The sequence below is a fragment of the Promicromonospora noduliphila genome, assembly GCF_056951025.1.
In genome coordinates, this window is the sequence record NZ_CM167806.1 from 1 (window position 1) to 114,766 (window position 114,766).

The following is a 114,766-nucleotide window of genomic DNA, read 5'->3' on the forward strand; positions in this document are numbered from 1 at the left end:
GTGGCCAACCCGGACGAGAACATCGGCGACGTCTGGGCACAGACCCTGACGGCGCTCGAGGCCCGGCCCGACATGAGCCCCCGGCAGCTCGCCTTCATCCGTCTGGCCAAGCCGATGGCGGTGCTGGACGACATGGTCTTCATCGCCGTCCCCCACGAGCAGACGCGAACCTACCTGGAGACGGCGGTCCGTGACGACCTCGTCTCGGCGATGTCCTCCGTGCTCGGTCGCGACGTCCGCTTCGGGATCACCGTCGATCCCGAGCTGAGCAGCAGCACGCTCGCCGGCCCCTCGCAGATCTCCGGGCCGGCCGCGCTCTCCCTCGACCACGAGCCCCCCGAGCCCGAGCAGGCGCAGATGCCGATCGCGCCGCAGCCCGCGCCCAAGCCGTCGTCCGAGCCGACGCGGCTGAACCCGAAGTACATCTTCGAGACGTTCGTCATCGGCTCGTCCAACCGGTTCGCCCACGCGGCCGCCGTCGCCGTCGCCGAGGCACCCGCCAAGGCGTACAACCCACTCTTCATCTACGGCGACTCGGGGCTGGGCAAGACCCACCTGCTGCACGCGATCGGGCACTACGTCCACAACCTGTATCCACACATCCGGGTGCGGTACGTGAACTCCGAGGAGTTCACCAACGACTTCATCAACAGCATCGGCGAGGGCAAGGCCGGAGCGTTCCAGCGCCGGTACCGCGACGTCGACGTGCTCCTCATCGACGACATCCAGTTCCTGCAGGGCAAGGAACAGACGATGGAGGAGTTCTTCCACACCTTCAACGCGCTGCACAACGCGAACAAGCAGGTCGTGATCACCTCCGACGTCCCGCCGAAGCAGCTCAACGGCTTCGAGGACCGGCTGCGCTCCCGCTTCGAGTGGGGGCTCATCACCGACGTCCAGCCGCCCGACCTCGAGACGCGCATCGCGATCATGCGCAAGAAGGCGGCGAGCGAGCATCTGGACGTCCCCGCGGAGGTCCTGTCCTACATCGGCTCGCGAATCTCGACGAACATCCGGGAGCTCGAGGGTGCGCTGATCCGCGTCACCGCCTTCGCCAACCTGAACCGGCAGCAGGTGGACCTGGCCCTCGCGGAGATCGTGCTCAAGGACCTCATCACGGATGACGACGACACGGCGGAGATCACGCCGGCAGTCGTCATCGCGCAGACGGCCGCGTACTTCGGCCTCACGATCGAGGACCTGTGCGGCTCGTCCCGGTCGCGCGTCCTGGTGACCGCCCGGCAGATCGCCATGTACCTGTGCCGCGAGCTCACCGACCTGTCGCTGCCGAAGATCGGCCAGCAGTTCGGGGGACGCGACCACACCACCGTGATGCACGCGAACAAGAAGATCGCCGGACAGATGGCCGAGCGCCGCTCGACCTACAACCAGGTCACGGAACTCACGAGCCGGATCAAGCAGCAGCAGCGCGGCTGATCGCCCGGTCCACGAGAGCCATGGCGCCCCGACGTCGGGCCCCCGTGCCCGTTTCCTTCCCTTTTCTCACCCCTGTGCACCACCCGGCCCGCGCGCGGGGTTGTTGCGTATCCGCACCTCCACAGGTCTGTCCACACACTGATCCCCGGATTGCGGAGGCTCCGCTCTCCTTGTCCCCAGCGTTGTGGACACGCACTGTGCAGAACTCGGCCCGAGACGCTGACCTGCCCATACACACCTGGGGACAAGCCTGTGGACGGGTGTGGACGAACGGCCGTTTTCTGTGGGCGGGGACCCCCGAATCAGTGGACAGCCTGTGTGTACAAATCGGCGCTCCACAGGGGTCCCCAGTTCTTGCACAGACCGACCCACAGATCCTCCACAGGAGAAAAAGGCATCTGACCTGCGGAAAGAGTCGATTTCCCCAGTTTCCACAACACCGACTACTACGACGAGATCTATCTCTAAGAGGGGATCCACACGCCTTCATCAGGCGGCTCGGGCGCTCAAGGCACCACTTCGAACACTAGTACGAGAGCCCAGGGGATGTCCATCCACAGGCCGGTCTGTCGAGTGCCGCGCGGTCGTCAACTCGCGTAGGGTTTCCCTCGACAGCCCAGGAACAAGAGGAGATGTAACGGCATGAAGTTCAGGGTCGAGCGCGACGTCCTCGCCGATGCCGTGACATGGACCGCTCGCACGCTCCCCACGCGCCCGCCGGCTCCCGTGCTCGCCGGCGTCCGGATCGAGGCCGACGCACAGGGCGTGATCAACCTCGCGAGCTTCGACTACGAGACGTCGGCGCGCTCCGAGATCCCCGCAGAGGTCGCCGAGCCAGGCACGGTGCTGGTCTCCGGCCGCCTGCTCGCGGAGATCTCGCGCGCCCTGCCCAACAAGCCCGTCGACGTGGCGCTCGAGGGCAACAAGGTCGTCGTCACCTGCGGTGCGAGCCGCTTCACACTCCTCACGATGCCTGTGGACGAGTACCCCGCACTCCCGGGACTCCCCGAGGTCAGCGGCACGGTCTCCGGCGACGCCTTCACCCACGCCGTCGCACAGGTCACCGTGGCGGCCAGCCGCGACGACACGCTGCCGCTCCTGACCGGCGTCCGGGTGGAGATCGAGGGCGAACGCATCACCCTCCTGTCCACCGACCGCTACCGGCTCGCGCTGCGTGAGCTGACGTGGACGCCGGCGACGCCCGGCTTCTCCGCGGTCGCGCTCGTGCGCGCACGCACGCTCAACGACGTCGCCAAGTCGCTCGGCTCGGGCGGCGGCCTCGTGAACGTCGGTCTGTCCACAGGTCAGGGTCTCGACCTTGTGGGTTTCGAGGCCGGCGGCCGGCAGACCACGTCCCAGCTCGTCGACGGCGACTACCCCGCCGTCCGCCGGCTGTTCCCCGACAGCACGCCCATCCACGCCGTCGTCGCGACCGCACCGCTGATCGAGGCGGCGAAGCGGGTGAGCCTGGTCGCCGAGCGCAACACGCCGATCCGGCTCTCCTTCAGCGAGGGGCAGGTCGTCCTCGACGCGGGGCAGGGCGACGACGCGCAGGCGTCGGAGGCCCTGGAGGCCGTGCTGGTGGGTGAGGACATCGCGGTGGCGTTCAACCCGCAGTTCCTGCTCGACGGGCTCGGCGCGCTGGGCACCGACTTCGTCCGCCTGTCCTTCACGCACCCCAACAAGCCGGTCGAGTTCACGGGTCAGGGCAGCCTGGACGGCGAGGACGACTCCGCGTACCGGTACCTGCTGGTCCCGATCCGGTTCACCGGCTGACGGCACCGGCCCGCCACCGCGGGCCGAGCGGCCCAGCCCGACTATCGTCAGCCCGCACCAAGGACGGTCGCCACGAGCGAGCCCGTCGAACGACCCCTGGAGGATTTACGCACATGGTCACCCACATCGGCCTGGTCGGCCTGGGGAAGATGGGCAACAACATGCGGGCCCGCCTGCGCAAGGGCGGTATCGAGGTCACCGGGTTCGACCCGCGGCCGGAGGTGTCGGACGTCGCGACGCTCGCCGACCTCGCCGCAGCGCTCCCGTCGGACCGGCGGGTCGTCTGGGTCATGGTCCCGGCGGGCGAGCCGACGCGCGGCGTGCTCGACCAGCTCGGCGAGATCCTGTCCGAGGGCGACATCGTGATCGAGGGGGGCAACTCCCACTACGTGGAGGACCAGGAGCGGGCGGCCGAGCTCGCCAAGAAGGGCATCGGCTACCTCGACGTCGGCGTGAGCGGCGGTGTGTGGGGCCTCGAGAACGGCTACGGCCTGATGGTCGGCGGCGCGGCCGCCGACGTCGAGACGGTCATGCCCGTCTTCGACGTGCTGCGCCCGGAGGGTCCCCGCGAGGAGGGCTTCGTCCACGCCGGCGACGTCGGTGCCGGCCACTACGCCAAGATGGTCCACAACGGCATCGAGTACGGCCTCATGCAGGCGTACGCGGAGGGCTACGAACTGCTGGCCGCCAAGGACCTCATCACCGACGTGCACGGCACCATGCGGGCCTGGAGCCGCGGTACCGTCGTGCGCTCGTGGCTGCTCGACCTCATGGTGAAGGCCCTCGAGAAGGACCCGAAGCTCGCCCTCCTGGACGACTGGGTCGACGACTCCGGCGAGGGCCGCTGGACCGTGGACGAGGGCATCGACATGGCCGTGCCGCTCCCCGTGATCTCCGCCGCCCTCTTCGCGCGGTTCGCCTCCCGCCAGGAGCAGTCGCCGGCCATGAAGGCGGTGGCCGCGCTGCGTCAGCAGTTCGGCGGGCACGCGGTGAAGTCGGCCGAGTAGCGGCCGGGACGTACCATCTCCTACCGATGTACGTCTCCCACCTCTCCCTGCTGGACTTCCGGTCGTACGCGTCGGCCGACGTCGAGCTCGAGCCCGGGGTCAACGCCTTCGTCGGGCGCAACGGACGGGGCAAGACCAACCTCGTCGAGGCGATCGGCTACGTCGCGACGCTCGGCTCGCACCGGGTCGCCACCGACGCGCCCCTGATCCGGTCGGGTGCGGAACGGGCGGTGGTGCGGACCCGCATCGTGCGGGGCGACCGGGCGAGCACCGTCGAGCTGGAGATCACGCAGGGCAAGGCGAACCGCGCCCGGATCAACCGCGGCCAGCCGGTACGTGCGCGGGATGTGCTGGGGGTCCTGCGCACGGTGCTGTTCGCACCGGAGGACCTCGCCCTCGTCAAGGGCGATCCGGACGGCCGACGGCGGTTCATGGACCAGTTGCTGGTGCTGATGATGCCGCGGGTGTCGGCGGTGCTTTCCGACTACGACCGGGTGCTGCGGCAGCGTTCCGCACTGCTCAAGTCGGCGCGTGCGGCACGTCGCGCGGGCGGCTCAGCCAGGTCCGAGAACGGGGCCGCCGCGGAGCTGGCGACGCTCGACGTCTGGGACGCGCGGCTCGCCGAGCTCGGTGCCGAAATCCTGTCGCTGCGGGTCCAGCTCGTCGACGCGCTGCGACCGGCGGTCGCAGCAGCGTACGAGCAGGTGAGCGATGCCGACGGGCACGCGGAGATCGCCTATCGGTCGTCGTTGGCCGCCCTCTCGCCGGACGATCCACCGGAGCTGTCCACAGCCTCTGGGGATAACTTCACCGATGTCGGACACCTCCGTGACCTGCTGCTGGAGGCCCTCGGGGCGGTCCGGCCGCAGGAGCTCGAGCGCGGCGTGAGCCTGGTCGGCCCGCACCGTGACGACCTGGTCCTGACGCTCGGCGGGCTGCCGGCCAAGGGCTACGCGAGCCACGGCGAGTCCTGGTCGTTCGCGCTCGCGCTGCGGCTCGCGTCGTTCCGGCTCCTGGGCGGAGACCCGCAGAATTCGGCCGATTCACCCGCTTTCTGGGACCCGGATCTCGGCACGGACGCGGACCCCGTGCTCATCCTCGACGACGTGTTCGCCGAGCTCGACGTCCGGCGTCGGGAACGGCTGGCGGACTTGGTGCTCCCGGCCCGCCAGGTGCTGGTGACCGCGGCCGTGCCGGAGGATGTCCCGGCCGTCCTGGACGGCGTACGGTTTCAGGTGGAACCCGGGACGGTGACGCGTGACTGACGAATCTCCACAAGGGCCTGTGGATAACTCCGAGCTCGGCCTGACACCCGCTTCGGAGGTGGCGCGCGCCGCATTGAACCGCGCGAAGGCCGCTGCTCGTGCCCGCGGGCTGCGGCCCGGATCGCCGTCCCGCCGCTCTCCCCTGGCGGAGCCGCGGTCGAGCGGGTCGGGACCCGGCGCACGGGACCCCCAGCTCCTCGGGTCGGTGGTCGGCCGGTTCCTGCGTGAGAAGGGCTGGACCGAGGACGTGTCGGTCGGTGGTGTCATGGGGCGGTGGCGCGAAGTCGTGGGCCCGGAGATCGCCGATCACTGCACGCCGGAGACCTTCGAGGACAAGGTGCTCGTGGTACGCGCGGACTCGACCGCCTGGGCGACCCAGCTCCGCCTGCTGGTGCCGACGCTGGTTCGGCGCATGGCGGAGGAGATCGGGGAGGGTGTGGTCGAGGAGGTCACGGTGCTCGGGCCGGCCGGTCCCGGGTTTCGGCGGGGACCGCGGTCGGTGCGGGGTCCCGGGCCGCGGGACACCTGGGGCTGACACCGGCGAACGGCGTCGGCAGCTTCGTTCGCCCCAGCTCCGCCCGCCGAAACCGCACCCGCCTGCAAGACGGCCCGGCCAGCAAGGCTCAAGACCCCGGCAACGACGAAGGGCTCCCCGGCCGAAGCCGGGAAGCCCTCCGTGGTTGTCAGCCGCGCCGTAGCGTCAGCCGGTAACTAGTTGCTCACGCGTTCTGCATGCGGCGGCGGGCCCAGACCAGGGCGATACCACCGGCGGCGAGCAGAGCGGCGAACGCGATGGCGCCACCGACGGTCGCACCGGTCGCGGCCAGCTCCTCGGGCTCCTCAGCCACGGGGCTGGGGGACGCCGACGGCTCCTCGGCCACGGGCGGAACCGAGGCCTCCTCGGACGGCTCGACGCTGGGCTCGCTCGGCTCCGGAGCCGGCTCGCACTCCTCCTCGATGACGACGAGCTCGGCCGGCAGCAGCGCGGTGCCGTCCGCCTGGAGCACGTAGTTGCCCAGGTCCTCGGGGAAGACGTAGGCGTCAGAGGTGAGAGCGGCGACGATGCCCGCCTCGGTCTTGGTGTAGGTGATCGCCTCGGTGTTGCCCGGGAGGATCACGTCGTCGAGGCTGGCGGCGCAGCCGGCAACGGGCTCCGGCGTGGCCGGGGAGACGACCTCCTTGGCGGGCGGCTCGGCGCACGCCTCGACGACTCCGCTGGCCTCGTAGTCGTAGCCGTCCGGGTGGAGGGTCTCGCTGTCGGGCGAGTCGACGCTGACGGACCACTCGTGCGCGACCGTCTGGTCCTCGAAGGCGTAGAACTTGACGTGGTCGCCCCAGCCGGAGCTGAGGGTCAGGCTGTCTGCGGAGACACCGTCGATGACCACGTCGATTGTGGTCCCGCTCGGGTACATCTTGAGGTCTACGTTGAGGCCGGCGCAGTCGGCGGTGGCGTTCGGGATGTGCGCGGAGGCGGGGGCAGCCGTGGCGATCATGCCGCCGAAGGCCAGTACGGCGAGAGTTCCGCCGGCGAGAAGCTTCTTCACTCTGTTGCCCTTCGAAGAGAAGACGGGTGCGCGAAGTTGCGCATGTGACCGGTCGGCGCTATTAGAGCAGAAAACGACAAATCAACGAAATGTCACCTTCTGCGTGCAAATTATCTGACCTTCGGCAGGGTCTGGCATGACGATCCGGAGGGACTCTCGCGGGGTTGGCTCCGCTCCGACGGCGGCGCGTGGCCGACGCGTGGACAGCCCGTCGACCGCCCACGGCCGACGGGCCGGTCGAGCCCCCGCCGGAAGCCCTCGCGACCGCTCGGCAACCTCGCCAGGACCCCAAAAATCACCCTGTGGAGAAAGGTTGTGGAGGACTGCCCACAAACGGCCTCGGATCCCGGATTTTCGCCGCTCAGAAGGTAGTATGGAGGGGTCAACCGCGCTGGGTTCCCAGGACCGTCCTGAGGGCCCGGAACGCTGAGCACCGACGAGCCGTCGGACAGTACCTGAGCACCCGAGCACGGTGTGGACCCCTACCGGGTCCGGCCTGCTCGCGCAGTCGCTGGTACGTCCGTCGTCGTGCACATCGTGTGCCTGAAAGACGAGGAGCAACCCCGCCCGTGACAGAGCGAATCGACGGCGGCTACGACGCCGGGAACATCACCGTCCTGGAAGGTCTCGAGGCCGTTCGTAAGCGACCGGGCATGTATATCGGATCGACCGGTGAGCGTGGGCTCCACCACCTTGTGTACGAGATTGTGGATAACGCTGTGGACGAGGCCCTCGCTGGCCACGCCAGCGAGATCGACGTGCGGCTCATGGCCGATGGTGGGGTGCGGGTCACCGACGACGGACGAGGCATTCCGGTCGCCATGCACCCGACGGAGGGCAAGCCGACGCTTGAGGTCGTGATGACCATCCTGCACGCCGGCGGCAAGTTCGGTGGCGGTGGGTACGCCGTCTCCGGCGGTCTGCACGGCGTCGGCATGTCCGTCGTGAACGCGCTGAGCTACCGGTTCATCTCCGAGGTGCGCCGCGACGGGTACCACTGGCGCCAGGAGTACACCGACGGCGGCAACCCGGTCACCGGCGTCGAGCAGCTCGAGCCGCTCGGTGCCGACGAGCACACCGGCACCACCCAGACGTTCTGGGCCGACGGGACGATCTTCGAGACCACGGAGTACGACTTCGAGACGCTCCGCGCGCGGTTCCAGCAGTACGCCTTCCTCAACAAGGGCCTGCGGATCACGCTCACCGACGAGCGCGCCGGCCACTCCTCCGCGACGGACGAGGTCACGGGCGCCGAGCCCGAGGCGGCCGGGGAGGCCGCCGGCGCGGACGGTCAGCCGGATGCCGAGGGGCGGACGCCGGACGCCGGCCAGGAGGCGGACGGCTGGCGCACCGTCACGTACAAGTACGACAACGGCCTCATGGACTACGTCCACCACCTCAACTCCGCGAAGCGGGTGGAGCTCATCCACCCCGACGTGATCTCGTTCGACAGCGAGGACACGGAGCGCAAGATCTCGGTGGAGGTCGCGCTCCAGTGGACCAGCGCGTACAGCGAGTCGGTGCACACCTTCGCGAACACCATCTCGACCACCGAGGGCGGCACGCACGAGGAGGGCTTCCGCGCGGCGATGACCACGCTGGTCAACAGCTACGCGCGCGACAAGGGCATCATCAAGGAGAAGGACGAGAACCTCACGGGTGACGACATCCGCGAGGGCCTCACCGCCGTCATCTCCGTGAAGCTCGGCGAGCCGCAGTTCGAGGGCCAGACCAAGACCAAGCTGGGCAACACGGAGGCCAAGACCTTCGTGCAGCGGGTCGTGCGTGAACAGCTCACGGACTGGTTCGACGCCCACCCGAACGAGGCACGCGACGTCATCCGCAAGGCGATCCAGGCCTCGCAGGCCCGGATCGCGGCGCGCAAGGCGCGCGAGGCCACGCGGCGCAAGGGAATCCTCAACGGCGGCGGCATGCCCGGCAAGCTCAAGGACTGCCAGTCGCGGTTCCCGGAGGAGTGCGAGATCTACGTCGTCGAGGGTGACTCGGCCGGCGGTTCGGCGGTACGCGGCCGCAACCCGCACAACCAGGCGATCCTGCCGCTGCGCGGCAAGATCCTGAACGTCGAGCGCGCGCGCCTCGACCGGGCGCTGTCCAACGCGGAGGTCCAGGCCCTGATCACGGCGTTCGGCACGGGCATCGGCGAGGACTTCGACATCGCGAAGCTCCGCTACCACAAGATCGTGCTCATGGCCGACGCCGACGTCGACGGCCAGCACATCTGCACGCTGCTGCTCACGCTGCTGTTCCGGTACATGCGCCCTCTGATCGAGCAGGGGCACGTGTACCTCGCGCAGCCGCCGCTGTACCGGATCAAGTGGAGCAACGCCCCGCACGACTACGTGTACTCCGACCGGGAGCGCGACGCGTTCCTCGAGGCCGGCGCCGCACAGGGCAAGCGGATCCCCAAGGACAACGGCATCCAGCGCTACAAGGGCCTGGGCGAGATGGACTACTCCGAGCTGTGGGACACCACCATGGACCCGGACCACCGGACGCTGCTGCAGGTGACCATGGACGACGCGGCCGCGGCCGACGAGATCTTCTCGGTCCTCATGGGCGAGGACGTCGAGTCGCGGCGCACCTTCATCCAGCGCAATGCCAAGGACGTGCGGTTCCTCGATATCTGAGGAGTGAGCTTGCGAGCCCCGGAAGATATCGACACGAGCAGAGATATCTGAGTCGGGTATCTGACTCGGTGCCCCGAGCGGTCAGCCGGCGGGGCTCGGAAGATATCGACGTGAGACGAAGTGACACGCCCAGCGGCGTGGAAAGGAAGTACAGACGGTGACGGACGAGACCCCCGGCGTGGAGAGCTCCGACGACGGCATGCCCATGGACGACGCGCGGATCGCGGTGCACCACGGGCGCGTCGAGCAGGTGGACCTGCAGCTGGAGATGCAGCGGTCGTACCTCGACTACGCGATGAGCGTGATCGTCGGCCGCGCGCTGCCCGACGTGCGGGACGGCCTCAAGCCGGTGCACCGCCGCGTCATCTACGCGATGTACGACGGCGGGTACCGGCCCGACCGCGCCTTCTCCAAGTGCTCGCGCGTCGTCGGCGACGTCATGGGCAAGTACCACCCGCACGGCGACACCGCGATCTACGACACCCTGGTGCGCCTGGTCCAGGACTGGGTGCTGCGCTACCCGCTGGTCGCGGGTCAGGGCAACTTCGGCTCGCCCGGCAACGACCCCGCCGCAGCTCCCCGGTACACCGAGTGCAAGATGGCGCCGCTCGCGCTGGAGATGGTGCGCGACATCGAGAAGGGCACCGTCGACTTCCGGCCCAACTACGACGGCCGCACCCAGGAGCCGGCGGTCCTGCCCGCCCGCATCCCGAACCTGCTGGTCAACGGTTCGGCGGGGATCGCCGTCGGCATGGCGACGAACATCCCGCCGCACAACCTGCGCGAGGTGGCCGACGGCGTCCGCTGGCACCTCGCCCACCCCGACGCGTCGCGCGAGGAGCTGCTCGAGGCGCTGATGCAGCGCATCAAGGGTCCGGACTTCCCGACGGGTGCGCAGATCCTCGGCCACAAGGGCATCGAGGACGCGTACCGCACCGGCCGCGGCTCCATCACGATGCGTGCGGTGGTGAGCGTCGAGGAGATCCAGAACCGCATCTGCCTTGTCGTCACCGAGCTGCCCTACATGGTGAACCCGGACAACCTGGCGGCGAAGATCGCCGACCTCGTCAATGACAACCGCATTCAGGGCATCGCCGACATCCGCGACGAGACGTCGGGCCGCACCGGCCAGCGCCTGGTGATCGTGCTCAAGCGCGACGCCGTCGCGAAGGTCGTGCTGAACAACCTCTACAAGCACACCCAGCTCCAGGAGAACTTCAGCGCGAACATGCTCGCGCTGGTCGACGAGGTGCCCCGCACGCTCAGCATCGACGCCTTCGTGCGGCACTGGACCACGCACCAGATCGAGGTGGTCCGCCGGCGCACCGAGTACCTCCTCAAGGAGGCGCAGGACCAGATCCACATCTACGACGGCTACCTCAAGGCCCTCGACGCGCTGGACGAGGTCATCGCGCTGATCCGCCGCTCCCCCGACGCCGACGAGGCGCGGACGGGTCTGATGGCTCTGCTCGACATCGACGAGCAGCAGGCGAACGCGATCCTCGCACTGCAGCTCCGCCGTCTGGCGGCGCTGGAGCGGCAGAAGATCCTCGACGACCACGCCCGGCTCCAGGCCGAGATCGACGACTACAAGGACATCCTCGCCAAGCCCGAGCGGCAGCGGTCCATCGTGGGTGACGAGCTCGACGAGGTCACCGAGCGCTGGGGCGACGAGCGCCGCACCACGATCCTCCCGTACGACGGCGACATGTCGATGGAGGACCTCATCCCCGAGGAGGACGTGGTCGTCACGATCACGCGCGGCGGCTACGCCAAGCGGACCCGGACGGACAACTACCGCTCGCAGAAGCGCGGCGGCAAGGGTGTGCGCGGCGCACAGCTCCGCGAGGACGACATCGTGGACCACTTCTTCACGACGACGACCCACCACTGGATGCTGTTCTTCACCAACCTGGGCCGGGTCTACCGGGCCAAGGGTTACGAGCTGCCGGAGGGCGGCCGCGACTCCAAGGGCCAGCACGTCGCGAACCTGCTGGCGTTCCAGCCCGGCGAGAAGATCGCCCAGGTGCTCGACATCCCCGACTACGAGGCAGCGGAGTACCTGGTCCTGGCCACGCGGCGCGGGCTGGTGAAGAAGACCCGCCTCGGCGAGTACAACTCGCCGCGCTCAGGCGGCCTCATTGCGATCAACCTCCGGGAGGACGCCGACGGCGCGGCCGACGAGCTGGTCTCGGCCCGCCTCGTGAACGCCGACGACGACCTGATCCTCGTCTCCCGCAAGGGCCAGTCGATCCGGTTCCACGCCGACGACGAGTCGATCCGTCCGCTGGGCCGCGCCACCTCCGGCGTCACCGGCATGAAGTTCCGGGAGGACGACGAGCTGCTGTCCGCCGACGTCGTCGTCGAGGGGGCGGACCTCTTCGTCGTCACCGAGGGCGGCTTCGCCAAGCGCACCCGCATCTCGGAGTACCGGATCCAGGGCCGCGGCGGCCTCGGCATCAAGGTCGCCAACCTGGTGGAGGCACGGGGTGATCTTGTGGGTGCGCTGGTGACGCACGTGGACGACGAAGTGCTGGTGATCATGGAGCGCGGCAAGATCGTGCGCTCGGCAGTTGCCGAGGTCAACCTCACCGGGCGGAACACGCAGGGGGTAACCTTCGCAAAGCCGGACAAGGGGGACAGGATCATCGCCGTCGCACGCAACGCTGAGCGCGAGGATGCGGGTGATACGGCAGGTGCCGTGGACGAGAACTCCGACGACGATCCCACCGCGCGGGTTACCGTGGAAGAGAATCCGACCCCCGACGAAGTGCCGAGCACCCCTGAGCAGGACAGCACCGGACGCGAGGACAGCTGATGACGAGTGACAAGAACGGGCCCGTGCGCACTGCGACGCCCGCGCTCGACGAGGACCTGGAGATCACCAGGAACCGCAAGGAAGTGACCGAGGACGCGGCCGAGACCCCGGCCGCGAAGCCGGCAGGGGCCGGTTCGGAGAAGAGTCCTGCGTCGAACGGGGCGGTGAAGACCGGTGCCGGCGAGTCGGGCACCGCCTCGGGCGGGAAGACGTCCACCAACAGCGCGGGTAAGGGCGGCGATCCGCTGCCGGAGCCGATCATCGTCCCGGCGCCGTCGGCGAAGGCGGACGAGTCCAAGCCGGCGGCCAAGTCGCCGGAGCCGACCGGCTCGGGCACCGCCATCCCGACGACGGGTGGGGTCTGGCGGTCCTCCTACGACGGGAGCCGCCCGGGCAAGGACCAGAAGCCGTCGCAGCCGCCGTCGGCGAACGGGGAGGCGAAGGCCGCCCCGCCGGGCCTGGTCTCGGCGATCGGGCGGGCCTCGTCGAAGACCGATGCCCCGACGCCGCGGAGCGCGCCCGTGCCCGAACCCGACGCGAAGTCGTGGAACCGGGTTCCGGCGCCCAGTGCGTCGACGAGTACTCCCCCGGCCGCGCCGGCGAGCGCGGCGGAGGGCGTGAAGGCCGGCGCGATGAAGGCGGCCCAGGCCGCCCTCGACGCGGCACGCAGCGCGGCCAAGAAGGTGTCGTCGATCCGGCCGGACGAGGAGACGCAGCCGGTGTCGGCACCGAGCGATACGAAGCCCCGGCCGGAGATGCACTACACGGCCGCCGGGGTACGCGGCACCGCCACCCCGGCCGGTGTGCCGGGCCAGCAGGAGCCGGCGCATCCGGCGTCCGCCCCCACGCCCGAGGTGCCGCGTCCCGCCCCGGCGGGCCCGCGCCGCGTGCGGCTCGCGATCTCGCGGGTGGACCCGTGGTCTGTCATGAAGCTGGCGTTCCTGCTGGCCGTCGCGGTGGCGATCATGACGGTGGTCGCCACGGCGGTGTTCTGGTCCGTGCTGAACAGCCTCGGCGTGTTCACCACGGTGCAGAGCTTCGTGGAGGACGCGGTGGGGCCGCAGAGCAACGTGAACCTCACGCAGTTCGTGGAGTTCCCCCGGGTCATCTCGCTGGCGACGCTGATCAGCATCTGCAACATCGTGCTGCTGACGGCGATCGCGACCATCATGGCGTTCCTGTACAACATCACGGCGGCACTCGTCGGCGGCGTGCACATGACGCTGACCGACGACTGACCGGCGCCGGCTGGCGCCTTTCGGCGTCGTCAGAGCGTTCTCGTGCGCTGCTGCGCACGGCTCGACGCACATCACACCGCGGACCGCGATTTCGGTTTGGGACATCGTCCCGACCTGGGGTAATCTCCAGTGTCGCGTGAGCGTGCGGAACGCTCGCCCCGGGGCTATAGCTCAGACGGTTAGAGCGCTTCCCTGATAAGGAAGAGGTCGGAGGTTCAAGTCCTCCTAGCCCCACTCCCGGACCTGTAGAGGCTCCCCAGGAGGAACTCGTGAAGAAGCTGCTGGTAGTGCTGCTCGCGGCCGGTGTCGGCTACGTCCTCTGGCGCAAGCTGAGCGAGGACGCCGCCGGGCGTGACCTCTGGTCCGAGGTGACCGACTCCATCGACTGAGCGGTCCTCAGCGGGGCCATGGCGCAATTGGTAGCGCACCTGCTTTGCAAGCAGGGGGTTGGGGGTTCGAGTCCCCCTGGCTCCACCACCTGACAGAAGCCCGGATTCGTCCGGGCTTCTGTCGTTCCCGTGGCCGGACCTGCGGCGGGACGTGGCCGGACGTACGACATCAGAGAGAACCCGTACGCGCGGCCTGTGGGATCCACGTAGATCGGGCTCTGCGCGCACTTTTTCACCCGTCGGCTACTGACAAGGCAGGACCCCTTCCATATGGTCGAGCCGGAGGGGCGCGCACCATCCAACTGTCCGGCCCCTCGTCATCCGAGGAGGACAGCGTGTCCCTGACCAGGAAGATCATCGGCATCGCCGCCGCACTGACCGCCGCCCTGTCGGCCGCCGTGGTCGCCACGCCTGCGGCCACAGCCGTGCCAGACACCATCCCGCTGACCATCACGAACGACTCCGGCCGCGGTGACCAGGTGTTCGTCTACGTCCTGGGCGAGACCGGCGGCCAGCTCGGCTACGCCGACGCCCAGGGGACGTTCCACGCATGGCCGGACGCCGGGAGCGTCCCTGAGCCCGCGCCCGACGCGTCGATCGCGGGGCCCGCCGACGGGCAGGACATCACCATCGAGCTGCCCAAGCTGTCGGGCCGCGTGTACTTCTCGTACGGCAGCAAGCTCGACTTCAAGATCGTCAACGACGGCCAGCTCGTCCAGCCCGCCGTGCAGAACCCGAGCGACCCGAACCGGAACATCCTGTTCAACTGGACGGAGTACACGCTCAACGACTCCGGCCTGTGGATCAACAGCACCCAGGTCGACTTCTTCTCCGCGCCGTACCAGACGGGCCTGCGCTCCTCGAGCGGCGAGCTCCTGCACACCGGGATGCTCAAGCCCGACGGCTGGTCCAACGTCATCTCGGCGCTGTCGCAGCAGCCCGGCTGGGACGGCCTCGCGCAGACCGGCCCGGACGGCTCGGTGCTGCGCGTCCTCTCCCCCGGCCACGCCGTCGGCACCGGCCAGGTCGACGCGAACGTCCTGGCCGACTACGTCGACCGGGTCTGGAGCAAGTACTCCGCCGAGACCCTGACGGTGGTGCCCTACGGCGATCAGCCCGAGAAGAAGTTCCTGGGCACCGTCTCGGGCGACACGATGACGTTCACCGACACGTCCGGCGCCGTGGTCGCCACGTTCCCCAAGCCGTCGGGCGAGTCGATCTTCGGGTGCGCGGGGGACCTCGCGGCGCCGAACAACGACGTCGGCGCCATCGCGCGCACGCTGTGCGCGGGCTTCAACCGGTCCTCGCTGCTGGACAGCACCACACAGCCGACCCAGGACCCCGCCGGCTTCTACCAGGACTCGGTGACGAACTACTACGCCAAGTACATCCACGATCAGATGGCCGACGGCAAGGCGTACGCCTTCGCGTTCGACGACGTCGTCAACCAGGAGTCGCTGGTGCATGACGGCGACCCGACCGAGGCGTTCATCCAGCTCGACCCGTTCACCGGGGCTGCTACGCCGATCGGCGGCTGAGGCCGGCTCGCGGCCTGCGGCTCGCGCCGTACGTGACAGACCGCGCGTGACAGACCGCGCGTGACAGACCGCGCGACGGGCCGTGCACGACAAGAGGGCCCGGCCGATGTCGGCCGGGCCCTCCTGCTGGAACTCGTGCGCGGAGGCCGGAGGTCAGCCCTCCTGCTTGCTCTCCCCCTGCGGCACCTGGTCCACGACCGGCTCGTCCGCGACGTCCGAGGCCGTGTCGGTGACCGGGGAGGCGGTCTCCGGAGCGGCCTTGGTCTCTGCCGCCTTCGGTGCCGCGCCGGTGTCGCCACCGTTGCGGGCCTTCTGTGCGGCCTCGGAGACCGCGGTGGTCGCCTTCTGCGCCGTCGACTTCGCGGCGTCGAAGACCGGAGCGGCCTTCTCCTTCGCGGCGTCGAGCACGGGGCCCGCCTTCTCCTTGGCGGCCTCGAACGCGGGGCTCGCGGCCGAGTAGGCCCGGACGCCGAGGTCCTTGGCCGTCTGTGCGGCCTTGGCCCCCGCCTCCTTGCCCTTGCTGATGGCGGAACCCGCCGCCGAGCCGACGCCGGACGAGTGCCGTGCGGTCGCCTCCGAGTAGTCGGCTCCAGCACCCTGCTCCCAGGGCTCGGCCCACGGGTCGGTCTGAGGCTGGGCACGTTTCCAGAACACGTAGCCGGCGACGGCGACACCGCCGGCGGCCAGTGCGACGAGCCAGCCCCTCCTGGATCCCTTCTTGCTCGCCTTGTCCGCCGCCTCGCCGACGGTCTCGGCAAGGGACGTCTTGCCTTGTGCCGCTGCGGCGTTGGCCGCTGCGGCGTTGAACGCGGAGACCATCTTGGGCAGCAGGTCGTCCACGAGCTTGTCGTGCGCGGAGTCGATGAGTGGCGCCGCCTTGCCCGCCACCTTCTCGACCTGTGGGGCAGCCGCCTGGACGCTGTCCTGCCAGGCCTTCTCCGCGCGCGGCGTCAGCCATGCGATGAAGTCGTTGAAGCGGGGCTGCGCCCACTCCCTGGCGTTCGAGGCCCGGTCCTTGGCCTGGGCCGCGAGGGACCCCGCCTGGGAAGCGGCCTTGGAGCTGACGTCGGAAAGCAGAGCTGTGGCCTCGGCGGCCCTCTCCTTGACCTTCTCGGTGTCGAACTTTCCGGCGTCCACGTAGTCGGTCACCTTCTTGCGGGTCATGAAACTCCCCCCGAACTGTGCAGTACTCCTCAAGGTGCCACTCTGCCACCGCCTGACCTTACCGGCGAGGGCGGGCGTCGGCGTGCAGCATCAGCGGGCCGCTCCGTGGGAGGATTGATACATGTTCGCAATCCTGCACACCACCTCCGGTGACATCCGCATCGAGCTCTTCCCGAACCACGCGCCCAAGACCGTCGAGAACTTCGTCGGCCTCGCGACGGGTGAGAAGGCATGGACGGACCCGCGGACGGGCGAGGAGCGCAAGGACCCGTTCTACGACGGCCTGATCTTCCACCGCGTCATCGACGACTTCATGATCCAGGGCGGCTGCCCGCTGGGGACGGGAACCGGCGGCCCGGGGTACACGTTCAACGACGAGATCCACCCAGAGCTCCAGTTCAACGAGAAGTACCTGCTCGCGATGGCCAACGCCGGCAAGCGCCGGAACCCGGTGACCGGTGAGATCGAGGGCACCAACGGCTCGCAGTTCTTCCTGACCACCGCCGAGACCCCCTGGCTGAACGGCAAGCACACGATCTTCGGCAAGGTAGCGGACGACGCGTCGCGCGAGGTCGTCGACAAGGTCGGCAAGACGCAGACGCGTCCAGGCGACCGCCCGGTCGAGGACATCACCATCGAGTCGGTCACCATCGAGCCCTGAGCGGACGGCGGCGACCACGCCGTCCGAGCCGGACCACGCACCACCCGAGCACTGAGGACCGAGGGGACTGAGGACGTATCGCGATGAACGACCCGGCCGCCGAGGAGCCGACCGAGGCCGAGGCTCCCGTCTGCCCGCGACACCCGGACCGGGTGTCCTACGTGCGCTGTCAGCGCTGTGGACGGCCCGCCTGTCCGGAGTGCCAGCGCCCGGCCGCCGTCGGCGTGCAGTGCGTGGACTGCGTCAGGGAGTCGAGGCGGACCGCACCCCGCGTCCGTACGGTCTTCGGCGGTAGCGCCGACACGGCCGCCGTCAACGGCCGGCCGGTGGTGACGCTCACGATCATCGGGATCTGCGTCGTGAGCTGGGTGCTGCAGCTCGTGACGGGGGGCGCGTGGACGCAGCTTCTGTGGTTCTGGCCGTGGGGCGGGGCGGTCGAGCCGTGGCGCTTCCTCACGGCATCGTTCCTGCACTCCACCTCGCCGCTGCACATCCTGTTCAACATGTACGCGCTGTGGATAACCGGCCAGTTCCTCGAGCCCCTGCTCGGGCGGGCCCGCTTCGCCGTCCTGTGCCTGCTGTCCGCCGTCGGCGGATCGGTGGGGGTGCTGCTCCTGGCGGGCGACCCGTTCACGTCGGACGCATGGTTGACGCCGGTGGTGGGCGCCTCCGGCATGGTGTTCGGCCTGTTCGGGGCGATGCTCCCGGTGATGCGCCGCCTGGGCCGCAGCATGGGTCAGGTGATCGTCCTGCTCGCGGTGAACGGCGCCATCGGGTTCTTCGTGCCGAACATCTCCTGGCAGGCGCACCTCGGCGGGCTCGTCACCGGCGCGCTGGTGGCCACGGTGTACGCGTACGCCCCGAAGGAGCGCCGCGGCGCCATCGCCTGGCTGGTGCCGCTGGTCGGTGTCGCGGTCCTCGTCGGCCTGGCGGTGGCGCGGTACAGCTCGGCCGGCGTCGTCCTGTGAGCGGGCGGTCGGCGCGTCGTCGGAACCCGGTCCGGGACACCGCCCTGGACCGGACGAACCCACTGGCGGTGTGCCACCACTCTCTTTTCCCCAGCTTTACCCACAGCTGTGGATAAATGGGGACACGGCCCGCGGCCGCCTCGGTGCGGTCGCGGGCTCTCCTACTTCCAGCGGGTCGTGAGGCCGAAGCCGACGATGATCAGGCCGAAGCCGACCGCGAGGTTCCACTGGCCGATCGGCGGGATCGGGAGCTGGAGGTCGGCGCTCGTGAGGTAGAAGGTCACGATCCAGACGAGGCCGAGAACCATGAGGCCGACCATGACCGGGGCGAGCCAACGCGGGTTGACCGCCTCGCCGGGCAGCGAGACCTTCGCCTCGGCCTTCTCAGCCTTCGGCGTGGTCTTCTTCTTGTTGCGGGACTTCGACTCGGGCACGAGGCGGGCTCCTGTCCTGGGGGGTCTGCCCGACGGGTGTGCCGAGCCGACGTCTGCTTGCTCGTGGACTAGCGTAGTGGTCAACACACCCGAGTCGTGACCAGACGCGTCCGCGGGTTTGTCGAATGGTGCAGGAGGGACGCGTGTGACCGGACCCGAGCCGACGCCCCCGCCGCCGTCCGAGGGCGGTGCGGCCGGCTTCTTTCGTGTCCCGAAAGCCGCCGGCTGGCGCTCGTGGGTCAGCGTGGGCGCCGTTGCCGTGCTGGCCGGCCTCATGTTCAGCGCCAGCGCTCGGCTGGCCGACGGCGGTGGCGCCGACACCCGTGACCCGCAGGACCTCGCGCAGCTCGTGGCAGCCGAGACGGGCCGCGTCACCGAGCTCACCGAGCGCACCGGCGAGCTGGACCGCGAGATCGAGGCGCTCAGCGCGCGCGCCGACATCACCGTCCCCATGCTCGACGCCGACCTGGTGGAACGCGAGGGCATCGTCTCGGGGACCGAGCCGGTGGAGGGCGCCGGCCTGACGGTGACCCTCGACGACGCGCCGTCGACGTCCGTCGGGACGGGCCCCGGCGGCGTCGAGCCGCAGCCCGACGACCTCGTGGTGCACCAGCAGGACCTGCAGCACGTCATCAACGCGTTGTGGGGCGGGGGCGCCGAGGCCATGACACTGCAGGGCGAGCGCGTGACGTCGACGTCGGCGTTCCGGTGCTCCGGAAACATCCTGCTGCTGCACGGCAAGGTCTTCTCCCCGCCCTACCGGGTGACGGCGGTGGGCGACCCGGCGAAGATGGAGGAGTCGCTGATGAGCTCGGAGGGCGTCCAGACGTACCTCGAGTACGTCGACTGGGTGCACCTGGGCTGGGACGTGCGACGTAGTGACCCGCTCGAGCTTCCCGCGTACGACGGCGGCGGCCTGCAGTACGCGAGAGTTCCCGACGGTACGGAGGTCTTCGGATGACCCACGCGCAGGTTGGCCGCAACGTGCCCTTGGCACAGGAGGTCTTCCCCATCGCGTACGAGCGCGGCCCGTCCGGCATGGGTCCGCGCAACGCGCGGCGCCCGCGGGCGTCGGGGTCTCCCATGCGGCCCGTCGCCTGGCTGATCGGCGTGATGGGCGAGCTCCTCGTGACCGCTGGCGTGGTGCTCGGGCTGTTCGTCGTCTGGCAGCTCTGGTGGACCGACGTCGAGGGTGCGCGCGCCCAGAACGAGATCATCGCGGAGATGGACTGGGAGGCCGCCCCGACCGGTCCGCAGGCGGCCACCGAGCACCACGGGCCGCCGCCGGTGATGGAGGAGCCGCCCGACGAGGGGACCCTCTTCGCGCAGATGTTCATCCCGCGGTTCGGCGCCGACTACGTCAAGCCGGTCGCCGAAGGCACGGACAAGGCCACCGTGCTCGACACCATCGGCATCGGCCACTACGTGGGCACCGCGATGCCGGGGGACCTCGGCAACTTCGCCGTCGCCGCGCACCGCACGACGTACGGCAAGCCGTTCAACCAGATCGCGGAGCTCAAGAACGGTGACGCCGTGGTGGTCCGGACCGAGGACACCTGGTACGTGTACAAGGTGACGGAGTCGAAGATCGTGTTCCCGCAGAACGTGGAGGTCATCGCGCCGGTGCCCGGCGTGACCGACGACCAGCCCATGCCGGAGCTGACGCAGCGGTTCATCACGCTGACCTCGTGCCACCCGATGTTCTCCGCGACCGAGCGGTACATCGTGCACGGTGAGCTCGCGTACTGGTCCCCCGTGGGTGAGGGCAAGCCGAAGGAGCTGCTGGGCTGATGTACTCGTTGCTCTGGCGGGCCATCCCCGGCCCCGGCTGGTTCAAGTTCCTGGTCTGCCTCGTGCTCGCGTTCGGCGTGGTCGCCGTGTGCTTCACCGAGTTCTTCCCGTGGCTCAGCGAGTACATGCCGTTCAACGACACGACGGTCGGCGCGTAGCATTCCGGCATGACGCGCATCCTCGTCGTCGACAACTACGACTCGTTCGTCTACACGATCGTCGGCTACCTCGACCAGATCGGCGCCCGGACCGTGGTGGTCCGGAACGACGCCGTGCCCACCCCCGACGCCGACGGCCGCTACTGGTACGACGGCGGCGACGGCTCCCCCGTGCCGTACGACGGCGTGCTCGTGTCGCCGGGACCCGGCACCCCGGCGGAGGCCGGCGCCTCCGAGGACGTGATCCGCGCCTGCGCCCGGTCGCGCACCCCGATGCTCGGCGTCTGCCTGGGCCACCAGGCCCTCGCCGAGGTGTACGGCGGCAAGGTGACGCACGCGCCGGAGCTCATGCACGGCAAGACGAGCCAGGTGTTCGCGAGCGCGAGCGAGCTGCACCAGCCCAGCGTCCTGGCCGGCCTCCCGACGCCGTTCACCGCGACGCGCTACCACTCGCTGGCCGTGACACCGGACAGCGTGCCGGCCGAGCTCGAGGTGACCTGCACGACGGCGTCGGGCATCGTGATGGGGCTGCAGCACCACGAGCTGCCGCTGCACGGCGTGCAGTTCCACCCCGAGTCGGTGCTCACCGAGGGCGGCCACCGCCTCCTGGCGAACTGGCTCGAGACCTGCGGGCTGGACGGCGCCGTCGAGCGGGCCAAGGGAATGGCGCCGCTGGTCACCTCGTGACCAGCGGCGCCATGGCTCTTTCGCGCTGACCGGGAGCCGGTCGTTCCCGGACCCAGTCAGTGTGCAGGGCTACGGGAAGATGTCCTCGCCGTCGGCCTCTCCCCCGTCGCCCTCCTCCGGGCCCAGCGACATCACCAGGTTGATCGTCGCGCCGACCTCGACGGTCGAACCGGGAGCGGGGTCGGAGCTGATCACGGTGCCGGCCGGGAAGGTGTCCGAGTACTCCTCCGAGGCGTCGACGCAGGTGATCTGGGCGCCCGTGCACGAGACCTGGGCGTCCTCGAGCGTCTTGCCGTAGAGGTCCGCGGGGACCGTCGTCTCCACGGGCTCCGGCGCCACGGCGATGTAGACCGTGACCGACGTGCCCTGGGGCACGTCACCCGCCTGGGGATCGGTGCGCGCGACGGTTCCCTCCGGAACCTGGTCGCTCGGCTCCTCGTCCCACTGGATGGTGCCGAGGCCGAGGTTCGACAGCGCCGCCTCGGCGCCCTCTCGCGACTGGCCGACGACGTTCGGGAGCGTGGTGTTGCCGGTCGACAGGTACAGGACCACCTCGGAGCCCTCCTGCACCGTGGTCCCGGCGCCTGGCTCGCTCTTGGTCACCATGCCCTGGTCGACGTCCGGGCTGTTTTCCGTCTCGGTGCCGCTCACCGTCAGGTTGAGCTCCTCGAGCTGGGACCGGGCGGACTCCTCGGACTGGTTGCTCAGGTCCGGGATCGTGACCTGCCCCGGCGCGCCGGCGACGTAGACGGTGACCGTCGAGTTCTCCTCGACCTCCGTCCCCGCTGCCGGGTCCGTCGTGCCGGTGGTCAGGCCCTCGTCGAGGTCCGAGTCCCTGTCGATGGCGCGCTGGAACGTCAGTCCGGCGGCCTCGATCTGGGTCTGGGCCTCCGCGATGGTCAGCCCCTCGGCGATCCGGGGCACCGGGACCGTCGTCGGCTCCTCGGTCTGGTTGCTCATCGCCATGGCGATGAGGATGGCCGCGACCGCCGCCAAGGCGATGCCGAGCAGCCACCACATGAGAGCCCGGCTGTTCTTCTTCTCGGGCTCGCGCTGGCGGGTGGGCGGCTGGCCGGGATAGCCGCCGCCGGGCGTGACCGGGCTCTGCTGGGCGGTCGCCGGACCCCAGTTGCCCTGTCCCGGCGTCATCACCTGCGTGGCGCCGTAGGCGGGCTGGCCGGCGACCTGCGTGGCGCCCATCATGGCGCCCGCGCCGACCATCGGCGCGGTGACCTGCCCGCCGCGCATCGCGGCGTCCAGGTCGCGGCGGAACTCCGCCGCCGTGCTGTACCGGTGGTCGCGGTCCTTGGTCAGGGCCTTGAGCGTGATGCGGTCGAGCACCTCCGGCACGTCCGTCGCGATCTCCGACGGGCGCTGCGGCTCCTGCCCCACGTGCTGGTAGGCGACGGCGACGGGCGAGTCGCCCTGGAAGGGCGGGCGGCCCGTGAGCAGCTCGAACAGCAGGCAGCCGGTGGAGTACAGGTCGGACCGGGTGTCCACTTGCTCGCCGCGGGCCTGCTCGGGGGAGAGATACTGCGCGGTGCCGATCACGGCGTGCGTCTGCGTCATCGTCGCGGCGGAGTCCGCCATGGCGCGCGCGATGCCGAAGTCCATCACCTTGACCGCACCCGTCGGCGTGATCATCACGTTCGCCGGCTTGATGTCGCGGTGCACGATGCCCGCGTGGTGCGAGTACTCCAGCGCGCTCAGCACGCCCACCGTGATCTCGACGGCCTCCTCGATCGGCACCGCCGCGCCGTCGGTCAGGATGTCGCGGACGGTGTGCCCCTCCACGTACTCCATGACGATGAACGGCACGTGCACGTCCTGGCCGGAGGCGTCCTGGTGGATGTCCTCGCCCGTGTCGTACACGGCGACGACCGCCGGGTGGTTCAGCGCGGCGGCGGACTGTGCCTCACGCCGGAAGCGGGTGAGGAAGGAAGGGTCCCGAGCGAGGTCGGAACGCAACACCTTGATCGCGACGGTACGGCCCAGCCGTGTGTCGTGGCCGATGTGTACCTCGGCCATGCCGCCACGGCCGACGAGCTCGCCGACCTCATAACGGCCGGCGAGTACGCGGGGCGTGTTCTCCACCACTCATAGGTCCTTTGATGTCATGGCCGTCTGCCTCAGGGCATACGACTCGTTGAGGAGCATCATCCCAGAAGCGGCAAGTCCGGCCGCTGCCGGGGGATTCAGCGTTTCGGCGTAGATTTCGGAGGAACCCCACGGCTCCTGCAGAGCGCCGTCGTTGCCGCCCCCGGTGACCAGCATGATGATCAGGACCACGAGCAGCAACGCGACCAGTGCGACGAGCGGCCAGGACACGCGGACCCCTATTCGATCCTCGAACCCGTCCACCCACCGTTGGATGTCGGACGACAGACTCCGTCCCCTCCCAGGGTGCCCTCCCGAACGGCCTTGCTGGGGGACCCTTCGCCCGTCCTGGCGTGTCGAGTGCAGGTCGCGGCGGGACGGGTAGGCCCGCGACCCGCCGTTCCCGGCGGTGCTACCACTGGCGGACGGCGGTGGTATGTAGCCGGCTCCGTGTGGTCGGCCGTAGGCGTCGGCGCCGTAGGAGCCCGACGTCGTGCCGTAGCCGGCCGACGTCGAACCGTAGCCCCCGGAGCTCGTGCCGTACGGCCCGGAGCCGGGGCCTCCGGCGGGAGTGCCGGGCCCGGGCGAGTACGGCCGACCGTAGGCATCCGTGCCCTGGGCGCCCGACGTCGTGCCGTACCCGGCGGAGTCGGAGCCGTAGGATCCCGAACCGAAGGGTCCGGAGCCGTAGTTTCCCGCCGGCGTACCCGAGCCGTAGCCGCCGGCCGGCGTGCCCGGGTCGGAGCCCGGCCGAGGCGGCGCGGACTGGGCGTTGGCCACCGTGGTGTGGCGTCCGCCGCCGCTCTGACCGAAGGGGGCCTGCCGTCGCGCGTGCGACGGACCGGGCTGCGCGGTGCTGCTACGTCCGTTGCCCGCGCGCTGCTGGGCGGACTGCCCGTCGCGGCGCGGGCGCCGTGCGTAGCGCGAGCTGCCGAACGGGTCCTCGGCGATCTCCGCGGCGAGCCCGTCGAGGTGCCGGGCGAGCTGGTCCGCCGAGCCGATGCGCTGGGCCGGGTCCTTCTCCAGCATCTTCGTGATGGTCTCGGCGAGGCCAGGGTGCACGGACGTCGGCAGCAGCGGCACCGGCGCGTTGACGTGCGCGATCGCGATGTCGACCGGCGTCCTGCCGGTGAACGGGCGGCGGCCCGCGGTCGCCTCGTAGGCGACGACGCCGAGCGCGTAGATGTCCGACGCGCCCGTCGCCGACTGGCCGACGGCCTGCTCGGGCGACAGGTACTGCGCGGTGCCCATGACCATGCCGGTGGCGGTCATCGGTACCTGGTTCTGCGCCACCGAGACGCCGAAGTCCGTGATCTTCACCATGCCGGTGTGCTCCAGCAGGATGTTGCCCGGCTTCACGTCGCGGTGCACGACGCCGGCGAGGTGTGCGGCATGCAGGCCGCGTGCCGTCTGCGCGAGGATCGGAAGCAACCGGGCCGGCTGGAGGACGGGCTCGCGCTCGAGCAGGTCGGCGAGCGGCTCGCCCAGGACCAGCTCCATGACCAGGTAGCCGGCGCCGTTCTCCTCGCCGTAGTCGAACATCTGCGCGATGTTGGGGTGGACGAGGGTCGACGAGTTCCGGGCCTCCGTGCGCAGGCGACGAAGAAAGTCCTCGTTGCCCGTGTACTCCTCACGGAGCACCTTCACGGCGATCTCGCGCGCGAGCTTCTCGTCGCGCGCGACCCAGACCTCGCCCATGCCGCCCATGGCGATGCGCCGCACCAGCGTGTAGCGCCCACCGAGCGTCAGACCCTCGACCGGTCTCATTGGCTGATCGCCGCCTGCATGATCTGGCGGGCGATCGGGCTGGCGAGGGCGCCACCCGTCGACTCGTTGGTGGACTGGCCCTCGTTCTCCAGCACCACGGCGACGGCGACCTGCGGGTCGTCCGCCGGGGCGAACGAGGTGAACCACAGGGTGGGCGAGCGGGGGTCGTCCTCGGCCGTACCGGTCTTGCCGGCCACCTGAACGCCGGAGATCTGCGCGCCGGTACCCGAACCGCTGTTGACGACTTCGGTCATCATCTCGGTCAGCGCGTCCGCCGTCGACGACGAGAACGGGCTCTTGTAGCGGCTCGGCCTGGTCTGGCTGACCAGCTCGAGGTCGCTGTCCCGGACGCTCTCGATGAGGTAGGGCTCCATGAGGTCGCCGTCGTTCGCGATGGCGGCGGAGATCATGGCGACCTGGAGCGGGGTCAGGCGGAGGTCGCCCTGGCCCATGCCGGACAGTGCGATGCGGGCGTCGGAGTCGTCGGTCGCGGTGTCGGACAGGCCGGGGTAGGCGCCAACGGAGGTGGTCATCGGGATCTCGAGCGACTCGGTGAAGCCGAAGTCCTCGAACATCTGCTGCATCCCGTCCCTGCCGACGGTGTTCGCGAGCTCGAGGAACGCGGTGTTGCACGAGATGCGCAGGGCGTCCTTCAGGGTCATCTCGCCGGTCGGGGAGCAGGTCTCGCCACCGAAGTTGTGCACCTGGCCGCCCTCGCCGGTCGTGCCGGGGAGCTGGTAGACGTCCCGTGCGGGGATCTGCGTGTCCGGGGACATCCCCTCGTACTCGATGGCAGCGGCCGACGTGAGCAGCTTGAACGTCGACCCGGGCGGGTAGATGGCGTTGATGGTGCGGTTGATGGTGGGACCGTAGGGGCTGAACCGCTCCTGGCCGTCGGTGGAGTTGACCTGGGGCTTGGCGTTGAACAGCTCCTCCGACCTCGCCTGGACCTCTGCGCCGTCATGCACGGCCAGCGTGTTCGGGTCGAAGGACGGCTTGGAGACCATCGCGAGGATGGCACCCGTCTTCGGGTCGATGGCCACGGCGGCGCCCGTGTAGTCCCCCAGGGCGTCCCACGCGGCCTTCTGCACCTCGGGGTCGATGGTGAGCTCGACGGAGGAGCCTTGCGCCTCCTCACCCGTGATGAGGTTCTGCAGCCGGTCGAGCCACAGCGAGTCGTCCTCGCCCGCGAGATAGCTGTTCGCGTAGCGCTCGATCCCGGTAACGGTGCCATTGATCGCGAAGTAGCCCGTGACCGGCGCGTAGACGCTGGCGGCACCCCCGTCGCCGTCCGAGTAGGTGCGCAGGTACTTGAAGTCGTCGTCCACGGGCACGGAGGTGACGATCGGGTCGCCGCTGTTCAGCACGATGGGGCCGCGGTCTCGGGCCAGCGAGCTGTAGATGCCACGCACGTTGCGCTCGTCGGTGTTGAGGCTCTCGGCAGCGACGAACTGGATCCAGGTGGTCGACACCATGAGGGCCAGGAACATGGCCATCACCACGGTGGACAGGCGGCGCAGGGTCGCGTTCATCGGTCGACCCCCCGCACGATCTGGGTGGCTTCGTCCGGCGTCGGGCCCCTGCCCGCACCGGCGTCGGTCCCGGCCTGCACCGGGCCTGCGCCACCTACCTCGATCGGGCTGCCGCCGCCACCCACGATGGCGGGTGCAGGCTCGGCCAGCGCGCCACGGGTGGGCAGCGCCGACGGACGCCGGGCGGCGTCGGAGATGCGCAGCATGAGCGCGATGACCATCCAGTTCGCGAGCAGGGACGATCCACCCTGCGCGATGAACGGCAGGGTCAGGCCGGTGAGCGGGATGATGCGGGTGATGCCGCCGACCACCACGAAGAGCTGCAGCGCCATGACGAAGGCGAGGCCGCCCGCGAGGAGCTTGCCGAAGCCGTCGCGCACGCCGACGGCGTGCCGCATGCCCCGCTGCACGATGACCAGGTAGACCAGCAGGATCGCGAGCAGACCGGTGAGCCCCAGCTCCTCGCCGAGGGCGGCGTAGATGAAGTCGGAGTAGGCGAACGGCACGCGGTCGGGGTACCCCTCGCCCCAGCCCGCACCGAACATGCCGCCGTAGGCCATGCCGAACAGGCCCTGGACGATCTGGAACGACCCGCCGAACTCACGGTCGTACAGCTCGGGGTTGAGCGGGTCGAGCCAGACGTCCACACGAGCCTGCACGTGGCTGAAGATGGACCAGGCTACGACGGCGCCCGCCGCGAACATCGTGAGGCCGATGGCGATCCAGCCCACGCGGTCGGTGGCCAGGTAGAGCATGCCGACGAACAGGCCGAAGAACAGCAGCGAGGTCCCGAGGTCCTTCTCGCCGATGAGGACCGCCAGCGAGACCGCCCAGACGATGAGGATGGGCCCGAGGTCGCGCAGGCGGGGGAGCTGCAGGCCGAGGAACTTCTTGCCGGCCAGGGCCAGCGTGTCGCGGTTGGCGACCAGGTAGCCCGCGAAGAACACGGCGAACGCGATCTTGGCGAACTCGGCCGGCTGCAGCGAGAACTCACCGATGAAGATCCAGATCTGCGCGCCGTTGATCTCCCGGCCCAGGCCCGGGACCAGCGGCAGGACCACCAGTACGACGCCGACGATCATCGCCGTGTAGGTGAGGCGGCGCAGGCTGCGGTGGTCGCGGATGACGAAGAGGACCACGCAGGCGAGGACCATGCCGATGGCGGACCACATGATGTGGCGGGGTGCGTTGGCGCCCAGCATGCTGATGCTCGGCGACAGGTCCAGGCGCAGAACCATCGCCATGCTCACGCTGTTCAGCAGCACGACTGCCGGCAGGATCACCTGGTCGGCGTAGGGCGCGCGCAGCCGCAGCACGATGTGGGTGGTGAACGCCAGCGCAGCCAGCACGATCGAGTAGGTCCAGAAGCCCTCCGGCAGACCGTCCTCGAGCGAGTAGCCCACCATCCACATGCCGCCCATGCCGAGCGCCAGCGCGACGACGAGCAGGATCGCCTCCGCGATGCGGGCGGGAGCGTGCTCCTCGGGCCGGAGGGCGCTCATCCGTTCCCTCCCTGACCGGACTCCCGCGACGCCGTGGGCGTGGACCTGGGCGTCGAGTCACCGCTCGACTCGCCGTTCCCGCTGGGCGACGGCGAGGAGGACGGCGTGACGGAAGGTGAGGGCGACGGCGACGGCTCGGTCTCCTCCGCGGCGTCCGCGATGAGGCGGTCGGCGCGCCCGCGGGCGTCCTCGAGGGACGTGGCCCGGATGGTCTCGTTCACGCGGTCGGCGACGAACCCGGGCAGCTCGTCCGTGCGGGTGCCGGTGAGCTCGACCGGCGTCGAGAAGGTCAGGGGGCCCACCGTCGCGGGGATGCCGCGGAACACGGCGACCTGGCCGTCGGCCTCGCCCACGTAGTACTGGGTCTGGGTCCAGCGGTAGCCGCCCCAGCCTGCCAGGCCGAGACCCACTACGAGCAGGAGCGCGCCGACGGCGGTCAGCCAGGTGCGCTTCTTCGGCGCCGCCCCCTCCTTGTCGGCCTCGTCGTCGAGGTCGTCGTCGGGCTGGATGTCCGGCTGGTACTGCTCCTCGTCGGTCGAGCCGGCGATCATGGCCTGCTCGAGCGTGTCGGCGAGGCTGTCCTGCGCTGTGGGGTCGGGCAGCACGCTCACCGCGGCGGGCGCGGGCGTGGGCTGCCCGCCCGGGGCCGCACCCCGGCTGAAGCCGGTCACGGTGTCGCCGTCGATGTCGGAGCCCGGCAGCGCGGCGGCGGAGGGTGCGCCGCCCGCGGCGGTCACACCCGCGAGGGCGGCCGAGCCGACGATCTCCGGCGTGACGGTGGCGGCGGTCGTGGCGGCGGCGGCCTCGTCCAGGACATCGGCAACGACGACGGTGATGTTGTCGGTGCTGCCCGCGCGCATGGCCATCGAGACGAGGCGCTCGACGGCGTCGTGCGGCGCGGGGACCGAGTTGAGGACCTCCGCGATCTCCTCGTCCGGGACGAACCCGGACAGGCCGTCGGAGCAGAGCATCCAGCGGTCGCCGGGCACCGCCTCACGGATCGACAGGTCGGGCGTGAGGTCCAGGTCGAAGTCGCCGAGCACCCGCATGACGACGTTGCGCTGCGGGTGGGTCTCCGCCTCGTCCGGCGTGATGCGGCCGGTGTCGACCAGGTGCTGCACGAAGGTGTGGTCCACCGTGACCTGCGCCAGGGTGCTGTCGCGCAGCAGGTATGCGCGCGAGTCGCCCAGGTGGGCCATGGCAAGCGTGTTGCCGGACTTCAGCAGCGCCGTGACCGTTGTGCCCATGCCGGCGAGGTCCGGGTCGGCCGACGTCGCGTCGACGAGGTCCTGCCTGGCCCGGTCGATCGACTGCTCCAGCTCCGACATCGACTGCTCGGAGCTGTGGTCCGGGCGGTCGAGGCCCACCAGGGCAGCGATCGTCAGCGCGGACGCGACGTCGCCGCCCGCGTGCCCGCCCATCCCGTCGGCTACGACGAGGAGGTTGGGACCCGCGTAGGCGGAGTCCTGGTTGTTGGAGCGGACGAGGCCGACGTCGGAACGCGCGGCATACCGCAAGGTCACGGTCACGTGGTGGTCATCCCTGGAGCTCGACGACGGACTGTCCGATCTGCACGCCCACACCCGGGGCGAGCGGGACGACGCCCTGCACTCGCTCCTCGCCGATGTAGGTGCCGTTCGTGGAACCGAGATCCTCCACGAACCACTGGCCGCCCTGGGGGAAGATCCGTGCGTGGCGCGACGACGAGTAGTCGTCGTCGAGCACGAGGGTGCAGCTCGGCGCGCGCCCGATCAGCACGCCGGACGAGGTGAGCGGGATGGTTGTCCCGGTGAGCGGGCCTGCCACGACGACGAGGCGCGACGGGCCACCGCGCTGGGGTGCGCGAGGCGCGCCACCCCCCGGGGTCGGCGTCGGGGCCGGCCCCGCGAGCTCAGGCCGGCGCCGCCGTCCGCCGGACGTGCGAGGCCCGGCCAGGTCGCGCCGGAGCACGGCGATGGCGGAGAGCACGAACACCCACAGCAGCACCAGGTAGCCCAGCCGGAGCAGGGTGAACGTCAGCTCGCTCATTTCGGATCTTTCACCAGTCCTCGTTGTCCGCACCGGACGCACTGCCGGTCCAGAACATGATGCGGGTACGGCCGATCGTCATCGTGTTGCCGTCGAGCAGGGTCGCGGCGGGGACCTGGTGGCCCTCCACGTACAGACCGTTCGTCGACCCCATGTCGGTGGCGACGACGCCGTCCGGCGTCACGCGGATCTCGAGGTGGCGCCGCGAGACACCGGGGTCGTCCACCACGATGTCGGCCTCGGCGTCGCGTCCGATGACGGTCACAGGCCCGGTGAGCAGGTACCGCTGGCCATCGATGTCGATGAGCGGGTGCCGGCCGGTGGGCGCGCCGGACGTCGCCGGGGCGACGCTCCCCTGCACGCTGCGCGACCGCACGGTGAAGCGGCCGGGCACCAGCTCGTACTGCTCGTCGAACGTCACGCTCACGGGGCCCACGAACGCGTAGTGCTGCGTCGCGGCGTACGCCGTGATGTTGGACGCGAGCTCGTCGGCGAGGGTCTGCGCACCCCACGCCTCGATCTGGGCGAAGTCGTCGGGAGCGAGCTCGATCGTGAACTCGTTCGGCGCGACGGTACGGTCGCGTCCGACGACCGCGGCACGGTCGTCCAGCTCACGCCGCAGCCTGCTCGCCAGTTCGACAGGCTTCACTTCGCCACGTCCCACCTTGGCGAACGCGTTGTTCATCATGCGCTCCACGCTCTTCTCGAAGCGGTCCAGGGCGCCCATGCCACCTCCTTCCAGGGTCTGCGCCGGGCAGACTACCTAGATCGTATAGATCGGTAGGTCCCCGCAGACTCCAATACTGTGGATGTCCTGCGGATCTTCTCCGATCTTCCCTCAGGTGGCGCGGCGAGGAGAGACGTGGGCGGATCCGCACGCTACTAGACCTGCGGCGGGACGTGAACCACTTCACCGTTATTGGATTCGGGATCCCCCACTGTGCCGTGCTAGCCTCATCCAGCAGCGCGCGAGTGGCGGAATAGGCAGACGCGCACGGTTCAGGTCCGTGTGCCCGAAAGGGCGTGGGGGTTCAACTCCCCCCTCGCGCACGTTGTACGCAAGGCCCCGGCTCAGGGAGTCGGGGCCTTCGTCATGCCCGGACCTGGGTGACGGCGCGGCCTCGGAGATGGGTAGTTCTCCCCTGATTTCAGGCGGCTCCGAGGGCCGCCCGATAGCCGCCGGACGACGGCCGAGGCAGCGACATCCGTGGGACGTCGCTGCCTCGGCCGGTATCGGTCGTTCCGTGGTCAGCGGATCGTCGCCGTCCGGAAGCTCGTCACGGACTTGGTCGTGTAGCCGGTCCGCGAACCGACCACCGTGACCGTCAGTTGCTTGCCACGGTGCCGGGGCGGGATGACATACCGGTTGCTCGTCCGCGTGGCGATCCTCACGCCGTCCGCCTTCCACACGTACGTGACCGACGCCGGTGCGGGCGACCACGACCCACGGCTCACCGTCAGCGTGGACCCGACGCGCATCGTCCCTGTGATCGTCGGCCGCGGCGCCGTGAACGTCCCGGGCGCGACGGCGGCTGTGCGAGCACTCGTCGCCGACGACTCGTAGTACTGCCTGAGGCCCGTGACCGTCACCGTGATCCTCTTGCCCACCGCCGACGCCGGGACGGTAAACGTCCTCGACGTCGCGCCGGGGATGGCTACGCCGTTCGCCTTCCACACGTACCGGTAGCTGGTAGGCGTGGGTGACCACGTGCCCGGACCCGCGGTCAGCTTGGAGCCGACCTTCGCGGTTCCGAGGATCTTGGGCGTCGCCATGGTGAAGACGCCAGGTTTGACGGTGACCGTCCGCTCCTGGCGGGCGGGGGCGAAGCCGTTGCCGCCGTCGTACGTCAGCACCAACGAATGCGTACCAGGGCGCAGTTCGTCGTCGCTACCGAGCCAGATCCGGCCTCGACCGGTTTCATCGAGGAGGCCACTGAAGCCGAACGACATCCCGTCCTCGAACTCGAGGCCGACGTTACCGACAGGGATGGAACCGTCGGACGTCACGGTGGCCCCGACGACATCGGGCATCTGTCCGTACCGCCACGATGACGGCAGGTCACTTTCGATGCGTGTCACCCGAGCCGGTAGTACGACGATGTCTGTCGTCAGTGAGGCGGAGTCCGCAGCTCCCCAGCCTTCGTACGCGACTCGCACCGTGTAGGAGCCCGGGCGGAGCTGGAGCCTGTCCAGGCACACTCGGTCGGCGTTGCCGGTCGAGTCGCCGTACCCGGGGTGACCTTCCACGGTGATCAGGATTTCGTCGTGCGGCCACCACCGAGGCGAACCGTCCGCCGTGGTCAGGGTGAAGCACAACGTGTCGTCCTCATCCGAGGTCGCCGGCCAGCTTGTCGAGCCCGACGGTGTGATGACGACAGGGCTGGGCTCGGCGAAGTCGAGGCTGGTGCTGACCGTTGTGGTCACATACGGGGTGCCGAGGAATGTTAGATCTATCTTGTAGGTGCCAACCTGCTCGTGGTCGGGTAGGTGGAATACCGCCTCTCCGACCCCGCCGAACGCGCTGGTAGTCCGGGACTCGTTCCTCTGTCCGTCGGGCCGCTGGATGTCCAGGGTCACCTTGCCGTCCGCAGGCGTGCCGTCGGCAACTGTGGCCGTCACGTGGAATCTCACCGTGTCTGTCACGCGGAGCACACGGTCCGTCGGCACGTTGGTGCCCACCACCACCTCGACCGGGATGGCGTCCCCGACCATGATCGCCCAGTGGATTCCGTAGCCGGAGTCTCCGCCGACCGCCGAGAACACGGCGCGGTTCGCAGGAACCGCTGGCAGTGCGGCGTCCTCTGAACTCATGCCCCAGTTCAGGATCGTGCCGTCGTCGAGTGCTGCGGCACCCATGCCGCCCTGCATCGCAGTGAGCGAGATGATTGACCGACCTGCCGGGGCGGCTGCCCGCTGGAGCCCGTTCGAGGAGATGATCCTGCCGTCGGCTGTGGCGGCGAGGACCTCGCTCTGACTCACGTCGATACCGATGAAGCGTGTCCCGGGCGGTGGCGTGATCACCTTTGCCGTGTCTTCCCGACCCCGCCCTTCGCAGTACACGTAGGCCCCGTCGCTCCGGAGCGCTGCCCATCTGTTCATCTCTCCGCTCGCCGAGATGGCCGTGTAGTGCACACCGGGCTCGGGAACGAAGGCATCTGTGCAGGTGGCGGCGTCCCCCGTCGGGTCTTCCAGCGTGCCGTCCGAGCGCAGGGTGTAGAGGCCGGAGATCGCGGTGTAGGTGATCCCCTCGGGCGGTTCCATGACGTACTGTCCGCCGGACACGACAGCACCGTCCGACCGCAGCAGCCGACCCCACGAGGCCGACGTTGCGGCGATCGCCACGTACTTCATGCCGTCAGGCGGTGCAACCACCGGCGAGTCTCGTACTGAAGGGTCGTAGACGCGCCCGTCGCTACGGAGGACCAGGAGATCCGACCCGTGGGTCGAGATGGCCGTCGCGCGTAGACCGTCCGGGAGCGCGGCAGGCGCGGTCGGCCAGACATGGGGGTCGTAGGCCCAGGCGCGATCACCCCATACGACCACCTGCCCGCCGTGCGAGCTCGGCATCCCCTCCTGCACGAAGGTGGGGTCGAGGGGTTCGGCAACCGCCTTGGCCACCGCGGACGTCGTGCCCGACGGCGCCTGCGCCGCCTGGGCGGGCGCGGCACCGGCAGTCGTCGTGGCGAGCGCGAGCACAAGCCCGGAAGCCACCAACGACGCACAGGTCCGCCGGGCTGAAGGAAGGAACCGCCGAAGTACTGGGGTCGGCATCGAGCGCTCCTGCAGAAGAGGCGCATGGTTCATGCGCGGGATGACAAGTCGCGTGACTCTATCCATCGCAACACGCGCAATCCCGCCAAAAATGGCGCCTCGCGCCCTTTATCACCCTGCGACGCGTCAGCACGCCCGCCAGCACCAGTGAGCCCGGCGGGCTCACGTCGGTCGGGAGACCTCCAGCCGCGTCGGCCGGTCCACGCCGGCAGCACGCCCTGGCGGGAAGCGCCCGTCCGACCCCGGTGTCACCGATCCCAGCACGCTCGGCTGCCGCGCGCCCGTCGCCCCGGGCAGCACGCCGGGCAGGCCGTACCAGGTGTGCCAGCCCAGCACCGCGAACGCCAGCGCCTCCTTGGCCTGGCTGGGCACACCCAGCTCGTCCGACGTCCGGACGGCGACATCAGGGAGCTCCGCGCGCAGCGCCGCCATCAGCGCCGGGTTGCGCGTGCCACCGCCCGAGGCGACGACCTCGGTGGCGGTGCCCCGGACGGCGTCGGCCACGGTGCGGGCGGTGAGCGCCACCAGGGTGGCAAGCAGGTCCTCGGCCGACGGCGGCGTGGGGCCGACGCGATCCAGCAGGTAGCTCAGGTGGAAGAGCTCCTTGCCTGTCGACTTCGGGGCCGGGCGTGCGTAGTACGGCTCGGCGAGCAGGCGTTCCAGGAGGTCGGAGAGCACGCGTCCGCGCGTGGCGAGGGCGCCGTCGGCGTCGAAGGCGAGGCGGCCGCCGGTGACGTGCCGTGTTGCGGCGTCGAGCAGCGCGCAGGCGGGGCCGGTGTCGAAGGCGAGTGGCACGCCGTCCGCGCTGAGGACCGTCACGTTCGCGATCCCGCCCAGGTTCAGCGCGACCGTGCCGCCCGGGCGGCCGGCGAGCCACAGCGCGTCGAACAGGCCGACCAGGGGAGCGCCCTGGCCGCCGGCCGCTACGTCGCGCGTGCGCAGGCCCGAGACGACCGGCAGTCCGGTCGCCTCGGCGATCCACGCGGGCTCGCCAATCTGCAGGGTGCCGCGCACGGCCCCGCTGCCCGGCGCCCAATGGAAGACCGTCTGCCCATGCGAGACGACGAGATCGGCGTGCCCACCGCACAGCTCGTCTACCGCACGCCCCGCGACCTCGGCGAAGGCCTGCCCGATGCCCGTGTCCAGCCGGCACACGGCCTCCATCGTGGTGGGGCCAGGAGGCAGGGCCGCCACCAGATCCGACCGGAGCGAGTCCGGACAGGGGACCGAGAGATACCCGAGCAGCGTGAGCATCAGCGTGTCGTCGGCGAGCCGGAGGTCGCACGCCGCGGCGTCGACGGCGTCGTGCGACGTGCCCGACATCAGGCCCACCACTCGGAGGGAGGACGGTGTATCCGCCGGTGGCAGCCGATTTCCGAGCATCCGATCCCCCATCCGGCCGACTCCTCCGGTCGTGTTTACAGCAGTGTTAGCCCTTGCTCCCCGTTTGCGCCACAATCTGCACATGCTTGACGTCTCGATCGCTCCAGCTCCGGCGCCGGACGCGCCGTTCGAGGACCACATCGAATGGGCGCGCAACGCTCCCGCGGCTCCCGCGACGCCCGCGGCGCTGTTCACGGGCGGTCTCGACGCCGCCCCCGTGGACGACCGTCTCACGATCGACGCGCCGAGGTGGGACTACCCCGCGCTCGCACGCGAGATCGTGCTCAAGTCCCGGGGTGCGGTGCTCGACATCGGCACCGGCGACGGCGACTTCTTCGCGGGCCTCGGCCCGCTCCCGAAGGGATCGGCCGCCACCGAGCTCGGCCCGGCCTTCCTGGCCGCCCGACGCCGGCTGGAGCCGCTCGGCGTGGACGTGCGCCGGGTCGAGCCGTCCTGGACCGGCGAGGTGCTGCTGCCGTTCTTCGACGGCCAGTACAGCGCGGTGCTCAGCCGGTTCGGCACCATCGACCCCGACGAGGTGGGCCGGGTGCTGGAGCCGGGCGGGACGTTCCTCACCGAGCAGGTGGACACGCGCGACGGCATAGCCCTCAACCGGGCCCTCGGGGTGCCGCTCGGCTGGGACCCGGACGGCGTCACGGTCGACGTCATCTCCGACGGACTCGTCGCCTCGGGTCTCGAGATCGTCGAGGCCACCGAGTACGCGGGCACCCGGACGTTCAAGGACCTGTCGTCGGTGCTCTGGTACCTGCGGGTCGCGGCATGGCAGGTGCCGGAGCTCGCCGACCTCAGCCCGGCCGCCGTCGCGCGGCACGAGGCGGCGCTGCGGGCGCTGCACATGCACTTCGCGACGGGCAACGAGCTCGTCGACGAGGCGCCGCGCATCCTGGTCACCGCACGCCGTCCGTTCTGAACGCCCGCTGTTCTGAGCCGCCCGCCTTTCCGAGGGGCCGGCCTTTCCGAGAGGCAGACGGAGGGGCGGCCTCGGGTGAACTGACGGGTGAAGTCTGACGGAGTTCCGCCGATTCTCGGCGAATGTGGCTTCCAGCGGGATATGCGGCGCGTTACGTTCGCGACGCCGGGGACCGACGACGGTCCCGGGCGCCCGTCCTGTTACGTATCACGAAGGACCCCCATGAAGCCCACATCCCTCGGTGACGCCCACCCGGCGTTCGCCGTCCCCACCCGCAGCACGGCGCGGCGCTGGCGCGCCGGCGCATCGCTCGCCACGCTCGCCCTGGTCGCCACGCCGTTCGTCGCGGCGCCGGCACAGGCGGCGGAGGCCGATGCGCCCGTCTTCAGCGGGACCCTCGAGGTCGACGGCACGACGGCGGTGGGCTCGGTGCTCACCCTCGACGAGACCGGCGGCACCTGGACGCCGGCGCCCGAGAGCATCGCCTACTCCTGGCTCCTCAGCGACGACGCGGTGCTCGACGCTGCCGACGTCCCGGTCGACGGCGCCACCGGCACCTCCCTCACGCTGCTGCCTGCGCACGTCGGCAAGTACGTGATCGGCACTGCCACCGCGACCGCGGCCGGCGCCACGAGCGAGCCCGTCGCCGCTGCCGCTGTCGGACCGGTCGCGGCGGGCGAGCTGGCTGCGGGCACGGCCGCCATCTCCGGCACGGTGCGCGTCGGTCGCACGCTGACCGCGACGACGTCCGGCTGGCCGGAGGGCACGACGCTCGGCTACGAGTGGCGCGTGAACGGCGCGACCGTCGACAGCGACGCCACCTTCACCCCGCAGGCCACGCACGCGGACAAGACCCTGCGCCTCGTGGTCACCGGTTCGAAGGACGGCTATGCGCCGGCTACCGCTACCAGCGAGTTCGTGACCGTCGCGCGGGCCTCCTTCAGCACCACCACGCCGAGGATCAACGGCACGACCAAGGTCGGCGCCCTCGTCGGCGCCACGACCGGCCACTTCTCCCCGACGGCGACCCTGAAGTACCAGTGGAAGGCCGACGGCCGGTCCATCGCGGGCGCGACGAGCCGCACCTACCGGATCCCGAGCCGGCTGCACGGTGACAAGCTCACGGTCACGGTGACCGGGTCGAGGGCCGGCTACACCACCAAGAGCCTCACCTCTGCGGCCTCTGTCGTCGTGAAGCCGTTCGGTCGGGCATCCGTCCCGACGATCAGCGGGACGGTCCGTGTGGGCCAGACCCTCACCGCGAACCGCGGCACCTGGTCGCCCACGCCGTCGACCGTGACCTACCGGTGGCGGGCCGAGGGCCGCGCGATCCCCGGCGCGACCGGACGCACCTACCGGCTCACCCGCAACGAGCACGGCAAGAACATCTCCGTCGAGGTAACCGGCCGCCGGTACGCGTACCTGCCCGCCACGCGCCGCAGCGCCGCGACCGACACGGTCAAGTGGCCGGTCGGCATCTCCACGCCGCGGGTGACCAGCCAGCCGACGCGCTACCTGCAGACGACGGTGGGCCGGACGGTCACGTACCGGGTGTCGGCCACGGGTGGCAGCCTGAACTACCAGTGGCAGCGTTGGACCCCGGCCACCGGCACCTGGACCAACATGTCCGGTCAGACCAGCTCCACGCTGCGGTTCACCGCCACGACGGCGCACGAGCTGAACCAGTTCCGCGCGGTCGTGTCGAACATGGCGGGTAAGGACCTCAGCAACCGCAGCTACCTGTGGATCCAGTCCTCGCTCGCGAACCCGTTCCCGACGTACCAGTGGTTCAGCCTCTGGAACTTCAACGCAGCGGTCAGCGACTCCGTCGACAACTACCAGGGCTACCTGGCCGCCAACGTGTACGTCTGCGCCGCGCCGGGTTACAACCCGACCGGCAACCTGTCCGTGCAGTTCGTCGGCGACAACGGCACGGTCTACCCGGGCGCGGGCCAGGAGCAGCCGGACCACATCTCGAACGGCGTGCCGCTCGACGGCGACGGGTGCGGCTACTTCGGGGTCTACTCCAACGCCCCGCAGTCGGTTCGCGTCGGCGGCCGGTGGCGCATCACCGACCGCTCCGACGGTCAGGTCTACCACCAGTACGCCAAGTACGAGCGGGCGACCTTGATCCAGCCGGGCGCAGCGTCCACCCTTGGCCGTTCCGGTTCCGGGATCCCGCAGGTCGACGGCCCGGCCGGCTTCGTCCCCCTCGCCGAGGCGCGCGGCACGCTCACCGACTGACGCCGAGGAGGCCGGCCACCGCCTCCGCCATCGCTTCCGGCGGCACGTCCGTCCCGTGCCCGGGCAGGGTCACCCGACGTGCCGCCGGAAGCACGGCAGCCAGCGACCGAGCGGCTGCCGCCACCGTCGCGGCGCTCGCGGCGCCGTCGGCCACCAGGACGGGCTGCCTGATCAGGTGCCACCGGCCCATCAGGGCGCGGCGGCCCAGGGCGACGCCCGCGAGGATCCGCCCGTCGTACGCGATGGTCGGCGCCATCGCCTCGAGGTCCGCCCATGACGCCGACGCGCGCATGCGCGGCACTATCCAGCACGGCATGCCCACGACGTCGAGGAACAGCTCGACGGCGCTGCCCGGGTCGCCCACCTCGACGCATGCCTCGACCCCCGCGATCATCCGGGGGTCGACGGGCGGCTCGCCGCTCGCGACGTCGTACGTCGGCTCGTAGCAGAGGACGGCGGTGACGTCGGCGCCGAGGTCGGCCGCCGCGCGCAGCGCGAGGAACGCGCCGGACGACATGCCCAGCAGCGCCGCCGGGCCGGTGACCTCCAGCAGCGCCGCGATGTCGTCGACCTCCCGGTCTACGCTGTACGGGACCGTGTCGCCGCTGCCGCCCCGTCCGCGCCGGTCGTACCGCAGGGTGGTGACGCGGTCGCCCAGCTCAGCCGCGGCGGCGAGCGTAAGGGGCACGCGGTGCGCGAGGACGCCGTCGACCACCACGATCGCTGGGGCGAGGCCTCGGCCGGGACCGGTGAGGTCGTAGGCGATCCGGGTGCCGTCGGCGGACGTCGTGAAGGCGTCGACGGTGGTGATGGTCATGCAGGGCAGACGGACCGGTCGGCCGAAAATCGTCGCTCGGACGGCTGCCCGGGGCTACGGATTTCGCCGCGAGGAAAATACCTGTGCGTGCGCCGCCGGGCGGCGTAGGTTCGGGGGCACATGAGAAGGGAGGTGATCCGAGCAGTGAATTCACATCGGACCCATGAGGTGGTCGCGCGCTAGTCGCGTGACGCGAAAGCGTTTCGCGCCGACGCCGGTCAGGGGGCTCAGCACGGGGCCTTCCTGATCTGCTCGGCGCAACGGGACACGGTGGCGAATTCCTCGCGACCACCGGAGCCCGCGGGTGCCGTGCCCTCGTCCAGCACGGCTGACGACAGTCACCCCGCGGGCTCTTCCGTGCCACCAGGTTTCACCCATCAGGTTTCACCCACCGCACGCCCGGCCCGGCGGCGATCCGCCGATTACGGTGTGGGAATGACGCCATCGGAGCCCGACCGGGTGGTCGTCCTCACCGGCGCCGACGGCCGGCTGGGGTCCAGGCTCGCCTTCCGCGTGGCGGCGGCGGGCGGCCGGCAGCGCCTCCTGGTCACCGGCCGGGGCACGACGCCGCGGCTGCCCGACGGCGCCCCGCTCCCGGAGGCCGAGGTCGTCGCCACGTCGTCCGACGCCGATACCAGGACCCTGACCAGCGCGTTCGCGGGGGCTGACGCGGTGTTCCTCGTGCCGGGCCGCGAGCGTTCGGGCCGGATCGGCAGGCACCGCGCCGCGATCGACGCCGCCGTGCTCGCCGGGGTGCGGCACGTGGTCTACGTCTCGTCGGTCGGCGCAGGGCCGGACGCCATCGCCTCCGGCGCCCGGGACGACTGGCCCACGGAGGAGTACCTGCGCGGCACCGACCTGACCTGGACGGTCCTGCGGACCGCCATGTTCCACCGCACCCTCACGTTCGCGGTCCACGACGAGTCGTTCGGCTCGGGACGGCGCACGGTGCTCCGCGCGCCCGCCGGCCGGGGCAGGGTCGCCTCCGTGTCGCACGACGACGTGGCGGACGTCGCCACCGCCGTCCTCCTGGACGAGAACCCGAACCGGCACGCGGGCCGGACCTACCACCTGACCGGCCCCGGGGCGCTGAGCTTCGACGAGATCGCCGCGGCGCTGTCGGCCGCCGTCGGGCGGACCATCGAGTACGTGCCGCAGACCGTGGAGCAGGCGCGCGCGATGTTCTACCGGTCGACCGCCGGCGAGGTCGAGGACTGGATCACCCAGTGCCAGGCGATCGAGACGGGCGCGCTCGCGGACGTGAGCCTTGACGTCGGGCACCTGGCCGGGCGGGAGGCGCAGTCGTTCGAGGCCTGGCTCGACGACTATCCGGCCGACTGGGCACACCTGCGGTTACCGTCGGTGAGATGACGAGCCTTTCGCCCGGCGTGGACAACGGACCGGCGGCGGAGCCGGCATGGGAGCCCGATGTGCTGCCGGGCTTCGAGCGCCTGACGCTGCCCCTGCACCCCGACGAGGAGGAGGACGAGGTGGTGGCGACGCTGGTACGCCGCGCCCGTCCCGCACCCGACCCAACGGGCGACGGCGAGCCGCGCCGCGGCATCCGCCGGGTGGGAGCGGAGAACCCGCAGGTGGCGCGCCTCTGGGACGAGCTGTCGGAGCTGGGCCGGCGGCTAGGTCTGCGGGGCGCCGAGCGGCCGCGTCCCGAGGTCGTACCCGACGCCGGCGTCGACGTGCTCTACGTGCACGGCTGGCTCGACTACTTCTTCCAGGCCCACCTTGCCGACTTCTGGGAGTCGCTCGGCGTGCGGTTCCACGCCCTCGACCTGCGGCGTTACGGTCGCAGCCTGCGCGAGGGGCAGACCCCCGGGTACGTCCGCAGCCTCACCACCTACGACGAGGAGATCGAGGCGGCGCTCGACGTCATGGGGCACGGGCGCGACGCTCGGCCCGAGCGGAAGCTCGTGCTCATGGGCCACTCGACGGGCGGCCTGACCCTCAGCCTGTGGACGGCGCGCAACCAGGAGCGCGTCGCCGGGCTCGTGCTGAACGGGCCGTGGCTGGAGTTCCAGACCCGTGAGGCGGGGCGCAAGCTCATGGAGCCCGGCATCCGGGTGCAGTCGGCGCTCGTGCCGCGCAGCCAGCTCGTCAACCTGGACCGCGGCCTCTACGCGCGCTCCATCTCGTCGCGGTTCGACGGCGAGTGGGACTACGACGCCGCCTGGCGGCCCGACGCCGGCTGGCGCGCCACCCCCGCCTGGCTCGCCGCGATCTTCCGCGGTCAGGACCGGGTGGCCAAGGGGCTCGGCATCGAGCTGCCGGTCCTGGTGCTGCTCAGCGCCCGAAGCACGATGCCAACGCGGTGGAGCGAGGAGATGAGGACGACGGACTCCGTGCTGGACGTGGTCGGTATCGCCCGCCGGGTCCCCGACGTCGGCTCCCTCGTCACGCTCGTCCGGATCGACGGCGGCCTGCACGACGCGACGCTCTCCGCGAAGCCCGCGCGAGAGCAGGTGTGGCGCGAGACGGAGCGCTGGTTCCGCGGGTACGTGCTGGCCTCGCGCTGACGCCGGGCCGCCTTTCCTCGGGGTTCTGGCTGGCTCTGGCAAAGAGTGGGCCATGGTGGGATCCTGGAACGAAGGTGCCCACGCCGACGTCGGGCACGAGGGGCGATGTGTCATGACAACGCACCAGGAGACCCATCACCGGGCGCGCCGGGGCGGCCCGTATCTCGCTCGCAGCGAGACCGCCGTCGGGATCACCGCGCTCGTTCTCGGGATGCTCATCTCGCAGGGCGCCGCCGAGGGGGTGACGATCACGGGCTGTCTCGCCATGGCCGCCGGGGTGCTGTTCGGCAGGTTCGGCGCGAGCTGGGGCCGGATGGCCGTGGCAGCGGGACTGGGGTTCGTGCTCGGATCGGTGCCCTACTGGCTGATGACCGTCGTCGTCATCGCGGCGGCGTACGGGTTCTGAGCTCCCGAGGATCGGTCACCAGAACTTCCACCACGGCCGGGCGCCCGACGCCGTCGGCTCGCGCCGGGTCGCCGGCGCCTGCCCGGAGCGCGCGGCCCGCCGCTCCGCGCGGCGGGCCTGCCACCTCCGGATCTCCTCGTCCACGTCCCGCGTGGGCGTGACGACGGGCGGGCCACCCTGGAGCTGACGTCGGGCGTCGACGACGCGGGCGTTGAAGTCGGTGACGATCTCCCGCACGCGCTCCTCCATCACCTCGAGGTCCAGCCTGTCGTCCAGCTCGGCGCTGTCCTTGCGGAGCTGGGCCGCCGGCAGGACGCCGGTGATGTTCTCGCGCTCGATCAGGCCCTTGACCCACCAGTCGGGGTCGTGCGTGCCGGTCAGGCCGGGGATCGGCTTGCCGTGCAGGGGAAGGTTGTCGAACTCGCCGCGCCGCATCGCCTGGTCGACCACCACGTCGACGTAGCGGGCACGCTCCTCGGGGGTCATGCTGCCCGGGGACTTCTTCTCGTCCGCGCCGTTCGCGTCGTCCTGGTCCTCATGCTCGGAGGGGTCGGGCTGCTCGGCGCGCTCGGCCGCCACCTCCCGGTCCACGCGGTACTGCGCGGACCGGCGGAGGGGGTCGTTGTCTGCGTCGTTGCGGTCATCGCGCGATCCCGGCGCCATGGCGGCCATGTTACAACTTTCACAAGCGGCCGGACAGGGTCCTGGCCGGGGTACCGGCGTCGTCGTGCCGCCGTCGGAGTGATGGCGTCGCGCGTTCCTCGGAGCGTAGGGCAGCGTGCCGGCCGGTCCCGTGGGCCATGATGGCCGCATGAAGGTCTCTCGTCGGTCCCACGTGCCACCGTTCGCCGTCATGGAGGTGCTCGCCGCCGCCAACCAGCGGCGCGCCGCCGGGGCGGACGTGCTCAACCTCTGCGCAGGGGAGCCGTCCACGGGTGCGTCCGACGTGGTGCGGGAGCGCGCGATCGCGCTGCTCCGGGACGGCAACCTCGGCTACACCGAGGCGATGGGCGTCCCGGCGCTGCGCGCCGAGATCGCGGGCCACTACGGGCGCTGGTACGACGTCGACGTCGACCCGGGGCGCATCGCCGTGACCACGGGTTCGAGCGGCGGGTTCGTGCTCGCGTTCCTCGCCTCGTTCGACGTCGGCGACCGCGTGGCCCTGGCCCGCCCCGGCTACCCCGCATACAAGAACATCCTGTCGGCGCTGGGCTGCGAGGTCGTCGAGCTCGACTGCGGTCCCGAGACGCGCTACCAGCCCACGGTCTCGCAGCTCACCGAGGCCTACTACGGCGGTGGGCTCGACGGCGTCATGGTCGCCTCGCCCGCGAACCCCACCGGCACGATGATCACGCCGGCCGAGCTGGCCGCGATCGCCGAGTGGTGCGCCGCGCACGACGTCCGCCTGATCAGCGACGAGATCTACCACGGCATCGCCTACTCGGACGAGGTGGCGCAGGCGACGGCGGCCACGTTCGTGGACCAGGGCGCCGTCGTGGTGAACTCGTTCTCGAAGTACTGGGCGATGACCGGCTGGCGGCTCGGCTGGCTCGTGCTGCCGGACGAGCTGATCGCGCCCGTCGACGCCCTCGCCGGCAACGTGGCGCTCTCGCCGCCCGCGCTCGCGCAGCAGGCGGGCATCGCCGCGTTCACCCCGGAGGGGTACGACGCGGCGGCGCAGAACGTCGCGCGGTACGCGGCGTCGCGCACCCTGCTCCTGGACCGGCTCGGTGAGCTCGGCTGGCGGCCGGCCGCCCCCGCCGACGGCGCGTTCTACCTGTACGGGAACGTCTCGGCCTTCGGCCTCGACTCCGTCACGTACTGCGCGCGCCTCCTCGCGGAGGCCGACGTCGCGATCACGCCGGGTACCGACTTCGACGGCGTACGGGGCGGCGACTGGGTGCGGCTGTCGTTCGCGTCGTCGCTCGACACGGTGACGCGCGCGGTGGACCGGATAGTGGCCTGGCACAAGACGCTTTGAGAGCTCGCTGAGATCACCCTGTGGATAACCGCTGACGGGCGGATTCCGGGGGTTGCCGTCTGGCAGGATTTCGCTGCCCGGGCTCCCGGGACTTTTTCCTTCTTCTTGCGAGGTCACGACGGTGATGTCGAAGGCGCGTCGCGCGCTCGGCGCGACGATCGGAGCGGTGCTGCTTGTCGGTGGTGCCGGAGTGGCGCCTGCCGGAGCGGAGACGCGCGAAGGTACGGTCACCGTCACGTCGGGCGGGTACGAGGTGACGGCCAAAGTAGTTGTGGCTGATCAGCCGGACCAGGCAAGCGAGATACCCGTCGATGTCTACCTCACTCACAACGGCAGCTCGGTGTCCCTCGATCGTGGCTGGGTCACCATGCTCGACTCCGCTGGACAGCAGGTTCCGTACGGTGAGACCAATCTCCAAGAGATCGCGCAGGGGCACCTGCGTGCGACGCCGAAGCGCGCCACGTACAACCTGACCGGCGACTACACAGTGTCTTTCGTAGCGTTCATCGAGGTTGACGGGGCCGGAGGACCAGCCCTGGTGCGCATCGGTGCGACCGACATCGTGACGTTCAAAGTCCGATATGGGTCGGAGCTTCAGATGTCAGCGCGGTCGTCGAACCTTCCGACGGGGACCGTGACGACGCTCGCAGGCTCACTTGGCTGGTACTCCTATGACGAGAACGGAGTCCTAGACCCTGTGGCTGCCACCGGAGCCGTCGTCCACCTCTCCTTCGATCCCGAAGGTCCGGCACCGCGCAGGTCGGTGGGGCAAGCGAAGACGAATGCTGTGGGGTACTTCCGCCTAGACACGCGTGTAACGGGCACAGGCCGTTGGTACGCCTCGTATCGGGGAAGCGATGTTCAGCACCCGGTAACCCGCGGAATCGCACAAATCGCGCGCCCGCACGCCCAGATGTCGCGTCAAGGAGCGACTGCGCGGACTCATAACGGTGCCACCACCGGGATCCGCATCACCGCGACCGACGTGGTGACGACGCTCACCCCGCAGGAGGTCCGCATCGACTACGGCATGACGACCGACAGCTACCTTCGGAGCACGAGCGGGCTGCTTATCGACGGACGGCACGGAGAGGGACGCTACCCGAACGGCCGTACGTTCTCGCCGCCGCACCGGGTCATCAGACCGAGCGCTTCCGCCGGTTATGTGACGGTCACGATGAACGGGATGACACCGCCTGGTGTGTACGACGTCGGCTTCGAGCGGGTTCTCACCACGACGTGCACCAAGTCGCAGTGGGATGCCTACCCGACGGTCGGCGCTTGCGGCGCCAGGGATGTGTGGGTCGAAGACCGCAGGATCACGACGCTGACCGTGAAGCGAGCCACCAAGACCTCGATCTCGGCGTCGTCGAAGTCGCTCACCGGACCCAAGACCATCGTGCTCAAGGGTTCGGTGCAGAAGTTGCAGCCGGTCAGCCCGACGAAGGCGGGTTACCGTCTGTCGCCGCGGACCCCGGTGAAGCTGTACTTCGACCCGGCCGGATCCACAGGACCTCAGTACAAGAAGACGGTGTACACGGACGCCAAGGGCACCTGGGAGGCGAGGTACCGCACGAGCATGTCGGGCCAGTGGATCGCGAAGTACCCGGGAGCAGCGTTCAATGCCATTTCGCGAGGCTCCGTCACCATCAAGGTCAGCCAATGACGATCAGGATCGAAGCAGTGGAGAGCCCGGTGATGACGACGAAGCTGCGCAGGCTGTTCGGTGCGGTCGTCGGTGCGACTCTTCTGGCGACGGGTCTGACCGCGGCGCCCGGTGTAGCCGCTGATGGCCAGGTCGTCGGACAGGTCGACGACGTGGTGGTCACCGGACGCGTCTATCTGGCTGCCGACGAACGGTTGGCGGCATCGATCTCGGGACGGCTCGACGTGACGCACACCGGGACCTCCGCCACAGTGCGCTCCGGACGGATCACACTGACCGATCCACGTGGTCGAACCCTGCATGGCGCGCAGTTCGCGCGGTCGGCCACATTTGGCCCTTGGACATCGGAGATCTCGATGCCGGCCGATCCTGAGCCCGGCAACTACAAGGTATCGGTCACGGCGGAGGTAGAGGTGACCACTGGGAACGGCCGTGTGGTGACGGTTCCGCTGGCCGGAACCGACGTGGTCACGACCCCGCTCCGCGTGCGGCGGACCATCCCGAAGGTCTGGGCTTCGCCGTCCAGCGTGCCCGAGGGTGCGACGATCCAGGTGTCGGGCGTTGCGAACATGTGGGACCTCGCGGCAGGCGGCTACCTGCCCGCCACGGGGCAGACGGTGCACCTGTACTTCGACCCTTCTGGCTCGGCACCGGCAACGCTCCGAGCGACCCTCAGGACGGACCAGCGCGGCTTCTTCATGACTCAGGAACGGGTTAGTGTCTCCGGCACTTGGCGCGCCGTCATGAAGACCACCTCCGCGGGAACCCAGGCCGTCGGCACGGCAAGCTCTTCCGTCCGCGCGCGGACCACGACCTTGCGGGAAGGCGTGGTGAGCAGGACGAAGAATGGCCTCACGGTCGGGCATCGACTGATCACCCATGACGTCGTGGTGGGCCTGGATCCGGTGAAACGGCGCGTCGACGTCGCCAATCTCAACTACTCCTGGGGCGCATCCCCTGGCTATGTCAGCCTTGCGAGCCGTCGTGCTGAGGGCTACTACAGCGACGGCTACGTCAAGTACTTGTGGATGCAGGCTGATGACGGACGCACGGTCACACCGACGTTCACGTTCCGGCCGACGTTGCCCGCTGGGGTCTACGACGTCGGCGTTTCGGAGATGATGAAGGCCTGCTCCACTCCCAACTGGCTGGTGCGGTCCAGCCCGACTGCAAGCTGTCGGCACGACATCCTGGTGGACGACCTCACGGTGACGACCCTGGTGGTCAAGCGCGCGAGCAGCACCACCATCTCGGCATCCTCGACGTCGTTCACGGGACCGAAGACGATCACGCTGCGCGGTGCCGTGCGCAAGGTGCAGCTGGTCAGCGACACGAAGGCGGGGATCCGCCTCTCGCCGAACACGCCGGTGAAGCTGTACTTCGACCCGGTCGGCTCGACCGGTCCGCAGTACAAGAAGACGGTGCGGACCAACGCCAAGGGCGTCTACACCACTACCTATCGCACGTCCCGCTCGGGTACCTGGATCGCGAAGTACCCGGGAACGGACCTGCAGGCGCCATCGAAGCGAGCGGTGTCGATCACGGTGAGGTAGGTCTGGGAGCGGTCGTGCAGGCTCGAAGAGCCTGCACGATCAGTTCCGCCGTCGCAGCACCTCGGGGAGCACCACCCACAGGACCGCCATGACCACGAGCACGACGGCGCCGGCGGTGATTCCGGCGGCCCGCCCGACCACGACGTCGAACACCAGCAGCGCCGCGCCCGTGATCACCAGGGCGAGCACGCCGAGCGCTGCCCTGGTGATCCGGTCCGCGAGGGTGACGATGTCCTGCTTCATCTGCTGGCGGAACAGCGACCTGTGCACGCTGACCGGGGCCACGATGAGGGCGGTGGCGGTCACCGAGGTCACGACGAGAACCAGGTAGACGGTGCGCTGGTAGTCGTCGAGGTCGGCGAACCGGGACTGGAAGGGCAGCGTGAGCAGGAAGCCAGTGAGGATCTGGACGCCGGTCTGCATGACACGCAGCTCCTGGAGGAGCTCGTTCCAGTTGCGATCGGCGCGCTGGGCGGGTGACTCGCTGCGTCCGTCGGTTTGCATGCACCTCATTCTCACCTTTGTCCTGATGTGCCGCCTGGCCGGACCAAAATTCACCCGCTCGCATCACCGCCTCCCGTGGCCCGCCCCTGCCCGCTGGGAGAACATGCGGCTGGCGGGACGCGTCCGCGTCCCTGGAACGAGGGGGCCGTGCGGTGATGAGATCAACGATGCGGGTACCACTGAGCATGGCGCTCGGTGCGGCTTTGATGGTGACCGGTGTGGCTGCGACGCCTGGCGTCGCCGCCGAGCCGGGTCCCACCGGTCAGGTCAGGATGGCGGGGCAGGCGGACGACGCCGTCGTCTCCGCGCGGATCTCCCTGCCGGCCGGGAGCGAGGTGCAGGGGTCCATCACCGGAACCCTCAGCATCACGCACAACGGGAGTTCCGCGGCCATCCGGTCCGGGCAGATCAAGATGGTCGACCCGGACGACCGGACGCTCCTCGGCTCGCAGTTCGTCCCCTCCGGGACGACCAACGCCTGGACGTCGACGGTCACCCTGCCGACCGATGCCAAGCCGGGGATCTACGCGGTCAGCGTGGTGGCAGAGGTCGCCGTGACCACGGACGACGGCGTGGTCAACGTACCGATCCGCACCACGGACCCGGTCGAGGTGCCGTTCCGGGCCAAGCGGAACATCCCGTTGATCTGGACGTCTCCGGCGAGCGCGCCGGCGGGCTCGACGATCTCGGTCTCGGGCGCCGCGAACATCCGCAGCCTGGGAACCGGTGAGTACGCGCCGGCCACCGGCCAGGAGGTGAAGCTCTACTTCAACCCGGCGGGCGACGCGCCGGAGACCCTCCGTGCGACGCTCACGACGGACGCGCGCGGCTACTTCCAGAGCCGGCAGCGGCCTGGTGCGTCCGGAACGTGGCGGGCCGAGATGCCGATGACCGACACGGGCGCCCGGACGGTGTGGACGCTGACCTCCGCGGAGCGGGAGCGCGACACCACCCTGCGGCAGGCTTCGGTCCGCGCCAGCCAGAACGGCTTCACCGCGGGCGACCACCTCATGACGCACGACGTCGTCGTGGGCCTGGCTCCGGTGCAGCGGCGCGTCGACGTCGGCAGCCTCGGTTTCACCGTCGGCGGGACGTCCGGCTGGATCAGCGCCCAGAGCCGGCGCGGCGAGGGAGCATACCCCGACGGATACCGCGTGCAGCGGGACATGGTGCACTCGGGCCTCGGCACGAGCCACGCGACCCTCACGTTCAACCCGACGCTCCCAGCGGGCGTCTACGACATCGGGGTCCGGGACGCCATGAAGGCCTGCTCGGCACCCGACTGGGACGGGAACGAGGGCGGCACGAGCAACTGCCGGCACAACGTCCTGGTCGAGGACCCGACGGTCACGACCCTGGTGGTCAAGCGCGCCAGCAGCACCAGCGTCTCGGCATCGGGGACGTCGTTCCCCGCGCCCGAGACCATCACCCTGCGGGGCACGGTGCGCAAGGTGCAGCTCCTCAGCACGGGCGGGGCGGCGGACCGGCTCGCGCCGAACACGCCGGTGGAGCTGTACTTCGACCCGGCGGGCTCGGCGGACGCCGAGTACCGGAAGACGGTCCGGACGGGGTCTGACGGGATCTACTCGACGCCGGTCCTGACCACCGAGTCGGGCCGGTGGATCGCGAAGTACCCGGGGACGGCGCTGCAGGCGTCGTCGCAGGGGGTTGTGACCATCACGATCGGCTGATCGCCGAGCTGTCGAGCGAGACGGATCCCGGAGATCCGTGGCGGGATCCCACAAAGGTCCGCCTCCAGCACGCGATTGGGCATGGATTCTCGCCCGAGACCATGCCAGATCCCGTGCTGGAGGCGGACCTTTGTGCTGCCCGTTCGTGTCCGGGCGGCATGAAAGATCACCCGCGGGATTCTCGCTCGGGTCCGATCTGTCGCCGGGGCGGCTGGCAGGATCTGTGTCATCTCCCGGTTCTCGGGTCCCACTCTCCCGTGAGGAATCTCCATGGTCGTCGGCGCCCGAAAACTGCTCACCTCCGCACTCGGGTTGGTGTTGGTCGGGGGCCTGCTGAGCGGGCCACCAGCAGCCGCTTCCAGTGCGGCCGATCCAGCACCCACCACCTTTGCGCGGACTTGGTACTCGATGTCGGTCGCTCCGAACGCAGCACCCGCTGGGTCGCCGGTGCAGGTCCATGGCTACATCGGGATCCAGCCGGACAGCATCTGGGAGCCGGAACAGCCCGGACGTGGACTGTCCGTTGGGATCTACTTCGACCCAGAGGGCACGGCGCCCCGCCGGCTCGTGGCAACGGTCGCCACCAACAGTGACGCATGGTTCGCGAAGACGTTCCGGCCCCGCACATCGGGCAAGTACGACGTCGTGGTCGAGAACCAGGGCACTGACTTCGTGGGAACGAGGACAGGCAAGTTCACGAAGCGGCCGACCAGCCAGCCCGTCCGGTCGGTAGTGGCCTCGGGGACGAAGTACGGCCACACCGCGAAGGTGCGGGTGATCGTGCAGGACGTCGTCACGAGGATCGAACCGCAGACGGTCTACCTCGATGCCGGGATCCTGACCCCAGGGTTCAGCGGCAATGCCTATGCAGGACCGGCCATGACCAACCGCCGCGCGGAAGGCCGGTTCGGCACCGGCGATTTCCGTACTATGGAGCAAGAAGTGTGGAAGACGCGCTACAGCGCAGTCCGCACGTATCGGATGTCTGCTATACACCCGGCCGGCCTCTACAGCGTCTACTACGAGGGTCCGATCGCCGTCTTCACGGACCGCTGGGACGAGGACAACGACGGCGTGCTCCAAGACGTCCGGGTTCCCATCCCGTGGGAGCCCATCACCACCGTTCGCGTTCGCCGCGCCAGCAGCACCACCATCTCGGCATCCTCGACGTCGTTCACGGGACCGAAGACGATCACGCTGCGCGGTGCGGTACGCAAGGTACAACTGATCAGCAGGCTCGAGGCGGGAATCCGTCGCTCCCCGAACACGCCGGTGAAGCTCTACTTCGATCCCGCGGGTTCGCGCGGTCCGGTCTACAAGAAGACGGTCCGGACGGGATCCGACGGCGTCTACAAGACCCGGGTCGGCACGAGTATCTCGGGCCGGTGGATCGCAAAGTACCCGGGCACGGACCTGCAGGCACCGTCGCAGCGCGGCGTGACCATCACCGTGAGGTAGTTCGCCCAGAAGGGGTCCGCTTTCACCACGCGATCTGGCATGCATTGTCACCACAGAACATGCCCAACCGCGTGGTGGAAGCGGACTCCCTCTGGGCAATTGCCCGCAGACATCGGACGTCAGTCGTAGGTGTGGAACACGAAGCCTCACGGGCCGGTGAGCTCCAGCGTGAGCAGTCAGTCACGTTCCAGGGTCGGAGCGACCGTCCCCTCGACCAGCCACAGCTCCGGGTACGGGTACTCCAGCCAGGCCGTGCGGTTGCCGGCCAGGTTGACCGTCACGGACTCACCCGGGAACCGGGCGAGGTCCGGGCCGTCGTGGCCCGCCGCCGACGGCGTCGCGCGGTACAGGTAGGCGGAGTCCGTCGGGTTCTCGGCGGTGGTGTCAGTCTCGCTCCACGTGATCAGGCCGCCCGACGCACGCAGGCCGTCGACGACGACGCCGTCGGCGAGCCGCACGATGCTGTCGAGCTCACCCGAGCGGTCGACGACGTAGAGCAGGCCCGCGCCGGATCCGGTGTCGAGGGGCGTGACCGTCCACGCGATCAGGTCGTCCGAGACGGCGACCTCGCCGACCTTGGACGACGAGTCGTGCTCGACCTCGAACAGGACGGTGCCGGTGAAGTCCCCGCCGGCCAGGTTGTCGAACAGCCGGATCGAGGTCGTGCTGGTTCCGCCGGATCCGGCGGAGCGGACGGCGGCGACGGCCTCGTTGTCATCGGCCGCGAGGGCCGTGACGTCGTCCGCCAGCGCTGTCGGCGTTCCGGGGTTGTCGATCGACGTGGTGAACAGGCTGGTGTCGTCGCCCGTCGCTCCGGCTGTCCACAGGGCGTGGTCACGGGTGAGGGCGAGCTGCCACGCGTTCTCCTCCAGTGTTGCCAGCGTCTCTGCCTCGCCGCCCACCTCGACCGTGCGCAGGTGACTGCTGGGCGTGGAAGCTCCGCCAGGGCTCTCCGACCACACGACCCGATCGCCTCGGGCAGCGATCTGCATCGGCCACATCGGCGCGCCGTCGATCGTCTCCGTCGGTATCGACACGACCGGCTCCTCGCCCCGGTATCCGCCCGCGCGGACGAAGGCCTCCTCGACCGTGCCGTCGGGGCCGGTCCGGACCACACCGTCCCAGATGTCCCCAGTGTCGGAGAGCCCGCCGGGTTCGGGCAGCGGCGCCCCGTCGTCGGTCACGTTCGACGAGGTCTCGTCGTCGACCATCCCGTGCGTCACCGCCTCGATGTCCACGTCGTAGCAGGTCAGCGGCCGTGCATCGGCGACGTCGACCACCACGGGGTCGTCGAGCAGGCCCAGGTCCTCGCCCGGCTCGGCCGGCCGCGTCGGCGTCGCGGCGGGCACGTCCTCGGGGCACGCGACCGGGGTGTTGCCCGCCGGCGGCGTATCCGGGCCGACGCCGTCGGCACGACCGCCGTCGAACAGGGGCGCCACGAGCTGCCCGCCGGGCAGCACGACCGGCCCCACGACGGGCAGCGGCACGGGACCACGAGTCACCACGCCGAGCGCCAGCAGGAGCGCCACGCAGGCGGCCCCCACCGCCTGCGTCAGCCGACGACGGCGCAGCGCCGCCCGGCTCCGGTCGAGCACGACCTGCTCGTCGAACGACACGGGCTCGATCGCCTCGGCGCCGGCACGCAGCAGGTCCCGCAGCCGGGCCAGCCCGCGCGAGTTCGCGGCCTTCACCGTGCCGACGGCGATCCCCAGCTCGCGGGCCACCTCCGCCTCCGGCAGGTCCAGCAGGTGCCGCATCACCACGACGCGACGCTGGGAGGTCGGCAGTTGCGCCAGCCCTCGGACCAGCTCGTCCCGCAGCGCGACCTGCCCCGCATGGTCCGACGTCGTCGCGACGGGGAGCTTGTCGTCCCCAGGAAACGACTCTCGATGCCAGTGCCGCCAGCCGTCGATCCGGAGGTTGACCAGGATCTGGCGGGCGTAGGCGCGCTCGGTGTCCGGCCGGACCTTCGCCCACGTGCGGTAGACCCGCTCGAACGTCGACTGCACCAGCTCCTCCGCGCGGTGCGGGTCGCCGCACAGCAGGTAGGCGGTGCGGTGCAGGTAGGGGCCGGAGTCCCGCACGAACGCGGTGAACTCCGCGTCGCGGGTGCGCGGGACGGAGACGGGCACGTCGCGCACGCCACCGCCGTCCGACGGCTTGCCGGTCCAGAGGCTGTTCACGGTCGTCCCGCTCTCCTGTGTCATGCCACCCACTACGGAGGGTTCCAGTCAAAGGTTGCACGGTCGGCGCGCGTGGGCGTCGCGGCGTTGCGTCCAGGGATCTCCGCGCGCCGTGGTGGCGGTCGCCACCCGGCGGGCCCAAGATCAGGACGTGCGCCTCGCCACCTTCAACATCCAGCATGGTCTCGGCCCCGACGGCCGCGTCGACAACAGCCGGCTGGCCGACGCCGTCGCGGCGCTCGACGCCCACGTCGTCGGACTGCAGGAGGTAGACCGGGGGCAGGCGCGGTCCGGGCGAGCGGACCAGGCGCTGCTGTGCGCCGAGGCCATGGATGCCGTCGACCACCGGTTCCTGCCAGCGCTCGCGGGCCCGTTCCGCTACCCCGGCGTGCGACGTCGCGCCCGGCGGGTCGAACGCCCCGGCGCCCCCGGTTACGGCATCGCCCTGCTGTCCCGGTTCCCCGTCCTGAGCTGGCACACGGTGCTCCTGCCGCCCGCGACACCCTGGGTCATGGGCCGGGTCCAGCTCGGCACCGACGAGCCGCGCGTGGCGCTCGCGGCCCAGGTGGACGCGCCGTCGGGCCGGCTCACCGTCGTCTGCACGCACCTCAGCGTGTACCGGTTCTCCGCCGTCACCTGGGCGGGCGGCGTCGTGCGGCGCGCCGCCGGATACCGCACGGGCGCGCCGGGGGAGCGGCACGCGGAACACCAGGTGGACCACCTCCGGCGTCGGCTCGCCCGGTTACCGCGGCCGCTCGTCCTGCTGGGCGACTTCAACCTGCGCGGATCCGTGCCGGCCGACCGCACCGGCTGGCGCCCGCTCGCGACGGGCGACACCTTCCCTCGGCACGCCCCGCGGTTCCAGATCGACCACATCCTCCTGGACGAGGGTCCTGGGAGCGGGGTGTCCGACGGCGGTGGGCGGGCTGTCGACGGACAGATCACCCCGGGACCGGCGCCGGCCGAGCGGCTCGGCCCCGTCGTCGACCCCTCCGCGGCTGGCGACTACACGGCTGGTGGCCATGCGGCTGGCGGTCACGCGGCTGGCGGCTCCGCGACCGGCCGCTCCGCGACCGGCCGCCCCGCCGTCGGCCGACCGGTGGACACGGGCATCTCGGACCACCGGGCGCTCCTCGCGGACATCGACCCTCACTGACCCCGCTGCTCCGGGACATACCTTCGAGACCGAGGTTCCTTCGCTTTGAGCCCGTCCAAAGCCAAGGAACCTCGGTCTCGAAGGGAGCTGGTCACCCGACGAAGATGCAGAACGGGTGGCCCATCGGGTCCGCGAGGACGTAGAGCGGTTCGTCCGGGTCGTCAGAACGGTCGTGGAGCAGCGTTGCGCCGAGAGCGACGGCGCGGTCGCGGGCCGCGGTGAGCGTTGCGACGTCGGGCACCGTGGTGTCGAGGTGGAGCTGCTGCGGGATGGCGGGATCCGGCCATGTCGACCTCGGCAGCTCCTCGACCTGCTGGAACGCGAGGGGCACACCGTCGTCGTTCCGCAGGACCAGCCAGTCGCTGCCGTTGGGGTCGGGTTCGCCCTCCGGCGGCGCCTCGTCACCGGGACGGTAGGAGAGGCCGAAGAGCTCCCGGTAGAACTCGGCGAGGGCGCGGGCGTCCGTGGTGTCGAGCACCACCTGTCGAATGCGCGGGGTCATGGTTCCAGCGCAGCACATCCAGCGTGAGACGCAAGACCTCCGCACCCGCGGGATCCGGTGCGGCGCCGGGTACTGCCTGGCGGCACCGGCGAACGGCTGGGCGTCATCGGCGGACGGCGCCTGCAGGCGCCGTCCGCCGGATGGCCGGCCGTTGCCAGTGGACGGCGTCTGGGCAAGCACCAGCAGATGGCACCTGCCGCGTCGCCTGGCGGTCGTCACGGGCGGACGCGCCCGCGGTCAACACCCGGGCGTCACCACGGACGGCACCCGAGTCGCCACCGCGAGCCGCAGCCCCTCAGGCAGCCTCGGCGTACGCCCGGTGGCCGACCCCCGGGGCACCCGCGGAGCTCCGCGGCGCAGCGAGGACTCCGTGGTATGCGGCGGCGGGCTCCGCGTCCTCCCGCACGACGTCCTCGACGACCGTCAGCGCCGGGGCGCTCTCCGCCTTCCGGCTCTTGGCGCGGAGCACGGCGACGACGGCGTTCGCGCCGATCAGGATGGCGGCGATGTTCGCGGCGGCCGACGGCCAGACGCCGTTCACCGCTGCCACCGTCAGCATGGTCACACCCGCCAGCATGTTGGTGCCCTGGAACGCGAGCGAGTCGGCGCTCCAGCGCCCACGGCTGACCATGGCGTAAGCCACGAGGCCGGCGAGTGCGCCGATCCAGCCGAGGACAGTGGCGACCAGCATGAGGGACATGGGACTACTCCTGGGGATGAAATGTCGAAACGATTCGAGGATGCTGCGGAGACCGAGAGTCGGAATCCAGGGTGGGGGCGCGGCGGCGACCGGGAGGGGCTGGGTCGGGGCGTTGCCAAGGTCAATCATGGGGGAGATGCACGTTCAGCACAATCGAATGTTTGTGACTCCGGGATGTAGCATCGCTACATGGCCACTGACCCGCGAAGACTCGCTTTTCTCCTCGCCGTGCACCGGGCCGGCGGGGTCCTGGCGGCCGCAGACCTCCTGCACGTCACACCGTCCGCCGTCTCGCAGCAGATCGCCCGGCTGGAGGCGGAGGAGGGCATCGACGTGCTGGACCGGGGACCCCGCGGCGTGACCCTCACGCCCGCCGGCCGGGTCCTCGCCGAGGCGGCCGAGCGCATCGAGGCGGAGCTGGTCCAGGCGCGCCAGGCCGTCGCGGCGCTGGGCGGCGAGCTCACGGGCCGGGTCTCCGTCGGGTCCATCCAGACCGCCATCCGTACGGTCGTCGCACCGATGCTCGTCTCGCTGGCCGAGCGCCACCCGCACGTGGAGGTCGACGTGCAGGAGTTCGACCCGGGCGAGTCCGTCCGCCGGCTGCGCGGCGGCGACCTGGACGCGGTGGTCCTGGAGCGCGACGTCGACGTCGACGCGCCGGCCCCGCGCGGAGCGCACGACGTGCCGCTGCTCGACGAACCGTGGCGCATCGTGGTCCCCACCAGCATGCCCGAGCCGGAGCGCCTCGACGATCTCGCCGCGTTCACCTGGGTGGGCCCGCAGGCCGGCTCGGCGGCCGAGCGCGCGGCCGGACGGCTCGCGGCGCAGCTCGGCACGGCCTTCGAGACCCGCCACTCCTACAACGACTTCGACACCGCTATCTCGCTCGTCGCCGCTGGTCAGGGCATCGCGATGCTCCCGGCCCTCGCCCTGCAGCAGGAGGTGCCCGACGGCGTCGCCGTGGTGGCGCTCGCCGGCCTCGGCTCACGCCGGCTCGTGGTGCGGCACCGCCAGAACCGGCACGAGCCCGGCCCGATCGTGCGGGCCGTCGTGGACGAGATGGTCGCGGCGGCCCGCGAGATCGACCTCGGCTGACCGCCGGCCGCTGACCAGACTCTCGACCATGCACTTGCTGCCAGAACTGGCCGCAGTCTGGCAGCAAGTGCATGGTCACCGGTCCTACCCTCTGGCCGGTGTCCGGCGTTCGGCCCGCTTGACAGTAGGCTGGACCCCACAACCGCATACGCCGCCATCAGCCGTGACGGGAGAGTCCAGCCCGCGCGCCGTCGTACGACGCCGGAGCCGGCGCCGAAGGAGCAAATCCCTCCCCGGGAATCTCTCAGGCCCCAGTACCGCCGCGGTGAGGCAACTCTGGAAAGCGAGCCGCTCCGCCGTCGGCGGGAGGCTCCACCGACGGTGCAAGCCGGCGCGTCCCGCCCCGCGAGGGAAGGCGGACCGGCAAAACTCTCAGGTCGATGCACGCCCGCTAGCGGGCGCGGCGTCCGATGACAGAGCGGGGAGGGACCGCAGTCGTCCCCACGCCCTCGGACAGCCAGGAGCCCGCCGTGAGCACTCCCCACAACCCCGATGTCTTCGCCGACCGGCACCTCGGTCCGCGCGGCCGCGAGGTCCGCACCATGCTGGACCAGCTCGGCATCGACACGATGGACACCCTCGTCGACCGGGCCGTCCCCAAGGCGATCCGCAGCCAGACGCCGCTGAACCTGCCGGCCGCCCGCACGGAGCCCGAGGTGCTCGCCCACCTCCGTGAGCTCGCGGGCAAGAACCAGGTCAAGACCCAGATGATCGGCCAGGGCTACTACGGCACGCACACGCCCGCCGTCATCCGGCGCAACGTGCTCGAGTCGCCCGCCTGGTACACGGCCTACACGCCGTACCAGCCGGAGATCAGCCAGGGCCGCCTGGAGGCGCTGCTCAACTTCCAGACCGCCGTCGAGGACCTGACGGGCCTGGAGATCGCGAACGCCTCCCTGCTCGACGAGGCCAGCGCCGTCGCCGAGGCCGTCGCCCTCATGTGGCGCGCGTCGAAGGCCAAGGAGGGTTACGTCGTGCTGGACGCCGACCTGTTCGGCCAGTCGCTCGCCGTCGCGCGCGGGCGCGCCGAGGCGATCGGCCTCCCGGTGGTGGTCGCCGACCTCACGAACGGCCTGCAGGCAGGCCTCGCGGCCGCGGTGTCCGACGGCGGCGCGGGGTCGGACGGCGGCGCGGCGTCGGTCTCCGGCGCGACGTCGGACGGCGGTGCCGCCGGAGGGCTGCCCACCGGCCAGCTCGTGGGCGTCGTGATCCAGCAGGCGGGCGCGTCGGGCCGCGTGCTCGACGCGCGCGGCGTGGTCGCAGAGGCCAAGGCGGCCGGCGCGCTCGTCACCGTGGCGACCGACCTGCTCGCCCTGACGCTTCTGACCAGCCCGGGCGAGCTCGGCGCTGACATCTCGGTGGGCTCGGCGCAGCGGTTCGGCGTCCCGCTGTTCTACGGCGGCCCGCACGCCGCCTACATGGCGGTCAGGAAGGGCCTGGAACGCCAGCTCCCCGGCCGCCTGGTCGGCGTCTCGATCGACGTCGACGGCGCCGCCGGCTACCGCCTGGCCCTCGCCACCCGCGAGCAGCACATCCGCCGCGAGAAGGCCACGAGCAACATCTGCACGGCCCAGGCCCTGCTGGCCATCGTCGCCAGCATGTACGCCGTCTACCACGGCCCAGAGGGCCTGAAGGCGATCGCGACCCGCGTCCACACCCACGCGGCAACCCTCGCAGCGGCCCTCAAGGCCGCAGGCGTCAAGATCGAGCACGACGTCTTCTTCGACACGGTCCGGGCAGTCGTCCCGGGCAAGGCCCAGCAGATCGCCCGAGCAGCAGCCGACGCCGGCTACAACCTCTACGTCCCGGACGCCGACCACGTCCAGATCAGCACCGACGAGACGACCACCCAGTCGGATATCGCAACAGTCGCCACCACGTTCCTCACCACCCTGGGCTCGGCGGCCACACCCACCACGGCGGCCGCAGCACCCACCGCAGGATCCCCTGCGACACCCACGGCAGAGCCCAGAGGGGAAGCCACAGCGGAACCCACCGGAGAAGCCAGCCCGGTGCACGGAGCGGGGAGGTCGGAAACCCCGCGCGCGGACGTATCTTTTCCCGAAGTGGAGGGCCCCCAGGGGCCCGTGAACGCGTCCGCGCGCGGGGTTTCCGACCTCCCCGCGGACGGAGCCACGCCCGCGGACGGAGCCACGCCCGCGGACGGAGCCACGCCCGCCGACGCGACCACCACGACCGCAGCCCTCCCCGCGGAGGTGACCAGGACGACGCAGTACCTCCAGCACCCGATCTTCCACACACACCGCTCCGAGACCAGCATGCTCCGCTACCTGCGCAAGCTCTCCGACAAGGACCTGGCGCTGGACCGCACGATGATCCCCCTGGGCTCCTGCACCATGAAGCTCAACGCGACCGCCGAGATGGAGGCCATCTCCTGGCCGGGCTTCGCGGACATCCACCCCTACGCGCCCGCCGACCAGACGCAGGGCTACGCGGAGCTCATCGGGAACCTGGAGGCCCAGCTCGCCGAGATCACGGGCTACGCGGCCGTCTCGCTCCAGCCCAACGCGGGCAGCCAGGGCGAGTTCGCCGGCCTGCTTGCGATCAAGGGCTACCACGCGTCGCGCGGCGAGGAGGACCGCGACATCGTGCTGATCCCGGCATCGGCCCACGGCACGAACGCGGCGTCGGCGGCGCTCGCGGGCCTGCGCGTGGTGGTCGTGGCGACGGCGGACGACGGCGAGATCCTGCTCGACGACCTGCGCGCCAAGCTGGACCAGCACGGGCCACAGGTTGCGGGCATCATGATCACCTACCCGTCCACGCACGGCGTGTACGAGGAGCACGTGCGCGAGGTCTGCGACCTGGTGCACGACGCGGGCGGCCAGGTGTACATCGACGGCGCGAACCTGAACGCGCTGGTGGGGCTGGCGCGGCCGGGCGAGTTCGGCGGCGACGTCTCGCACCTGAACCTGCACAAGACGTTCTGCATCCCGCACGGCGGCGGTGGCCCCGGTGTCGGCCCGGTCGCGGTGGCCGAGCACCTGGTGCCGTTCCTGCCGGGTGACCCGACGCCCGGCCTGGCGGCGAGCGAGGCCGCAGCAGGCACCCCGGTGGCCTCGACCCGGTACGGCTCCGCCGGCATCCTCCCCATCTCGTACGCCTACGTGGCCCTGATGGGCCCGGACGGGCTGACCGAGGCGACCAAGGCCGCCGTCCTCACCGCCAACTACGTGGCGAGCCGGCTCGACCCGCACTTCCCCGTGCTGTACACGGGTCCGAACGGCCTGGTGGCGCACGAGTGCATCCTCGACCTGCGCAAGATCACCGCCGAGACCGGCGTGACCGCAGAGGACGTCTCGAAGCGGCTCATGGACTACGGCTTCCACGCCCCCACGCTCGCGTTCCCCGTGCCGGGCACCCTCATGGTGGAGCCCACCGAGTCGGAGGACCTCGCCGAGCTGGACCGGTTCATCGACGCGATGATCGCGATCCGCGGCGAGATCGACGCCGTCGGCGCGGGCACGTGGCCGCGCGACGACAACCCGCTGCACAACGCGCCGCACACGGCGGCGTCGCTCCTGACGGACGCGTGGGACAGGCCGTACTCGCGCGAGCTGGCCGCGTTCCCCGTCGCCTCGCTGCGTGGGAGCAAGTACTGGCCGCCGGTGCGTCGCATCGACGGCGCCAAGGGCGACCGCAACCTGGTCTGCGCCTGCCCGCCGGTCGAGGCCTTCGCCGAGTGATCCGCCGACGCGCCGGGCGCCCAGGTCACCTGGGCGCCCGGCGTGTCCGCGAGACTCTGACGAGACCCTGCCAAGAGAGGAGTCCTCGATGACTGAGGACCGGAAGACCCCGCTGTATGCCGAGCACGTGGCGCTCGGCGCGTCGATGACGCCGTTCGGCGGCTGGCTCATGCCACTGCGCTACACGTCGGACCTGGCCGAGCACCGCGCCGTCCGCGAGGCCGCGGGCCTGTTCGACCTGTCGCACATGGGGAACATCGAGGTGACCGGGCCGGATGCCGCCGCGTTCCTCGACCACGCCCTCGTCGGGTACATCTCGAAGGTGCGCGAGATGGGCGCGCGCTACTCGATGATCTGCGCCGACGACGGCAGCGTGCTGGACGACCTGATCGTCTACCACAAGGCCCCCGGCGTGTACTCGGTCATCGCGAACGCCGCCAACGCCGAGCTCGTCCTCGGCGCGTTCCAGGAGCGGGCGGCCGGCTTCGACGTCGTGCTGAAGGACATCCAGCCCGGCCAGGCGCTGATCGCGGTGCAGGGACCGCGGGCGGCCGAGATCCTGCGCGCCACCGCCGACCTCGTCGAGGACGCCGAGATCTCGGGCGGCACCGCGTTCGCCGACCTCAAGTACTACGCCTGCCTGGGCATGCGGTTCGCGGGCGAGCCCGTGCTCGTCGGCCGCACCGGATACACGGGCGAGGACGGGTTCGAGATCTGGGTCCCCGCCGAGCACGCCGTCGCGCTGTGGCGCGCGCTGCTCGCGGCGGGCGAGCCGTTCGGCCTGGTCCCGGCGGGCCTCTCGGCCCGCGACTCGCTGCGCCTCGAGGCCGGCATGCCGCTCTACGGCCACGAGCTCGACACCACGACCACACCCTTCGAGGCCGGGCTGGGCCGCGTGGTGCGCCTCGACAAGGTGTCCGACGACGGCGCGCCGCTCCCCTTCGTCGGCCGGGACGCGCTCGCGGCGCGCAAGGAGTCGGAGCCGGCGCGCGTGCTCGTGGGGCTGCGCGGTGAGGGGCGGCGCCCGGCGCGTGCGGGCTACGACGTCGTGCTGCGGGGCGAGGGCACCGAGCCGGGCGCCGCCGTCGGCAGCGTGACCTCCGGCGCGCCCTCACCCACGCTCGGCTACCCGATAGCGATGGCCTACGTGACGCCCGAGCTGTCGGCGGAGGGCACGGAGCTCGCCGTCGACGTGCGCGGGCGGGCCGAACCGTTCGTGGTGGTGCCCATGCCGTTCTACCGTCGTCCCCAGAACTGAACCCCCTCTCCCCGGAACCTCAAGGAGCTGTCATGGCCGACTTCCCCGAGAACCTCAAGTACACGACCGAGCACGAATGGCTGGACGGGTCGACGCCCGCCGTCGTCGGCGTGACCGACGTCGCCGCCGAAGCGCTCGGCGACGTGGTCTACCTGGAGCTGCCCGAGGTGGGTGCCACGATCGAGGCGGGCGCCGTGGTGGGCGAGATCGAGTCCACCAAGTCGGTGTCCGAGCTCTACTCGCCGGTCAGCGGCACCGTCACCGAGGTGAACACCGAGGCCGTGGACAACCCCGAGATCGTGAACCAGGACCCGTACGGCAAGGGCTGGCTCTTCAAGGTCGAGGTGTCCGGCACGGGCGAGCTGCTCAGCGCCGCGGAGTATGCGGAGCACACCGGGAACTGACCGCTCCAGGCCGCGGAGCCAGGCCGCCGAAAGGCCCCCTGGCCACCTGATACGTACCCGAGGGGCGGCTTTGGTCTCGGAACGATAACAGTCAAGAAGTTCCGCCAGAACCGCGTCATGAACTTCATGCAGGTCGCTCTACCTCCTAGCAGCAACCGTAGGCCGGAACCCCAGAACCGGCCGCTGTGTGGAGGAAAACGACCATGACCGCGATGACCCTTGACCACCGTGTCCCCAGCCTCACCCGTCGCGAGCGGGTAATCCTGGCGAACCTCAGTGAGGACGCCACGCTCGAGCAGATTGCTCGTCGCCTGTACGTCACCCGTAACACGGTGAAGACGCAGGTCCGTAGCGTATACCGCAAGCTCGGCGTGTCCTCGCGGGCGGAGGCGATTGCCAAGGCGAACGAGTTCCAGATCGCTGACTGACACGCAGTTCCTCGACGACGGCGCACTCCCCAGAGGCGCCGTCGTCGTGCTGTGTCGGGTGGTCCCGCCGTGGGTGGGAGACTGCTCGGCATGCAGGAGACCCTCATCAACGTGGTCGCCGCCGCGATAGTGGACGACCTCGACCGCCCCACCCGGCTGCTCGCCGCCCGCCGTTCGGCGCCGGAGGAGCTCGCCGGCCGCTGGGAGTTCCCCGGCGGCAAGGTGGAGCCCGGCGAGGAGCAGCTCGACGCGCTGCGCCGTGAGCTCGCCGAGGAGCTGGGCGTGCGGGTCGCCGTCGGCGCCGAGCTTCCCGGGCCCGACGGCGGCGCGTGGCCCATCACGACCAAGCACCGGATGCGGGTCTGGTTCGCGCGGCTGCAGGACGGCACGCCCCGGCCGCTGGAGGACCACGACGAGCTGCGCTGGCTCACCGCGGCCGAGCTGGACGACGTGCCCTGGCTGGACGGTGACGTCGAGATCGTGACGGCGCTGGCCCGGTACCTCGCGCCGAGCTAGCGCCTGCGCCGAAGGGGCGCCCCGGTGTGAGCCGGCGCCGGCGTGAGCGGCTCAGCCGCGACCCGAGGTAGGAGCGCGAGCAGCCTCAGACCGCGCCGGCCGCCGCGTTCCTGCGCCCGCGGGCCGCCGCGACGCGGTGCCCGAGCGGCACGAACGCGCCGTCCATCAGCACCGGCACCACATCGGTGGCGTCGATCTCCGTGGCGATCGTGACGTCGTCGGCGAACCCGGAGTCGAGCAGCTCGCGGCCGCTCGCCGTGCCGCCCACCGAATCGACGACGTCCCTCGTGCCCTTCCACAGGGTGACGGTCGCGGCCGTCTCGGGGGAGATGCTCATGCCGGGCAGCATCGAGGTGAGGCGCGCGGCGATGGCGCCGACGGCGAGGTAGTCCTCGAGCGCTGGCCGCAGGGTGTCGTCCGGCCACCGCTCGCCCACCGGGACGAGCACGATGTCGTGCCGCTCGGACGCGTCCAGGTGCGCGGCGGCGAGGCCGGCCACCGCCTTCGCGTTGCGCAGGCTGCCCGCGACGATCAGGGCACCGCGGTTCGCGATGGTGTGGCAGATCTGGGCGGCGCTGGGCGAGGGGATCACGAGGCGTTCGGCGTCGAGGTCCTGCAGCGAGGCGGGCGAGATGCTGATGCCGTCCTCCCACCGCGGGCCGGCGAGGGCGGCACGCATGGTGCGCGCGAGCCGGGCCGCGCCGGCGGGATCGTGGTACGGGAACGGATAGACGCCCGCGCCCTGTTCACAGGCGACGGTGACGGTGGTCGAGAAGGAGAGCACGTCCACGACGACCACGAGCGACGCGCGCGCGTCGGTGGCGGTGAGGGCGAGAGCGCCGGAGATGCCCCAGTCCGTGCGCACACGAGCAGGACGCTGGTCGAAAGCGGGGGACGTGTTTGCCACGAACGCATCGTAGTGTCACCTGAACTCGCCCATGTTTCGCTCTGGGTGAACAACGTTGCGATTCGGGCGATATTCACACTCCGGCCGCCGAGCCATAACCTCGCCGCGCGACGCTGCCGCGGAACCGCTCCCCCCAGCCCCCGAAGGAACGAGCATGCGACGAGTGACGTCCGCGGTACCGACCGCGCTGCCGCGAAGAACCCTGACCAGCGCGCTGACCTGCACGGTTACCGCCGCGCTCCTGGTAGCTCCCGCGGCAGGCGCCGCCGCGGCGCCGTCCCCGAAGCCCGAGGACGTGCCCAGGAGTGCCGCCGCGCTGACGGCACCGACGCCGTTCGCGAGCGCTCCGTTGCGGTCCGGTAACGCTGCCGATATTTCCGAAGATGTCACCCATCTCCCCCTCTACGACGCGGGGGACGCGATCGTCACCCGGCGCGAGGAGCAGCGCATCGCGCCGGGCCTCGAGCTCACGCGGTTCGCGCGGATGAGCGAGGACGGCTGGCTGAGCGGCGAGGTGCTCGTCGCCGACCTCGGCGCGCCGGGCGCGAACGGTCTGCTCCCGAAGGGAAAGGTGCAGGTCGGCTACGTGGGCCCGGAGCACGTCGCGGACACCGCGACCGTCTCGGAGATGGCCTCGGCCCGCGGCGCGGTCGCCGCGGTGAACGGCGACTACTTCGACATCAACAACTCGGGCGCAGCGCTCGGCGTGAGCGTCGACGACGGCACGCTGGTCAAGTCCGCGTCCCCGGGCCGGGAGCGGTCGGTGGCGTTCGGGTCCGACGGCGCGGGCCGCCTCGCGCAGATCTTCCTCGAGGGCTCGGTGAGCTGGACCTCCACCGGCTCGACCGCGCCGGGCGGCAGCGTCCCGGTGAGCGGCCTGAACGTCACCGCGCTGCCCGCGGGCGGTGTCGCCGTGTACGACGGCGCCTGGGGAGACTTCACGCGCGCCCGCCCCTTGGCCGCTGGTGAGCGGGGCGTCGAGGTGACGGTCTCCGCCGACGGGACCGTGACCGCCGTCGGCCAGCCGGGGAGCGGGCGGCTTGCGGACGGGACGCGCGCCGTCGTGGCGCGGCCCGGCGCGGCGGCCGACGCGCTGGCGGCCCTGCGCCCCGGCGACCGCGTCGACCTGACCTACGGCCTGCGGGAGGACGCCGGCGACGTCGCCGTCGCGATCGGCGGCGGGGTCGAGGACCCGCTGCTGGAGGACGGCGAGGTGACGGAGGCGACCGGCGACCACGTCGAGCTGCGGCACCCGCGCACCGCCGTCGGCTTCGACGAGTCCGGGACCCGCGCGTACTTCGTGGTGGTCGATGGCCGGCAGAGCCACAGCATCGGCATGAACCTCTACGAGCTGGGCGAGCTCATGGCCCAGCTCGGCGCCGACGACGCGATCAACCTCGACGGCGGCGGCTCGTCGGAGATGGTCGCCCGGCTGCCCGGCGACGCCGGCACCACCATCCTGAACAGCCCGTCCGACGGGTACGAGCGCTCCGACGCGAACGGCCTCGGCCTCTACGTGCCGGCCGGCACGGGCCGCGTCGCGGCCTACGACGTGCGGACCACGATTCCGGCCGCCGACGCCGACCGCGTCTTCCCCGGGCTGCATCGCACCCTGGTCGGCAAGGGCTACGACGACACGATGGGCCCGGTCGCGACCGAGCCGTCCGCGTGGCGCACCCGCAACGGGTCGGTCGCCGCGGTGCGCGACGGCGTGGTGACCGGCCGGAGGTCCGGCAGCACCGTGGTCACCGCCGCGTCCCTGAGCCGTTCGGGCCTGGCCATCGGGTCCACCGAGGTCGAGGTGCTGGGCAGCCTGGTCCGCACCGGCGTGGACACCCCGGTCATCGGTCTGGCGGACGCCGAAGCGACGGCGCCGCTCGTGCTGACCGGCTACGACGCGCAGGGCTTCTCCGCGCCGATCGAGGCGCGCGACGTCACCGTCTCGGGCGGGGACGGCATCGCAGAGCTCGTCCCGGCGGCGGACGGGTCCTTCGAGGTGCGCGCGCTCGCGCCGGTGGGCGGCACGACCTTCGAGCTGTCCGTGCCCGGCCCGGACGGCGCGGACCTGACGACCGAGGTCGCTGTCACGATCAGCCTGGAGCAGGACACGGTCGCCGACTTCGCCGACGCCGCCTCCTGGACGGCCGCGCACGACCGCGCCCCCGGCGGCTCGGTCGCCACCGCGGCCGGGCACGACGGCGCGGCGGGCCTGCGGATGACCTACGACTTCACGCAGTCGACGGCGACGCGCGGCCAGTACGCCGTGGTGCCGGAGGCCGCGGCCGGCGGGCGCGAGCTGCCCGGCCAGCCGCGCGCGGTACAGATGTGGGTGAACGGCGACGGCAACGGCGCCTGGCTCCGGCTGCAGGTGCGGCAGGGCAACGGTGTGGTCTCGCAGCTCGACGGCCCGGAGGTCACGTGGACGGGCTGGCGCCAGGCCACCTTCACGGTGCCCGACGGCGTCGCGTTCCCCCTCAAGCTGCAGCGGGTCCGCGCGCTGGAGACCACGCCGAGCCAGCAGTACAGGGGCGCCCTGACCATCTCGGACATCGTGGCGCTGGTGCCGCCCACCGTCGACGCGCCCGAGGCGCCCCGGGTCGAGGACGGGATCGTGGCCGCCGACGGCGCCACCGACACGGCACCCCTGCGCGTGGCCGTCATGTCGGACGCGCAGTTCGTGGCCCGCGACCCCGAGTCCGGTGCCGTGGCGGGGGCGCGGGACGCGCTCCGGGAGATCGCCGCCGACGACCCCGACCTGCTGGTCATCAACGGCGACCTGGTGGACGAGGCAGCCCCTGCGGACTTCGACCTCGCCCGGCGGATCCTCACCGAGGAGCTGGCCGACGCGGACTTCCCCTGGTACTACGTGCCGGGCAACCACGAGGTGATGGGCGGCTCGATCGCGAACTTCGAGGAGGAGTTCGGCGAGCGGACCCGGGTGCTCGACGTCCCGACGCCCGGCCGGTCGGGCGGCACAACGCGCCTGGTCATGCTCGACTCGTCGTCCGGCCGCCTCGGCACCGACTTCGCCCAGGTGCAGATGCTCCGCGACGCGCTGGACGACGCCGCGACGGACCGTTCGGTCACCGGCGTCCTGGTGTTCGCCCACCACCCGATCGACGACCCGCTGCCGACCAAGGCCAGCCAGATCGGCGACCGGTTGGAGGCGGACACGCTGCGCGGCTGGTACGAGGACTTCCGTGAGACCTCGGGCAAGTCGATAGCGTCGGTGAACGCGCACGCGGGCGTGTTCCACGCGAGCACGCAGGACGGCGTGCCGTACCTGGTCAACGGCAACTCCGGGAAGAGCCCGGCGAGCACGCCCGCCGACGGCGGCTTCACGGGCTGGTCGATGCTGGGCGTCCGCCCGGCGTCGGGCCCGGTATCCGGGTCGGCGCACCGCGGCTGGTCCAGGGATCCCTGGCTGACCTGGGAGGTCAACACGCGCGCCGAGGAGGTGACGGTCTCCGGGCCGGCGTCGCTCGAGGTGGGCGAGTCGGCGGGCGTGAGCGCCGTCGTCGTGCAGGACGGGACCCGCGAGGTGCCGGTCGCGTGGCCGGTGTCGTCGAGCTGGGGCGGTGAGCGGGTGTGTGTCTCCGAGGGCACCGGCCGCACGGCGCTGCTCGACTGCCCGCGCGGCACGGTGCTCGCGCTCGACCCGGACACGCACGAGCTGACCGCCCTGCGGGCCGGCGAGGCCACGGTGACCGTCACGGTCAACGGGGTCGAGGGCGAGCTGGCCGTCAGCACCACCCGCTAGGACGGTAGATTGACCCCATGAGCGATTTCGAGGTGGCCCGCAGGCAGAAGCAGGAGCCCACGGCGAACCTGCTGGTACGCGTGATCGTGTGCTTCGCGCTGTTCCTGGGCGGGTTCGCCCTGATCGGCATCGGTTCGATCGGCGACAGTGCGCCGTCGCCGTTCCTGTTCGTCGGCGGCATCCTCGCCGTCGGGCTGTCGTTCGGCCTGCCGATGATCGGCGCCACGGAGCGGTAGTCGACGCAGACCAAGAGCGCCTGCCCGGTCCCGACCGGGCAGGCGCTCTCGTGCGTCCGCGCTCGTTTTCTTCACCCACAACACCTGCAACGTTCTGGCCGGCCCTCCCGTCCGTAGTCGGTGCCAGAGCCTGACGCCGAGCGATACGCGCACGGCGGGACAGGCACCATCGAACGGACAGGAACCCGCTATGTCTCTGCACAACACGTCCCGTACCTCACTCCTCCGCCGGGGGCTGGTGGCGCTGGCCACCTCCGCGGCCCTTCTCGCCGGAGGCCTTGTCGTCGCCCCGTCTGCGCAGTCCTCGTCGCTGCCCGTGGTCGACGTCCACCGGTCCCAGGGCACCACGGTCACCACGTCGATGTTCGCCTCGGGCGCGCCGATCACGGGCGACGTGGAGCAGCAGAAGCTCTACCCCGCCAAGGTGGGTTACACGGTCGCCCTCGCGGCGTCCGGCGGGACGATGCTGGGCGCGGAGGTCGAGGTCACGGTCCAGAAGATCAACAGCCGGCAGGTGCGCAAGCGCACCATCGACATGAACCGCACCACCACCGGCTTTCGGAGCAGGGGGACCCTGAACTTCAACGGGGCGGTCATCCAGCCCGGGACGTACCACGTGGGCGTCGAGGTGTTCACCGTGGTGCGCAGGCCTGACGGCACCCGGGTCCGGCACCTCGTCGACGTGAGCAACGGCAAGACGGTGCAGCTCCGCCGCGCGACCTGGACCGATGGGAAGATCAGCACGCAGGCGACCGACGGCCGTCTCGCGCGCATCGATGCCACCACACGGATCCTGTCCATCGACCGCGGGACGCTCTCGTGGGTGCCGAACCGCTGGGGCACCGCCGTCCTCTCCTTCGACGCCGACGGTCCGAACGAGCCGAGGAAGCCCGTCTTCGTGCGGGGCCTGAAGATCGGGACCGACGGCCGGATCTCGACGGTCGTCGAGTCCCGCAAGGGCTGGTGGAAGGTCACCTACGAGGGGACCTCCAGCCGTGACACCTCCGTGGCGTGGATCGGGCAGGGCGTTCCCGGCGGCTGCGGCTGCTGACCGCGCCGGGTCGACGGCGGACGTCGCCGTCGGCAGGAGGCAGACAAGGGGAGGGCCGCAGCCGTGTGTTGCGGCCCTCCGTTTTCTTCACCCACAACGTTCTGTTCGCCCCGCCCGTACTGGGTGGTGAAAGGCCCGGCGGGGAGCGGCGTGCTCACGTCGGGTGGGCATCCTCGAACAGACAGGATCACTGCGATGTCACTGCACAGCACGTCCCGCACTTCCCTCTTTCGCCGCGGCGTCGTGGCTCTGGCCGCCGCCGCGACGCTGCTCGCCGGCGGCCTTGTCGCCGCTCCGGCGGCACAGGCAGCGCCCATCCCGCTCGTCGACACCGACAGGAAGGACGGCACCGTCGTCACGACCCGTATGGCGGCCAGCGGCTCCCGCATCTGGGGCGACATGGAGGCCGACGAGCTCAAGCGCGTGTACTTCCGGTACAAGGTCAACCTGGACTGGACCGGCGGCCGGATGCGCGCCTTCGACGGCGTAGTCACGCTCCAGCGGATCGGCGCGGCGAACGCACGCCGGTTCCCGCTCACGCTGGACGCGTACGGGGACCGGAACGCGTCCGTCACCCTGCCCGGCACCATCAACCCGGGCTACTACCGGGTGGGTATCGAGTTCACCGCCGCGGTGCAGCGCGAGGACGGTCAGGTGAACCGGCACCGGGTCAACGTGAACAACGCCAAGACGGTCTCCATCCGGCGTGACAGCAGGGTCCAGGCGTCGATCACGAACCCCACGGCGACCGACGGGCGGCCCTCGCGGATCACCGGGCACGTCCGGGGGCTCCGCATCGGCGACAACGGCGAACTCTCGTGGCGCTCGATCGGCCGCGGCACGGTCCTTCTTTCCTACGACCCGAACGGTCCGTGGGAGAGCGGCAAGAACGTCTTCGTGCGCAAGCTGACCGTCGAGCAGGACGGGACGTTCACGACGGTCGTTCCCGCGCACCAGCGGTGGTGGAAGGTCACCTACACGGGCAGCGACCGGTTCGTCGACGACTACAACTGGGTTCCGCAGGGCGACCACTCCGGTTGCGGCTGCTGACCGCGCCGGGCCGACGGCGGCACCCGCGCGGGGCTCCGCCGTCGGCCCGGACACACGCCGAAAGAGGGCCGCAGCCCTGTGCTGCGGCCCTTTTCGCTGCCTCTCCGCGGGCCGGGCGAGCCGTTCTGGGACACCATGTCACCCGTATGTCACAGGTTTGTTAGAACCATTGACAGATTACGGACCAAGTGAAAACGTGACCTGCACCACGAACGAGCACGACGAGATCAAGGAGCAGCAATGGCGCAGTACAGGAGGCTCGGCGGGATTCTCGCGATCGCGCTCGCCACGACGACCGGCCTGACGGCCTGCGGGTTCGGCGGGGGCGGGACCACGTCGGACGAGGGCACGGACGGTGGCGCGACCACGCTCGACCTGCTCGTCCCCAGCTACTCCGACGCGACCCAGGGCCTGTGGAACGACGTGATCGCCGGGTTCGAGGAGGAGCACCCGGACATCACCGTGAACCTGCAGGTCGAGTCGTGGGACAACCTCGAGTCCGTCATCGCCACCAAGATCCAGGGCGGCGAGGCCCCGGACATCTACAACGGCGGCCCCTTCGCCGGCTTCGCCGAGGACGAGCTGCTGTACCCGGTCGAGGACGTCACCTCGGACGAGACCTACGCCGACTTCCAGCCGACGTTCCTGGAGAACGCCCAGGTCGGCGGTACTACGTACGGCCTGCCGTTCATCGCGTCGGCCCGCGCGCTGTTCGTCAACGACGCCCTCCTGGAGGAGGCCGACGCCGAGGTGCCGACCACCTGGGACGAACTGCTCGAGTCGGCCAAGCAGGTCTCGGAGCTCGGCGGCGGCGTGGCCGGCTACGGCATGCCGCTCGGCTCCGAGGAGGCGCAGGCAGAGGCCGCCGTCTGGCTGTGGGGCGGTGGCGGCACCTTCGGTGACGCCGACGCCATCACCATCGACACCCCGGAGAACCTCGCGGGCGCCGAGTTCATCAAGACGATGATCGAGGAGGGCGCCACGCAGGCCGACGCCGGTGCGACCGACCGCAGCCCGCTGTTCGACATCTTCGTCCAGGGCAAGATCGGCATGCAGGTGGGCCTGCCGCCGAGCGTCGGCCAGATCGAGACCGACAACCCCGACCTGGAGTACTCGATCCACCCGATCCCCACGGAGGACGGCAGCCCGTTCACGCTGGGCGTCGCCGACCACCTCATGGCGTTCCAGAACGACGGCGACAAGCAGGAGGCCATCACCGCCTTCTTCGACTACTTCTACTCCGCCGACGTCTACGTCCCGTGGGTGCAGGCCGAGGGCTTCCTGCCCACCACCCTGTCCGGCTCGGAGGAGCTGGCCGACGAGGAGGCGCTCGCGCCGTTCCTCGAGGTGCTGCCGGACGCGCAGTTCTACCCGACCACCAACCCCGACTGGGCCGCCACGGACTCCGCGTTCAAGGCCCAGTTCGGCGAGCTGGACGGGGACAAGCCGGCCCAGGACGTCCTGGCCGACATCCAGGCCCAGGTCGACGCGGGCTGACGCCGGGCGCCGTCCGCCGTCGGCCGGACACGACTGACCACACACAACGCTGAACCGAAAGCACGGGGAAACCGGTGAAGGACCTGTTGAAGGCCCTGCCGTGGATCGGGCCCGCGGTCGCGCTCATCGCGGCCGTGGTCCTGTTCCCGGTGGGCGTGATGTTCTGGAACTCGACACGCGACATCAGCCAGAGCGGCGTGGACGACGGAGGCGTCGGCCTCGCGAACTTCGCGACGGTGGTCGGCTTCCAGTACTTCTGGCCGATCCTCGGGCGCACGGTCGTGTGGGTGGTCGTCGTGGTGGGCTGCACCCTCATCGGGTCGCTCGCGCTCGCGGCGCTGCTGAACAAGGCGTTCCCCGGCCGCCGCCTGGTGCGGATGGCCGTCATCGTGCCGTGGGCCTCCAGCGTGGTCATGACGACGCTGGTGGTGCACTACGGCCTGGAGCCCTACTTCGGCATCATCAACTCGTTCCTCGTGGACGTCGGCCTGATCGACACGCCGGAGGGCTACGGCTGGACCAGGCACCCGGAGACCGCGTTCGCGTGGGCCATCGTGGTGGCCGTGTTCGTGTCGCTGCCGTTCACCACGTACACGATCCTGGCCGGCCTACAGACCGTCCCCGGCGAGACCGTCGAGGCCGCGCGCATCGACGGCGCCGGAGGCCTGCGGACCTACTTCAGCGTGGTGCTGCCGCAGCTGAGGGGCGCGGTGTCGGTGGCGGTGCTGATCAACATCATCAACGTGTTCAACTCGCTGCCGATCCTGCGGGTCATGACGGGCTCCATCCCCGGGTACGACGCCGACACCGTCATGACCATGATCTTCAAGTACATGCAGAACCAGCGGCAGATCGACCTGGCGAGCGCGCTGTCGGTCATCGCGTTCCTGGTGGTCATCGGGATCGTCGCCGTCTACGTGCGGGTCGTCCGCCCCCTGGAGGAGGTCTGATGACCGCGATCACCGACTCGGCGACGACGCCGCGCGAGGCGACCCGTCCGCCGTCGGACGACCGGCGGCGGGTGCGGAAGTACACGACCGACCAGGTGCCTCTCGGCTCCCTGCTGCTGCGCCTGCTCGCGGGGCTCGTGGTGCTGGTGGTGTTCCTGCTGCCGTACGTGATCATGTTCTTCGGCTCGGTGAAGACGAAGGCAGAGATCAGGTCGGTCGATCCCACCTACTTCCCCACGGAGTGGCACTGGGAGAACTACGTCACGATGTGGTCGACGCCCGAGACGCCGCTGCTGCAGAACCTGATCTCCACCCTGGTGATCTCGGTGTGCGCGACGCTGCTCGTGCTCGCCGTCGCTCTGCCCGCCGCCTACTACACCGCGCGGTTCCGGTTCCGCGGGCGGCTCCTCTTCCTGTTCCTCGTGATCGTGACCCAGATGGTGCAGCCGGCGGTGCTGACCTCTGGCCTGTTCCGCGAGTTCATCGCCATCGGGATCCTCGACACGTGGGCCGCGATGATCCTGGTGAACGCGGCGTTCAACCTGTCGTTCGCGGTCTGGATCATGCACAGCTTCTTCGCGGGCATCCCGAAGGAGGTGGACGAGGCGGCGCAGCTCGACGGCGCGGGCACCCTGACCGTGCTGACCAGGATCAACCTGCCGCTCGTGTGGCCAGGGATCGTGACGGCGATCGTGTTCACGTTCGTCGCGTCCTGGAACGAGTTCGCGGCCTCGCTCGTGCTGCTGACGACGGCGGGCAACCAGCCGCTGTCCGTGGCGCTCACCAAGTTCGTGGGCCAGTACGAGACGTCGTGGCACTACGTGTTCGGGGTGTCCGTGGTGGCGATCGTGCCCGTGGTGATCCTGTTCATGATCATCGAGAAGCGGCTGGTGGGCGGCCTCGTGGCGGGGTCGGTGAAGTAGCGCGGCGAGGGTTGGACCGGGGCGTCTCGGAGGTCGGACGGAATCTGTCCCAGTGCTGGACAATCACTTAGCATGGTGGCGATCCCATCCAGAGCGGTCGAGAGTCCTGGCTCCCTGACACCGCAGCAACCTGCCGACTTCCTGCCCCGTGGCCGTGGCGTGAGGACGTAAGGTGCTCACGCCAGGTTCGATGGAGCAGCCATGGTCGCCGAGCCACACCCGCATCGCCCCACAGTGTCGTTCGAGCTGATGCCGCCGCGTCGGCCCGACGTCGCGCCCAACTTCTGGGAGACGGCGCAGCGGCTCGTGGCCGCCCACCCGGACTTCGTGTCGGTGACCTACGGCGCTGCAGGGGGCGACCGGGCGACGTCGCGGGAGGTGCTCGCCACGCTGCTGCGGGGCACGCCCGTGCTGCCGGTGGCCCACCTGACCTGCGTGGGGGCGTCCCGGGAGGACGTGTCCGAGGTGATCGACGAGTTCCTCGAGGCCGGCGTGCGGTCCTTCCTCGCCCTGCGGGGTGACCCGCCACGCGACGAGCCGGACTGGAGCCCGCCGTCGGACGGGGTGCAGTCCAGCGTGGACCTGGTCCGGCTGCTGCGGCAGGTGGACGAGCGCCGGTGCGCGGCGGACGCGAGCACCGCGCTGCGGTCGGCCGCCCGGCCGCTGGCCATCGCCGTCGCGACGTTCCCCGACGGCAACCCCGGGGCGCGTACGACGCGCGAGCAGGAGGTACAGCGGCTGCTGGAGAAGCAGGAGGCGGGCGCGAGCTTCGCGATCACGCAGTTCTTCTACCGGGCGGAGTCCTACACCGGGTTCGTCGAGGCGGCCCGCGCCGCCGGCGTGACCATCCCGATCCTGGCCGGGGTGCTGCCCACCACCGAGGCGCGCAGGCTGCGCCGCGTCGAGGAGCTCACGGGCGTGGCGGCACCCGCCGAGCTCCTGCGAGACCTCGACCGGCTCACCGCGCCCGACGGCGCCGTGGACCCGGAGGCGCAGCACGCGCACGGCATCGAGTACTCGGCGGTGCTCGCGCGCGAGGTGCTCGACGCCGGTGCCCCCGGCGTGCACGTCTACACGTTCAACAAGCACCGTCCGGCGCTCGACCTCCTGGAGCGGGTGGGCCTCACGGGGCGTGCGGCGGCGTAGTGCTCGCGCATGGGGAGTTGTCCCCATGCGGGCTGCTTGTCGCACGTCTGGCCCGCCACGAGACTTGGCGCGTCCCGGCGTGACCCGTTTCGTGGAGGTTCAACCGTGCACACTCACGACCACTCTCACGACCAGTCGTTCGATCTCGGCCCCAAGGATCTCGACCCTGACCGCCCGGCCTTCGGCGAAGGCGCCCAGCTCGGCCGGCGCGACCTGTTGCGCGGCGCCGTCGTCCTCGGCATCGGTGCCGCGGGCGCGACGATCGCGGCCCCCGCCGTCGCCTCGCCCGCCGTCGCGTCGCCTGCTGTCGCCGGGGCCGGCGCTCCGGCGCGCGCCGGGGACGCGCCGCCGTCCCTTGCCCCCGATCCCGAGGCGCCCGCCGACGCGCCGCCGGGCGCGCTCGCCGGTGTCGAGGTCGCCGCGCCGACCATCGCGAGCTGCGCCACCTGGGGCGCGCAGGCCCCGCGCGGCACCATCGACAGCGTCTCGACCAACCCGAACAAGATCCTGATCCACCACACGGCGTCGGCGAACGTCACGGACTACTCACAGGCCGCCGGGTACCAGATCGCCCGCGACATCCAGCAGTGGCACTTCGCCAACGGCTGGGTGGACACCGGCCAGCACCTCACCGTGAGCCGCGGCGGCTACGTGATGGAGGGCAGGCACGGCTCGCTGTCCCGGCTGCAGAACGGCAGCGGCATGGTGGTGGGCGCGCACGCGCCCGGGCAGAACAGCCAGGCCATCGGCATCGAGAACCAGGGCACCTACACGAGCGCGACGCCGCCGGCCCAGCTCTGGAGCCGGCTGGTGGAGCTGTGCGCGTACATCTGCGACCAGTACGGGATCGCGCCCACGCAGATCTACGGGCACCGGGACTACACGGCGACGGCCTGTCCCGGCGACGTCCTGTACTCGATGCTGCCGCAGCTCCGGTCCGAGGTCGCGGCCGCCCTGGCGGGCACGAGCTGGTCCGTCATCGTCGACAACACGTCTTCCGGCTTCGCCGCCGGCTCGGCCTGGCTGACGTCGTCGTACTCGGCCGAGCGGTACGGGTCCAACTACCGTTACGCGACGCCGGCCGAGGTCAGCGACCTGGCCACGTACTCGGCGACCATCCCGTCCAACGGCTCGTACCGCGTCGAGGCGTGGTTCCCGGGGATCGCGGGCTACAACACGTCGACGCCGTTCATCGTCTACACGGGGACCGGCTCGTCGACGATCCGCGTGGACCAGTCGTCGGCCGGGGGCGCCTGGCTCTCGCTCGGCACCTACGCCATGACGGCGGGCACCCGCACCGTCGTGGCGGTCAGCCGCTGGACCCAGGGCACGGCGTACGTGGTGGCGGACGCAATTCGGATCACGCGGCTCTGACCGTCCCGGGTCGCGCTGCCGGCGGCAGGTCGCGACGCGCGGCAGGAAAGACCTGCCCCGCGGGGGCGTGTTGCGGACAGTAGACGTTGCCTACTGTCCGCAACGCGGCCTCGGGAGGACGCGTTCAGGGAAGTCGGTGCGCGTGCGGCGCGGGACCAAGCGCACCGTGGCCGACGGCGCTCACGTGTCCACTCGCTCCTGGCCGCTCATCGCCTGGATGGACTGCATGACCTGCTCGGTCAGCTCGCGCCGCGCCTGCGCGGGCTTGGTGCCCGCCGCGATCTGGCGGGACGGGTCGATCGGCGCGCCGAAGTGCACCTCCACCCGGGCGATCCGCGGCATCTTGCCGATGGGCTTCACCTTGTCCGTCCCGAGCAGCGCCACGGGGACCACGGGCGCCTTGCCGGTCAGGGCGAGCCAGGCGACGCCGGTGTGCCCCTTGTGCAGCTTGCCGTCGCGCGAGCGCGTGCCCTCGGGGTAGATGCCGAACGCGCCGCCGCGCTGCAGCACGGCGAGCGCGTCCTCCAGCGAGCGCTGCCCGGCCCGCGGGTCGTCGCGCTGCACCGGGATGTCGCCCATCTTGGTGAAGAACCAGCGCGAGATGCGGCCCTTGATGCCCTTGCCGGTCCAGTACTCGGCCTTGGCCAGGAACGCCACGTGCCGCGGCGCCATGATTGGGATCAGCAGCGAGTCGATGAACGACAGGTGGTTGCTCGCCAGGATCACGGCGCCCCGCTTCGGGATGTTGTGCAGGCCGGTGACGCGCGGGCGCAGAAGCACGAGCACGAGCAGCGAGAGGATGAGCTTGAGGAACCGGTACGTCACCGGCCTATTGTGCACCCCTCAAGCCCACCCCGTGGACGTGGTGCCGGGTGGTGAAGAAGGCTAAAGAGACCTACAAGCCCGTTCCGGCGTTCGCCCGCCAGACGTACGGGTCGCGGGAGCGGCCCGTACGCCTGACACGTACCGGAGCGGTCCGTCAGTCCGCGTCCTTCTCGACGGCCGCGACCTGGCTCTGCACCTCCCGGACCCGCGCGACGTCGAGCTTCTCGCTGCGGTCGAACCGGTAGATCCCGTTCTCCTCCTGGAAGACGTCGGTGAGCTGCGTGTAGCAGTAGCCGAACATCTGCGGGTCGCCGAGCAGCGCTTCGGTGAGCCCACGGAACCGCTCGTGGAACCCGTCCTCGTCCTGGACCCGCTGGCCGTAGCCCCACGACTCGGCCGAGCGGCCCGTCGCGGTGGCCGCCGCCTCCGGGTTCCACCAGATGCCGCCGTACTCGCTGACGAAGTAGGGCTGGCCCCGGTAGGGCACCGACATCGGCGTGCCGTTGTCCCGGGCGTTCGCGTACGGCCTGCCCTCGGACAGCCCGCCCACCAGCTTGGCGAACGTCTCGGGGTCCTGCTCGTACAGGTGCGAGTCCCAGACGTCGCTCTCCAGCACCCGGTGCGAGTAGCCGCTGGTGTCCAGCACCGGACGCGACGGGTCGGCGAGCTTGGTGGCGAGGAACATGCCGCGGGTCACGTCGTCGAGCCGGGTGATGCGGTCGTGCAGGTCCTGGTGCGTCTCGTTGAGCGGGCACCAGCCCACGATCGACGGGTGCGAGTGGTCCCGCTCCAGCGCCTCCAGCCATTCGGTGACGAACGACGTCGTCTGCGCCTGGTGGTCGGTGGGCGGCCCGTAGCCGCTGACGCCCCAGTCGCCGAACTCGCCCCACACGAGGTAGCCGAGCCGGTCCGCGTGGAACAGGTACCGCTCCTCGAAGACCTTCTGGTGCAGGCGGGCGCCGTTGAACCCGGCGGCGAGCCCGAGCTCGATGTCACGCGCGAGCGCGGCGTCGGACGGCGCCGTCATGAGGGACTCGGGCCAGTAGCCCTGGTCGAGCACGAGCCGCTGGAAGATGGCCTCGCCGTTGATCCGCAGCGCCTGCCCGTCGATGGACACCGAGCGCAGGCCCGCGTACGAGCGGACGGTGTCGACGACCGCTCCGTCGGCGTCGCGCAGCTCGACGTCGACGCCGTACAGGTGCGGGTCGCTCGGCCCCCAGGTGCGCACACGCTCCGCCGGGACGACGACGCGCAGCGCGGGCGCCAGGTCGAGGTCGGCCCGTGCGGTGGCGGTGCCCACCTCGCCGTCGTCGTCGGTCACGGTGACGGTCACCGTGTGGCCGCGCCGGTTCGCGGACAGCGGCACGACGACGTCGAACGCCGAGCTGGCCAGGTCCGGCGTGATCCGCGGCCGGCGCAGGTGGACGGCGGGCACCGGCTCCAGCCACACGGTCTGCCAGATGCCGGTGGTGCGGGTGTAGTTGCACTCGTAGTTCGCGTAGCGGTTGGTCTGCTTGCCGCGGGCCTGCGGCTCGTGCCGCGTGTCCCTGGCCCGTACGACGACGGTGACTGTGTCGCCGGGGCCGGCCAGCCCGTGCAGGTCGGCGGTGAACGGGGTGAACCCGCCGCGGTGCCGCACGACCTCCGTGCCGTCCACCCAGACCGTCGCGTCGTGGTCCACGGCGCCGAAGTGCAGCAGCACGTGCGGGTCCTCGCCGACGGCGGACCACTCGGCGGGCACGGTGACCTCGCGGCGGTACCAGACGGCCTCGAGGAAGTCGGTGTTCTCGATGCCGGAGAGCTGGGACTCGGGCGCGAAGGGCACCACGATCTCACCCTGGAGCGGCCGCCCGACCAGGCCGCGCTCGATGCCGGAGTCGCCCTGGTCGATCTCGAACTGCCAGGTGCCGTTCAGGTTGAGCCAGTGGTCGCGGACCATCTGGGGGCGGGGGTACTCGGGGCGCGGCACGGCGGTGGCCGTCGGCGCGCCGGCCGGCGAGAAGCGGTCGAGGAAGGTCATCAGCTGCTCCATTGCGTCTACGACAGGTGCGCGGCGATTCAACACGGCTTCCGAACGGAATGCAACGTTGTATCAGCCGCCGCGGCCCCGGGACGGCCCGCCGAGGCGTCGCCGGGGCCGGCGCGGGGATCAGGAGCTGCTGCTCTCGCGGACCAGCAGCCGGTGCGGCACGAGCTCGTCGACGGGGTCGATGGCGGGCTTCGCGAGCTGGGCGATGATGCGGTCCACGGAGGTCTCCGCGATCGCGCGCAGGTCGGGTGCCACGGTGGTCAGCGAGGGGTTGGCGAACCGGCCGTCCTCGGTGTTGTCCCAGCCGGTGACGGCGAGGTCGTCGGGTACGCGCACGCCGTTGCGGCGCAGCGCGTACAGCGCCCCCAGCGCGAGCTCGTCGTTGGCGCACACGAGCCCGTCGACCTGGCCGATGCGGGGCAGCATCGCCTCGACGGTCGCGGCGCCCGCCGGCCGGGAGAACTGGGGCACCTGGAGCACCCAGCGCTCGTCGACGTCGATCCCGGCCGCGGCGTGGGCGTCGCGGAAACCCTGCACGCGCTGCGCGCCGGTACGGCCGGCACCGCGCGGCTCGGCGCCGAGGAAGGCGAGCCTGCGCCGTCCGCTCTCCAGGAGATGCGCCGTGACCTGCGCCGCCGCCGCGACGTTGTCGATGCTCACGTGGTCGGTCCGCCGCTCCCGGGTGGGGTCGGGGTCGGCCCGCTCACCGAGCAGCACGAGCGGTACGGGGCCGCGGACCTCGTCGATCTCGGCCGGGGTCAGCTCCAGCGGGGAGAAGATGATCCCGTCGATCGCCTGGACGTCGAAGCCGCGCGCGACCTCGAGCTCGGTCTCGCGCGAGGACCGCGTCTCCTCGATGAGCACGCGGTACCCGCGGGCGCTGCCGACCTCGATCAGCTCGTGGGCCAGCACCGAGAAGTACGGCGCGTGCACCCAGGGCACCGCGAGGGCGAGCGTGTTGGTGCGGCCCCGGCGAAGCTGCCGTCCGGCGAGGTTGGGCCGGTAGCCGAGCTCGGCGATCACTGCTTCCACGCGGGCCCTGGTCGCATCGCCGACCCGGCCGGTGCCGTTGACGACGTTGGAGACGGTCTTCCAGGAGACACCCGCCGCGGCGGCGACCTCCTTGATCCCGATGCGCCGGCCGGCTCGTTCCGACAAACCTTCACTTCCTTCCGTACCGCGACCCCTTGACGGGACGCCGGGCCTAGTCCATCGTGATCCAACGTTGGAGCGCAACGTTGCACCATTGGAGGTCGATGATGACCCTGCTACGAGGACGCGGTATCTCGGGGCAAGGAAGCCCTGGCACCGCGTCAAGAACCCGCAGTCGCGCGGAGAGTTCCGGAGGACTGAGTCGTCGCGACCTGCTCAAGGCGGCCCTCGTCGGCGCCGGCGGCGTCGCGCTGGGCGGCGCGCTCGCCGGCTGCGCGACGCCCAGCGCCGCGGGCTCCGGCCGGACGTCCGTGATGATCTGGGACCTTTTCTCGGGCGGTGACGGCGCGCTCATGCAGGAGATGGTGGGCGCGGTCGGCGCGGCCAACCCCGACATCACCGTCGAGTCCACGACCCTGGCCTGGGGCGCGCCGTACTACACGAAGCTGGCGATGGCGTCGTCCGGCGGGCGCCCGCCCGAGGCCGCCGCCATGCACATGTCCCGGCTGGCCGGGTACGCGCCGGGCGGTCTGCTGGAGCCGTTCGACCTGGACGTGCTCGCCGAGCTCGGCATCACCGAGGCGGACTTCGCGCCGGCGGTCTGGGAGAAGGCCCAGTACGACGGCCAGCTCTACGCCCTGCCGCTGGACACCCACCCGTACATCGCGTTCCACAACCCCAGGATCGTCGAGGAGGCCGGCCTCGCGGGGCCGGACGGCAGGCTCGACCTGGACGCCCTGGCGGGTGCCGACAACTTTCTGGCCGCAGGGCGGGCGATGGCAGAGGTCACGGGCGAGACCGGCGTGAGCTGGGGCTACCTGCGCGACACGGCGGGCTGCTGGCGCATGTTCTGGGGCCTCTACTCCCAGAACGGCGGCGGTTACGAGCTCACCCCCGGCCGCCCCGCCGACCTCGATATCGAGGCGGCCACAGAGGTGTTCGAGTTTCTCCAGGCCATGGTCGACGGCGAGGTCGCGGCGAGGAACCAGGACGGCGGTGCCGCGGGCGGCCGTTTCATGACGGAGCGCACCGGGATGATGTTCGCCGGCGAGTGGGACCTGCCGATGTTCCGCGACGCGCTGCCCGACGTCGGGGCCACGCAGTTCCCCGCGATCTTCGACACCCCGGCCAACTACGCCGACGCGCACGCGTTCGTGCTGCCCCGGCAGGGGACCCCGGACCCCGCACGACGCGAGGCCACGTACCGGGTGCTGGCTGGCCTGCTCAAGGAGGGCCTCACCTGGGCATCGGCCGGGCACATCCCGGCCTACCAGCCCGTGGTCCAGCAGCCGGAGTACCAGGAGCTCTCCCCGCAGCGCGACTACGCGCCGGCGGCCGAGATCGCCGTCTTCGACCCCGACGCCTGGTTCACGGGCGGCGGCAGCGACTTCCAGACGCGCATGGGCGACGCCATGACCGACACCCTCGCCGGCGAGGCCCCGCCACGCACGGCCGTGACCCGGATGCTGAGCGAGATGGACCGCCTCCTCTCCCAGCCCAACCCCGCCTGATCGGAGGACGACGATGAGTGTCTCGAACCCAAGCGTCACCGCTGTCCCCGGTCCGGCGACGTCCGGCAGGGGAACCTCGGCGAGCCGGTCCGGAACGACCGCCCGCACCGCCGGAAAGTCCCTGCGCGAGCGGGACAGGTCCGGCTACCTGTTCGTCGCCCCGTTCGCCGTGGCCACGGGGCTCTTCCTGCTGCTGCCCACGCTCTACGGCCTGTGGATGAGCTTCACCGACCAGAGCCTCACGGGTACGGGCAGCGAGTTCATCGGCTTCGCCAACTACGCAGAGGCGTTCAGCGACCCCCAGGTCTGGGAGACGCTGTGGCACACCGTCTGGTTCACGATCCTCAGCACCGTGCCGCTCGTGGTCGTTGGCCTCGTCATGGCGCTGCTCGTGCACACCGGCCTGCCCGGACAGTGGGTGTGGCGCATGTCGTTCTTCGCCCCCTTCCTGCTGACCAGTGCGGTCGTGTCCGCGTTGAGCGCATGGCTGTTCCAGCCCGACATCGGCCTGCTCGACACCTGGCTCGCGAGCCTCGGGCTCGGCCCGGTGGGCTGGCTCACCGACGAGAACGTCGCGATGTTCTCCATCGCCCTGGTCACCGTGTGGTGGACCGTCGGGTTCAACTTCCTGCTCTACCTCGCCGCGCTGCAGGGCATCCCGCAGCAGCAGTACGAGGCGGCGACCATCGACGGCGCGGGTGGCTGGCGGCGGCTGTTCTCGATCACCCTGCCGCAGCTCCGCACGATCACGGGCGTGATCGTCGTGCTGCAGCTCCTCGCCTCGCTCAAGGTCTTCGACCAGATCTACCTGCTCACCGCCGGCGGACCGAACGGGAGCACGCGACCGATCCTGGAGTACGTCTACGACACCGGCTTCACCAACTACCGGCTCGGGTACGCCTCCGCGATCTCCTACGTGTTCTTCGCCCTGATCCTCGTGTTCACGCTGGTCCGGCTCCTGCCGACCAGGAAGGAGGCCTGAGATGGCCGTCGCCGATCTGGTTTCCGTCCGCCGGGCGAACGCGCTGCAGGCCCGCGCGGAGAACCGGACCCTCACCAAGCTGACGATCGGGCCCTCGCCGTGGGCGCGCGTCGGCGCGCTGGCCGCGCTCGTCGTGCTGGCAGCGATCTGGCTGCTCCCCCTGGCCTGGGGCGCCGCCACGAGCTTCAAGCACGAGGCCGAGGCCGCGCTGCCGGCGTCGTGGTGGCCCGAGACCGGATGGACGCTCGATGCCTACCAGCAGGTGCTGAGCAACAGCGACCTGCTCACCTGGATGTGGAACAGCCTCGTGGTCGCCGTGCTGGTGACCGTCCTGACCGTGCTGATCTCCGCGATGGCCGCGTTCGCGTTCTCGCAGACCCTGTTCAAGGGCCGCGGCGTGCTCCAGTGGCTCACCATCGCGGCGATCATGATGCCCGGCCAGATCCTCATCGTGCCGCTGTTCCGGCAGATGCAGGTGATGGGGCTCGTGGACACGTTCGCGGGCGTCGTGCTGCCGCAGGTCGTGGCCCCCGTGATGGTGTTCATCCTCAAGCGGTTCTTCGACGCCATCCCGCAGGAGCTGCTCGACGCCGCGCGGATCGACGGCGCGGGACCGTGGCGGCTGTTCTGGACCATCGTCATGCCGCTGTCGCGGTCGATCCTCGTGGCCGTCGCGATCTTCGTGTTCATCGGCGCGTGGAACAACTTCCTGTGGCCGTTCATCGTCACGACCGACCCGCAGTTCATGACGCTCCCGGTGGGCCTGTCCACGGTGAAGAACGCCTACGGCGTGCAGTACGCACAGAACATGGCCTCCGCGATGATCGCCGCGTTGCCGCTGCTCGTGGTGTTCATGCTGTTCCAGCGCCGCATCGTGCAGGGCGTCGCCACCACGGGCATGGGCGGCCAGTAGGACACAATCGGGTGTGGCCACTCCGACCCCGCACCCCTCACAGCGCCCGCACCTCGCCGCGGTGGTGGAGGACCGCCTCTACGCCGCGGCGGGGTGGGTGCTCGGCCGCCTCGGCTGGCAGCCCCGCCTGGAGGCCTACACCGGCTACGGCACGCCCGAGCGGGTGCGCGTGCTTGCGCGCGTGCTGCTCGCACCGCGCGGGCACGCCGGTCCCGAACGGGAGCGGGCCCGCATCGCCAGGCGCGGGTTCCGCCACTTCCTGACCGTCCCTGCGCCCCACCAGCCCGTCCGGCTGCGGGTGGGGGACAGCACCTCGGAGGTCGTGAGCGACCGCGCGGGCTACGTCGACGTCGAGCTGCCGACCGCCGCCCCGCTGGCCGCAGGGATCCACGCGGCCGTACTGGTGTGCCCGGACGCCGCCGAGCCGGTCGAGGTCGAGGCGGCCATCCTGGTGCTCGACGACGACACGCGGTTCGGCGTGGTCAGCGACATGGACGACACGACCATGGTGACGGCGGTGCCGCGCCCGCTGCTCGCCGCCTGGAACACGTTCGTGCGGCACTCCAGTGCGCGGCGGGCGGTACCGGGCATGCCCGAGCTGTACCGCTCGCTCCAGCGCGCCCACCCGGACGCCGCCTTCTTCTATCTCTCGACCGGCGCCTGGAACACTGCCGGCACGCTGCGCGCGTTCCTCTCCCGGCACGCCTACCCGCCGGGCCCGCTGCTGCTCACCGACTGGGGGCCCACGCTCACCGGGTGGTTCCGCAGCGGCCGCGCGCACAAGGAGGCCAGCCTGGAGCTCCTGATGTCGTGGTTCCCGCAGGTGCGCTGGGTGCTCATCGGCGACGACGGCCAGCACGACGTCGCGATCTACCAGGAGGTGGCCCGACGCCGGCCCGAGCGCGTGCGGGCCGTGGCGATCCGCCAGCTCACGGGCGGGCAGCAGGTGCTCGCCGGGAACGCGCCGCACGCCGGGAACGGTTCGCACGTCGGGAACGGTTCGCACGCCGGGGACGGCGCGCACCCCGGGGAGGTCGGCCCCGACGTCGCGCCGGTGCCGACCGTCGCCGGCCGGGACGGGGACGAGCTGGCCCGTCAGCTCGCCGGGGTGCCGGGGATACTCGCCGACTGACCGCCCTCACCCATGTGGCCCGGCGTCGAACCGAAGGTTGCGAGTCCATCGAGCCGTCTTTTGACTCGTAGCCTTCGGTTGAACGGCCATCGGCACACGGAGGTTGCGGTTCGGCGACCTTCCCGGGTTCCGGCTAGGTCGACCCGGTACAGCTACGCCGTGACCAGGTAGTCGTCGGCGTCGTCGTCCCAGGCCAGGGAGACGGCGCCGGCGGTCTCCGCCGCCTTCGCGAACTGCAGGAAGCCGCGGAAGCCGAGCGCCTTCTCCGAGAAGTCCGGACGCTTCTTGCGCACGGCGTTCTTCAGGCCGGACAGGGCCGCCGAGCCGTTCGCCTCCTGCACCACCGTGCGCAGCAGCACGAACGCGGCGGAGGTGTCGCCCTGCTCCGGCAGGGACACCTCCGGGTCGCCCGCCGACGGGCCCGGTGCCAGCTCCACGAACCCGCGGTCCGCGAGGAACCGCAGGAACTCGCCGAACGTGCGGAACCCGTAGTCCGACTCGCTGAACGTCGGGTCCTTGCGCAGCAGCGTCCGCTTGAGGGCCGACGCCGTCACGGCGCCGCTCGTGGAGGACTGCAGGTCGGCGAGGGTCTGCGCCACGCGCACCTCCATGGGGGTGTCGCTCGACTCCGGCGCCTCCTCCTGCTCGCTCACGTCGGCGTCCGGCGCGATCTCCGGCTCGGCCTCGGGCGCCGCCTCGACGGGCGGCGGCGCGGGCTCGGCCTTCCTGCGGCGCCGGGTCGCGGGCTTGGCCTCGGGCTCCGCCGGAGCCTCGGGCGCCGTCGCCTCGGCGACCGCCTCCGCCACGGCCTCTGCGGCCTTGGCGCGGCGCGACGTCGTGGGTGCCTGTTGCGCGGTGGCGGGCTCCGGCGCCGTCCGGCGGGTGCGGGCGCTGCGCTTCGGCGCGGGGGCGCCCTGGTCCTCCTCCGGCACCTCGACGCCTTCGAGGCGGTCGTAGAACAGGAACTCGTCGCACGCGGCGGGCAGCAGCCGCGACGTCGACTTCTCGACGCCGACACCGATGACGCGCTTGTTCAGCTCGCGCAGCTTGTGCACGAGCGGGGAGAAGTCGCTGTCGCCCGTGCACATGACGAACGTGGAGATGTAGTCGCGCTCGAAGGCCATCTCGATGGCGTCGACCACCATCTTGATGTCGGCGGCGTTCTTGCGGGAGGCGCCCATCCGCTGCGTCATCTCGATCAGCTCGACCTGGTGCCTGGTCAGCATGCGCCGGTCCTCGTCGAAGTACGACCAGTCGGCGTAGGCCCGGCGCGCGACCACCCGCCCGCGGACGGCGAGGGCGTCGGCGACGGGGCCGAAGTCGAACTGCATCCCGCCCAGGTGCTCCCGGGCGCCCAGCGCCAGGTTCTCGTAGTCGATGAAGACGGCAAGGCGCTCTTCGAGGTCCATGCCCGCCACCCTATGGGTTTTCCGTATCGCGGGATCCGCGGCGGGGGAGAAAGGGTGAAATCCGCGGCGCCGGCCCGGGCTTTCCCTGATCGAAGGCCGCACGTTGCCTAGGATCGAGGCATGGCCGAGGCAACCGCCGGATACGACGACCCGATCTCCACCCGGAATCGGATCATCGCCGCTGCCGCGCGTCTGACCTGTGCCGACGGCTGGTCGAAGGTCACGATGGGCCGCCTGGCGACCGAGGCGGGCGTCAGCAGGCAGACGATCTACAACGCGGTCGGCAGCCGCGAGGACCTGGCCGAGGCGATGGTGCTCACCGAGTCGGCCAAGTTCATCTTCAAGATCGTCGAGGGCTTCGAGAGCCACCCCGACGACCTGATGTCCGCCATCCACGCCGCCCTCGAGAACACCCTGGTGTTCGCGGAGGGGAACGCGCTGCTGCGCGCCGTGGTCTCGGCGACGCACGGCGCGGACACCGAGCTGCTGCCCCTGCTCACCACGCACTCCGAGTCGCTGCTCGGCACCGTCAAGGTGGTGGTGCAGGACCGGGTGGACCAGTACGACGTCGACCTGGAGCCGGAGCGGATCTCCGCGGTCATCGACTTCGTCGTGCGGTCGGCGCTGAGCCACGTCATGCAGCCGTCGGCGACGCCGCGCGAGACGGCCGACTCGATGACGTGGCTCGTGGCGCGCGTCCTGGGCCGCAGGGACGAGCGCGTCGGCGTCTGACGCCGCGTTCGGCGCCGGCCGCGCGTCCGGCGCCCACCCACCCCCGCCGTCCTCGATCCGAGCGGTTGACGCGCCGCGACGGCGGAGGAGGATCGAGACATGCGAATCGGCACCCACTTCATGCGCTACGACTCGATGGAGCCCGCCCGGATGCGGACCGAGCTGGCGGACGCCGCCCGGTACGCGGACGACGGCGGTGTCTCCTGGGTCTCCGTGATGGACCACTACTTCCAGATGGAGCACCAGGGCTTCCCGGCGTCGGACCCGATGCTGGAGGCATACACGACCCTCGGCTACCTGGCGGGGGTGACCGAGAAGGTGCAGCTCGGTGCGCTGGTCACGGGCGTGACCTACCGCCACCCGGGTCTGCTGGCGAAGATCGTCGCGTCCCTCGACGTGGTCTCGGGCGGGCGGGCCACCTACGGCATCGGTGCCGCCTGGTACCACAAGGAGCACCTGGCGTTCGGCGTGCCGTTCCCGCCGGTCAGGGAGCGCTTCGAGATGCTGGAGGAGACGGTCCGGATCGCCCGCCAGATGTACGACCCGGACGAGAACGGCCCGTTCGAGGGCAAGCACTTCCAGCTCGCCGAGACGCTGTGCTCGCCGCTGCCGCTGTCGGGCCCGGAGATCATGATCGGCGGGTCGGGGGAGCGGAAGACCCTCCGGCTGGTGGCGCAGTACGCCGACGCGTGCAACCTGTTCGCCGAGACCCCGGAGCGGCTCCGCCACCTGCTGGACGTCCTGCACCGGCACTGCGCCGACGTCGGCCGGGACCCCGCCGAGATCCGCGTCACGATGCTGCACCGCGGGGCGCCGATCGGTCCTGGCGACACGGCGGACTTCGTCAGGGAGATGCGCGGCTTCGCGGGCCACGGCGTGGACACGGTCATCCTGCGCCCACCGGCTACATCGCTCGCCGAGTGGGTGCGCGACGCCGTGGTCCCGGTGGTCGAGCCGTGCGCCGAGCTGTGACGTCCGCGGCGCTCAGCCGGCCGTCCCCGAGCGGGCCGCTCCCGTCTCCGCCGTCCGGGCGGCCCTGAGCACGACCGGGCACGTCGCCAGGTGGTCGTCGACCAGGCCGCACGCCTGCATGGCGGCGTACGCCGTCGTGGGGCCGATGAACCGGAAGCCCTCCTTCTTCAGCGCCTTGCTCATCGCCTTCGACTCGGCGGTCCAGGCCGGCACGTCCGCGAAGGTGGCCGCGCGCTCGCGCTCGGCCGGCTCGGGGGCGAAGGACCAGAACAGCTCGTCGAGCGTGCGGCCCGACTCGTGCAGCGCGACCACCGCCCGCGCGTTGTCGATGGTGGCCTCGATCTTCATGCGGTTGCGGATGATGCGGGCGTCGGTGAGCAGGCGCTCGACGTCCGCGGACCCGAAGGCCGCCACCTGCTCCGGGTCGAAGCCGGCGAAGGCCTCCCGGAACGCGGGCCGTTTGCGCAGCACGGTGATCCAGGAGAGGCCGGACTGGAAGCCCTCGAGCGCTATGCGTTCGAGCAGCGCGTGCTCGCCATGCACGGGCACGCCCCACTCGGTGTCGTGGTACGTCTCGTAGAGCGGGTCGCCGTCGCCGAAGCAGCGCAGGGCGGTGCCGGGCTCGGGTGTGGTGTCGGTCAGGGGGTCGCTTGTCACGGCACCACTCTGACGCACGCCACTGACACTCCGCGCCGTCGGGCCGCCCGCCTGTGCACGACGTCCGAAAACCGCTGCCTGTGGTCGCGCCAGGATCGTTGCGGCGCCGTGGGTGGGGGCTCACGGCCCGCCGTCGTGCGCGGGGCTCACGGCCCGCCGTCGTGCGCGGGCTCACGACCCGTCGTCGGGCAGCGCGCCGCGGCGCCGCAGGTACGCCTCGACCCCGTCGAGCACCACGCCGATCCCGAAGTTGATGTCGTCGTCCACGGCCTCGGTGCTCGCCGGCCCCTGCCACGTCGCGAACGACTCGAACAGGTGCGGGTAGGCCGTCGGCTCGGCGAACCGGGCGAGGATGGTCTCGAAGTCGACCCAGGGGTTGGCCGCCTCGATCGCTGCGGGGTCGAGCTCGGACTCGGGCGTCGAGCTCGGCAGTCCGGCGTCGCGCCGCACCTGCTGGACCGCCGCGCGCCGGGACTCGACCTGGACCCTGGCCTCGCCGAGGACGTGCTGCGCGAGCAGGCCGATGACGGCGAGCTTCTCGTCGGCGGGCAGGTCGACCAGGCGCATGACCTTGAACGCCTGGTCCATCCAGCGCACCCGGTTCGGCCCGGGCAGGGCCGCGGACAGCGGCAGCTCCAGCATCCACGGCCGGGCCAGCCCCATGTCGATCTGGGCCCGCGTCCACAGCTCCAGCCCGGCGCGCCACCCGGCGTCGTCCGGGATCTCGGGCATGTCGGCCGCCACGGCGTCCGACATCAGGACCAGCAGCTCTTCCTTGCCGGACACGTGCCGGTACAGGGCCATGGGGGTGTACCCGAGCGCCTCGGCGACGCGCGCCATCGAGACCGCGGCGAGGCCCTCGGCGTCGGCAAGGTCCATGGCCGCGCGCACGATCCGTGCCGTGGACAGCGCGGGCTTGGGCCCGCGCCGCCGCGGCGCGACCGCCCCCCACAGACGCTGCACGGTGGCGGGCAGCTCACCCGCGGCCCCTGGGTCCTGCGGTTGCTCGGCCGGTTCGGGCGTCGTGTCGGTGCTCATCGACACCCATCCTGCCCTGCTCCGCGCCGCGACCCGGTCCGAAACTCTCTTGACCCCATACTGTTTACGCTCCACACTGAAACGAGTACGGCATACACAGTAAGTGATCCGAGAGAGGAAGACCATGGCTGCGATCGTCACGGCCGAAGGCCTGCGCAAGTCCTTCGGGAGGCGGGGCTCTGCGAGTCCGCCCGTGCTGGACGGGCTCGACCTGGAGCTCGAAGAGGGAGCGGTGCTCGCCCTGCTCGGGCCCAACGGAGCGGGCAAGACCACCACCGTCCGGATCCTGTCCACCCTGCTGCGGCCCGACGCCGGACGCGCGACGGTCGGCGGGTTCGACGTGGTGCGCGACGCGCGGCGGGTCCGCGAGATCATCAGCCTCACGGGGCAGCAGGTCGCGGTCGACGACAAGCAGTCGGGAGCCGAGAACCTCACGATGATGGGCCACCTCGCCCACCTCCCGCGGCGCGTGATCCGCGAACGTGTGGCGGAGCTGCTCACCGCGTTCGACCTGGCCGACGCCGCGAGCCGCCGCGTGGGCACCTGGTCGGGCGGCATGCGCCGCCGCCTCGACCTCGCGGCGGGCCTGCTGACCAGGCCACGGGTCATGTTCCTCGACGAGCCCACCACGGGCCTCGACCCGCGGTCGCGCCAGGCGCTGTGGGACGTCGTCCGAGCGGTGGTCTCAGACGGCACCACCGTCCTCCTGACCACCCAGTACCTGGAGGAGGCCGACCGGCTCGCCCAGCGGGTCGCCCTGGTGGACGGCGGCCGCATCGTCGCCGACGACACCCCGGCCCGGCTCAAGCGCGAGGTGGGTGAGGCGGGCGTCGAGCTCACCTTCGCCACCCCGTCCGACGCCGCCCTGGTCGCCCCCGCGCTCGCTGTCGCCACGACCGACGGCGCGCGGGTGCGCGTGCCCACCGACGGCTCGGTGGCCCACGTGCGGTCCGTGCTGTCCGTGGTCGAGGCCGCCGGCGTGGTACCGGAGCACTGGGAGGTGCGCGCGCCCAGCCTCGACGACGTCTTCCTCGCCCTGACCGGGCACGTCGGCCAGGAGCGCCCGGCCCGGACGACGGGGGTGGCGGCATGACGCACCTGCTGAGCGACGTCTCGACCATGACGACCCGCGGCCTGCGCCTCGTCTCGCGGGACCTGGACGCGATGATCACGGCGGTCGTGCTGCCCGTCGTCATCCTGCTGATGTTCGTCCTCGTGTTCGGCGGGGCGGTCGACATCGGCACGGACTACATCAACTACGTGACGCCGGGCGTGATCCTGCTGGCGGCCGGGTTCGGCGCGGCCAACACGGCGCTCGCGGTGGAGCACGACATGTCGAGCGGCATGGTCGAGCGGCTCCGGTCGATGCCCATGAACGCCTGGACCGTGCTGTCCGGACACGTGGTGGCGAGCCTCGTGAAGAACCTGGCCACCACCGCGATCGTGTTCGGGGTGTCGATCCTGATGGGCTTCCGGCCCGAGGCGTCGGCCCTGGAGTGGCTCGGGGCCGTCGGGATGATCCTGCTGTTCGTCGGCTGGATCACCTGGCTCGCCACCTTCGTGGGCGTCCTGGTCCGGTCGCCCGACGCCGCGGGCGGCTTCTCCTTCTTCGTGATGTTCCTGCCGTACGTGTCGAGCGCGTTCGTGCCCGTGGACACGCTGCCGGGCTGGATGCGCGGATTCGCGGAGCACCAGCCGGTCACCCCGGTGATCGAGACGGTGCGCGGGCTGCTCTCGGGCGGCACAGCGGGCGTGGCCGATCCCGCGGGAACCGCCGCGCTCGCCGTCGCCTGGTGCCTCGGGCTCGGCGTGGTCTTCGCGGTGGCAGCGGGGGTGGCGTTCCGCGCCCGGCGCTGAGCCGGACCGGGGCATCGGACGCCGAGCCCGGCGGGCGCGCGCCCGCCGGGCTCGGCGAATGTCAGTGGTCGGCGACACACTGTCCCCATGGCACAGACGACTGGTGAACCGGCCGGCGGTACGGCGGAGCTCGAGCAGAAGCGGATCCTGAAGCAGTACCTCCAGGAGACCCGAGAGGCCCTCGTGTGGAAGCTCGAGGGCCTCACCGAGAAGCAGGCGCGCTGGCCCCTCGTCCCCTCGGGCAACAACCTGCTGGGCATCGTGAAGCACTGTGCCAACATCGAGCTCGGCTACCTCGGCGCATGCTTCGGGCGCGAGTGGCCGAACCCGGCGGAGGTCGTCTCCGAGGAGGACTGGGAGAAGGACCCGCAGGCCGACTGGTACGCGACGGCGGACGAGTCGGTCGCCTCGGTCGTGGACCTCTACCGGCGGGCCTGGGCGTTCTGCGACGAGACCATCGACACGCTCCCGCTGGACACCGTCGGGCGGGTCCCGTGGTGGAAGTCCGGCGAGGTCACCCTGTTCCGCCTCATCGTGCACGTGACCGACGAGACCGCCCGGCACGCCGGCCACGCGGACATCCTCCGCGAGCTGACTGACGAGTCGGTGGGTCTGCGCGCCGACAACACCAACATCCCGGACTGGCAGGAGGGCGAGGCCGCGGCGTACGTCGACAAGCTCAAGAACCTCGCTGAGCAGGCAGGCGACTAGCGTCCTCGGCCGAGATTCGCCAAACTGCGGGCCATGCCCCTTGCCGCTGAACCGCCCACTCCCTCCGGGCCGCCGGCCGAGCCGTCCGGCGACGCCGCGCAGGCTCCGTCGTCGTCCCGTGCGACGTCCGAGGTGTCACTCGGGAGAACCGACGTGCCCTCGTCCGGCAGGGGGAACGGGCGGTCCGACCGAGGTTCCATGCGGCCGCTGTTCATGTTCCTCATCGTCGCGGCCGTCGCGCTGGTCGGCAGCATCGTGTTCGCCCTGGTCCGCATCGGGGGCGAACGCGAGCTGGAGCAGCTCACGGACGCGCGCGCCGACGTCGTGCTCGCGGTGGACGAGGGCCGCACGGCCCAGGAGGGCCTGGCCGAGCAGATCGCGGCGGCGGAGAAGGCCCTCGCGGCCTCCGAGGGCAAGGTGACCGACGACGCCGTCCGCGCCGAGCTGGCCGGACACGTCGCCGCGGCGCGGAAGCTCGGCGCCATGGAACCGCCGCCGGTCCCCGAGGCGGGCGCCAACGGGCTCGACGCTCCCGAGGACATCGACGCCCTGGAGGCGCAGGCGACCGAGTGGGCGATCACCATGCGCACCACCTCGACCACGCTCGTCTCGGCGACCGAGGACGTGCAGGCCTCGTACCGCCAGTGGCAGCAGGAGCGCAAGGACGCCCAGGCCAAGGCCCGTGCCGAGGCGGAACGGCAGCGGAAGGCGGCGGCCGAGCTGAAGACGGCGCAGGCGACCCTCACGAAGGTGACGGCACAGCTCAAGATCTCCGTGCGCGACGCCAGGTACACGCTGGACTGGACTGCCGAGGCCGGCGCCCCGGCCGCCGTCCGCAAGGCTCTCTCGACGCGCCGCGCCGCGGGCGAGGCGGAGCTCGCCGCCGGCGTGAACACCAGCAACCTGAACTCCGTGAAGGTGCTCGGCCAGCGGCGCGAGGCCGCGCGAGTGGCGATCGAGGCGGCCGCCTGGGACGCGCGCGCCACGGTCGCGGACGGCACCAACGGCCGGCTCGCCCTGGACGACCTGTGCAAGGTGGGCGTCGGGCCGGAGGGGCAGGACCAGTACCTGCGCTGCGACGCCGCCGAGGACTGGCGCAAGCTGGCCGCCGGGTTCGAGGCGAGGTTCGGCAAGCCGCTGCGCGTCGAGTACGGCTACCGGCCCTACGACTGGCAGCTCCAGGCGCTCGACGAGTTCGGCAGCGGGCAGGTCGCCGCGCCCGGGACGTCCAACCACGGCTGGGCGCTCGCGGTGGACGTCCCGGTCGACGACGGCTTCCGGTTCGGCCAGCCCGAGTACGAGTGGCTCGCGGCCAACGGGCCGAAGGTCGGCTGGGAGCACCCGCACTGGGCACGGCAGGGTGGCGGACGCGAGGAGCCGTGGCACTTCGAGTACACGAGATAATGGGGCGTGCGGTGCCCCCACTACGACGCTGACCGCTGCCGCTCCTGCACCCTGCTGGAGATCGACTACCCCACCCAGGTGCTCGACAAGGAGCGGCACGTTGCCACGCTTCTTCCGAGCGCGGTCCAGTGGCTCCCCGCGGTCACCAGCGTGGAGTCCGGGTTCCGGAACAAGGCGAAGATGGTGGTCAGCGGCACGGTGGCCGAGCCGGTGCTCGGCATCCTCGACCGGGCGGGCCACGGGATCGACCTGACGGACTGCGGCCTCTACCCTGACGCGCTGCAGTCGTCCTTCGCGCCCTTGGCGGCGTTCGTCACGCGGGCGAACCTCGAGCCGTACCAGGTGGCGGGCACCGGCAAGCGGGTGCAGCAGCGCGGCGAGCTCAAGTACCTCCTGGTCACCCTCTCGCCCGGCGGCGAGCTCATGGTCCGGTTCGTGCTGCGCTCCCAGGAGGCGATTGCGCGGATCCGCAAGCACCTGGGCTGGCTGCGGGCCGAGCTGCCGGCCCTCGCCGTCGCGTCGGCGAACATCCAGCCCGCGCACGCCGCCGTGCTGGAGGGGGACCTGGAGATCCCGTTCACCGAGCGCACCACGCTCCCGATGCGCATCGACGACATCACGCTGGACCTGCGCCCGCAGAGCTTCTTCCAGACCAACACCGCCGTCGCCACCGAGCTCTACCGGCAGGCCCGTACGTGGGTCGACGAGCTGAGCCCGCGCAGCGTGTGGGACCTGTACTGCGGGGTGGGCGGGTTCGCGCTGCACTGCGCGGCCCCCGGGCGGGCCGTCACGGGCATCGAGATCAGCGCAGAGGCCGTCGCCGCGGCGACGGCCACGGTCGAGCGGCTGCGCGACGGCGGCGAGGCCGACCGCTTCCGGGACGTGACGTTCGCGGCGGGCGACGCGACGGCGTTCGCCGTCGGACCGGACGACACCGGACCGGACGCCGCCGCGCTACCCGAGATGGTGATCGTGAACCCTCCCCGCCGGGGCATCGGCGGGGACCTCGCGCACTGGCTGGAGGGCTCGGGGATCGACCACGTCCTGTACTCGAGCTGCAACGCGACGACGCTCGCCAAGGACCTCGCCGCCATGCCCTCGCTGCGCCCAGTGCGGGCGCGCCTGCTCGACATGTTCCCGCAGACCGCGCACTACGAGGTGCTGGTCCTCCTCGAACGCTCCTGATCCGCGGGTGCGCTCGCTCCCGTCGCGGCCGGCGTGCCTGTCCTTCTTGCCTTGCCCCGGCGGTGTGTCCTGCTCCGCCTGGCCGGGCGGCGTCTTGTGGTCCTTGTCCTTGCCGGGTGGTGTGGGCCTCTTTTTGTGGGCAGGCGGCTCGTCCTTGTCGGCTTGGCCCGGCGGCGTCCTGTCCTTCTTGCCCTGACCCGGTGGCGTGTCCTTGGCGTGGCCGGGTGGTGTGTCTTTCTTGGCGTGGCCCGGCGGCGTCTCCTTCTTCGCCTGCCCCGGAGGTGTGTCCTTCTTGGCCTGGCCCGGCGGTACGCCGTCCTTCTTGGCCTGGCCGGGCGGTACCGTGTCCTTCTTCTCCTGCCCGGGCGGCACCCCGTCCTTCTTCGCGAGGCCCGGTGGTGTGCCGTCCTTCGTGGTCTGCCCGGGCGGCGTCCCGTTCGTCGTCGCCAGGCCGGGCGGCACGCCGTCCTTTGTGGCCAGGCCCGGTGGGGTGCCCTTCTTCTTCGCGAGTCCGGGCGGCGTGCCGTGCTTCGCGCCGGAGCCGCGCGGTGCCAGGACCGAGTCGGGAAGGTTCGTCGGGTCCTCGCTCCGCGAGGTCGGCGTGACCTGCCGGACGACGGCCTCCGCGTCGTCGGACCTCGAGACGGAGACGACCTCGTTCTCGAGGAACGGCGGCGTGGCACCTGCATCGCCCGCGACCCCGGTCGTGACGGCGGTGGTGACGAGCAGGCTGCTGGCGACGGTGGCGGTCAGGCCGATCGGGTCGGTCAGCACGCCGCGCACGGTCAGGACGGCGCGCGTTCCCAGGGTGGCGAGCCAGCCGGCGCCGATGCTCGTCACGGTGGCGGCACCCGTCGCTGCCGCAGTCGTGGCCGCCGCACCTGTGGCTGCCGCACCCGCCGCACCGCCGGCCACCGCCGTGCCCGTCTCGGCAGTGGTCGCGGCGCCGAGCAGCAGGAAGGGGGCGACGCCGCGCAGCATCCAGTAGGACTCCCGGACATCGACGAACGCCCGCATGCAGTCGGCGCACTGGACCATGTGGTCCTCGACCTCCTGCCGGTGGTGCGGCAGGAGCCGGTTGCGCACGAAGTCGTGCAGGGCGGCCCGGGCGGGCGCACACTCGGGGTCGGCCGTGCCGTCCGCGTCCGTCTCGGTGAAGCTGCTCGCGAGCCGGTTCTCGGCCCTGCGCAGGCGCCGCTTGGCGGCGTAGGGCAGCACGCCGATCTCGTCGGCGATCGCGCTGATGGGACGGGACCCCACGTGGTGGTCCCAGAGGAGCTGCTGCTCACCGGCCGGCAGCCGGTCCATCACGGCGCTCAGCACCTCGGGGTCGAGGGCGCGCGGAGTCGGCGCGGTGACCGCTTCGGTGTCCGTGGTCCGGTCGACGGGTTCGGCCTGGTCCCGTGCCATCCGCAGCGCCGCCTCCAGCGACGCGGCGCTCCAGAACGCGAGGGGGTCGTACAGCCGGCCCTGCTTCATGAGCTCCGCGCACAGCAGCTCGAAGCCGCGGTTGGTGGCGAGCTCGGGGTCGACGCCGGGAACGCGCCGGGACACCGCGAAGACCACCGTGCGGCGGTGCGCCGCCCACTGGCCGGGGTCCGCGCCGGTCACGGTCACGCTACCCCCTCCCGCACGCGACAGGCGCCGCGTGCTGTCACGTTGCACGAAACTCTGGGCGTGAATGCTCGCAAAGAATGCAGGCGCATGGAAGATGCCGACGTGGTGACATCCCGATCTTGGGCTCTCGCCCAGGGACGCTGTGCGTCGGCACAGGGGTGAGAAGGCACAGGCCTGGTAGCGGCCCGCCCTGCTGTCAGTTGTCGGCCGCCGACCCGGCGTCGTCGGCCGTGCCCGAGAACGTGCCGAAGATCAGCGCCCAGAGCTCGTCCAGCGTGGTGGTCACCAGATCGATACCGGGCAGGTCGGAGAGACCGAGGCTGGCGAGCAGATCCTCGATCGAGGTGCCGAGGCCCGGTGGGTCGGTGGGAACCTCCGGGGGCTCCGGCGGTTCCGTCGGCGGGTCCACGGGATCCTCCGGCCCCGGGTTCCCCGGCGGGTCGGTGGGCTCTCCCGGATCCGGTTCGTCCGGGCCACCGCCCGGTGCCGGGTCGGGAGTGGGGTTGGGGCCTGGGTCCGTCGTGGGCGGCTCGGGAGCCTCGTCCGGCTCGGCCGGTGCGTCGGGCTCGCTCTCCGTCTCGGGGGCCGGCTGGGCTACGACCGGAGGCTGGTCCGCGGCCGGGGCCCCGTCCTCCTTGGGCGTCGTCGCGGGGCGCGGCTGAGGGTCGTTGGGCGGGATCGAGGGTGGCCGCTCCTCGGTCGCGGGCTGCTCGGAGTCGGGTCCGGCCCCGGCGTCGCCGCCACCACCACCCCCGCCGCCGGCACCTTCGCCGCCGCCACCGGCACCGGCGGCCCCGCCGTCCTGGCTGGCCTGGACCGGAGGATCGTCGAGCTGGTTGATGATGAGGGCCGCGGCGCTGCCGCCGATGGCCAGGGCGGCCAGCACGCCGGCCGCCACCGCGGTCTCCTTCTTTCCGAACGACCGCGGCTTACCCCCGCTGGCAGCGCCGGCGGCCCCGCTGGCCGCCCCGCCGACGGCGCCGGTGATGGTGCCGCCGGCGATGAGGTGCTGGCCCAGGTCGCGCAGCATCCAGGACACTTCGCGCACGTCGATGAACGCGCGGGTGCATTCGGCGCAGCCGTCCATGTGGACTTCCAGGCTGCGCTGCCTTCTGGGCAGGAGGCGGCCTTTGAGGTAGTCGTGCATGGCGGCGCGGGTGGTGCGGCATTCGGGTTGGTTGACCGCGTGGGCGTGGGCGGCGGCGAACGCCCCGGCGAGGCGTTCCTCGGCGCGGCGTAGCCGCATGGTGACCGCGTGGGGGCGTACGCCGAGGCGGGTGGCGATGTCGGTCACGGCGTGGTCGTGGACGTGCCGGTCGAGCAGGAGCTGCCGGTCGGGTTCGGCAAGATCCGCCAGGGCGGTGCGCAGCATGGACACGTCGGCCTGGCGTTCGGTGTCGAGTTCGGCGCCGGGGGCGGGTGGGGTCAGGCCGTCCAGGGTGTCGTCCTCGACGGGCCGGGCGCGGCCGGCTTCGCGGGTCATGGTGATGGCTTCGTTGACCGCGGCCCGCCGCCAGTACGGGGCGGGTTCGGTGATGGTGCCGCCGGTGGAGACGATGCGGACCATTTTCTCCAGGGCGCGGCTGGTGGCTTCTTCGGCGTCGATGCCGGGCACGCGTGCCTGGACGGACCGCACGACATTCGGGCGATGCACCACCCAATCGTCAATCCGCAGGTCACCGGTCGTCGTCACGCGAACCTGCCCCTCTCTGCGCATAGTGTCCGGGTTTGACTCGCTGGGCAATAATCGCACCACCGGTCCGTGTTTGCGCAACTCTCTGTCGTGATCAGATGTCGAGGCGGCGCCGCTGGGGGGCGCGGCCGTCAGCGTCTTCTCGGTCGTGGGCCTGGTCAAGCGCCTGGCCGTGGGCTCGGTCGTGTCCATGAAGTGCTCACCTCCGGGTCGTCGCGAACGTGGTCGAGACTGCGTCGAGGCCCTGTGGTCCGGTCGTCGCGTGGATGACCGCGAGCGCTACCTCGCAGGTGGCGGCGATCAGGTCGCTCGCCCCCCACGCATCCGCGAGGCGGTAGAGGTTGACGGCGTCTCCCTCCGCGTACGCGCGCAAGTACTGGGCGCCCAGACGAACAAGTTCGGGGTGCTCGGTGTGTTCCATGCAGCCCAGACGCACGAGTCACCCGGATGTCACAGCACTTCTGGAAGTTTCTTCGAATTCTCCCGGGACGTCCGGTTCGCGCCCCAAGGTGCGCCAGGCAGATGCCCGGGGCACCGTTCGGCGCGCGCCGGACGGCGTCGTCCGGTAGGCCTGTGACGTAGGCCACATGCAGTTGCATCGAGAGTGCTGTGACTTCCGGGACGCATCCGCGTCAAAGGTGCGACGCGGACGAAGTTCGGACCACGCTGGGGGCGGGCCGAGCTCCGGTGCGTCGGACGGGAGCCGTGGTTCGGCGTGCGCTGGTCGCGCCGGGCCACGCGCTCCCGCCCTTGGCACGAACGCCGGCTCGGGCCTCGCTGGCGGCGGACCGAGCCGGCGCTCGTGCCTCAGAACGCTCGGGACGACGCACGCTCAGGACGACGCACGCTCAGGACGACAGGCGTCCCGCCTAACTTCCTTTACCCCGCTCGGCCGGTAGCCGTACCGTTGAGGCATGCGCAGAACACGCTCGCTGCTTAGCTAGCCGCACCGGACCAGCCCTCGATCGGGCACACCCGGTGCGGCCGCCCCTCCGTGCGAGGGGCTTTTTTGTGCCCGGACCCGATCGACGTACCGGAGAGCGAGAGCCATGAGCGAGCAGCGCACCACCCCACAGCCCGGCGGCGACCCCGCCGCGGACCGCCTGTTCGAGGCGGCCGACGACGGCGCCCGTCCCCGGCGCTACCTGCTGACGATGTTCCCGTACCCCTCGGGCGACCTGCACATGGGCCACGCCGAGGTGTTCGCCATCACCGATGTCCTGGCGCGGTTCTGGCGCGCCAAGGGCTTCGACGTGCTCAACCCGGTCGGCTGGGACTCGTTCGGCCTGCCGGCGGAGAACGCGGCGATCCGCCGTGGCGAGCATCCCGCCGTCTTCACGGAGGCGAACATCGCGACCCAGGCCGCATCGATCCGGCGCTACGGCGTCTCGTTCGACTGGTCGCGGCGCCTGCACACCCACGAGCCCGAGTACTACCGCTGGACCCAGTGGCTGTTCGCCCGCCTACACGAGCGCGGCCTGGCCTACCGGGCGGCGGCCGAGGTGAACTGGTGCCCGAAGGACCGCACGGTCCTGGCCAACGAGCAGGTGGTGGACGGCGCGTGCGAGCGCTGCGGCACCGCCGTCGTCACCCGCAGCCTGACGCAGTGGTTCTTCCGGATCACCGCCTACGCGGACCGCCTGCTGGACGACATGACGCTGCTGGAGCCGGGCTGGCCCGCGCACGTGCTGACGATGCAGCGGAACTGGATCGGGCGGTCCGGCCCGCAGGACGGCGTCCCGTCCGACGGCCCGCGGGACGGCGTCCCGGCCGGCGGCCGGCAGGGCGCAGGGAGCACCTACCGCCTGCACGACTGGCTGATCTCCCGGCAGCGCTACTGGGGCGCGCCGATCCCCGTGGTGCACTGCCCGCAGTGCGGCGAGGTGGTGGTGCCGGACGACGAGCTGCCGGTCGAGCTGCCGCACCTGGCGGGCGACGAGCTACTGCCGCGGTCCGCGACGTCGTCGGACGCCGAGGCCGTTTCCCCGCTGGCGGGCGCCCGCGACTGGGTGGTGACCACCTGCCCGCGGTGCGGCGGTCCGGCCGAGCGCGACACGGACACGATGGACACGTTCGTCGACTCGTCCTGGTACTTCCTGCGCTACCTGTCGCCCGGGTACGACGGCGGCCCGTTCCGTCCGGAGGACGCCGCCCGCTGGATGCCCGCCGCGCTCTACGTCGGCGGGGTCGAGCACGCGACGATGCACCTGCTGTACGCGCGGTTCATCACCAAGGTGCTGTACGACATGGGCCTGGTGCCCTCGCCCGAGCCGTACGCCCGCCTGCTGAACCAGGGCCAGGTGGTCAACCACGGCAGGGCGATGAGCAAGTCGCTGGGCAACGGCGTGGACCTGGCGGCCGAGCTGGACCGGCACGGGGTCGACGCCGTCCGGCTGGCGATGCTGTTCGCGGGGCCGCCGGAGGACGACGTCGACTGGGCGGACGTCTCGCCCGAGGCGATGCGGAAGTTCCTGGTCCGGGTGCTGCGGCTGGTCCTGGCCGGCGGGCCGCCCCCGGCGGCAGGCGACGACGGACCGGACGCCCTGCGCCGCACGGTCCACCGCACCGTGCACGACGTCGACGGGCTGGTCGAGGCCGGGCGGTTCAACGTCGCCGTCGCGCGGCTGATGGAGCTGGTGGGCGAGGTGCGGCGGGCGTCGTCGGGCGGCCGAGCCGGAGGCGACGAGACCTGGCGCGAGGCCGTCGAGGCCGTCGCCGTGCTGCTGAGCCTGTTCGCCCCGCACACCGCGCAGGAGCTGTGGGAGCGGCTGGGCCGGACGACGCCGGTCGCGGCGCAGCCGTGGCCCGCCGTCGACCCGGCGCTGCTGGTGACCACGGAGGTCGAGGCGGTGGTCCAGGTGGACGGCAAGGTCCGGGACCGGCTGCCGGTGCCCCCCGATGTGGCGCCGGCGGAGCTGGAACGGCTGGCGCTGGCCCGGCCGGCCGTCGCGCGTACCGTGGGTGACCGGACGGTGCGGCGGGTCGTCGTGCGCCCGCCGCACCTGGTCGCCGTCGTGCTCGGTTAGCGGTCAGACGGGGGCGCTGTCGTCCGCGTCGAGCTTCGCGCGCAGGGCGCGGAGCTCGACGAGGATCTCGCGGTTCTGCGCGGCCAGGTCGTCGAGGCGCTGGTCCTTCTGCGCGTCGTCCTTGCGCTCCTCCTCGGAGATCTCCTCCATGCCGTTCACGATGACGGCGATGAACAGGTTCAGCACCGCGAAGGAGACCACCAGGATGTAGAGCACGAAGAAGATCCACGCCGAGGGGTGGGTCTCCATCACCGCGCGGGCGATGTCGGGCCACGCCTCGCCGGTCATGGCCTGGAACAGCGTGAACAGCGACGTCCCGAGGTGGCCGAAGTACTCGGGCGCCGCCTCGCCGAACAGCCCGGTGGCGATGACCGCTGCCACGTACATGACCAGGACCAGCAGGGCACCCACGGCGCCCATGCCCGGCACCGCCCGCAGCAGGCCGTCCACGACGCGGCGCAGCGACGGCACCACGGTGATCACGCGCAGCACGCGGAGCACCCGCAGGGCGCGCAGGGCGGACAGCGACTCGCTCGCCGGGAGGAACGCGACGCTCACGACGAGGAGGTCGAACACCGCCCACGGGTCGGTGAAGAACCGCCAGCCGTAGGCGTACAACCGCAGGAGCAGCTCGAGCACGAAGAAGCCGAGCATGATGTGGTCCAGCGTCTCCAGGACTTCCAGAGCGCGGCCGTCCACCATGGTCTCCGCGCCCAGGACCAGGGCGTTCGCCAGGATCACGGTGAGCACGACGTTGGTGAACCACTTGCGGCCGAGGAGATCGCCGACGCGCTCCCGTGCGGTCCGTGGCTCGGCCCGGGTGCCGGTGGCCTGGTTCATCGTGTCTCCTTCACTCTTTCGTGCCCGGGGCCCTCGCCCCGGTCCTGCGTCGGGCCCCTCGCCCCGGCGAACTGTAGCGCGGCGGTGTTAGGCCGGTTCGCTGGGCGCAATGTCCCGATATGGGGCTGATCGGCGGGTCCGGTGGCAAGTCGGATAAAACAGTGCTGAGGTAGAGGCAAGCAAGCCATACCACTCTGGAGGAAAAACCATGGGCTTCTGGGCCTTTCTCATCCTCGGACTGATCGCCGGCGTGATCGCACGCATCGTCATCCCGGGCAAGCAGCCGGGTGGTTTCTGGGTCACCCTGCTCCTCGGCGTGCTCGGCGCCATGCTCGGCGGCTGGCTGGGTGGACTCATCTTCAACATCAGCTTCAGCGAGTTCTGGTCCTGGTCGACCTGGCTCTTCGCGGTGATCGGCGCGATCATCGTGATCCTCATCGCGCAGGCCATCTTCGGTCGCAGGAACGCTTGATCGCAGCAGCCCGCGGCCGCGCCCTCACCGCCGTCGTCCTGACGTCGGTGATCGGCGCGGCCGCGGTCGCCTGCACGGGCGGCGCCGCGGCGCCGTCGTCCACCCTGGGTCCCGTGCCGGACGGCGTGGCCGCCCGCCTCAGCGTCGAGGTGGGGCAGGGGCGCACGCAGTACGCCGACCGGGAGATCCTGCTCTCGGTCACCAACGACTCCGACGAGACGATGACGCTCCTGGCCGGGGCCCTGCACGCCGACGGCTTCGGGCCGTCGCACCCTACGAGGGAGGGGCGCACCATCGCCCTGCGCCCCGGCACGACGCGTGACGTCTACGTCGGGCTGGGCGAGGCGGAGTGCGCGGGCTACCGGGCGGGACCGGGCGAGCCCGTGCCGGACCCCGCGCCGTCGGCCACGATCACGCTGGCGCTCGGCGAGTACGAGGACCTGGGCCCGGCCACCGACGTCGTGGTCGACGACGTCGGCGATCCCGCCGGACACCTCGCCCGCAACCATGCGGTGGACTGCGCCCAGGCCGCCGTGGCGGCGGGTGCGGACCTCGCCGTCGACGCGGACGTGCCCGTCGAGCGGCGCGACGGCGAGTGGGCCGCCCTGGTCACGATGCGGATCGAGCCGGTGGCGGGCGGTCCGGAGGTCACCGTCGACCGCATCGGCGGGACCACGCTCCTGAGCAACCCGGGCGGCGGCTCCGGATGGACCGGCCGGGAGCTGTCCGGGCAGGGTTCCGGCCGGCTGGTGCTCCCGGTGGTGCCGGCCCGCTGCGACGCCCATGCCGTGGGCGAGGACAAGCGGGGCACGTTCCTGCCCGTGTACGCGAGCGTCGACGGGGAGCCGCAGCACGTCGTCTACGTGCCGATGCCTGACGCCGCCCGCGCCGACCTGTTCGCCTTCATCGCGGACTACTGCGCCTGGCCGGAGTGACGGCGCACCTCCGGCTCAGGCTCTGCTGGTTGTCGGCTGAGCCTGCGGTTCCGCTCGGGGCGGGTGCCGGCCCCCACCCTTCGCCGCACCTCCGGCTCAGCCGATGATCGGCGCGCTCTCCGGGAGCCGGTACAGGCGCCGTCGCGCGCGGAGGGCCAGCGCGGTGCCGAGGGTGATCGGGCCGAGCCGCCCGATGAACATCAGCACCACGAGCACGAGCTGGTGGTACCAGGCCAGGGACGCCGTGATCCCGGTGGACAGGCCGGTGGTGCTGAACGCTGAGGTCACCTCGAAGAGGATCTGGTCCACCGTGAACGGCGAGAGCGCCGTCATCCACAGGGTGGGGAGCACCACGATCGCCACGGCCAGCAGGGCGAGGGTGAGCGCCTGGCGCTGCGTGGCGGGCGAGATGCGCCGGTCGAAGACGGTGGCGTCCGGGTCGCCCCGCAGTTCCGACCAGATCACCACGGCGAGCACGGCGAACGTGGTGACCTTGATGCCGCCGGCGGTGCCCGCCGACCCGCCGCCGATGAACATCAGGATGACCGTGCCGAGCCAGGTCTCGGTGTGCATGTCGCCCGTGCTCACGGAGTTGAACCCCGCCGTGCGCGCCTGGACGGACTGCGTGAACGACGCCAGGACCCGGCCGCCCGTGTCGAGCGTGCCCATGGTGGCCGCGTTGTCCCACTCCGTCAGCAGGAAGAAGCCGGTACCGCCCACCAGCAGCAGGGCCGTCATGAGCAGCGTGATCTTGGTGTGGACGCTCCAGCGCCCCGGACGGCGCCGCTCGCGCAGCACCTCCAGGACGACGGGCAGGCCCAGTCCGCCCAGGATCGTGGCGACGCAGATCGGCACGCAGATCCACGGGTCGGCCACGAAGTCGATCAGCGACAGCGAGAACAGGGCGAAGCCCGCGTTGTTGTAGCCGGAGACCGAGTGGAACACGCCGTGCCAGAGCGCCTGGCCGAGAGGCTGGTCGTAGGCGACGGCGAAGCGCGCCGCGAGCACGAGGGCCACGACCGCCTCGACGACCAGCGCGAGGATGACCACCCGGACCAGCATCCGGCGCACGTCGCCGAGGCCCACGGTGCGGGTCGACGCCGCGGCGACCAGCCGGGTGCTCAGGTCCAGGCGCCGGCTGACCAGCACCCCCAGCAGCGACGCGACCGTCATCACGCCGAGGCCGCCGAGCTGAATGAGCACCAGGATCACGGCCTCGCCGAACCCCGACCAGAAGACCGGCGTGTCGGTGACGATCAGCCCCGTCACGCAGACGGCCGACGTCGCGGTGAACAGGGCCTCCATGAACGTGGCCGGCTCGCCGGACGCCGCGACGGGCAGCAGCAGGAGCACGGTTCCCACGGCTATCGCGCCGAGGAAGCCCACGATCACGAGCTGACCCGGCCGCCTTCCCAGGGCCGCGCCGCGGCCCTGCTCCCGGCCCACGGGGCTGCTGAACCGCATCTGGTAGTCCTTCGTTCATCCGGCGCCGAACTGCCTCGCGCTGCCTCGCGGACGCCGTCCGGACGTCCGACGGTCACCGTAGCCCGTCGGCGGGTGCGGGCACGCGAGAGGCGCCGCTTCCGGCGTCGGGCGGGACCCGATGCGGAGGCGGCGCCTCTCGATGCTCTGCTGGCGCAGAGCGCGGCCTTGCTTGCGGCGAGCGCGACGTGCGGTAGGTGCGTCAGGCGACGCGGATGAACGTCGGGCTGCTCTGCCACATCTCGGTGTAGCGCACCGGCATGCCGGCGGCCCACGCCTCGATGATCATGCCGTCGCCCGCGTAGAGGGCCACGTGGCCCGGCGTCCAGACGATGTCTCCGGGCTCGGGGTAGGTGACCTGGTAGCCGGAGCCGAGCAGCGCGCCCGACTGGTGCGGCAGCGAGTAGCCGAGCTGTGCGTACACGTACGAGATGAGGCCGGAGCAGTCGAAGCCGGTGGCCGGCGAGGCGCCGCCCAGCACGTACGTGATGCCGAGGTAGTTGAAGGCGATGTTGACGGCCTGCTGGCCGAGCGGGACGGGGTCCGGCGCGTCGACCGAGACGACGGCGGCGGTCGCCTCGCCCTTCTCGCCGTCGGCACCGGAGCCCGACGAGGCGCCGAGGGCTTCCATCTCGATCGGCATCTTCGCGTCGGCCGGGACGGTCACGGTGGGGGCTGCGGCCACGGCCTGCTTGGCCACCGCGGTGAGGGAGCTGAGGTCGGCCGAGTTGAGCTTCGCGGTCTTGACGTCGGTCTTGAGGTCCATCGCAGGGGCTGCGTGCGCCGTCGTGGCGATGGTCGAGATCAGGACGCCACCCGCTGCTGCGGCGATCGCTCCTCGGCGAGCGACGGTGCCGGCGTTCTCGGTGGCGGTACGGGCAAGGATGGTCAGCGGTGTCATGGCCGGCCGGCTGTCGCGGTGCCGGCCACGGATGGAGTTCGTCACCTAATGTCTCCTGTACCGCCTGCGAGGTCAGCTGTCGGGTTCGGGTAGGAGTACAACCCGGCCGCACGGCTACTGGGGGGTTCCGTCCGGCTTCACCCCGAGGACGACGATCCTGCTGTCGCCCGGAAGTGGGTCCCCCGCTCCTGTCTTGAGCGTCTGGTCATGAACCGGTGACAGGACTCGGCGCCCGGCTCACGACTCCACCGATGCGGTGGAGCAGAAGTCAAAGTACACACCTTCACGGAAAAAGTCACGATCGGGTTACGCATTACGGTCTGACCCAACGAAGATGCAGATTTGCACCGTTCCGGGCGTCAGGGGTTATGACCGACATCACATATCCGCTACCTTCGGCGGCATGGACGACAAGGAGTACCGCGTCTCTGCCTGGTGGGTCGTCCCCATCAGCGCGATCGTCTGGTGGGTCTGCGGGTTCCTGCCCTGGCTGCTGCAGGTGTTGTACCAGGTCACAGGCCTCGCCGAGGCTTCGCCCGCCGCGGCGGGCGGTTTCCTCCCGCTCCCCTTCACGGCCGACGGCGACGTGGTCGGCCTGGTCGTCATGGCCCTGCTCGGCGGCCTCCTGGCGGGCGGCACCGCCCGCATCCCGGCGTCGGCCGGCGCGGGAGCGGGCGCCGCGATCGCCGGAACCCTGCTCGGCATGGCGGCGACGGGCGGCACCTCCTGGTGGCTCGCGGTCCGCGAGACCGGCGACGACGTCGTGCCGCTCGGGATGCTCGTCCTCACCGGTGCCGTGGGGCTCGTCGGGCTCGGTGCCGGGCTCCTGGCGAGCCTCGGTCCGGCGGCGCTGCGCGGCCTCGCGCTCGCCCTGCCCGTCGTCCTCCTCGACGGGTGGTTCTGGGGCCTCGTGCCGGGGAACTCCGTGTCCCCCGCCGGCACCTGGTGGATCTTCGCGGTGGCGCTCGGCATCGCGTTCGGCCTCGCCGTGGACAGCCGGCCGATGGAGCTGCTGGGCTGGCTGCCCACCGCCGGCGTCGTCTGGGCGCTGCAGGCGACCGGGCCGGCGCTGCTCGCCGTGCAGGACGACCTCGGATCGGGGTCGGTGCTCGCCGAGAACCTGTCCTCGGTGGGGCGCATCGTCTGGGACGAGATCTCCGCTGCGGCGATCGTGACGGAGGGGCACCAGCTCGGCGCCTGGGTGGTCGCCCTGCTGCTCGGCGCGGCGATCGCGGCGCTCCGGCTCTCGCGTGAGGCGGCGGACGAGGAGGGCGAGCTCTTCGAGGCGCTGGCCTGATCTCGGGCCTGGCCAGGTCGGTCAGGCCGGGCCACTACTGATTGCGATTGTGTAAATTTCACCCACAACCGCGCATCTACCCTGTTCTACACATGTCCGGTCCCCCTACGTTTAGGTCAGTTCGGGGGCAATCAGCCTCTGTGCGAGCAATGGGGGCATATATGAAGAGAAGGTCACTCGTCGGCGCCGCCACCTCCGCGGCGCTCGCCGTGGCGGTGCTCGTCGCCATGGCACCGGGTGCACAGGCCGCGACCAGCGATCCCCTCCGGGGCAAGCAGTGGGGCCTGGACCAGATCAACGCCGAGGCTGCCTGGTCGGTCAGCACCGGCGAGGGCGCGGTGGTGGCAGTGGTCGACACGGGTGTCGACTTCGACCAGCCCGACCTGGCAGGGCAGCTCCTGCCGGGCGCCACCTTCACCGGCTGCGCGAACGTCCGTCCGTGCGGCAAGGGGGACTTCAGGGGCCCCGACGGCAAGAACAACGGCGACGAGCACGGCACGCACGTGGCGGGCATCGTGGCCGCTGCGGCGAACAACGGCATCGGTGTGGCGGGTGTGGCACCGGACGCCAAGATCCTCCCGGTCAAGGTGCTCGAGGCCGGGTCGGGTTCGTCGCAGGACATCGCGGACGGCATCCGCTGGGCTGCCGACCACGGCGCCGACGTCATCAACCTCTCCCTGGGCTCCGGCCCCGGGGCGCAGTTGCTGACGATCCTCGGCGTCGACTCCCTGATGCGTGACGCCATCGCGTACGCCCGTACCCAGGGCGTGCTCACGGTGGCGGCGGCCGGCAACTCCTCGACCCCGCTCTGCAGCGACCCGGCGTTCACGAGCGTCGCGATCTGCGTGGGGGCCACGGACTCGGCCGGTATCCACTCCTACTACTCGGAGCTGCCGATCAAGCTCGACCTGAAGAGCGTCTCGGCGCCCGGCGGTTCGGGCGGCCTGACCGGCTGCGACGGCGACGTCTGGTCCACGGTTCCCGTGGGTACCGGGTCGGACATCTGCAGCGGGGGCAGCTACGACTCGTACGCGGGCACGTCCATGGCGACGCCGCACGTGGCGGGCGTTGCCGCACTGCTGTTCGCGCAGGGACGTCCGACGGCGGGTGTGGAGAAGGCCATCCTGTACACGGCCAACGACCCGCTGCTGGGCCTGCGGGGGCTGTGGACGCCGCTGTACGGGTACGGCATCGTCGACGCGGCGGCCGCTGTCGCGTACTGACCGGCGGTCCGCTGCCGAGACAGCAGCCGGGCGGGCTGGGACCACGGTCCCGGCCCGCCCGGTCTTGTGTCGGCGGCTCGGTCAGTAGGGGCGGATGTAGACCGCGTAGTCCTGCCACTGCGAGACGTACCGGACGGGGCTGCCGTAGTTCGCGGCCTCGACCACCATGCCGTCGCCGGCGTAGAGGGAGACGTGGCCCTGGGTCCACACGATGTCGCCGGGGATGGGCGACTCGACCTGGTAGCCGGCGCCCACCATGGACGACGACGAGTGCGGCAGGTCGACGCCGAGCTGCGCGTACACGTACTTGATCAGGCCGGAGCAGTCGAAGCCCGTGTCGGGCGAGCTGCCGCCGTAGGCGTAGGCGATGCCGATGTACTGCATGGCGATCGAGATGGCCTGGGCGCCGATCGAGCCGTCGGACGCGTAGTCCGGGGTAGCGGGCTCTGCCTCGTCGGCGACCGCCGTGGCCTCCACCTCCAAGGACCTGGCCGGCTCCACGACGGGCTCCGGCTCCGGAGCGGGGGTGACCTTGACGGCGGCGCTCTCGATCTCGAGCTTCGCGTCGTTCGCCACCTGTACCGCCGGCGCCGCGGGGACCTCCCTGTGGGTCTCCTGCGTCAGTGCCGTCTTGTCGACGGTCGCCAGTCGGTTCGAACCGTCTGCCGCGACCGCGTATGCGCTGGGTGCGAGCGCCGTCGCGAGAAGTCCGGATGATGCCGCGATCAGCGCGCCAGAGCGGGCGGCGGTGCGGGTCACGGTCATGAACGAAGTGCTAGGAGCATGATCGGCGCGGTGTCGAGCGCGCCGGACGGTGGTACTCACCGAAGTTCTCCAGTCGCCGGGTTCGTGGGCCCGTACCGGTCTGGGGAATGGGGCCCGCGGTTGTGCCTCCGGTGGCGCAACGAAACCGACGCTACATACGGGGTACCACCTTGTCTCGATCAGATAACAGTTGTCGTGAAGTAACAGAGTGTCCAAATTGCGCGTAACTTTTCGACCAGATGCCTTTTCCCAGCGTAAGGGTCATTCTCGTCACCAAAATGATGCCGTGAGGGGCGTTGCCAAACACGAGAGGAAATGATGCGACACGCCGGTCTCCGGCGGCGTGTCAGCTCTTGTACCCGGCTCCTGCGCCCCGCGCGAGGCGCCGCCCTGGCGCCTCTGTCGGTACCCGTCCGTATCCTCGCGGCATGGCCACCCACCGGCTCACCGTGCAGCAGGCGCGCCGCATCGCGCTCCGCGCGCAGCTCCTCGACGCTCACCGGCCGGTCGACCTGGTGCACCTGGTGGAGGACCTGACGTTCCTCGCGGTGGACCCGACGTCGGCCGTGGCGCCGGCGGTGGACCTCGTCGCCTGGTCGCGGCTCGGGAACGAGTACTGGCTCGGCGCGGTCGACGACGCGATCACCGACCGCATGCTGTTCCAGCTCCGCGGCACCGTGCGGTCGATGGGCGACCTGCCGCTGTACCTGGAGCAGATGGCCCGGTGGCCGCAGAACGAGACCATGCGGAAGTGGCTCGCCGACAACGCGGACTTCGAGCGGGAGGTGCTGGCCCTGGTCGAGGCGGAGGGGCCGGTGCTCGCCAAGGACGTGCCGGACACGGCGCGGGTCCCGTTCACCTGGGGCGCGGAGGGCTGGAGCAGCCGGCGCAGCGTGGCCGAGATGCTGGAGGCCCTGAACATGCAGGGCAAGCTCGCGATGGTGGGACGCAAGGGTCGCCAGCGGCTGTGGGATCTCGCCGAGCGGGTGTACCCGCAGGTCGAGGCGGTTCCGCTGGCCGAAGCGCTGCGGGAGCGGGTGGACCGGCGGCTGGCCGCGGAGGGCATCGCCCGCAAGCGGGTGCAGGGCCGCGCGGGCGACGGCGGCTGGTGGGTGGACCTACCCGGCGAGGCGGTCGAGGTCGAGGGGGTCGACGGCGAGTGGCGCGTCCACCCGGAGCTGCTGGACCGCGTGGACGACGAGTTCGAGCCGCGCACGGCCCTGCTGTCCCCGTTCGACGCGACAGCCGCCGACCGGCCCCGGCTCCTCGACCTGTTCGACTACGAGTACATGCTGGAGATGTACAAGCCGAAGGGAAAGCGGCGCTGGGGGTACTTCGCGCTGCCGATCCTGCACGGGGAGCGGTTCGTGGGGAAGCTCGACGCCAAGGCCGACCGCAAGGAGGGCGTGCTGAACGTCTTCGCGGTGCACGAGGACCTGCCGTTCGACGGGGCCACCATGGACGCGGTGCACGCGGAGATCGAGCAGCTCGCGTCCTGGCTGGAGCTGGGCCGGGTCGACTACGCGAGGGACGCGTAGTCGGCGAGGACGGATGTCGGGCGGCGCGTCAGCGTGGCCGACGCGGAACGCGCTCGACGAGCCGCGGAGCCTTGCTGGAGTCGGCTCGAGCCGTTGGGGCGAACTGACTCCGCGCCGCTACTCGCCCGTCGCGCCGCCCCCGAGCTCGACCGTGATGTCCAGGTGGCCCGCATGGCGGGCGTACTCCTGCAGCACGTGGAAGCAGATCCACGCGAGCGTGGGCGGGTTCGCGGTGAACCGTCCGCCGAGGGCGCCGTGCTCGTCCATGGCGTGCGCCGCCAGCACCTCGCGGGTCGCGACACCGCCCGCATGCAGGGCGCCGAGGAGCTCGTCCAGGCCCACGCCGTCCGGCACCGCCCATGGTCCGTGCGGGTCCTCACGCGCGTGGTCGCCCCACGGGTGCTCGACCGGTTCCGCCAGGAACCCCCACCGGAACCAGCGCCGTTCCATGTGCACGAGGTGGATCAGCAGCTCCAGCGGCGACCAGCCCGACGGGAGCCGCGAGGCGCGCAGGTCGGCCTCCGGCAGGCTGCGCAGCTTCCGGTCCACCGCCTGCCGGTAGTAGTCGAGGTACGCGCCGAACAGCACGGCGGTGTCGGCGGTGTCGAGGATCGGTTCGCGGTCGGAGAGCGGCATTCGGTGAGGCTACGTCGCGCCGGCCGAAACTGGGTCGCGAAAGTGCTGTGACATCTCGGGGAGTTTCGCGTCATGAGGGCATGACCCAGACAAGAAGCAGGACCTACGGACTGGCCTCCAACCCCTCGGAGTGGGCAGCGCACCGTCGCGCCGTCGTCTTCTCCGTGCGCCGGCTGTTCCCGGGCGTCGACGCCGAACGTGCGGCGACCGACGGCCTGGGCGAGCTGTGCCGGCAGATCGTGATGCGCGGCGCCGTCGACCGGCCTGCCGTCGTGTGGTGCGAGGCGGCGATCGCCGCGGCCGCGCGCCTGCGGTCCGGTCCCGGCTCGCGGGCGTGAGCCGGCGCAGGTGCGTGCGGCCGGGGCCGTGGCAGCCGCACGAGCGCGTGTCGGACGCGCAGGCCACCGGAGCGGCCTGCGCGTCCGAGTACGTCAGCGCGTGCTGCCGACCTCTGCGACGAACCGTGCGGCCCGCTCGCGCAGACCGGCGATGCGCCGGTTGATGATCAGCTCACGCATGGCCGGGTCGTTGCCCGCCTCCGTGAACGTCGGCGCGCGCCGCACGTTCCGGGAGCAGCCGAACTCGGTGCAGATCAGCGTGCCGATCGTGTTCCCGTTGCGCCCGGAGGCACCGCCCCGGCGGGCGACGTAGAGGGAGACGTCGTCGGTCACGACGACGTCCTCGCACCAGGCGCACATGCCCTTGGTGCGTGCGCGGCCCGCCTTCGCGTCGGCCGCGCGCAGCAGCACGCCCGTGGCCTCGCCGTCGAGCTCGAGCACCACGTACGCGGACAGCGGCGCCTTGCGGTCACGCCAGCCGACGTAGTCGAGGCGCTCCCAGTCGAGGGTGTCGAGGTCGGGCAGGGTCGCCTGCGCGGCCTCCCGCTTGCTCGCGTTGACGAAGGACGCGCGGATCTGCTTCTCGGTCAGGGGATTCATGAGGTTGTCGGCTTCCGGTGGTTTCGGAGGCCGCCGGCCGGCACCCGCCGTCGCGCAAGGACGCACGACGGCGCCGTGGTCGCCCGAGCGTTCGGGTCACGGACCGGCAGGCGGCAGGGCAGGGGACGACGCCGCGCCCGCCCTCCGACGTCCGGCCGCACGGGGCACGACCGCCGAAGCGGTCGGTGCGGCGTGCTGCGCTGCCTGGTCAGAGAGTCGTGACGCGGGTGACAGGGCTGCCCGAGCAGGCCAGGACGGCCACCTCGCACCCCGCGGTGAACTCCCGCATCTCTCGCTCCTCGTGTCTCCGATGGGTCGGCCGGGCGATACGCCACGCAGCCGACCGGTCGATGCTACGGCACCGGCCGGCCGAAGGACACGTGCTTTCGGCCACAGCGGGTCCGGCCCCGGCGCCTCGGGCTAGGTCCAGGTGGCGGTCGCGGGGTCGACGCCGTGGGCACTGGCGTTGGCGTCGATGGTGTCGCGGAGCCAGGCGGCCAGACCCGGCTCGACGTCGTCGTAGAAGGAACGGAAGCCGGGGTCCGTGACGTACGTGCGGCCCAGGCAGACCTGCATCGAGTGGGTGCAGTCGAAGTAGACGCCTATCGATGCCCGGTGCCGCTCGGCCAGGGCGTTCGCCTGCTCGCTCCCGGGCCGCACGCCCGCGCGGACGGCGGCCGCGAGGTCGGCGTGCAGGGCGTCGAGGTCAACGACGATCCGGCGCCAGTCCTCGGGGCTGCGCTCCGCCGCCCGCTCGGCGTACTGCGCCCACTGCCCGCTGTCGCCCCAGCGCTCCCGCGCCTGGGCGGGCCAGGACGGCCGCCAGCTCGCGCCGAAGACCGCCACCTGCTCCTCGGGGGAGAGCAGGACGCCGGACCTGCGGGCGTCGATCAGGCGGTCGAGCGCGTCCGCCGCCTGCTCCAGGCGCCGGATGCGCTCGCGGACCTGGTCCCGCTGCCTGCGCAGGGACTCCTCCGCGTCGTCCGTGGGCGCGTCCAGCAGGCCCGCGATGTCGGCGAGGGGCACGCCGAGCTCACGGTAGAGACGCACGCGGTGGAGCCGGGCCACGTCCGCGGCGTCGTAGAGCCGATGGCCACCGGAGGTGCGCTGGGAGGGGCGGGCCAGGCCCACCTCGTCCCAGTGGTGCAGCGTCCGGACCGTGACACCCACGACGGACGCGGCGCCGCCGACGGTCAGGCCGTCCGGCGGCACCGCGTCGGCGGCGCTCGGGTGCGTCATCTCCGCCAGTCTCGCAGCCGGAGCGGGGAGGTTCACGGTCACACTCCGTGGGTTGGTCTCGCGCCGTCGTTCGGCCTCACTCCGTGGGCCGGTCGATGCCCAGGTCCCGCAGGTTCCGGGCCTCTGCGCTGTCCGGGTCCCACGGCCGGGCCGCCGTCATGACCACCCGGGCGTGCTCCGGCGTGGTCACCTCCAGCTCCACCGAGTTCCAGGGCATCGTGCGCGGGCCCGACGTGCTCCCCGGCAGGAGTTCCTCGCAGGCCGCCGCGATCTGGTCCACCTGGCTGAGCACGCACGCGAAGCTCACGCTCACGGCGGGCGGCTCGGCCGCAGGGCCCGGCCGGCCGGAGGCGGCGTCCGTGGGTACCAGCAGGACGTCCTGGAACATCCAGCGCCGCAGGTGCACGACCTGGCCCGGAGCCGAGAAGAACTCGAAGAAACCGAGCCCGCGCGTCCAGAAGTCGGTGGAACCGGCCAGGTCCGCCGTGGGCACGGTCACGAACATGGGCATGCCGTACACGCCGCGGAACAGCTCGGGTGCCTCGGCGTCCAGCGCGGGTGCGGGGACGGGGCCGAGGTCGAAGGCGGGGTAGATGTCGTTCATGCCGCCAGGATCGGCCCTCACGTGGCGTGAGGTTCAAGCGGACAGGTGCCGAGTCCCGCGCCCGGCCGCCGAGTCACGCTTCATCCGGCCGGTGCCGCGGGCACCCCGGCGAGCTGGTCGGCCGCCTCCCAGAGCTCGAGCTCCCGCCCCGGGTGGTACGACTCGTCCGACGACCGCTCGACGCGGTCCCGGTTCACGTACGCGCCGGTCGGCGCCGCCACCCTGCCGAGGACGACGTCGGCGAGCTGGCGGCCGGCCACCGCCGCGCTGTTGGTCACGGGGGTCAGGTTGAGCACCGGGACGAGCCACCGCATGACGAACCGGCTCAGCGGCCCGGCGTTCCGGGTGAGCCCGGTGCCGGGGACCAGGCTCGGGTTGAACGTGACGATGTCGATCCCCGCCGGCAGGCGCCGCGCGTACTCGTGCGCCAGGTAGATGGTGGCGAGCTTGCTCGTCGAGTAGGCGCGCCGCCCGCCCGAGGCCGTGTCCGACGCCGCGAACGCGCCCGTCCGGGCCAGCACCTCCGGCGCCTGCCACCGGGGCGCCGGCACGAGGCCCCCGGTGTGCCGGAAGTCCCCGAAGTGGGTGTCGCTCGTGGTGACGACGATGCGGGCGGGGGCGGTGAAGCGGTCCATCAGCGTCCGCAGGAGCACGTGGTTGGCCAGCACGTTCACCGTGAACGTCGCCTCGTACCCGTCGGCGCCCTCGGTGCGGGCGTTCGTGTACTGGATGCCCGCGTTGCCCACGAAGCCGCGCAGCGGCGGCAGCTCGCCGCGGTCGAGCCGGCGGACGATCGCCGCGGCGGCCGCCCGGACCTCCGCCAACG

Annotated in this window: 96 protein-coding genes, 3 tRNA genes and 3 riboswitches (1 of these 102 cut by a window edge); of the genes, 63 read left to right on the forward strand and 36 right to left on the reverse strand. The window is 71.2% G+C overall.

The features are described from left to right. From dnaA to AC0QU1_RS00025, 5 genes are all read left to right on the forward strand, one after another. Entirely contained in the window at positions 1–1,437 is a 1,437-nt protein-coding gene (dnaA, locus tag AC0QU1_RS00005) for a chromosomal replication initiator protein DnaA (RefSeq protein ID WP_483573619.1), read from the forward strand. 642 nt (positions 1,438–2,079) lie between these two features. Continuing rightward, on the forward strand, positions 2,080–3,213 hold the full coding sequence (gene dnaN, locus AC0QU1_RS00010) for a DNA polymerase III subunit beta (protein ID WP_397390327.1): 1,134 nt from the start codon (positions 2,080–2,082) through the stop codon (positions 3,211–3,213). A gap of 113 nt (positions 3,214–3,326) precedes the next feature. Further along, the gene (gene gnd / locus AC0QU1_RS00015) at positions 3,327–4,220 is read left to right on the forward strand and encodes a phosphogluconate dehydrogenase (NAD(+)-dependent, decarboxylating) (RefSeq protein WP_483616351.1); all 894 of its coding nucleotides are present in this window, start codon (positions 3,327–3,329) and stop codon (positions 4,218–4,220) included. Positions 4,221–4,246: 26 nt separating this feature from the next. Continuing rightward, positions 4,247–5,485 carry a DNA replication/repair protein RecF gene (gene recF, locus AC0QU1_RS00020; protein WP_483573620.1) on the forward strand — a complete coding sequence of 413 codons (1,239 nt, stop codon included), beginning with the start codon at positions 4,247–4,249 and terminating at the stop codon, positions 5,483–5,485. A 19-nt stretch (positions 5,486–5,504) separates the two neighbouring features. Next, positions 5,505–6,020 (forward strand): DciA family protein, encoded by a 516-nt coding sequence (locus tag AC0QU1_RS00025; protein WP_483573621.1) that lies wholly within the window; start codon positions 5,505–5,507, stop codon positions 6,018–6,020. 184 nt (positions 6,021–6,204) lie between these two features. Here the strand turns inward: AC0QU1_RS00025 and AC0QU1_RS00030 are convergent, their stop codons facing one another. After that, a complete protein-coding gene (locus AC0QU1_RS00030) occupies positions 6,205–7,029 on the reverse strand; it encodes a hypothetical protein (protein WP_483573622.1) in 825 nt (274 codons plus the stop codon). A gap of 569 nt (positions 7,030–7,598) precedes the next feature. Between AC0QU1_RS00030 and gyrB the strand changes: the two genes are divergently transcribed. The 7 genes from gyrB (at position 7,599) to AC0QU1_RS00065 (ending at position 15,660) form a co-directional block, all read left to right on the forward strand. Beyond that, positions 7,599–9,677 carry a DNA topoisomerase (ATP-hydrolyzing) subunit B gene (gyrB, locus tag AC0QU1_RS00035; protein WP_483573623.1) on the forward strand — a complete coding sequence of 693 codons (2,079 nt, stop codon included), beginning with the start codon at positions 7,599–7,601 and terminating at the stop codon, positions 9,675–9,677. Positions 9,678–9,834: 157 nt separating this feature from the next. Further along, positions 9,835–12,495, forward strand: a complete 2,661-nt coding sequence (gene gyrA / locus AC0QU1_RS00040) for a DNA gyrase subunit A (RefSeq protein ID WP_483573624.1) — start codon at positions 9,835–9,837, stop codon at positions 12,493–12,495. After that, positions 12,495–13,733, forward strand: a complete 1,239-nt coding sequence (locus AC0QU1_RS00045; protein ID WP_483573625.1) for a DUF3566 domain-containing protein — start codon at positions 12,495–12,497, stop codon at positions 13,731–13,733. Before gyrA ends, AC0QU1_RS00045 begins: the two co-directional genes overlap by 1 nt. A gap of 160 nt (positions 13,734–13,893) precedes the next feature. Continuing rightward, positions 13,894–13,967, forward strand: a tRNA-Ile gene (locus AC0QU1_RS00050). Positions 13,968–14,002: 35 nt separating this feature from the next. Next, positions 14,003–14,122: a DLW-39 family protein gene (locus tag AC0QU1_RS00055; protein WP_483573626.1), complete on the forward strand. Its 120-nt coding sequence runs from the start codon at positions 14,003–14,005 to the stop codon at positions 14,120–14,122. Between the two features lie 12 nt (positions 14,123–14,134). Further along, positions 14,135–14,210 (forward strand) — tRNA-Ala (locus AC0QU1_RS00060). A 247-nt stretch (positions 14,211–14,457) separates the two neighbouring features. Beyond that, the gene (locus AC0QU1_RS00065; protein ID WP_483573627.1) at positions 14,458–15,660 is read left to right on the forward strand and encodes a beta-1,3-glucanase family protein; all 1,203 of its coding nucleotides are present in this window, start codon (positions 14,458–14,460) and stop codon (positions 15,658–15,660) included. Between the two features lie 153 nt (positions 15,661–15,813). Here AC0QU1_RS00065 and AC0QU1_RS00070 read toward each other — a convergent pair whose 3' ends face one another. Beyond that, positions 15,814–16,824 (reverse strand): hypothetical protein, encoded by a 1,011-nt coding sequence (locus tag AC0QU1_RS00070; protein WP_483573628.1) that lies wholly within the window; start codon positions 16,822–16,824, stop codon positions 15,814–15,816. Positions 16,825–16,945: 121 nt separating this feature from the next. Between AC0QU1_RS00070 and AC0QU1_RS00075 the strand changes: the two genes are divergently transcribed. Then, complete coding sequence (locus AC0QU1_RS00075; RefSeq protein WP_483573629.1) at positions 16,946–17,485, forward strand: peptidylprolyl isomerase; 540 nt, start codon at positions 16,946–16,948, stop codon at positions 17,483–17,485. 83 nt (positions 17,486–17,568) lie between these two features. Next, complete coding sequence (locus AC0QU1_RS00080; RefSeq protein WP_483573630.1) at positions 17,569–18,453, forward strand: rhomboid family intramembrane serine protease; 885 nt, start codon at positions 17,569–17,571, stop codon at positions 18,451–18,453. Between the two features lie 161 nt (positions 18,454–18,614). Here the strand turns inward: AC0QU1_RS00080 and AC0QU1_RS00085 are convergent, their stop codons facing one another. After that, positions 18,615–18,887, reverse strand: a complete 273-nt coding sequence (locus AC0QU1_RS00085) for a cell division protein CrgA (RefSeq protein WP_483573631.1) — start codon at positions 18,885–18,887, stop codon at positions 18,615–18,617. A 145-nt stretch (positions 18,888–19,032) separates the two neighbouring features. On the opposite strand from AC0QU1_RS00085, the gene AC0QU1_RS00090 reads away from it, so the two are divergent. The 4 genes from AC0QU1_RS00090 to AC0QU1_RS00105 are packed head-to-tail and all read left to right on the forward strand — an operon-like array spanning position 19,033 to position 21,523. Next, entirely contained in the window at positions 19,033–19,848 is an 816-nt protein-coding gene (locus tag AC0QU1_RS00090; protein ID WP_483573632.1) for a DUF881 domain-containing protein, read from the forward strand. Further along, positions 19,845–20,678: a class E sortase gene (locus tag AC0QU1_RS00095; protein WP_483573633.1), complete on the forward strand. Its 834-nt coding sequence runs from the start codon at positions 19,845–19,847 to the stop codon at positions 20,676–20,678. The genes AC0QU1_RS00090 and AC0QU1_RS00095 overlap by 4 nt, the downstream gene beginning before the upstream one ends. Next, positions 20,678–20,836, forward strand: a complete 159-nt coding sequence (locus tag AC0QU1_RS00100; protein WP_483573634.1) for a hypothetical protein — start codon at positions 20,678–20,680, stop codon at positions 20,834–20,836. The genes AC0QU1_RS00095 and AC0QU1_RS00100 overlap by 1 nt, the downstream gene beginning before the upstream one ends. Positions 20,837–20,845: 9 nt before the next feature. Next, positions 20,846–21,523 carry an anthranilate synthase component II gene (locus AC0QU1_RS00105; protein WP_483573635.1) on the forward strand — a complete coding sequence of 226 codons (678 nt, stop codon included), beginning with the start codon at positions 20,846–20,848 and terminating at the stop codon, positions 21,521–21,523. Positions 21,524–21,592: 69 nt separating this feature from the next. On the opposite strand, the gene pknB is transcribed toward AC0QU1_RS00105, so the two are convergent. The 7 genes from pknB to AC0QU1_RS00140 are packed head-to-tail and all read right to left on the reverse strand — an operon-like array spanning position 21,593 to position 31,176. Beyond that, entirely contained in the window at positions 21,593–23,620 is a 2,028-nt protein-coding gene (gene pknB, locus AC0QU1_RS00110; protein WP_483573636.1) for a Stk1 family PASTA domain-containing Ser/Thr kinase, read from the reverse strand. Further along, positions 23,621–25,387 carry a serine/threonine-protein kinase gene (locus tag AC0QU1_RS00115; protein WP_483573637.1) on the reverse strand — a complete coding sequence of 589 codons (1,767 nt, stop codon included), beginning with the start codon at positions 25,385–25,387 and terminating at the stop codon, positions 23,621–23,623. It abuts the gene before it with no gap. Continuing rightward, complete coding sequence (locus tag AC0QU1_RS00120; RefSeq protein WP_483573638.1) at positions 25,384–26,919, reverse strand: peptidoglycan D,D-transpeptidase FtsI family protein; 1,536 nt, start codon at positions 26,917–26,919, stop codon at positions 25,384–25,386. Before AC0QU1_RS00120 ends, AC0QU1_RS00115 begins: the two co-directional genes overlap by 4 nt. Further along, positions 26,916–28,421, reverse strand: coding sequence for an FtsW/RodA/SpoVE family cell cycle protein (locus AC0QU1_RS00125; RefSeq protein ID WP_483573639.1), 1,506 nt, complete (start codon positions 28,419–28,421; stop codon positions 26,916–26,918). The genes AC0QU1_RS00120 and AC0QU1_RS00125 overlap by 4 nt, the downstream gene beginning before the upstream one ends. After that, the gene (locus AC0QU1_RS00130) at positions 28,418–29,950 is read right to left on the reverse strand and encodes a PP2C family protein-serine/threonine phosphatase (RefSeq protein ID WP_483573640.1); all 1,533 of its coding nucleotides are present in this window, start codon (positions 29,948–29,950) and stop codon (positions 28,418–28,420) included. Before AC0QU1_RS00130 ends, AC0QU1_RS00125 begins: the two co-directional genes overlap by 4 nt. A 7-nt stretch (positions 29,951–29,957) precedes the next feature. Continuing rightward, positions 29,958–30,449 carry an FHA domain-containing protein FhaB/FipA gene (locus tag AC0QU1_RS00135; protein ID WP_483573641.1) on the reverse strand — a complete coding sequence of 164 codons (492 nt, stop codon included), beginning with the start codon at positions 30,447–30,449 and terminating at the stop codon, positions 29,958–29,960. Positions 30,450–30,459: 10 nt separating this feature from the next. Further along, positions 30,460–31,176 carry an FHA domain-containing protein gene (locus AC0QU1_RS00140; RefSeq protein ID WP_020017306.1) on the reverse strand — a complete coding sequence of 239 codons (717 nt, stop codon included), beginning with the start codon at positions 31,174–31,176 and terminating at the stop codon, positions 30,460–30,462. 239 nt (positions 31,177–31,415) lie between these two features. On the opposite strand from AC0QU1_RS00140, the gene AC0QU1_RS00145 reads away from it, so the two are divergent. Then, positions 31,416–31,499: transfer RNA gene (locus AC0QU1_RS00145), tRNA-Leu, on the forward strand. Between the two features lie 198 nt (positions 31,500–31,697). Here the strand turns inward: AC0QU1_RS00145 and AC0QU1_RS00150 are convergent. Both AC0QU1_RS00150 and AC0QU1_RS00155 read right to left on the reverse strand, forming a co-directional pair. Continuing rightward, positions 31,698–34,160, reverse strand: coding sequence for a hypothetical protein (locus AC0QU1_RS00150; RefSeq protein ID WP_483573642.1), 2,463 nt, complete (start codon positions 34,158–34,160; stop codon positions 31,698–31,700). 222 nt (positions 34,161–34,382) lie between these two features. Continuing rightward, a complete protein-coding gene (locus AC0QU1_RS00155; RefSeq protein WP_483616353.1) occupies positions 34,383–35,543 on the reverse strand; it encodes an anhydro-N-acetylmuramic acid kinase in 1,161 nt (386 codons plus the stop codon). 142 nt (positions 35,544–35,685) lie between these two features. Between AC0QU1_RS00155 and AC0QU1_RS00160 the strand changes: the two genes are divergently transcribed. Continuing rightward, a complete protein-coding gene (locus AC0QU1_RS00160) occupies positions 35,686–36,534 on the forward strand; it encodes a class I SAM-dependent methyltransferase (protein WP_483573644.1) in 849 nt (282 codons plus the stop codon). Positions 36,535–36,756: 222 nt separating this feature from the next. Next, complete coding sequence (locus AC0QU1_RS00165; RefSeq protein WP_483573645.1) at positions 36,757–38,778, forward strand: hypothetical protein; 2,022 nt, start codon at positions 36,757–36,759, stop codon at positions 38,776–38,778. On the opposite strand, the gene AC0QU1_RS00170 is transcribed toward AC0QU1_RS00165, so the two are convergent. Beyond that, a complete protein-coding gene (locus AC0QU1_RS00170) occupies positions 38,768–39,595 on the reverse strand; it encodes an alpha/beta fold hydrolase (protein ID WP_483573646.1) in 828 nt (275 codons plus the stop codon). The genes AC0QU1_RS00165 and AC0QU1_RS00170 overlap by 11 nt on opposite strands. A 435-nt stretch (positions 39,596–40,030) precedes the next feature. On the opposite strand from AC0QU1_RS00170, the gene AC0QU1_RS00175 reads away from it, so the two are divergent. From AC0QU1_RS00175 to AC0QU1_RS00185, 3 genes are all read left to right on the forward strand, one after another. Then, complete coding sequence (locus AC0QU1_RS00175) at positions 40,031–40,966, forward strand: NAD(P)H-binding protein (protein WP_483573647.1); 936 nt, start codon at positions 40,031–40,033, stop codon at positions 40,964–40,966. Next, positions 40,963–42,123: an alpha/beta hydrolase gene (locus AC0QU1_RS00180; RefSeq protein WP_483573648.1), complete on the forward strand. Its 1,161-nt coding sequence runs from the start codon at positions 40,963–40,965 to the stop codon at positions 42,121–42,123. Before AC0QU1_RS00175 ends, AC0QU1_RS00180 begins: the two co-directional genes overlap by 4 nt. A 112-nt stretch (positions 42,124–42,235) precedes the next feature. Then, positions 42,236–42,529, forward strand: a complete 294-nt coding sequence (locus tag AC0QU1_RS00185; RefSeq protein ID WP_483573649.1) for a hypothetical protein — start codon at positions 42,236–42,238, stop codon at positions 42,527–42,529. 15 nt (positions 42,530–42,544) lie between these two features. Here the strand turns inward: AC0QU1_RS00185 and AC0QU1_RS00190 are convergent, their stop codons facing one another. Beyond that, the gene (locus AC0QU1_RS00190) at positions 42,545–43,192 is read right to left on the reverse strand and encodes a DnaJ family domain-containing protein (RefSeq protein ID WP_483573650.1); all 648 of its coding nucleotides are present in this window, start codon (positions 43,190–43,192) and stop codon (positions 42,545–42,547) included. A gap of 148 nt (positions 43,193–43,340) precedes the next feature. Between AC0QU1_RS00190 and AC0QU1_RS00195 the strand changes: the two genes are divergently transcribed. The 3 genes from AC0QU1_RS00195 to AC0QU1_RS00205 all read left to right on the forward strand — a co-directional run bounded on the left by AC0QU1_RS00195 (position 43,341) and on the right by AC0QU1_RS00205 (position 47,729). After that, the gene (locus AC0QU1_RS00195; RefSeq protein WP_483573651.1) at positions 43,341–44,510 is read left to right on the forward strand and encodes a pyridoxal phosphate-dependent aminotransferase; all 1,170 of its coding nucleotides are present in this window, start codon (positions 43,341–43,343) and stop codon (positions 44,508–44,510) included. Between the two features lie 121 nt (positions 44,511–44,631). Then, positions 44,632–46,176 (forward strand): hypothetical protein, encoded by a 1,545-nt coding sequence (locus AC0QU1_RS00200; protein WP_483573652.1) that lies wholly within the window; start codon positions 44,632–44,634, stop codon positions 46,174–46,176. Continuing rightward, positions 46,173–47,729 (forward strand): hypothetical protein, encoded by a 1,557-nt coding sequence (locus tag AC0QU1_RS00205; RefSeq protein WP_483573653.1) that lies wholly within the window; start codon positions 46,173–46,175, stop codon positions 47,727–47,729. Before AC0QU1_RS00200 ends, AC0QU1_RS00205 begins: the two co-directional genes overlap by 4 nt. A 39-nt stretch (positions 47,730–47,768) precedes the next feature. Here AC0QU1_RS00205 and AC0QU1_RS00210 read toward each other — a convergent pair whose 3' ends face one another. Continuing rightward, the gene (locus AC0QU1_RS00210) at positions 47,769–48,233 is read right to left on the reverse strand and encodes a DUF6328 family protein (protein ID WP_483573654.1); all 465 of its coding nucleotides are present in this window, start codon (positions 48,231–48,233) and stop codon (positions 47,769–47,771) included. A gap of 218 nt (positions 48,234–48,451) precedes the next feature. Between AC0QU1_RS00210 and AC0QU1_RS00215 the strand changes: the two genes are divergently transcribed. Both AC0QU1_RS00215 and AC0QU1_RS00220 read left to right on the forward strand, forming a co-directional pair. Beyond that, entirely contained in the window at positions 48,452–49,924 is a 1,473-nt protein-coding gene (locus tag AC0QU1_RS00215) for a hypothetical protein (RefSeq protein WP_483573655.1), read from the forward strand. Positions 49,925–50,194: 270 nt separating this feature from the next. Continuing rightward, entirely contained in the window at positions 50,195–51,382 is a 1,188-nt protein-coding gene (locus tag AC0QU1_RS00220) for a hypothetical protein (protein ID WP_483573656.1), read from the forward strand. A 176-nt stretch (positions 51,383–51,558) separates the two neighbouring features. Here the strand turns inward: AC0QU1_RS00220 and AC0QU1_RS00225 are convergent, their stop codons facing one another. Beyond that, a complete protein-coding gene (locus AC0QU1_RS00225; RefSeq protein ID WP_483573657.1) occupies positions 51,559–53,589 on the reverse strand; it encodes a SigE family RNA polymerase sigma factor in 2,031 nt (676 codons plus the stop codon). Between the two features lie 127 nt (positions 53,590–53,716). Between AC0QU1_RS00225 and AC0QU1_RS00230 the strand changes: the two genes are divergently transcribed. Then, positions 53,717–54,721 (forward strand): endonuclease/exonuclease/phosphatase family protein, encoded by a 1,005-nt coding sequence (locus tag AC0QU1_RS00230; protein WP_483573658.1) that lies wholly within the window; start codon positions 53,717–53,719, stop codon positions 54,719–54,721. Between the two features lie 91 nt (positions 54,722–54,812). Here AC0QU1_RS00230 and AC0QU1_RS00235 read toward each other — a convergent pair whose 3' ends face one another. Beyond that, the gene (locus AC0QU1_RS00235) at positions 54,813–55,223 is read right to left on the reverse strand and encodes a VOC family protein (RefSeq protein ID WP_483573659.1); all 411 of its coding nucleotides are present in this window, start codon (positions 55,221–55,223) and stop codon (positions 54,813–54,815) included. Between the two features lie 295 nt (positions 55,224–55,518). Further along, the gene (locus tag AC0QU1_RS00240; protein WP_483573660.1) at positions 55,519–55,923 is read right to left on the reverse strand and encodes a CBU_0592 family membrane protein; all 405 of its coding nucleotides are present in this window, start codon (positions 55,921–55,923) and stop codon (positions 55,519–55,521) included. A 189-nt stretch (positions 55,924–56,112) separates the two neighbouring features. Here AC0QU1_RS00240 and AC0QU1_RS00245 point away from each other — a divergent pair, with 189 nt between their 5' ends. The 6 genes from AC0QU1_RS00245 to AC0QU1_RS00270 all read left to right on the forward strand — a co-directional run bounded on the left by AC0QU1_RS00245 (position 56,113) and on the right by AC0QU1_RS00270 (position 63,331). Then, positions 56,113–57,018, forward strand: a complete 906-nt coding sequence (locus AC0QU1_RS00245) for a LysR family transcriptional regulator (RefSeq protein ID WP_483573661.1) — start codon at positions 56,113–56,115, stop codon at positions 57,016–57,018. 157 nt (positions 57,019–57,175) lie between these two features. After that, positions 57,176–57,288: riboswitch (glycine riboswitch) on the forward strand. Positions 57,289–57,428: 140 nt separating this feature from the next. Further along, entirely contained in the window at positions 57,429–60,725 is a 3,297-nt protein-coding gene (gene gcvPB / locus AC0QU1_RS00250) for an aminomethyl-transferring glycine dehydrogenase subunit GcvPB (RefSeq protein ID WP_483573662.1), read from the forward strand. An 88-nt stretch (positions 60,726–60,813) separates the two neighbouring features. After that, a complete protein-coding gene (gene gcvT, locus AC0QU1_RS00255; RefSeq protein ID WP_483573663.1) occupies positions 60,814–61,983 on the forward strand; it encodes a glycine cleavage system aminomethyltransferase GcvT in 1,170 nt (389 codons plus the stop codon). A gap of 32 nt (positions 61,984–62,015) precedes the next feature. Continuing rightward, entirely contained in the window at positions 62,016–62,387 is a 372-nt protein-coding gene (gcvH, locus tag AC0QU1_RS00260; protein WP_483573664.1) for a glycine cleavage system protein GcvH, read from the forward strand. 203 nt (positions 62,388–62,590) lie between these two features. Beyond that, positions 62,591–62,815, forward strand: coding sequence for a LuxR C-terminal-related transcriptional regulator (locus AC0QU1_RS00265; RefSeq protein ID WP_483573665.1), 225 nt, complete (start codon positions 62,591–62,593; stop codon positions 62,813–62,815). Positions 62,816–62,905: 90 nt separating this feature from the next. Beyond that, positions 62,906–63,331, forward strand: coding sequence for a (deoxy)nucleoside triphosphate pyrophosphohydrolase (locus tag AC0QU1_RS00270; RefSeq protein ID WP_483573666.1), 426 nt, complete (start codon positions 62,906–62,908; stop codon positions 63,329–63,331). 85 nt (positions 63,332–63,416) lie between these two features. Here the strand turns inward: AC0QU1_RS00270 and AC0QU1_RS00275 are convergent, their stop codons facing one another. Next, positions 63,417–64,238: a 2-phosphosulfolactate phosphatase gene (locus AC0QU1_RS00275; protein ID WP_483573667.1), complete on the reverse strand. Its 822-nt coding sequence runs from the start codon at positions 64,236–64,238 to the stop codon at positions 63,417–63,419. A 154-nt stretch (positions 64,239–64,392) separates the two neighbouring features. Between AC0QU1_RS00275 and AC0QU1_RS00280 the strand changes: the two genes are divergently transcribed. From AC0QU1_RS00280 to AC0QU1_RS00320, 9 genes are all read left to right on the forward strand, one after another. Next, positions 64,393–67,998 (forward strand): phosphodiester glycosidase family protein, encoded by a 3,606-nt coding sequence (locus AC0QU1_RS00280; RefSeq protein ID WP_483573668.1) that lies wholly within the window; start codon positions 64,393–64,395, stop codon positions 67,996–67,998. Between the two features lie 17 nt (positions 67,999–68,015). Next, on the forward strand, positions 68,016–68,234 hold the full coding sequence (locus tag AC0QU1_RS00285) for a hypothetical protein (RefSeq protein WP_483573669.1): 219 nt from the start codon (positions 68,016–68,018) through the stop codon (positions 68,232–68,234). Positions 68,235–68,424: 190 nt separating this feature from the next. Next, on the forward strand, positions 68,425–69,285 hold the full coding sequence (locus AC0QU1_RS00290; RefSeq protein WP_483573670.1) for a hypothetical protein: 861 nt from the start codon (positions 68,425–68,427) through the stop codon (positions 69,283–69,285). A gap of 195 nt (positions 69,286–69,480) precedes the next feature. Then, complete coding sequence (locus AC0QU1_RS00295) at positions 69,481–70,335, forward strand: hypothetical protein (protein WP_483573671.1); 855 nt, start codon at positions 69,481–69,483, stop codon at positions 70,333–70,335. 240 nt (positions 70,336–70,575) lie between these two features. Then, positions 70,576–71,832 (forward strand): extracellular solute-binding protein, encoded by a 1,257-nt coding sequence (locus AC0QU1_RS00300; RefSeq protein WP_483573672.1) that lies wholly within the window; start codon positions 70,576–70,578, stop codon positions 71,830–71,832. Positions 71,833–71,906: 74 nt separating this feature from the next. Further along, entirely contained in the window at positions 71,907–72,782 is an 876-nt protein-coding gene (locus AC0QU1_RS00305; protein ID WP_483573673.1) for a carbohydrate ABC transporter permease, read from the forward strand. Continuing rightward, positions 72,782–73,705, forward strand: coding sequence for a carbohydrate ABC transporter permease (locus AC0QU1_RS00310; protein WP_483573674.1), 924 nt, complete (start codon positions 72,782–72,784; stop codon positions 73,703–73,705). The genes AC0QU1_RS00305 and AC0QU1_RS00310 overlap by 1 nt, the downstream gene beginning before the upstream one ends. Positions 73,706–73,786: 81 nt before the next feature. Further along, positions 73,787–73,902, forward strand: a riboswitch (SAM riboswitch). A 4-nt stretch (positions 73,903–73,906) separates the two neighbouring features. Then, positions 73,907–74,851 (forward strand): methylenetetrahydrofolate reductase, encoded by a 945-nt coding sequence (locus AC0QU1_RS00315; RefSeq protein WP_483573675.1) that lies wholly within the window; start codon positions 73,907–73,909, stop codon positions 74,849–74,851. 105 nt (positions 74,852–74,956) lie between these two features. After that, a complete protein-coding gene (locus AC0QU1_RS00320) occupies positions 74,957–76,225 on the forward strand; it encodes a golvesin C-terminal-like domain-containing protein (protein WP_483573676.1) in 1,269 nt (422 codons plus the stop codon). A 180-nt stretch (positions 76,226–76,405) separates the two neighbouring features. Here AC0QU1_RS00320 and AC0QU1_RS00325 read toward each other — a convergent pair whose 3' ends face one another. From AC0QU1_RS00325 to AC0QU1_RS00335, 3 genes are all read right to left on the reverse strand, one after another. Continuing rightward, positions 76,406–77,050 (reverse strand): lysophospholipid acyltransferase family protein, encoded by a 645-nt coding sequence (locus tag AC0QU1_RS00325; RefSeq protein WP_483573677.1) that lies wholly within the window; start codon positions 77,048–77,050, stop codon positions 76,406–76,408. A gap of 154 nt (positions 77,051–77,204) precedes the next feature. Beyond that, positions 77,205–79,070: a glycoside hydrolase family 2 protein gene (locus tag AC0QU1_RS00330; protein ID WP_483573678.1), complete on the reverse strand. Its 1,866-nt coding sequence runs from the start codon at positions 79,068–79,070 to the stop codon at positions 77,205–77,207. 129 nt (positions 79,071–79,199) lie between these two features. Continuing rightward, entirely contained in the window at positions 79,200–80,237 is a 1,038-nt protein-coding gene (locus AC0QU1_RS00335; RefSeq protein WP_483573679.1) for a LacI family DNA-binding transcriptional regulator, read from the reverse strand. Between the two features lie 101 nt (positions 80,238–80,338). Between AC0QU1_RS00335 and AC0QU1_RS00340 the strand changes: the two genes are divergently transcribed. From AC0QU1_RS00340 to AC0QU1_RS00355, 4 genes are read left to right on the forward strand one after another with little or no spacing between them, the layout of a single operon-like run. Further along, the gene (locus tag AC0QU1_RS00340; protein ID WP_483573680.1) at positions 80,339–81,742 is read left to right on the forward strand and encodes an extracellular solute-binding protein; all 1,404 of its coding nucleotides are present in this window, start codon (positions 80,339–80,341) and stop codon (positions 81,740–81,742) included. Positions 81,743–81,755: 13 nt separating this feature from the next. After that, positions 81,756–82,724: a carbohydrate ABC transporter permease gene (locus AC0QU1_RS00345; RefSeq protein ID WP_483573681.1), complete on the forward strand. Its 969-nt coding sequence runs from the start codon at positions 81,756–81,758 to the stop codon at positions 82,722–82,724. A 1-nt stretch (position 82,725) separates the two neighbouring features. Continuing rightward, positions 82,726–83,637, forward strand: coding sequence for a carbohydrate ABC transporter permease (locus tag AC0QU1_RS00350; protein WP_483573682.1), 912 nt, complete (start codon positions 82,726–82,728; stop codon positions 83,635–83,637). Positions 83,638–83,650: 13 nt separating this feature from the next. Next, the gene (locus AC0QU1_RS00355; RefSeq protein ID WP_483573683.1) at positions 83,651–84,769 is read left to right on the forward strand and encodes an App1 family protein phosphatidate phosphatase; all 1,119 of its coding nucleotides are present in this window, start codon (positions 83,651–83,653) and stop codon (positions 84,767–84,769) included. Between the two features lie 152 nt (positions 84,770–84,921). Here AC0QU1_RS00355 and AC0QU1_RS00360 read toward each other — a convergent pair whose 3' ends face one another. Next, entirely contained in the window at positions 84,922–86,178 is a 1,257-nt protein-coding gene (locus AC0QU1_RS00360) for an NYN domain-containing protein (protein ID WP_483573684.1), read from the reverse strand. Between the two features lie 120 nt (positions 86,179–86,298). Between AC0QU1_RS00360 and AC0QU1_RS00365 the strand changes: the two genes are divergently transcribed. Beyond that, a complete protein-coding gene (locus tag AC0QU1_RS00365) occupies positions 86,299–86,910 on the forward strand; it encodes a TetR/AcrR family transcriptional regulator (protein ID WP_483573685.1) in 612 nt (203 codons plus the stop codon). A gap of 99 nt (positions 86,911–87,009) precedes the next feature. Further along, a complete protein-coding gene (locus tag AC0QU1_RS00370) occupies positions 87,010–87,882 on the forward strand; it encodes an LLM class F420-dependent oxidoreductase (protein ID WP_483573686.1) in 873 nt (290 codons plus the stop codon). A gap of 12 nt (positions 87,883–87,894) precedes the next feature. Here AC0QU1_RS00370 and AC0QU1_RS00375 read toward each other — a convergent pair whose 3' ends face one another. Together AC0QU1_RS00375 and AC0QU1_RS00380 are read right to left on the reverse strand one after the other, a co-directional pair. After that, positions 87,895–88,539 carry a DNA-3-methyladenine glycosylase I gene (locus AC0QU1_RS00375; RefSeq protein ID WP_483573687.1) on the reverse strand — a complete coding sequence of 215 codons (645 nt, stop codon included), beginning with the start codon at positions 88,537–88,539 and terminating at the stop codon, positions 87,895–87,897. Positions 88,540–88,710: 171 nt separating this feature from the next. Further along, the gene (locus AC0QU1_RS00380) at positions 88,711–89,577 is read right to left on the reverse strand and encodes a TetR/AcrR family transcriptional regulator (protein ID WP_483573688.1); all 867 of its coding nucleotides are present in this window, start codon (positions 89,575–89,577) and stop codon (positions 88,711–88,713) included. Between the two features lie 124 nt (positions 89,578–89,701). On the opposite strand from AC0QU1_RS00380, the gene AC0QU1_RS00385 reads away from it, so the two are divergent. The 5 genes from AC0QU1_RS00385 to rlmC all read left to right on the forward strand — a co-directional run bounded on the left by AC0QU1_RS00385 (position 89,702) and on the right by rlmC (position 94,734). Beyond that, positions 89,702–90,670 (forward strand): ATP-binding cassette domain-containing protein, encoded by a 969-nt coding sequence (locus tag AC0QU1_RS00385; RefSeq protein ID WP_483573689.1) that lies wholly within the window; start codon positions 89,702–89,704, stop codon positions 90,668–90,670. Next, a complete protein-coding gene (locus tag AC0QU1_RS00390; protein WP_483573690.1) occupies positions 90,667–91,434 on the forward strand; it encodes an ABC transporter permease in 768 nt (255 codons plus the stop codon). Before AC0QU1_RS00385 ends, AC0QU1_RS00390 begins: the two co-directional genes overlap by 4 nt. A gap of 87 nt (positions 91,435–91,521) precedes the next feature. Next, positions 91,522–92,145 (forward strand): DinB family protein, encoded by a 624-nt coding sequence (locus AC0QU1_RS00395; protein WP_483573691.1) that lies wholly within the window; start codon positions 91,522–91,524, stop codon positions 92,143–92,145. 198 nt (positions 92,146–92,343) lie between these two features. Next, positions 92,344–93,549 (forward strand): M15 family metallopeptidase, encoded by a 1,206-nt coding sequence (locus tag AC0QU1_RS00400; RefSeq protein ID WP_483573692.1) that lies wholly within the window; start codon positions 92,344–92,346, stop codon positions 93,547–93,549. A gap of 6 nt (positions 93,550–93,555) precedes the next feature. Then, on the forward strand, positions 93,556–94,734 hold the full coding sequence (gene rlmC, locus AC0QU1_RS00405) for a 23S rRNA (uracil(747)-C(5))-methyltransferase RlmC (protein ID WP_483573693.1): 1,179 nt from the start codon (positions 93,556–93,558) through the stop codon (positions 94,732–94,734). Between the two features lie 1,813 nt (positions 94,735–96,547). Here the strand turns inward: rlmC and AC0QU1_RS00410 are convergent. Continuing rightward, positions 96,548–98,236 (reverse strand): zf-HC2 domain-containing protein, encoded by a 1,689-nt coding sequence (locus tag AC0QU1_RS00410; protein WP_483573694.1) that lies wholly within the window; start codon positions 98,234–98,236, stop codon positions 96,548–96,550. Positions 98,237–98,243: 7 nt separating this feature from the next. Beyond that, entirely contained in the window at positions 98,244–98,465 is a 222-nt protein-coding gene (locus tag AC0QU1_RS00415; RefSeq protein WP_483573695.1) for a hypothetical protein, read from the reverse strand. A 628-nt stretch (positions 98,466–99,093) separates the two neighbouring features. Between AC0QU1_RS00415 and AC0QU1_RS00420 the strand changes: the two genes are divergently transcribed. Further along, positions 99,094–101,070: a class I tRNA ligase family protein gene (locus tag AC0QU1_RS00420; RefSeq protein WP_483573696.1), complete on the forward strand. Its 1,977-nt coding sequence runs from the start codon at positions 99,094–99,096 to the stop codon at positions 101,068–101,070. Between the two features lie 3 nt (positions 101,071–101,073). On the opposite strand, the gene AC0QU1_RS00425 is transcribed toward AC0QU1_RS00420, so the two are convergent. Further along, positions 101,074–101,910, reverse strand: coding sequence for an ion transporter (locus AC0QU1_RS00425; protein ID WP_483573697.1), 837 nt, complete (start codon positions 101,908–101,910; stop codon positions 101,074–101,076). A gap of 208 nt (positions 101,911–102,118) precedes the next feature. On the opposite strand from AC0QU1_RS00425, the gene AC0QU1_RS00430 reads away from it, so the two are divergent. Together AC0QU1_RS00430 and AC0QU1_RS00435 are read left to right on the forward strand one after the other, a co-directional pair. Then, positions 102,119–102,382 carry a GlsB/YeaQ/YmgE family stress response membrane protein gene (locus AC0QU1_RS00430; protein ID WP_483573698.1) on the forward strand — a complete coding sequence of 88 codons (264 nt, stop codon included), beginning with the start codon at positions 102,119–102,121 and terminating at the stop codon, positions 102,380–102,382. Continuing rightward, the gene (locus tag AC0QU1_RS00435) at positions 102,379–103,317 is read left to right on the forward strand and encodes a hypothetical protein (protein ID WP_483573699.1); all 939 of its coding nucleotides are present in this window, start codon (positions 102,379–102,381) and stop codon (positions 103,315–103,317) included. The genes AC0QU1_RS00430 and AC0QU1_RS00435 overlap by 4 nt, the downstream gene beginning before the upstream one ends. A 96-nt stretch (positions 103,318–103,413) precedes the next feature. Here AC0QU1_RS00435 and AC0QU1_RS00440 read toward each other — a convergent pair whose 3' ends face one another. Together AC0QU1_RS00440 and AC0QU1_RS00445 are read right to left on the reverse strand one after the other, a co-directional pair. After that, positions 103,414–104,781 (reverse strand): TrkH family potassium uptake protein, encoded by a 1,368-nt coding sequence (locus AC0QU1_RS00440; RefSeq protein WP_483573700.1) that lies wholly within the window; start codon positions 104,779–104,781, stop codon positions 103,414–103,416. A gap of 220 nt (positions 104,782–105,001) precedes the next feature. Then, complete coding sequence (locus tag AC0QU1_RS00445; protein WP_483573701.1) at positions 105,002–105,745, reverse strand: C40 family peptidase; 744 nt, start codon at positions 105,743–105,745, stop codon at positions 105,002–105,004. A gap of 1 nt (position 105,746) precedes the next feature. Continuing rightward, positions 105,747–105,910, reverse strand: a riboswitch (cyclic di-AMP (ydaO/yuaA leader). A 193-nt stretch (positions 105,911–106,103) separates the two neighbouring features. Here AC0QU1_RS00445 and AC0QU1_RS00450 point away from each other — a divergent pair. After that, positions 106,104–106,997, forward strand: coding sequence for a hypothetical protein (locus tag AC0QU1_RS00450; protein ID WP_483573702.1), 894 nt, complete (start codon positions 106,104–106,106; stop codon positions 106,995–106,997). Positions 106,998–107,158: 161 nt separating this feature from the next. Beyond that, positions 107,159–108,220, forward strand: a complete 1,062-nt coding sequence (locus AC0QU1_RS00455) for a S8 family serine peptidase (protein ID WP_483573703.1) — start codon at positions 107,159–107,161, stop codon at positions 108,218–108,220. Positions 108,221–108,301: 81 nt separating this feature from the next. Here the strand turns inward: AC0QU1_RS00455 and AC0QU1_RS00460 are convergent, their stop codons facing one another. Continuing rightward, the gene (locus tag AC0QU1_RS00460) at positions 108,302–108,985 is read right to left on the reverse strand and encodes a C40 family peptidase (protein ID WP_483573704.1); all 684 of its coding nucleotides are present in this window, start codon (positions 108,983–108,985) and stop codon (positions 108,302–108,304) included. A gap of 428 nt (positions 108,986–109,413) precedes the next feature. Here AC0QU1_RS00460 and AC0QU1_RS00465 point away from each other — a divergent pair, with 428 nt between their 5' ends. Further along, positions 109,414–110,523, forward strand: a complete 1,110-nt coding sequence (locus AC0QU1_RS00465; RefSeq protein ID WP_483573705.1) for a winged helix DNA-binding domain-containing protein — start codon at positions 109,414–109,416, stop codon at positions 110,521–110,523. Positions 110,524–110,640: 117 nt separating this feature from the next. On the opposite strand, the gene AC0QU1_RS00470 is transcribed toward AC0QU1_RS00465, so the two are convergent. Then, on the reverse strand, positions 110,641–111,159 hold the full coding sequence (locus AC0QU1_RS00470; protein WP_483573706.1) for a mycothiol transferase: 519 nt from the start codon (positions 111,157–111,159) through the stop codon (positions 110,641–110,643). A gap of 80 nt (positions 111,160–111,239) precedes the next feature. Here AC0QU1_RS00470 and AC0QU1_RS00475 point away from each other — a divergent pair, with 80 nt between their 5' ends. Further along, complete coding sequence (locus tag AC0QU1_RS00475; protein ID WP_483573707.1) at positions 111,240–111,497, forward strand: hypothetical protein; 258 nt, start codon at positions 111,240–111,242, stop codon at positions 111,495–111,497. A gap of 93 nt (positions 111,498–111,590) precedes the next feature. Here the strand turns inward: AC0QU1_RS00475 and AC0QU1_RS00480 are convergent, their stop codons facing one another. From AC0QU1_RS00480 to AC0QU1_RS00495, 4 genes are all read right to left on the reverse strand, one after another. Beyond that, positions 111,591–112,097 (reverse strand): FBP domain-containing protein, encoded by a 507-nt coding sequence (locus tag AC0QU1_RS00480; protein ID WP_483573708.1) that lies wholly within the window; start codon positions 112,095–112,097, stop codon positions 111,591–111,593. A gap of 420 nt (positions 112,098–112,517) precedes the next feature. After that, complete coding sequence (locus tag AC0QU1_RS00485; protein ID WP_483573709.1) at positions 112,518–113,336, reverse strand: MerR family transcriptional regulator; 819 nt, start codon at positions 113,334–113,336, stop codon at positions 112,518–112,520. A gap of 76 nt (positions 113,337–113,412) precedes the next feature. Next, entirely contained in the window at positions 113,413–113,940 is a 528-nt protein-coding gene (locus AC0QU1_RS00490; RefSeq protein ID WP_483573710.1) for a VOC family protein, read from the reverse strand. Between the two features lie 80 nt (positions 113,941–114,020). Continuing rightward, positions 114,021–114,766: the 3' portion of an SDR family NAD(P)-dependent oxidoreductase gene (locus AC0QU1_RS00495; RefSeq protein WP_483573711.1), read on the reverse strand. It continues 214 nt past the right edge of the window; the window shows 746 of its 960 coding nt (coding positions 215–960); its start codon lies off the right edge, out of view; the stop codon is at positions 114,021–114,023.

Coding starts and splice junctions, on each gene's coding strand:
- AC0QU1_RS00410 (WP_483573694.1), bottom strand. CDS start 98,236: ATGGACACGACCGAGCCCACGGCCAGGCGCTTGACCAGGCCCACGACC.
- AC0QU1_RS00105 (WP_483573635.1), top strand. CDS start 20,846: ATGACGCGCATCCTCGTCGTCGACAACTACGACTCGTTCGTCTACACG.
- AC0QU1_RS00390 (WP_483573690.1), top strand. CDS start 90,667: ATGACGCACCTGCTGAGCGACGTCTCGACCATGACGACCCGCGGCCTG.
- AC0QU1_RS00340 (WP_483573680.1), top strand. CDS start 80,339: ATGACCCTGCTACGAGGACGCGGTATCTCGGGGCAAGGAAGCCCTGGC.
- AC0QU1_RS00115 (WP_483573637.1), bottom strand. CDS start 25,387: ATGAGACCGGTCGAGGGTCTGACGCTCGGTGGGCGCTACACGCTGGTG.
- AC0QU1_RS00220 (WP_483573656.1), top strand. CDS start 50,195: ATGGTCGTCGGCGCCCGAAAACTGCTCACCTCCGCACTCGGGTTGGTG.
- AC0QU1_RS00460 (WP_483573704.1), bottom strand. CDS start 108,985: ATGACCGTGACCCGCACCGCCGCCCGCTCTGGCGCGCTGATCGCGGCA.
- AC0QU1_RS00120 (WP_483573638.1), bottom strand. CDS start 26,919: ATGAACGCGACCCTGCGCCGCCTGTCCACCGTGGTGATGGCCATGTTC.
- AC0QU1_RS00160 (WP_483573644.1), top strand. CDS start 35,686: ATGCTTGACGTCTCGATCGCTCCAGCTCCGGCGCCGGACGCGCCGTTC.
- AC0QU1_RS00195 (WP_483573651.1), top strand. CDS start 43,341: ATGAAGGTCTCTCGTCGGTCCCACGTGCCACCGTTCGCCGTCATGGAG.
- AC0QU1_RS00045 (WP_483573625.1), top strand. CDS start 12,495: ATGACGAGTGACAAGAACGGGCCCGTGCGCACTGCGACGCCCGCGCTC.
- AC0QU1_RS00225 (WP_483573657.1), bottom strand. CDS start 53,589: ATGACACAGGAGAGCGGGACGACCGTGAACAGCCTCTGGACCGGCAAG.
- AC0QU1_RS00350 (WP_483573682.1), top strand. CDS start 82,726: ATGGCCGTCGCCGATCTGGTTTCCGTCCGCCGGGCGAACGCGCTGCAG.
- AC0QU1_RS00240 (WP_483573660.1), bottom strand. CDS start 55,923: ATGTCCCTCATGCTGGTCGCCACTGTCCTCGGCTGGATCGGCGCACTC.
- AC0QU1_RS00490 (WP_483573710.1), bottom strand. CDS start 113,940: ATGAACGACATCTACCCCGCCTTCGACCTCGGCCCCGTCCCCGCACCC.
- AC0QU1_RS00465 (WP_483573705.1), top strand. CDS start 109,414: ATGGCCACCCACCGGCTCACCGTGCAGCAGGCGCGCCGCATCGCGCTC.
- gcvH (WP_483573664.1), top strand. CDS start 62,016: ATGGCCGACTTCCCCGAGAACCTCAAGTACACGACCGAGCACGAATGG.
- AC0QU1_RS00450 (WP_483573702.1), top strand. CDS start 106,104: ATGGACGACAAGGAGTACCGCGTCTCTGCCTGGTGGGTCGTCCCCATC.
- AC0QU1_RS00265 (WP_483573665.1), top strand. CDS start 62,591: ATGACCGCGATGACCCTTGACCACCGTGTCCCCAGCCTCACCCGTCGC.
- AC0QU1_RS00330 (WP_483573678.1), bottom strand. CDS start 79,070: ATGACCTTCCTCGACCGCTTCTCGCCGGCCGGCGCGCCGACGGCCACC.
- AC0QU1_RS00190 (WP_483573650.1), bottom strand. CDS start 43,192: ATGGCGCCGGGATCGCGCGATGACCGCAACGACGCAGACAACGACCCC.
- AC0QU1_RS00295 (WP_483573671.1), top strand. CDS start 69,481: ATGTCACTGCACAGCACGTCCCGCACTTCCCTCTTTCGCCGCGGCGTC.
- AC0QU1_RS00155 (WP_483616353.1), bottom strand. CDS start 35,543: ATGTCGGGCACGTCGCACGACGCCGTCGACGCCGCGGCGTGCGACCTC.
- gcvT (WP_483573663.1), top strand. CDS start 60,814: ATGACTGAGGACCGGAAGACCCCGCTGTATGCCGAGCACGTGGCGCTC.
- AC0QU1_RS00280 (WP_483573668.1), top strand. CDS start 64,393: ATGCGACGAGTGACGTCCGCGGTACCGACCGCGCTGCCGCGAAGAACC.
- AC0QU1_RS00175 (WP_483573647.1), top strand. CDS start 40,031: ATGACGCCATCGGAGCCCGACCGGGTGGTCGTCCTCACCGGCGCCGAC.
- AC0QU1_RS00475 (WP_483573707.1), top strand. CDS start 111,240: ATGACCCAGACAAGAAGCAGGACCTACGGACTGGCCTCCAACCCCTCG.
- AC0QU1_RS00140 (WP_020017306.1), bottom strand. CDS start 31,176: ATGGGCGCCCTGGACCGCTTCGAGAAGAGCGTGGAGCGCATGATGAAC.
- AC0QU1_RS00180 (WP_483573648.1), top strand. CDS start 40,963: ATGACGAGCCTTTCGCCCGGCGTGGACAACGGACCGGCGGCGGAGCCG.
- AC0QU1_RS00125 (WP_483573639.1), bottom strand. CDS start 28,421: ATGAGCGCCCTCCGGCCCGAGGAGCACGCTCCCGCCCGCATCGCGGAG.
- AC0QU1_RS00315 (WP_483573675.1), top strand. CDS start 73,907: ATGGTCGCCGAGCCACACCCGCATCGCCCCACAGTGTCGTTCGAGCTG.
- gcvPB (WP_483573662.1), top strand. CDS start 57,429: ATGACAGAGCGGGGAGGGACCGCAGTCGTCCCCACGCCCTCGGACAGC.
- AC0QU1_RS00095 (WP_483573633.1), top strand. CDS start 19,845: ATGACCCACGCGCAGGTTGGCCGCAACGTGCCCTTGGCACAGGAGGTC.
- AC0QU1_RS00365 (WP_483573685.1), top strand. CDS start 86,299: ATGGCCGAGGCAACCGCCGGATACGACGACCCGATCTCCACCCGGAAT.
- AC0QU1_RS00370 (WP_483573686.1), top strand. CDS start 87,010: ATGCGAATCGGCACCCACTTCATGCGCTACGACTCGATGGAGCCCGCC.
- AC0QU1_RS00400 (WP_483573692.1), top strand. CDS start 92,344: ATGCGGCCGCTGTTCATGTTCCTCATCGTCGCGGCCGTCGCGCTGGTC.
- gnd (WP_483616351.1), top strand. CDS start 3,327: ATGGTCACCCACATCGGCCTGGTCGGCCTGGGGAAGATGGGCAACAAC.
- AC0QU1_RS00480 (WP_483573708.1), bottom strand. CDS start 112,097: ATGAATCCCCTGACCGAGAAGCAGATCCGCGCGTCCTTCGTCAACGCG.
- recF (WP_483573620.1), top strand. CDS start 4,247: ATGTACGTCTCCCACCTCTCCCTGCTGGACTTCCGGTCGTACGCGTCG.
- AC0QU1_RS00300 (WP_483573672.1), top strand. CDS start 70,576: ATGGCGCAGTACAGGAGGCTCGGCGGGATTCTCGCGATCGCGCTCGCC.
- AC0QU1_RS00485 (WP_483573709.1), bottom strand. CDS start 113,336: ATGACGCACCCGAGCGCCGCCGACGCGGTGCCGCCGGACGGCCTGACC.
- AC0QU1_RS00360 (WP_483573684.1), bottom strand. CDS start 86,178: ATGGACCTCGAAGAGCGCCTTGCCGTCTTCATCGACTACGAGAACCTG.
- AC0QU1_RS00415 (WP_483573695.1), bottom strand. CDS start 98,465: ATGGAACACACCGAGCACCCCGAACTTGTTCGTCTGGGCGCCCAGTAC.
- AC0QU1_RS00245 (WP_483573661.1), top strand. CDS start 56,113: ATGGCCACTGACCCGCGAAGACTCGCTTTTCTCCTCGCCGTGCACCGG.
- AC0QU1_RS00270 (WP_483573666.1), top strand. CDS start 62,906: ATGCAGGAGACCCTCATCAACGTGGTCGCCGCCGCGATAGTGGACGAC.
- AC0QU1_RS00430 (WP_483573698.1), top strand. CDS start 102,119: ATGGGCTTCTGGGCCTTTCTCATCCTCGGACTGATCGCCGGCGTGATC.
- AC0QU1_RS00440 (WP_483573700.1), bottom strand. CDS start 104,781: ATGCGGTTCAGCAGCCCCGTGGGCCGGGAGCAGGGCCGCGGCGCGGCC.
- AC0QU1_RS00075 (WP_483573629.1), top strand. CDS start 16,946: ATGTTCGCAATCCTGCACACCACCTCCGGTGACATCCGCATCGAGCTC.
- AC0QU1_RS00310 (WP_483573674.1), top strand. CDS start 72,782: ATGACCGCGATCACCGACTCGGCGACGACGCCGCGCGAGGCGACCCGT.
- AC0QU1_RS00455 (WP_483573703.1), top strand. CDS start 107,159: ATGAAGAGAAGGTCACTCGTCGGCGCCGCCACCTCCGCGGCGCTCGCC.
- AC0QU1_RS00235 (WP_483573659.1), bottom strand. CDS start 55,223: ATGACCCCGCGCATTCGACAGGTGGTGCTCGACACCACGGACGCCCGC.
- AC0QU1_RS00100 (WP_483573634.1), top strand. CDS start 20,678: ATGTACTCGTTGCTCTGGCGGGCCATCCCCGGCCCCGGCTGGTTCAAG.
- AC0QU1_RS00070 (WP_483573628.1), bottom strand. CDS start 16,824: ATGACCCGCAAGAAGGTGACCGACTACGTGGACGCCGGAAAGTTCGAC.
- AC0QU1_RS00135 (WP_483573641.1), bottom strand. CDS start 30,449: ATGAGCGAGCTGACGTTCACCCTGCTCCGGCTGGGCTACCTGGTGCTG.
- dnaN (WP_397390327.1), top strand. CDS start 2,080: ATGAAGTTCAGGGTCGAGCGCGACGTCCTCGCCGATGCCGTGACATGG.
- AC0QU1_RS00345 (WP_483573681.1), top strand. CDS start 81,756: ATGAGTGTCTCGAACCCAAGCGTCACCGCTGTCCCCGGTCCGGCGACG.
- AC0QU1_RS00080 (WP_483573630.1), top strand. CDS start 17,569: ATGAACGACCCGGCCGCCGAGGAGCCGACCGAGGCCGAGGCTCCCGTC.
- AC0QU1_RS00165 (WP_483573645.1), top strand. CDS start 36,757: ATGAAGCCCACATCCCTCGGTGACGCCCACCCGGCGTTCGCCGTCCCC.
- AC0QU1_RS00385 (WP_483573689.1), top strand. CDS start 89,702: ATGGCTGCGATCGTCACGGCCGAAGGCCTGCGCAAGTCCTTCGGGAGG.
- AC0QU1_RS00395 (WP_483573691.1), top strand. CDS start 91,522: ATGGCACAGACGACTGGTGAACCGGCCGGCGGTACGGCGGAGCTCGAG.
- AC0QU1_RS00205 (WP_483573653.1), top strand. CDS start 46,173: ATGACGATCAGGATCGAAGCAGTGGAGAGCCCGGTGATGACGACGAAG.
- AC0QU1_RS00170 (WP_483573646.1), bottom strand. CDS start 39,595: ATGACCATCACCACCGTCGACGCCTTCACGACGTCCGCCGACGGCACC.
- AC0QU1_RS00185 (WP_483573649.1), top strand. CDS start 42,236: ATGACAACGCACCAGGAGACCCATCACCGGGCGCGCCGGGGCGGCCCG.
- AC0QU1_RS00210 (WP_483573654.1), bottom strand. CDS start 48,233: ATGCAAACCGACGGACGCAGCGAGTCACCCGCCCAGCGCGCCGATCGC.
- AC0QU1_RS00380 (WP_483573688.1), bottom strand. CDS start 89,577: ATGAGCACCGACACGACGCCCGAACCGGCCGAGCAACCGCAGGACCCA.
- AC0QU1_RS00285 (WP_483573669.1), top strand. CDS start 68,016: ATGAGCGATTTCGAGGTGGCCCGCAGGCAGAAGCAGGAGCCCACGGCG.
- AC0QU1_RS00290 (WP_483573670.1), top strand. CDS start 68,425: ATGTCTCTGCACAACACGTCCCGTACCTCACTCCTCCGCCGGGGGCTG.
- AC0QU1_RS00425 (WP_483573697.1), bottom strand. CDS start 101,910: ATGAACCAGGCCACCGGCACCCGGGCCGAGCCACGGACCGCACGGGAG.
- AC0QU1_RS00470 (WP_483573706.1), bottom strand. CDS start 111,159: ATGCCGCTCTCCGACCGCGAACCGATCCTCGACACCGCCGACACCGCC.
- AC0QU1_RS00420 (WP_483573696.1), top strand. CDS start 99,094: ATGAGCGAGCAGCGCACCACCCCACAGCCCGGCGGCGACCCCGCCGCG.